Source organism: Vibrio sp. Y51_MX_L26, from assembly GCF_024181935.1.
Lineage (GTDB): Bacteria > Pseudomonadota > Gammaproteobacteria > Enterobacterales > Vibrionaceae > Vibrio > Vibrio diabolicus.
In genome coordinates, this window is record NZ_JAMZAS010000002.1 from 338278 (window position 1) to 453620 (window position 115343).

The following is a 115343-nucleotide window of genomic DNA, read 5'->3' on the forward strand; positions in this document are numbered from 1 at the left end:
GATGTTAACACTAGGCGGTGATTTGAAGCGTAAAGAAATGATTTCCGCACGTCTGGGTGATGGCTTAAGCTATCTATATATGGCGTCTGCCGCACTGAAAAAGTATGAAGATGAAGGACGTCAACAAGGCGATCTAGATTTTGTCCACTACGCCGTTCAACATTGTTTGTATAACGCATCTAAGTCATTAAATGAGGCTTATACCAACTTCCCTGTGAAATACGTTGGCGGTGTGCTGAAAGGGTTATTGTTCCCACTTGGCAATCATTTCAATAAGCCAAGCGATGAACTGTGTGTGAATCTGGCGGAAGCGATGATGACGCCAGGAGCACAACGTGATCGACTCACGCATCTTTGCTACATCGGAAAATCCGACGACGACAGCGTAGGCTTAATGGAGAATGCCTTCCTCGCAATGTACGAAATCAAACCATTAGAGCGTAAGCTTATGAAGGCGGCGAAGGATGGGAAAGTGGCTCGTAAAGGTCTGCTACACGACCGTCTGCAGCAAGCATTTGAAGCTGGCGTGCTAACTGAGCAAGAAATTGACCAAATCATGGCGGCAGACAAATTGCGTTACAAGGCGATTCAAGTTGACCACTTTAGTCATGACTTTTCTGAAGTACGAACCGATTGCCCAAAAAAGTCGCATTTGAACCCGGCGGCATAGTAAACCGTTAATACTACGAAAAGCACCTCAATGAGGTGCTTTTTTGTGTTCTTGCTGAGTGGATGTTGGGATAGTGCTCCAACCACTTGCCTTTTCAGAGCATTTTTACAGAAATTAGATGCGAAATCCCGACGAAACTTTTATCCTAACAAGGTTTTTTAAAGGAAGTTGAATATGATCATCAAACCTAGAATTCGTGGATTTATCTGTACTACAACGCACCCTGTTGGTTGTGAAGCTAACGTAAAAGAACAAATTGCGTACACTAAAGCGCAAGGCCCAATCAAAAACGCACCTAAGCGCGTTCTTGTTGTCGGTGCATCAAGTGGCTACGGTCTATCTTCTCGTATCGCTGCGGCATTTGGTGGCGGTGCATCAACTATCGGTGTTTTCTTCGAAAAAGAAGGTACGGAGAAGAAACCAGGTACGGCAGGTTTCTACAATGCAGCTGCTTTTGAAAAGCTAGCGCGTGAAGAAGGCCTGTACGCAAAAAGCCTAAACGGCGACGCTTTCTCAAATGAAGCGAAACAGAAAACTATCGAACTGATCAAAGAAGATTTAGGTCAGATCGATATGGTGGTTTACTCACTGGCTTCCCCAGTACGTAAAATGCCAGAAACTGGCGAGCTAGTTCGTTCAGCGCTTAAGCCTATCGGTGAAACTTACACATCAACTGCTGTTGATACCAACAAAGATGTGATCATCGAAGCAAGTGTCGAGCCTGCAACAGAAGAAGAAATCAAAGACACAGTAACCGTTATGGGCGGTGAAGACTGGGAGCTTTGGATCAATGCACTGTCTGATGCTGGTGTTCTTGCTGAAGGCTGTAAGACAGTCGCGTACAGCTACATTGGTACTGAGCTAACTTGGCCAATCTACTGGGATGGCGCACTAGGTAAAGCGAAAATGGACCTAGATCGTGCGGCGAAAGCGCTAAACGACAAGTTAGTAGCGACAGGCGGCAGTGCAAATGTTGCTGTACTTAAATCTGTTGTAACTCAGGCAAGTTCCGCAATTCCTGTTATGCCACTGTACATTGCAATGGTATTCAAGAAAATGCGCGAAGAAGGCGTACACGAAGGCTGTATGGAACAAATCTATCGTATGTTCAGCCAACGTCTGTACAAAGAAGATGGTAGCGCAGCAGAAGTGGATGAGATGAACCGTCTACGTCTGGATGACTGGGAACTTCGTGACGACATTCAGCGGCACTGTCGTGAGCTATGGCCTCAAATTACGACTGAGAACCTAAAAGAACTGACTGACTACGTAGAGTACAAAGAAGAGTTCTTGAAACTATTTGGTTTCGGTGTTGAAGGCGTAGATTACGAAGCGGATGTAAATCCAGCGGTTGAAGCTGATTTTATCCAAATCTAATCGAATGACTGATTAGACAACCGATATACAAAAGGCGCTCATTGAGCGCCTTTTTTGCTTTCATCAGTCAAAGTTATTAACTTAATATTATCAGGATCGTACCGGCTAACGTCATCAGAATATTGGCAATCGCATAGGTACCCGCATAGCCAAGAGCTGGGATAGTGGATTTAGCGTAGTCGTTGACGACATCCATAGCTGGGGCACAAGTTCGGGCACCAATAATGGCACCGAAGAGCAGGGCACGGTTCATCTTGAGTATGTGTGCGCCCACTAAATAGGCCAGTACTACAGGCACAACACTAACAATGAATGCTAAACCAATCACTTTTGGACCAACTTGAGTCAAGTGCTCGAACATCTTTCCGCCTGCACTTAGACCTATTCCCACCATAAAGAACATCAAACCCAAATCTTTGACCATATTCAGCGCCCCCTGCGGGACATAGCCGAAAGTAGGGTGATTTGCTCGTAAGAAACCAAGTGTAATACCAGATAACAAAAGACCTACCGCGTTACCCAAGCTGAACGAAACCTGGCCGAATGTCATCGTGATGAGGCCAAACAGAATACCCAAAATAAAGAAGCTGCAAAAAGCGAGTAAATCGGCCATTTGACTGTGGATCGAGATGAAACCGATTTTTTCCGCGAGTCCATGTACTCGGCTTTTCTCGCCGCTTACCTGAAGGACGTCACCTTTAGCGAGAACAATGTCTAAATCCATCGGCATTTCTATTTGCGCACGTACCACGCGGTTTAAGAAACAGCCAAACTCAGATAAGTTTAAATCCGATAAACGCTTGCCTGCGATAGCGTCACTTTTTACGACAATTTCTTCTTCAACGATGCGCAAATCAAGCAAGTTACGATCAAATACTTCTTTACCGTTGCGGAAGCTAGGATCCAAGCGAGCATGGCTATCAGGGAAGCCAACCAGTGCAATTTCATCACCTTCTTGCAAAATAGCATCACCATCTGGATGGGCGAGAATACCGTTACGGCGGATTCGCTCAATGTAACAGCCAGTTTGACGATAAATGCCCAGTTCACGCAAGTTCTTGCCGTCAGTCCAGTCAATCAATTCTGGGCCGACTCGGTAAGCACGAATAATCGGTAAGTACACTTTTCTTTGGCTTGAATTTCCAAGGCCACGTTCTTGAGCAATTTGCTGCGCAGAATCAGACAGATTCTGCTTTTGTAGTTTTGGCAACAGCTTCGCGAACATGATCATGCTTATTAGGCCGACCAGATAAGCCATCGCGTAACCTACGGATAGATTTTCTAATACCAAAGAAAAATCCATATTGCGCGGTATAGTCGCAAGGCCAGAGTTAAGAGCGTCTTGTGCACCAACCAGTACAGGTGTTGCTGTCAACGCGCCAGCCATCATACCGGCTGACAAGCCAAAATCGAGGCCGAAATAGTGGCTCAAGCCATACGTTAAGCTGACTGCGGACACGAGAACGGTCATACTTAAAATAAAGTAATGCTTACCATCTCTGAAGAATATGCCAAAAAAGTTTGGTCCAGCTTCAATGCCGACGCAATAGATAAACAGCATAAAGCCAATGGTTAATGCTTCTGCATTGAATGAGAAGCCAAGGTGACCCATTACCAACGAGGTAATAAGAACGCCTATGGAGTTGCCTAGTTGTAATTTGCCAAATCGGATTTTTCCGATGGCAAGGCCAATGGCTAATACGACGAAGATTAGAAGGATAGGGTTTTGCTCAAGAAGGTATACGACGTCTATGTTCACTGTGTGGCTCGGTAAAGTGTGTGCCAAAAAGATTAAGAATTGCGAATTGTAACTAAATATAGCAAAAAGATAAGTGAATTTTTTTAGGTTTTACCATTAGTTGACGTAAGGTAATAACCAACTGAAAAATAATAAAAAAGCCGCATGAAGCGGCTTTCTTAAAAACTGTCTTTATTACTCGTCAAATAGACCTAGGTGCTCTTTCGCGTATGCTTCGAACTCGTCGCAGCCACCGATGTGCTCTTGGTCGATAAAGATTTGAGGAACAGTTTCAACTGGTTTACCAACTGTTTTCTCAAGATCTGCTTTAGAAATGCCTTCAGCATGGATATCAACGTAACGGTAGTTGAAGTCGTCACGCTTCGCTTTTAGCGTTTCTGCGTGTTCTTTTGCACGAACACAGAAAGGACATGCAGGGCGACCAAAGATAACAACGAACATAATCTTATTTCTCCTAAATCTATTCTTTTTTGAAAGCGTACAAAACATAGCGGCTGAGTGCGCTCTCTTTTGTTGCAGTAACTATGCCCGATCCAGATACGGAAATAAAGCGGCAATTACCTCTTGGTTCTATAGGTGAAATCTATCGAATAAAAACTAAACGCGCTCCCTTATTCTATGGCTCTAAAGTATGTGAAGTGACGCATAAAAAACATACATTTTAAGGGGTTAATGATGGCAAGGTGGAATTGGTCAATTTTTTTTATTCAAAAACATAGCAATCTAATCTGGCTATACGCAAATGACTTCAACTCTTACATAAGTGTTAAATCAGAGGGCAAGAGGTTATTTGGGTATATTATTTTGGGAGGATGTGTATGTTTCAGTTTATGACTGCAACAAGGATTATATTTGGTGAAGGTGCACTTCAGTCTTCATTATCCGTTATCAACCAATTTGGCTACAGTGTTTTGCTGGTAACCGGGAAGGATACCCAACGAGCCACGCCCATCATTAACTACCTTAAAGCTCAAAATATGCGTTACCAACACGTAGCAATCAATGGCGAACCTTATATCACAATGGTAGAAGAGACCGCGGTACTCGGTAGAAAATTCCAGCCTGATATGGTGATTGCTATTGGCGGTGGCAGTGTCATCGATATGGGTAAAGCCCTAGCCGCTATTATTCCTAATCAAGGCAATGTTTACGATTACGTCGAAGTGGTAGGAAGAAACGTACCATTAAAGGCAAAACCTCTTCATTTTATTGCAATTCCTACGACAGCAAGCACGGGCTCAGAGGTGACTCGAAATGCGGTGTTGAAGTCTGGACAAGATAAAGTGAAAGTGAGTCTTCGAAGCCCTGATATGCTGGCAGACGTTGCCATTGTGGATCCGACGCTCACTTATGGAACCGATCAATACACATCCGGGCGTGGCGCGATGGATGCGTTCACTCATTTGATGGAAGCGTATGTGTGTGGTGAGCCAAACCCTCTTACAGATATGGTGTGCGAAGAGGGACTTCGTCGTTTAAGCCGTTCAGTGATTGCTGCTTGTAAGCAAGATAATCATAAGGCTCGGTCGGATTTATCGTTCGCTGCGTTGCTCGGTGGCATGGCCATTACTAATGCCAAATTAGGTGCTGCGCATGGGCTTGCGTCGGCGTTAGGAGGTAAGTTAGATGCTCCCCACAGCGTGATCACGGCGCGTCTTGCACCGCACGTGATGCAGGAAAATATTAACGCCGCGAAGCTCGCTGGTAGGAATGATGTGATAAATCGTTATCGTAAACTTGCCCAACTGGTTACCGATCGTGCGAACGCGAATGAGCACGATGGGGTTCTTTGGGTAAATATGGTGTTAGATAAGTTAGCGTTGCCGTTACTTGGCCAATTCGGAGTATGCCAAACTTCTTTTGAACAAGTGGCGAACGATGCGCTTAAGTCGATGGCGATCAAAGGCAACCCGCTACCCCTTAATCAGGAACGTTTGATATACATATTGCAGCAAGTCTGTGATTGCAGTGGAGAGTGTGTGGCAGAGAGCACACAACACGTGAGCTCTGTAGAAGTGCTTGAATCAAGAACGGACTTATCGAGTGTGAACGACTTGGGTTGATGTATTGATCTAAAGCACATTGAAAAAAGGGGAGCGTAGAGCTCCCCTTTATTAAACTTTCACTAAACAGCAGGACTTAGTACTGACTTAGCTTGTCATAGCGACTGTCTTTCAACGCATCTTTTACGCGTTTTAGGTTCTCACGGAAACCTGTACCACGGCGAAGTGTGAAGCCAGTTGCAAGTACATCAATCACCGTCATCTGTACAACTCGACTCGCCATTGGCATATAGACGTCGGTATCTTCAGGAATATCAAGCGTAATAGCGAGTGAACTTGCCTTTTCTAGCGGTGAGTCCTTTGCTGTAATCGCAATGACCGTCGCGCCGTTTTCACGAGCAAGGTTTGCTATTTCGACCTGACTCTTCGTTCGACCTGTGTGAGAAATAAGAACCACAACATCATTATCACTGCAGTTAATACAACTCATGCGCTGCATGACAATGTCTTCAAAACAAGTAATTGGAATGTTAAAGCGAATAAACTTGTTTTGTGCGTCTCGGGCTACAGAAGATGAAGCACCAAGGCCAAAGAATGAAATGCGCTTCGCTTGCGTTAGCAAATCGACCGCACGGTTCACTTGCATTGGATCTAGGCTGTTTTTCGCGACATCTAAACACGCCATGGTCGATTCAAAAATCTTATGGGTGTACGCGTCTGGGCCATCGTCTTCTTCCACGTTACGGTTAACGTAAGGGGTACCGTTGGCTAGGCTCTGTGCCAAGTGAAGCTTAAAATCTGGAAAGCCCTTGGTGTCCAGACGACGACAGAAGCGGTTTACAGTGGGCTCACTAACATCAGCCATTTTAGCCAACGTTGCAATGCTTGAATGAATTGCAGTTTGTGGAGACGCCATAATTACTTCCGCAACTTTGCGCTCTGACTTACTGAAATTCTCCAGGTTTTTTTGAATTTTTTCTAATGTATTCATAGTGTTCACGAGGGTATAGAGAACAACTCGCTGGCTCTGTTAACGAAAGGAAACACGAAGATTCCAGAGTAGAGTGGGGCGTTAACGAAAACAACCAGCGCCATAGAATCAGTATAAACCTGATCTTCAATCAGTCTAAACCAATAACGGATACTATTTAGTGAGAATTTGACAGGCCTCAAACAAAATGTTGTAAAAACTACAGAATTGGATGTGTAATCGATGTTTTGTTGCGCCAGTCGCACGAGAATGATGCTTGAGTTACATCAAAACGAAAAAAAATTTCAAATTGATGTAACTCTTTCGGGCCATTAAGACGATTGGATATTAGTGACCACCTGCTGAATTCTTTCCATCAAATTTGGTGCTTGCTTGGCGATTTCACGCTGTTCATCAAGCACCGAACTCAAAATCTCTTTGGTCGTCAGCGGATTAGCCAAAACCACTCGGAACACAATCGTGTTCATGCGCTGCCATTGGTCTGGGTTCAGTCTTGTACGTGAAACAAACGATTTGCCCGTTTCGCGCTGACGCTTTTGAATAAACTGTGTTAATTCATTAATCAGTTCATTCAGTTGTTCTTTTTGTGAACCTTCCGCTTTTGCTAATGCCTCACGGATGAATGGCGGCAAGTAGCGGTATGTGAGCAGACAAAGCTCTGGTTCAGAAACCAACTCGAAATCATCTTGCTGCTTGATTAAATCCGCAAAGTAGCGAGCTTTTTCAATGCTTTGGTCTATCAGCAGCTCATAGCCAGGGCGGCTGATGATGTGCATTGCGGCATAGACCAACATTGCCATGCCTGAACGAGAGCCTTCTAATGTATGACTGCCTAGGTCTTTTGAGCCTTTACGCAAGATATATTGAGCGTGATGCTCTATGGATTTCATTGCGTCAGGGTCTTTGAACAGAACCATACCAGCGCCCATCGGGATGTAGAGTTGCTTGTGCGCATCAATGGTTACTGAGTCTGCCATTTCCACACCGTTAAGAAGGTGACGGTGGTGATTAGACATAAGTGTTGCGCCACCCCATGCGGCATCCACATGGAAATGACAACCGTGAGCTTGGCAGACTTCTGCGATTTCAGGTAGCGGGTCGACATTACCAGTCTCTGTTGTACCAGCTACACCAATAACAGCAATAGGCTTGATGTTTTGTTTCTCTAGTTCAACAATTTTCGCTTTAAGGTCGTCGACAATAATACGGTTGTTGGCATCTGTTTTAACCGCAACCAAGCCATCTTGACCTATACCTAGTACATCGGCTGCTTTCTTAAGGGAGTAGTGACCACGCTCAGACACCAATACCGCTAAGCCATCGTAGCCATAATGCTTCATGGCTTTAAATAGGCCTTCTTTCTCAACGCCTTTAAATGAACCATTGGCTCTTAAAGCCTTGTTACGTGCTACCCAAAGTGCAGTGATATTGGCAATGGTACCGCCGGAGCAAAATGCGCCCAATGAGTGGTTTGCGCTATGCATCCACTGATCGTAAAACGTATCGCTCTGACCATAGATCAAGCGATGTAGCATGCCCAAAACTTGACGTTCAAGCGGGGTAAAGGCTTTAGAAGTCTCTATCTTTACCAGGTTTTGGTTTAAGGCGATCATGATCTTTGACAGTGGCATCAAGAAATAAGGCAGCGCCGATGTCATATGACCAATGAAGCTTGGTGAAGAAGTGTGAACGGAGTGCGACACCAAAGTGTCGAGTAAGTGTTCTGTATGATCTGACACGAACTCTGGCTGCTCAGGAATCTGAGCAGAAGAAAAGTCTTTTTCGATTTCGCGTAAAGGCTTTTCTTCTGCCACGATGTGTTCACGAAGAAATTGATTTAGATTTCGCGAGAGGCTCTCGTCAATTTTGGTTAACGTTGAGTCAGGACCTTCTGGGACAGTGAAGATCTTTAGCAAGCTCTCAAAGCTAACGTCAGCGGTTTTTTGTTCCTTAACCATAGCAAAGAATCTTTGTAGTTATTTTGGTAATGCGAGCGGCACAATCTAAACTAAAACGGGCGCAAAGTCCCGTTTTAATTGTTGAAACCCATGTTGCTGAAATGAAAATTTTAGGTGAGGGCTACAATCTTCGCATTAAAAAATCGTTGATTTTAATGTGTTAAAACACTCGGCGTTTTCGAGCATCCTCAACGATTAATTAATCACACTTCTGCTTTTCAATCTTCTCTATTGACTGATTGTACTTATTAAGCGCGGTATCAATTTGTTGTGGATGGCTAAGCAGGTCGGCGAATGCTGAACGGAGTTCGTAGTTTTTTGGATGGTTAGTCGATTGACGGTCACTAAACGTTTGTTTTGCGACTTCACCTAACTTATCACTTCGGCTTGCTAGCTGCTTAACGTCGTGTTGTTCCAATTTTAGCCATGCTTCGATTGGCTGTTCTGTTGCAACACGGCTAGGATCGTTCTCTAGAAAATAGTGAACCGCTTCACGGTTTAATTCAAAGTGATGTTTACGGCCGTCCAAGAACCACTGGCTAACTTCTTTTAGATCTGGATACTGGGTAACCGTCAAATCAACAAGATCTTGATACCACTGTAGTGAGGCATCAACATAGCCGTCGTATTTGCTTGCAAGACATTGTTGATCTGCGGCAAACGTAAAAGTTGAGCTTGTAGCGAGGAGCGCTGCAACGACAAAGCGTTTCATTCTTCTTCCTTCTGGTTGTTATCCCTTTATTAACGCAAGGCACATAAGTTGATGTTTCACCCTTCTTTCTCTTTAGTCGTGATAAATCATTGGGCTAATTGATAAAAAGAAAGCGGATTATTGCCAAAATCTTGATCACTTTGACGTTAACTGGGTATTTGAATTTTTGCCGTATTGTAATGGATGTTAAAGCGAAAACCTGAGATCTAGCTAGCAAGTGATACAAAGAAAAGCATCATAACTGGTACCAGTAAACTCAAAATAAACCCACTAACGATGGCAACTGGGACACAACGCACACCACCTGTAGTCTGAATAACAGGTAGGGTAAAGTCCATTGCTGTTGCACCTGCATAACCAATTGCTGTGCACGGATAGCTGCGAATAAAGAGAGGAATGGCTACCAGCGCGACCAGCTCTCTCATCAATTCGATCAGGAAAGATGCTCCCCCAAACACGGGGCCAAAAGCGTCTCCCGTCAAAATTCCTGCGAGTGAATACCAGCCAAAGCCTGAAGCCATCGCGAGGGCTTGATAGAGAGGAAGGTCCAAAAGTATCGCTGCAATAACGCCACCAAGCATACATGTTGCGATCACAACTGCCGCAATGGCCATACCCTGTTTATTTAATAAAATTTGGCGAAGAGTAAGACCACTATTGCGAAGCTGAATACCAATAAAAAATAGGAGCAGGAAGAGTATCCATTCGCTCGCTGTATCCACCCAACTTAAATCGATGGGTAACAGCAGACCAACTACTAGCCCGCCACCAACGACAACAATCAGCTTTACTGATTCTAAAGCCATCGAGGATAGTGGCAGCTTCTTTTGATTCTGATTGGTCTGGAGAGGAATAATCCTATCGATAATAGGCAGCGCTAACAGGTTACAGGTACTTAAACATAAAAAGAAAGTACTCGCATAGAGGAGAATACTCTGTAAGTTGCTACTTAAGTTATCGAGCGCTGCTAGGCTAAGTCCCATCAACGACAAAATGACGTAAATAAGGTAGGACGTTGATTGATTGATCTTCTCCAGTAACGAGGCTCGAGATATAGGAATTAGATACCCCACAACAAGTGGAGCGAAAATAAATAGCATCCCTGAGAACATAAAGCTCTATGATTCCTTTTTTGAGATAATACCAACATACATAAATCAAATTATTTATCGGTTGAAATTAGAGAGATATTTCACCAAATACCAAACGCTGCTCAGCCTTGAGCGAATCGTTTATCGCGAATTAGGTGTGAGAAAACGATAAATTACAAGCCGCTAGCACTTAGCACTGCACGTATTTGGTCATTGAAGTCAGTATCACTCATATTGCTGAGTTCATACAAGACCTCTGCACCTGTTAAGTTGAATTCAACTTCGTGTTCATCAATGCGCTCATCATGATTGCGGAACATCAATAAGTGATGCGCGATTCTTGCAATGTCTAAATAACTTACTTCCGGTCGTGTTTGCTCGTACTTCTCGTTTGAGGAGACCTCTCTAAAGTCATTGTCAAATCCCCAGCGCTCGAGCACCAGTTTGCTTGTTGCTGAACAACGAGTTTGGAAGATTTGCAACGCAATTTCAGGATCTAGGTAATTGCCTCTATCTAAGTACAGGTGGTACTCGTTAATTAGACAAAACAAACCGATATCGGCTAGCAGACCAACCAGCAATGCTTTTTCTTGCTCCAAGTGCCCATAAGTACCTGGCTCGTGTTTACGAAACGCTTGAACTAATATCACCATGACGGCACCGAGTTCTCGGGATACCGCTGCACTTTTCACCAAGATAGCATTACATTCTTTGGTTAAATTTACTGAATGTTTAAGTTGTTCAATCGCTTGTGCGGTAACAATATCACGCACGCGCAGTATACCAAGGCGAGATACCGCGGTGGTTAAGTCATTGCAGGTAATGTTTCTGCGATTGAAAATTACAGAGTTTGCTACTCGCAGAACGACCGCCGCCAAGCCGGGGTCTTCTAACAAACAGTTAGCAACATCTGAAATAGTGGTGTGTTCTTCGACACATAACTGCTGAATTTTAAGCACGACATCAGGAATAGGGGGTAATGAAATCTTACCCGTTGAGATGGACTGTTCTACCAGCTGAGCAAACTCGGATTCCAGTGCGTTTATAAGCTTATCTTTATTATTTGGCAGCCAAAAAAATGATAAATGTTCCATTGTGACGCTGTACTTGAGATCTTTCGTACAGTGTACCCTTACAGCGTATTCTTTATCAATTAAATGCGTATCACGTGCTCGTAATTGCCAGCGAGATCATAATGATGGCGTGTTTTGGGCATGCCGTGCGTCAAAAAAATATCACCACATGAATAATAAGTGTGAAACTAATCACGTATGCCGAATATATACTTTTTTATATGTGACCTATGTCCTAACTTATTTTTCAACGTTAAGTATGATTAAGCAAGTTGGTGAGCACAACTCACAAAAATATCGCCAACAAATCGACATTTATAATTCGCTATAAGCTGCTGTTTATCTGGTGACATCGCTAATCGGGGTAATTTATTCAGATTAAAGAGGTCAATGGACATGACAGACCAAGCTTTTTTTAAATATGTACGCAACTTTAGTGAGTATCAAAAACGTTCTATGTTCGGTGGTATCGGTTTATTCACCGATGATGCTATGTTTGCGCTTGTCAGCAATGATTGCTGCTACTTACGTGGTGGTAATGGATTGGACGAAGTGTTTACTCAACTGAATTGCGAAAAATATAAGCACGTCAAAAAACAGACGACGGCAACCGTAAATTATTATGACGTAACAGATTTATTTGAATCCGGATATGCAGGGCTCGATGAACTGGTACAAAAATCAATTGAATACTCAATTAAGGAACGAAAATATCAAAAGTCTTCTGCCAGTAGACGTTTGAGAGATCTGCCAAATATGCAGTTAACTCTTGAGCGAATGGTCAAGAAAGCAGGTGTTGATGACGTAGAAACCTTTTTAGAACTTGGACCTGTAAAAGTCTTCAACAAAGTTAAAGTGGCTTATGGCAATGACGTTGATGTTAAGTTGCTTTGGAAATTCGCTGGTGCAACTGACGGCGTTCATTGGAAACTGATTCAAGAGCCGCGTAAAAAGCAGTTACTGGCGCTGTGTGAGTAAGCAAGCTGAACGCACGATGATTGACTCGTTTTGATGGAGTTAGCGGGTCGTAAAGGCAAGTGTTGAAAGCGGAAAAAGGACATTGAAGTTTTTGACCACTTCATTGAGTTAGTCATTAGATTAGACAAAAAGCCGAGGCATGGGCCTCGGCTTTTGTTTTTTAATTTGCTCTTTTCTTAAAGCACAAATCTTAAAACTTAAAACGCGTGGTGAACATTACCTGATCACCATAAAAGTCGTTGATACGCGCTTCAGCACCTAGAGAGAAAAGCTCAGTTGAGTGGAAACGAGCGTATGCTGCACCGGTCCAGTCGTCATCGTTATCAATAGAAACGTAGCCGACTTTGCCGCCTACTTCTAATTGAGGACCTAACCATTGACGAACACCTAAGTTCAGTTCCATACCTACGTCAGTGCTGCTATCGCTTGAAGGTTGTACAACGCGCATTAGCATTTCACCTGTAAGGTCAGCCCAGTTGTTTAGTGGCGAATGAAAGCCAAAACCAGCGGCTGAGTCAAAGTCACTTTCAAACTCAGAGTCGATACGAGCAATAACATGTGCGTTAGGGTGAATTGATTTGCTGAATCCAGCACCAAATGTCACAGGACTTGCGCCAATACGCGCTTCGAAATAGTCGTAGCTAAAGTTGCTCATAGTTGCTGGCGCATTGCGGTCGTTTGCGGCTAGGGCATGGCTTGATGCCACTAGTAAGGCAGCGGCTAATAGTGTTTTACGCATAACTAACGATAAACCTTGTTCATTATTTCCATGGATTCAAGTAACCACTTGAACCGTAATCTGATTTGTCCGACATCATAATAAAAAGGAAGGTCCACGACCAACAAAAATGTGTCGATGTTTTGTCAATTAACTTAATAGTTAGTTGGTTTAAGCAAAAACTACGCCATATACATAACGTCTAAGAGCATCAATCGGATAAATAGTGATGCTTTTCCATACTCGCGCTATTGCGCGAAATAACGTGGATCAGCTGGCTTTGGTGACATTCAAGCTAGAGCCACGCATATTACTCGCCGAAGCTTGCTCTGCGTTCAGCCATGGCATTGAGGATCGCCTCAGAATCAAGGACTTGAGTCCAAGATAATAAGTTATCATCATTTGCAATCATAAAAGCAGTAAGCTGAGACACGATTGCTTTTCTCAATTCTTCACCTCTCCATGGTTTGGCAATGTAATAGTCCAGACTTGCGTTATTGACGGCCTCAACGGTGTCTTCTAAGCCGGCTTGTCCTGTAAGTAAGACTTTGCGGGCCGCTTTTGTGTCACCATTTTGACTGAGTTCGATTAAGAAGCTAATCCCAGTTTGCTCCGGCATAATGTGGTCGCATAAAATGAGCGCAAGCTGAACTTCCTCTTCCGCCATCTCCTCGATCACTTGCCTTGCTTCAGTGACTGATTCCGCTCCTTCGACAATAAAATGTTCCTCAAAGGGAGCGAGATCCTGGAGCACGCTATCCAAGACTTCTCGTTCGTCATCGACACATAAAATTAAATACTTGGTCATATTTCATCTCCTTTTTCGATGACTGGTAACCAGACTGTCATTCGTGTGAACTTGTCGAGCTCTGATTCGACGTCAATCCATCCCTTATGTGCTGTCACGATTTGCTGGCAGATGGACAGCCCAATGCCTAAACCAAAGTTGCCTTCTTTTTTCGTCGTGAAGTTGAGCTCGAAAATGGCTTCTCTTTGCGATTCAGGAATGCCACACCCATTATCTTCAAACGAGATAACGGCGTAATGTGTATGATCTTTTTCTGCAAGACGTGTTTGTATTTTTAAAACGCCTTTTTCCGGAAATGCATCAATGGCGTTAGAGACCAAATTCGTCCATACCTGTTGGAGTGCGATTGGTTGACAAAGGATAGGAGGTAAATCCGCGTAATTAGTGGAAACCTGATGCATTTTTAGTTTGTTTTCGAAGATCACCAAGGTGTCTTCAATACCTTCATGAATATCAGCATAGTGCTGGGTCTCATCATCTGAGCGTGCGTAACCTTTAAGGCTTTTCACCATATCTGCAATTCGCGCAGCACAGACGTTAATCGAGCGAAGAGTGGAACCTGCTTTGTGGTATTGCTCAAGAGTATCGAGAACATGAGAAGACACTTGCTGTTTTTTCGTTAGTTGAGTGAGTAACTCGTGATCTGACTCTAGCCCAAGGTTCACCACTTTCTTAGCCAGTGTTCGGTCTGGAAGGGCATGATTAAGTGCTTTAACGCGTGATCTGAGCTCTGCGGTTGATGCGGGTTTTGCGGTTTGAGCTTTGCTCAACAACTCAATGCCTTTGGTTTGTATATCGGAACTGGGTACTTCGTTAAGTAATCGTGCAAGCGTATGCGTTAAATTCTCTACGCCCCTCAATATCGCTGCTATCGGATTATTTAGTTCATGCGCTACGCCCGCAACCAACTGGCCGAGCATCGCCATTTTTTCTCTTTCAATGAGTTGCTGGTGGGCAGACTCCAGCGATTCGAGCGTTTTTTGAAGTTGCAACTTGGTGTTGATGCTTCTTTGTAATCGGCGGTTGAAGTGGCGTAAGAGCAAGTTTGTAAAAAGAGGCAGCAAGTTTGAGTCGCTTTGCATCACTTTATTGAATACGTTGCGATCGAGTTTGATGACCTTTGTCTTTGTCAGCGTTAGGGCTGTCGAGAAAGAACATTCCCCAGTAACAAACGACATGCCTCCGACAATATTACCTTTGTTATGGCGTACAACCTCTCGCTGCATGCCTTGCTCATCGCGCTTGTACAGAGCCACTTCACCATCGGTGATAAACCACAAGAAGCTATTTGGCTCGCCTTCTACGGTTAATAAGTGTTCAGTTGAATAGGTGCGGCACGCTCTTGTTTCGTCATTATCTTTGAAAAATTGCTGGAGAGCGGAGATCACTTGCTCGGCTAACTCAGCATCAGACATCGAGTGGTAGTCGTGTAAAAAGCCCGCTTGATAATGGCTCATCTGATTATTGATGTGCGCTCGCAACAAGCTGTGATGATCCAATATCTGACTGTAACTTAGCAGGTCTTCTTTGCCATTTCGCAATATAAATTGGGTCAGCTCTTTTTGCACTGTGTTAAATAAGACGTGATCTGGCAAAGGTTTAGTGAGGCAGTGGTCGAGCCTGCCCTCATTAACGGCAGTGAGAATTGCCTCTATATCAGACGAGCAGCTAATAAGAATTTTTCTTGCTTGCTCGGTATGCGGCATCCGGTCTAAACCAATAAGAAAATCCACGCCATTAAAATGAGCGTGATGGCTCGCTATAACTAAAGCAACAGTCTGCTCTCTTTCTTCCAGATACTCTAAAGCGCTTTGAGCCTCTTCTATCGATTCGACAGAAAAAATATCAAACTTACTTGAGAAGGCAGACAGCTCCAATCGAAACTGTTCAGCACTGATTGGGTTGTTGTCGAGACACAACACAGCATAACGATTCACAGATGTTTTAGCTCCGGTTAAAACTTCGCCACGCAAACTTTAACAATAAAAGGACATGATGAGTGGGAGCCAAGTATGATTCCTGATTAATGGACTAGAATAAGCATCAATAGTCTGATTTGTCTCAATGTTTTCTCCGCAGAAGGTTTGGGGTAGACTGACCGAAAATACCTAGTAAGTGACGTTATGCAAAATCTTAAAAAAATCGGCGCCATTGGTGGTGCTATCTCATTAGCGCTGTGTTGGCCATTGGCTGTCGGACAAATTGGTCAGTCCATCATTGAAGATGGTATTACCAATATGAATGATGAAATGATTAAAGGCGAAGTGGTCGAGTATCAACGTGGCTATTTGTCTTCAGTCGTGCTGACTCGTTATTCAGTTGTTGATCCTGAGCTTAAAACGCAGCTAGAGCGTGATGGTATGCCAACGGCGTTTGACGTAACCAGTGATGTAAGCCACGGTCTAACAAGCCTAACAGCAGATTCAAAATTGGTGGACAATGACTTTTTGCCTCTCACGATGCATAGTCAGACTCAACTAAATGGCAATACGGCATTCACCCTTGACCTAGACAGTTGGCATTATCGTAACGAAGCGCAAGGTGTTTCTGTTTCTACAAGCCCTGCAAAAGTGACAGGGGATGTGACGGTATTGGGTGATCTCAATTACCAAGTTTCTGTTCCTTCTGTTCAAGTGGATTTTGAAAACGGTGAAGAGCTTCATCTGAATGCATTGACAGGTCAGGGTAAAGGTAAGCAAGCAAAAGGCTATTGGCTGGGTGAGCAATCTTTTTCTCTAGAGAAGCTGGATGTGGTTGATTCGAACTTAACGCCTGTCTTTTTGATTGAGAATGCAAGTTACCGCGGCAACACTACGATAAATGAGTCTGGTGATAAGCTGAACAGTCAGCTGAACCTAGATGCTAAGAAACTGCGTTTAACTGATGGTACGGATGTCGATAACTTTAAGTTGGATTTCTCAATTGCAGATGTGGATAGCCAGTCATTTGACCAAATTATGTCTATCTATCAAAGCTCTCCAATGTTAGACGAGCAGGAAATTGCGAGCTTATTGCCGCATGTTGACACGCTGTTTAGCAAAGGTTTTGATTTATCCGTGAATGAGCTTTCACTTGCGTTTGGTGACGGTAAATTCCATAACGAGTGGCAATTATCCATTCCTGAAGGTACTGACCACATTACTCAAGACCCAATGAAGTTGATGACGGCGACTACTGGTGAGCTCAGCACTTACTTCTCTGACGAATTAGTGACGCACTACCCATTTATTCAAGAAGGAATTGATGAGCTGCTCATCATGGAGTTGATCGAGAAAGTAGAGGGCGGTTATCAACTCAAAGCAGAAATCGGTGAAGGCAAATTGAAGTTCGAAAATGGACATGAGTTCCCATTAGTGGCGCTACTTATGCCTGCCTTGATGCAACAACAGTAGCCAAGTATTGTTGCGGAATTAATCCAATTTAACGCTTAGTCTTTAAAAAGAGGTCGTAAGACCTCTTTTCTTGTTTTTATCGCTGCGAAAACGTGATATTAATTTCGTAATATTTACATAGCAGGAGCAATGAGCATCATGGAACAAAATACGGACAACGTATTTAACTTCAGTGCAGGGCCAGCAGGTCTGCCTAAAGCAGTTATGCAGCAAGCACAACAGGAACTAATCGATTGGCAAGGCCTTGGTACTTCGGTCATGGAAATCAGCCACCGAAGCAAAGAGTTCATCAAAGTTGCAGAAGAAGCCGAGCAAGATTTACGTGATCTTCTGAATATTCCGGACAACTATAAAGTGCTGTTCTGCCAAGGTGGTGCTCGTGCTCAATTTGCTGCTGTTCCTCTAAACTTACTTGGTGATGCCGAGACGGCAACTTACATCGACGGCGGTTATTGGGCTGAAAGTGCGGTAGCTGAAGCGAAGAAATACTGCGAACCAGACGTATTTGATGCAAAAACAGAAATCAACGGAAAAGTAGCCGTTCTACCTGCAAACGAATGGAAAATTGCTCCAGAAGCGGCTTACGTGCATTTCTGTCCAAATGAAACCATTGACGGTATCGAGATTAACGATCTTCCTGTCACCGACAAACCAATCGTTGCTGACATGTCTTCGACGATTCTTTCTCGTGAGATTGATGTATCGAAATATGGTGTGATTTATGCGGGCGCTCAGAAAAACATTGGTCCTTCAGGCATTGCTATCGCTATCGTGCGCGACGACTTGTTAGGTATGGCGAAGCAGGTACTGCCAAGTATCTTGGATTACACTGTTCTGGCTGAGAAAGAATCAATGTTCAACACGCCACCAACCTTTGCATGGTACCTGTCTGGTCTTGTTTTCAAATGGTTAAAGGCGCAGGGTGGGGTAAAAGCGATCGAGCAAGTGAACCGCGCTAAAGCCGCACTACTGTATGATTACATCGATCAGTCTGATTTCTACCGTAATGGCGTGCACTCAGCAAACCGTTCTTTGATGAATGTGCCATTCCAACTTGCGAAACCTGAACTGGATGCGACGTTCCTTGAACTAGCAGATGCCAAAGGGCTGAAATCACTAAAAGGGCACCGAGCCGTTGGTGGTATGCGAGCTTCCATTTATAACGCCATGCCGCTAGAAGGTGTACAAGCGTTAATCGATTTTATGCAAGAGTTTGAGAAAAACTACGCATAAAATCAAATTCACTGTTATTCATGAAAGCGTCGCAATTGCGGCGCTTTTGTTTATCTCAACTCACATCACTCCAGGAAGGTAAAATGACCAAGGCGAATATTGAAGCGCTGATCAAGCAGTTCCCACTCTTGGCGCCACTTATCGATCTTGAAGAGGTTTGTTGGTTCAACCCCTATATCACTTCCTTGGAGGAAGGTTTACCTCATGTCGGGTTAGATGAAGAAGATATTCAAGCGGCGAGTAAACGGCTAGCACGATTTGCGCCTTATTTGATGAAAGCGTTTCCCGAAACGGAAACGTCGCATGGCATCATTGAGTCTTCTGTGGTGGATGTTCCCAAGATGAAATTGCGTTTGGAGCAGCAATACGACACGCCAATATTGGGCCGTTTAATGCTCAAAAAAGACAGTCATCTGCCAATTTCTGGTTCTATCAAAGCGAGAGGTGGCATTTATGAAGTGCTCACCCATGCAGAAAAGTTGGCGTTTGAAGCTGGCTTACTCTGCGAAACCGATGATTACAGCAAATTGTTCAGCAATGAGTTTCGGCAGTTTTTAAGCAGTACAGTATTGCGGTTGGGTCAACGGGTAACCTCGGTATGTCCATTGGCATCATGAGTGCAAAGCTTGGTTTTTCAGTCTCAGTTCACATGCCTTCTGATGCGCGGGAGTGGAAGAAAAATAAGCTCCGGTCACATGGCGTCAAAGTGGTGGAGTACCAGCAAGACTATGGTGTTGCCGTTGAGCAAGGTCGTAAAGAAGCTGAGCAAGATCCTAACTGCTTCTTTATTGATGATGAAAACTCGCAGACGTTGTTTCTAGGTTACTCTGTTGCGGGTGAGCGTCTTAAGCAGCAGTTTGATGACTTGGGAATCGTGGTTGATGAGCATCATCCGCTGTTTGTTTATCTACCCTGTGGTGTTGGCGGTGGGCCTGGTGGCGTGGCATTTGGTTTGAAAGTCGCGTTTGGTGATCATGTTCATTGTATTTTCGCAGAGCCAACGCACTCTCCGTGCATGTTGTTGGGCGTGCATACCGGCTTGCATGACGAGATTGCGGTACAAGATTTGGATATCGACAACATGACCGCTGCTGATGGATTAGCAGTAGGGCGTGCGTCGGGATTTGTCGGTAGAGCGATGGAAAGGCTAATTGATGGCTTTTACACCATTGATGATGCTCGTATGTATCACCACTTGGGTGAGTTAAGTGAACTCGAAGGCATTAACCTAGAGCCTTCTGCATTAGCTGGTATGGTTGGGGCAGTGCACGTCTCGAATAACCATGCTTATCAGTCTCGAATGCAGTTTGACGAAGAAAAACTCAGAAATGCAACGCATCTTGTTTGGGCAACAGGTGGAGGCATGGTTCCGGAAGATGAAATGGCGGCTTATCTCAAAAAATCAGGTCGGTAAATCAGCTCTGTATACGTACTTAACTAGGCAATTAACAATACAGGAATAACAAAAGGGCTCATCGTTTGATGAGCCCTTCTCGTCACTGAATATCGAATTATAGAGACTGTAATAGCTGGTAGTAACGACCTTTCTGAGCGAGTAGCGTTGGATGATCGCCTTGCTCGATGATCTCACCTTGTTCCATCAAACAGATGCTATCCATGCTTTCTAATTCTATAAGTCGGTGTGTAATGAATACCACTGTCTTATTAGCAAAGTGCTCATTGAAAAGCGCCATCACTTTCTGTTCCGTACGCTTATCGAGACCTTCAGTTGGTTCATCCAAGAGTAGGATTGGCGCATCACGTAGCAATGCGCGAGCGATACCGATTCGGCGTTTCTCTCCACCAGATAACTGACGACCACCGTCGCCTAACCAAGCGTCTAACCCTGGAGCTTCAAGAAGGCCACCAAGTTCGACTTTTTGAAGAATCTCAGACAGTCGCTCATCACTTGCTTCTGGAGCTGCCATAAGTAAGTTGTCACGCAGTGTTCCATTCAGTACATCAACGCGTTGACTGACCACTGTCATTGCTTCTCGCAGGTCAGACTCGCTCCAATCTTGCAGTCTTGTACCACCGATTCGAACTTCACCTTGGTTAACATCCCAGTAGCGACAAAGAAGCTGAATGAGTGTTGATTTACCTGAACCTGTTTGACCTACAATGGCTGTTTTAGTGCCCAACGGTAGTGAGAGTGACAAGTCTTTCAGCACCTTTTGCTGACCGTCAGGGTAAGTGAAGCCAATGTTGTCGAATTCAATGTCTAACGTTGTGCCTTTATGTTTCGATTGCTCAGGGAAGACAACGTCCGGTTCAGCCAAAATTACTTCATTTAAACGACGAGCAGAAGTCAACGTTTGACCCAGGTGCTGGAACGCGCCCGCAATAGGCATCAAAATTTCAAAACTTGCCATCGTTGCAAATGCAAACAACGCAATCCAAGGATCAGGAGCACGACCTCCTACGTCGTCTGCAGCAAACCAAAGCATCACAACCAGTGTAAGACCGTTCACAAGCATAAGCAGGCCTGAAGCCATGCCCGTTAAATTCGCGTTCACAAACTGATTAGACAAAAGCTGCTTTTGCTTCTCTAGAATGAGATTGCGATAACGCTCTTCTGCTCCAAAGATACTCAGTTCGCTGTAGCCTTGAAGCCAGTCCAGAGTCGCCACTCGCAATTGCGCTTTATGATGAGTGAGATTCTCGCCATTACTTTTACCAAGTTTATAGAACAACACTGGCCATACAAACAACATGACGGTAAGAATCGAGCCAAGCAGTAGGGCGAGATGCCAATCAAAGAACGCCAGGACAGCCGTTAAACTCAATATGCCAAAAATACCAATCACGACAGGGCTGATAAGTCGAAGGTAAACGTGATCCATCGCATCTACGTCCGCCACTAGGCGGTTGAGCAGATCGGCATCACGCATCGTAGAAACACGACCCGGAATCAGTGGTGCAAGTTTCTTAAAGAAGAAGATACGTAAATCGGTAAGCAGCTTGAACGTTGCATTGTGGCTGACGACACGTTCTCCCCATCGACCTGCGGTTCGAGCCATTGCAGCGCCGCGTACCCCGGCACCTGGTAACATGTAGTTGAAGGTTTCACGAGCAACCGTCAAGCCTGCCACCGCTGCGGCTGAAATAAACCAACCCGATAGCGTTAATAAGCCAATAGATGCAGCTAAGGTCAGAAATGCCAATAGCATACCTAGAGAAAGACCAAACCAATGTTTCTTATAGAGTTTTAGATAAGGGAGTAAATCACGCATCTAAGTTCCCCTTGTCTGTTTCACGTTGTGCGAGGTTCGCTTCCAACATGTCTTTAAATAAGCCATCTTCTGTCGACAGTGTGTCGTAATCACCACGTTGAACAATCTGGCCGTCCTGCATAACAAGAATTTGCGATACGCTTTGTAAAGGTGCCAACTGGTGAGTAATCATCAAATTCGTTGTGGCATGTGCGTACTTGTTAATGCCTTCCATGACGAGTTTTTCACTACGAGCATCTAAGCTTGCGGTCGGTTCATCTAATAACCAAAAACGACCATTTTGTAGCATAGCGCGAGCCAACGCTAAACGCTGGGCTTGGCCGACAGATAAACCACCAGAGCGGTCAGATATCGGGTAATCCAACCCATGCATTTCAACAAATTCAGCAGCATGAGAGTCATTCAAAACAGAATGAACGTCTGCATCTTGAATGTTGTGTTTGCCTAACGTGACGTTATTTCGAATGCTGCCATGTAATAGCATCGGGTTTTGACCAATCCAGCTTACGGCCTCTCGCCATGTGGCGAGATCCAGTTGTGACAATTCACAACCATTAATCTTCAAGCTACCTTGATAAGGCATGAAACCGAGGATGGTGTTGACCAAGCTTGTTTTACCTGCGCCACTTGGTCCAACTAAAGCCGTACTTTTGTTGGCTTCAAGAGAGAAGGATAGGGGACCTGCGAGCTGCTTACCTTCCGGACTAAAAATGGCTAGCTCGTCCGCTTCAATATGGATAGGGCTGTTTTTATCTAACGCTTGGGTACCATCTTTGACTTGATCGACTTCCAAATCTAGAAACTCGACAATACTTTCTGCTGCGCCAACCGCTTGCTGTTTCGCATGGTAGAACGTGCCCAAATCACGTAATGGCTGATAAAACTCTGGCGCAAGAATCAGAATGAACAAACCAGCAAACAGCGTAACACCTGTGCCGTAGTAGCCGAAATCGAGCTCTCCGATATAACTAAAGCCAAAGTAGACGGCGGTAATTGCGATAGAAATGGAAGTGAAAAACTCTAAAACCGCAGAAGATAGAAACGCGATTTTCAGAACGTCCATGGTACGAGTACGAAAGACTTCCGAAGCACCCTTCAGAGTTTCAGTTTCAGATTTTGTTCTATCGAATAAGCGAATGGTCGTCATTGCTTGCAAGCGGTCATAAAAGTGACCGGACAAACGCTGCATCGCTTTAAAGTTTTTACGGTTTGCTTCTGCGGCTTTCATCCCAACCAGTGCCATGAAAATAGGCACTAGTGGTGCGGTGACGAGGAAGATCAAGCCTGCCGCCCAGTTTACTGGGAATACGACAACCAAAATAATGAAAGGCACTAATACCGATAATGACATCTGAGGCAAGTAGCGAGAGAAGAAATCTTGCATATCTTCTACCTGCTCTAAGATGAGCGTCGCCCAGCTGCCGGCAGGTTTGCCTTTGATGTAAGCTGGCCCAAGTTTATGAACTTTATCTAAAATGAGTTGGCGAATATAAACTCGAATTTGCTCACCGCAACGGTAACCGGCAAGCTCTCGACCCCAGGTACAAGCAGCTCGACCGATAACCGTGCCACCAAGCCCAACAAAATGCCAAATGAGGTCGGCTTTGTCGACTTGGTCAATGATTAACTGGTGCAGAATGGAGGCGAGCAGGGCTGCTTGAGCCAATAAAAACACGCTTGAAAGTACGCCTAGGCCTATCGCAATCATAAGCCAGCGCTTGGCTAACTTACTTTGTTGCTTAAGCCACTTATTCAAGCTGCTTTGCTTTTTCTTATCCATCGTGAAGGCTTAATGATAATTGTTTTAATGAGGCGGTAGTATACAAAAGAAAACCCAGCGGGAATACCGCTGGGTTTTAAGGATATGACACAAATGTGAAAAGTTATTTGTCACCAAGTGAGTCTAAGAAACGCTCAGCATCTAATGCCGCCATACAACCTGTACCAGCTGATGTGATAGCTTGACGGTAGTTATGGTCCATAACGTCGCCTGCTGCAAATACACCTTCAATGCTAGTTTGTGTTGCGTTGCCTTCTAGGCCAGACTTAACGATGATGTAGCCATCTTTCATGTCTACTTGGCCTTCAAAGATTTGTGTGTTTGGCTGGTGGCCGATCGCAATAAACGCGCCCATCACTTCAAGGTCTTCTGTCGCACCTGTGTTGACGTCTTTAATACGAACGCCAGTTACGCCCATGTCGTCGCCAAGTACTTCATCGAGAGTTCGATCGGTATGAAGAACGATATTACCGCTTTCAACTTTATCCATCAGACGTTTCACAAGGATCTTCTCTGCACGGAATGAATCGCGACGGTGGATCAGGTGAACTTCTGACGCAATGTTAGATAGGTAAAGTGCTTCCTCAACAGCAGTGTTACCACCGCCCACAACTGCAACTTTCTGATTACGGTAGAAGAAACCGTCACAGGTTGCACAAGCAGAAACGCCGCGACCTTTAAATGTTTCTTCAGACTCAAGGCCAAGGTATTTTGCTGATGCACCTGTAGAAATAATCAATGCGTCACATGTGTACTCGCCAGAATCGCCTTTTAAACGAAATGGGCGTTGTGATAGTTCTACTTCGTTGATGTGATCAAACACGATCTCAGTTTCGAAACGCTCGGCGTGCTCTTTCATGCGATCCATCAATGCAGGACCTGTCAGACCTTCAGCGTCGCCGGGCCAGTTTTCAACTTCAGTAGTGGTGGTTAGCTGACCACCTTGTTGCATTCCCGTCACAAGCACAGGGTTTAGGTTGGCACGCGCTGCGTACACGGCAGCTGTGTATCCTGCTGGACCAGAACCAAGAATTAATAGTTTACAATGTTTTACGTCGCTCATTATGGCTCCAAAAAGGGCTGAACATTTCCCTCGATTGTATGGAAATTCTTAGTGCTTTAAAAGCATAAACAACGATTGTGATCGAATAATTGGTTATAGATTAGAACCCACTAAAGATTGATAAAGAACGTTGACTTCTAGCATAAAATTCTATTCGTAGTAGAGAAGTCTAGTTTCAAATATCGCCAAAGCGCAAAACTGAAACATGGCTCTGTATTTGTGCTTTGGATTGGTCTGTTATGTTGTTTTTGTTATTTTGTTGAAGCTATCAACGTTAAAAGCTGGCAATTGCAGAATATTTGCGTAACCTAGTGTGTAAATTAAATGTTAATTAATGTGCCTCATTAAAGGAGACAATGATGTTACATTCACGTGAGAATACTCTGCATTTAACACAGCTCAGCATGGCAGCAATTGAGCAGCTTTCCCCATCGTTTGAAGAACTGCCTCGTACCGAGCATGCAGATGGTCAGTATCGACTAAGACGTTATTCTGTGGTTGGTTTTGATAATGGCAAAGTCATTGACTTAAACAAAAACAGCTTTGTTCAATCGTCTGATATCAACCGATTCCAAGGTGATGTTGTAAGACAATTTGAGCCGATTGAGAAGGATATTCTCACCAGTGATGGTTTCCGAGAAATGTGCGAATTGTTTGTCAATGCGAATAATCTGCCTAACGGTCAGGAAATAGAAATTCACCAAATCCGAATCACAGCGCTAGAAGAAGAAACTCAAGTGGCACCTGAAGGTGTGCACCAAGACGGTTTTGATCACATTGCAATGGTTGGCGTAGGACGCCATAACATCATTGGTGGTGACATCATGCTGTACAGCAGTCATAACCAAGCCCCATTTTTCCGTAAGGTGTTAGAAACGGGTGAGGTTGCAATATTGGCAGACAGTAAACTGTGGCACAACGCGTGCCCAATCCGTTCTGTCATTGATGATGAAGCGGGTCATATGGATGTGTTTGTACTCACGGCTACGGATAAGCGCAATGAACTTCAATCTTAATCTGATCAGAGAGCAGTTTCCGGCACTCGCTCAATACCATAACGACAAGCCTGTGACGTTTTTTGATGGTCCAGGCGGGTCACAGGTACCTCAATCAGTGCTAGATAGCATGGTGGGATATTTAGGTCGTTTCAACGCCAACTTAGGCGGGCATTATTTTTCTAGCCAAAAGACGGTTGACGTGATGCAAAATGCACGCGAGTCAGCGCAAGCTCTGCTTAACGCGCCGTCATCTGGCAATATCGTCTTCGGTGCGAACATGACATCGTTAACCTTTCAGCTTAGTCGTGCGATTAGCCGAGATTGGCAAGAGGGAGATGAGATCATTGTTTCTGCTTTGGACCACTATTCGAATGTGTCCAGCTGGCAACAAGCGGCAGAAGATCAAGGCGTTACGGTTCATCAGGTTCGTATCAACGAAGATGATTGTACGTTGGACTTGGAGCATTTAAGCAGTCTTCTTTCTGATAAAACGCGCCTTGTCGCAGTAACTTATGCATCGAATACGACTGGTTCTATCGTGGATGTGCAGCGAGTAGTAAGCATGGCGCACAACGTTGGGGCACAAGTTTATGTGGATGCCGTCCATTACGCGCCGCATCATTTGGTTGATGTTCAGGCGTTGGGTTGTGACTTTTTAGCGTGCTCTGCTTACAAGTTTTTCGGCCCGCACGTTGGTATTGCTTACATTGCCAACCAGTGGCTGCACAGTATTCGTCCGTACAAAGTCGAGCCTGCAACCAATATTGGGCCAGGCCGATTTGAAACGGGGACGCAAAGTTTTGAAGGTCTTGCTGGTGTCGTTGCTGCGGTTGAGTATCTGGCTCAATTTGGTGAAGCCGGTTTACCTCTTCGTCAACGATTGGAGCAAAGTTACCAGTTGTATGAACAGCATGAGCAACGCTTGAGTGAGCGTTTCTTACAGCGTCTGAGTGCACTAGATGGTGTCAATCTATTTGGCATTGCGAAAGAAGATAGCCAGCTCCGCACACCAACTTTTGCGCTAACATTCGACCGATATTCTCCAGAATTTATCGCGAAAACGCTGGGTGAACACAACATCTGTGTTTGGAACGGCCACTTTTATGCGCTGGGCTTAGTTCGTCAACTTGGTCTAGAAGAGTCGGGTGGTGTAGTACGAATTGGTTGCATGCATTACAACACAATAGAAGAAGTCGATATGTTGTTCGATGTACTAGAAAACATCCTTGATGCGTAACTGATCATATCTTCCTGATAGAAAAACAAAAGCTCGAGTTTGACTCGAGCTTTTTCGTTTTTATTTCAACAAACCAGCTATATATGCGATTAGGCGCTTACTTCTACTTCATAGGAAGTGAATTTTCTTACGTTGATCACGCCAGTGTCAAAAATGAGGTATTGACCTTTGATGCCTTGCAAAGTGCCAGTAACAACCGGGTTTTTATCGAAATTATGCGAGGTGATCTTAGTTGGGTGCTGTTGCACCGGATAGCTAAGGTCGGTAATGCTTTCGCTCAATACTTCAATTGCATCTTCACCGAATTGCTGTTTTATCTCAGCAATCTTGTCTTCGACTAAAGGTAATAGCTCAGCAAAACGATCTTGCAGTGCCATTGGTTCACCATCGCCTTTCAACAGTGTGCGCCAATTGGTTTTATCTGCGATATGTTTCGCCAGTTCAACTTCAATTAAACCGGAGATATGGCGAGTTTTTACCTTAAAAATTGGCAAACCCTGAGTCGCACCTTGATCAATCCAACGAGTTGGGATTTGCGTATGACGAGTGATACCAACTTTTAAGCTGGATGTATTGGATAGGTAGACAAAGTGATCCACCATGCAGTTCTCTTCGCCCCATTGTGGCTCGCGACAAGTCCCTTGGTCGTAGTGACAAGTCTCTGGCTTCATGATGCACATATCGCAGCTTGCTAGCTTTTTCATACAGACAAAACAATGGCCTTGCGAATAACTCTTTTTCGTTTTCTTACCACATGAGCAACAAAAAATATTGCCCGTGTGAGTCAGTGTGAGCGTTTTACCCAGAAACGGCGATAGATCAATCTCTTCCTCACCAACAGGTAGACGGTAACTGACAGCACCGTCCAGAGATGCACGCATTTTATTTAGCGTACCAGTTGCAATTAATGACATGACATTACTCATTATTGTGTTTTTGCACAGTATATCCGAAGTGGTGATGAGATGCAGGGTTGACAGGCACATTAAAGCGAAATGTATCGCTCTGAAATGTTATGCACTGACCTTCATGGGTTAGGAAATACGGCTGTGAAATGCTTCGCAAATAACAAGTGAACCGCATTTTTGAGAGATTTAAAAACGTGATAACGGTTCAAAACACGTTACCATGTATCGAAAGTAAGAACGAAAGCTAAAAGTAATTTTGTTTCTTGATAAATGACTTTGTTTGAAGTTCGAAAAATCATTGAGTACATTGTGTTGTATATAAGCTGAGCAGGTCACTCGCCCATGAAGTGGATCCATAAATTTATCTTTGCCCTCTCTATTTGCACTATTAGTTTGGTTGCGCTTTATAGTGTTCTTGGCGATACACGAAAGCTGACCATTACACCAGAACATTTCAATATCTATGCGACTAAAGACGCCAGCGAAGGTGGCTTGAGTGAGGCTGATATTTTTTACGATAAGCAAAGCCTAGTTCTCAGCTGTGACTTAAAGCAAAGCTCGTATGCTTGGCCTTATTGCGGAATCTCTGTTTATACCGATTCCACAACGCCAACACAGGGGATTGACCTTTCCAATTACCATACGATTCGATTAAAAGTGAGATATGAAGAGGCGGGGGTGGGGCCCAATCCGAGCCATGATTTGCGTTTATATCTGCGCAACTATAACCCTGAGTATTCCAAACCAGACGACGAGTACACGATTAAATACAATGGCATGCAGTTTTCTCCGTCCGGTTCAAACGACATCATCGAAATTCCGATTAAAAATTTACAGGTGATGACGTGGTGGTTAGTAGACAACAAAGTCGCGATTGAACACTCTGCACCTGAATTTTCAAACATCACACGTATTGATATCGCGACCGGATCTGGTGCGGCACTTGGCGAGCACAAAATTGTGATTGATAAAATTGAGTTTGAAGGCGCTTACCTTGCACAAGAAACGTTACTGTATGCGCTCTTACTCTCTTGGATGGCGCTTGGACTGGCATTTTCGCTGCACGAATTACGAAAAAATCGAGTCGCTTATGAAAAAGCGAAAAAACGTCATCGTCATTTAGAGAAGGTGAATGGTACGTTGCGAGCTCAAAACTATGAGTTTGCAGAGTTGGCGCATCGCGATGCGTTGACGGGAGCGATGAACCGTCACGCAGTGCAGCACTGGCTTGAGCAGCAATCACGGCAAGTTCGCTGGGGGCATAGTACATTCAGTATCCTCTATATGGATTTGGATAAATTTAAGAAGGTGAATGACAAATTTGGGCACCAAATGGGGGATGACATATTGCGCGAATTTGTCATGGTGGTGGCAAGTTCCATCTACCCAGATGACCGACTTGTTCGCTGGGGGGGAGAAGAGTTTGTTGTATTTTGCCCTGACACCAATATTGAGCAAGCTGTGAAGAAGGCGGAAATGATTCGCAAAAATGTGGAGAGTCATTTGTGGGTACACGGTGAATCATTAACATGCAGCATTGGCGTCGCCCAAATGCAAAATGAACGCGTCTCAGAAACCATGGCGAGAGCAGACGAAGTGCTTTACCAAGCGAAGCGCAATGGTCGCAACCGGGTCGAGGTTCATTATGGTTTGCTTGCCTGCGAAAAGAAGCAAGCCTAACGATTCGTCACTCAAAGGAATTAAAAAAGGTGGCCAACTGGCCACCAAGAGGGAAACTGCTGAACACCACTTAGGGGGAAGTTTGGGTCATCGATACGATTACCGTGAGCAGCAGTGTAGTGCTAATCGAACTTGCTGTTTTTACCAGAACAACCAAGCGAAAAGCGTTAGTGCAGCAATACAGGCAATGTTTAAGACGAAACCAATTCGCATCATTTCTTTTTGCTTGATATGACCCGTACCGAACACAATCGCGTTTGGAGGTGTTGCAACTGGTAACATAAATGCACAAGATGCAGCGACGGCAATCAATGCAGAGAGAATGACCGGAGACATGCCTAAGGCCTCTGCGATGGTTGCAAATACAGGGACCAGCAGTGCAGCACTAGCGGTGTTACTTGCAAACTCAGTCAAGAAGACAACAAAAGCAACCACAGCAAGAATCGTCAGAAGGATACCGGCTTGCTCAAGGAAGCCTGACAAGCTATGAGCCAAAAATACGCTTGTTCCGGTTGCTTTTAGAACGTTGCTCAAACAGATACCACCACCAAATAGGATTAACACACCCCAGTCGGTTGTTTTCTCAATATCTTTCCACTCTACAGCGCGAGAAGCCCCAAGCAGAAGGATCGCACCTATTGCGACAAGGGTATCGAACTTAGCGAAGCCCCCTAGCATCGCGTTAATAGGCTTACTGAAAATCCACAACGTGACCGTCAGTAAGAAAATAGCCAGTGTAATCATTTTGCCGTTTGTCCACTCGACAGGCTGATGGTCAAGGTCAAACTTGTGGCTAAGGTCAGGCTTAGTCATGGTGTACAACACGAGAATAGCGATTGGCATTAGTACTAATGAGATAGGCACACCGAGCTTCATCCACTCAGTAAAACTTAGGCCAACTTCAGCTGCTGCAATGGCGTTTGGTGGGCTACCAACCAGCGTTGCAATACCACCAATCGAAGCACTGTAAGCGATGCCGAGCAGAACAAACAAAAAGGTATTGTGATTTTTCTTCGCGTCTAGCTTTGTCATCACACCCAGTACAAGGGGCAGCATCATAGCGGCAGTGGCGGTGTTTGAAATCCACATTGACAGGCCAGCACTCACACCAAATAGCATGAATACAGCGACAGACATTTTGCCTCGTGCGAGTAACAGCACTTTATCAGCAATAGCTTGGTCTAACTTCTGTTTATGCAAAGCTGCAGCAAGTGCAAAACCACCTAAGAATAGAAAGATGATGGAGTTGGAGAAGTTGTTCAGTGCGGTCTGAGTGTTAAACACGCCTAAAAATACCGCAAGTAATGGTATGAGTAGCGCGGTTATGCTGACGTGAATCGCTTCGGTTAGCCAAAGAATAGCAACAAAAACTAAGATGCTCAGGCCGGTTACTACTTGTGGCTCAAAGGGTAGGGTATTAAACAAGATAATGAACAATACGATATTCGCGTTCAAAATCATGCTGTTGCGAGTGAAGAACCAGTTCTTCAATGTCACAGCGAGTGCGGTCATGGGTAGTGCTCCTTTTGCATTGCCTTTTGTCGGTTTTTTTATGGCAAAGTAACTGACTTGTAGTTATTTATTGATTAAATGTTACTTGGAATGCAAAAAAGAGTTTTGCCTGAATCGTAGAGCAAATTAGAAAATGTGATGTTGAGAATTGGAAATGGGTAGAAAACTACCCATTTGTTTTATAGAAATGTTATTAGCCTTGTGAGCTGCGTTGTTACTCTATTCGACGGGAACTTGCAGAGGCTCATTAGAGATTTTTTCAGGCTCTTTTACTGCAACGATAGGTTCTTGAGGACCAAGAAACTTGGGCTGCGTATTAATAATGTAGAGGTCTAAAAAGGCTTTCACACGGGCGAGCAACTCTCGAATACGCATTGATGTTTTTTGTTTGTTTGTCGTAGGTCCTGCTACCGCAAGACACTGCGCATCAATGTTGTAAGCATCGGCAATAAACAGCGCTCGCTCACAATGAAAGCGCTGAGTCACAATCAGAAAGCGCTCCGAAGCAAAAATCTTTTTCGCCCTCACAATCGAATCTAGAGTACGAAAGCCAGCATAATCAAGGTGAATCACTTCCTCAGGCACGCCGGCTTTAAGTAAGTCGCGTTTCATCGTCCACGGTTCGTTGTAGGAGCGATGGGCGTTATCGCCACTCAATAAAAACTGTTTTACTTTGCCTTGGTTGTAAAGCTCAATCGCTGCATTAATGCGATGAGTGTAGTAAGTGTTGAGGATCTTACCGATGTATTTACTGGTACCGAGAACCACAGCAACCTCATGTTGAGGTATTTGTTCGTATTCAGTGAAAATGCTTTCTTTGGCTTGTAAAACCACCCACCGGTCGATGGCAATAACAGAAACAAGCAGACTAAGTACAGAGATCGACAAAATCAAAGCAAGTCGCTTCCAGGAAAATTTCAGCTTCCACTTTGATCTTATGCGAGAAAACAACAAAACGTTTTATATCCTTAACTAAAAATGTAGTTCTCATCATATCTGATAGAAACAAAAAGAGAGAAGCCCATTTATGCCAAAATCTGGTTAGGATGATAAAAAAATAAAAGCCCCTACATGGTAGGGGCTAATTATTAAACGAAATGTCTCAAGCTTAAAACGCAGTGCGTTTGTAGCGACGGTAAACTGGCTGCCAGAACGATTGTTCAATCGCCACGTTCAATGCTTCATCAGTAATTTCTAACGCCACACCTTGCTCGATTGCCTTCTTACCAACAGCAAACGCGATCTTTTTCGATACCGAGTGGATCTCTTCCAACGGTGGAAGTAGCGCACCACGACCGTTGATTGCTAGAGGAGAGCATGTTGCGAGCGCACGGCTTGATTCCATTAGCATCTCGTCGGTGACACGTTTTGCGTTTACAGCAAGTACACCAAGGCCAATGCCAGGGAAGATGTAGCTGTTGTTACATTGGGCAATAGGGTAAGTGCGACCTTCATGAACCACAGGCTCAAATGGGCTACCTGTTGCAACCAGTGCTTCACCATTTGTCCAACGAATGATGTCGTTCGGTGTTGCTTCTACGCGGCTTGTTGGGTTCGACAGTGGGAAGACAATCGGACGCTTACAGTGTTTATGCATTTCTTCGATGACTTCTTGGCTAAATAGGCCAGGAGCACCAGAAACACCAATTAGTACCGTTGGTTTGGCGTTACGCATAACGTCGAGGAGTGAGAAGCCATTTCCTTCATTTTCCCACTCTTTCGTATTGGTATGTTTCTGCACCAGGCGTTGTTGGAAATCAAGAAGGTTAGGCATGCCTTCTTGTAACAGACCCCAACGGTCAACCATGTAAACTTGAGAGCGAGCTTGCTCGTCAGAAATCCCTTCCGATACCATTTGTGCGATGATCGCTTCTGCGATACCGCAACCAGCAGAGCCAGCGCCCAAGAAGGTGATACGCTGTTTAGACAGCTGAGTACCTGCTGCTTTACAGGCTGCAAGTAGAGAGCCAACAGTAACGGCCGCCGTGCCTTGAATATCATCATTGAAGCAGCACACGCGATCTTTGTAACGCTCAAGAAGAGGCATCGCATTTTTCTGAGCAAAGTCTTCGAACTGGATCAAGGCATCAGGCCAACGGCGCTGTACTGCTTGAATAAACTCTTCTACAAATGCATCGTATTCTGCACCCGTAATACGAGGGTGACGCCAACCCATGTACATCGGATCAGCTAAACGTTGCGGGTTATTGGTACCCACATCAAGCACGATTGGTAGCGTGTAAGCAGGGCTGATACCACCACACGCGGTATAAAGTGACAGTTTACCAATAGGAATACCCATGCCGCCGATACCTTGGTCACCCAAGCCAAGGATACGTTCACCATCTGTCACAACAATCACTTTAACGTTGTGGTTTGCTGCATTATTCAGCAAGTCGTCAATACGGTCACGGTTCGGATATGAAATGAATAGACCACGACCACGGCGGTAAATGTTAGAGAAGTTTTCACATGCTGCGCCGACAGTTGGCGTGTAGATGATAGGCATCATCTCAGAAATGTGGTTTTGCACTAGGCGGTAATACAGTGTTTCGTTGGTGTCTTGGATATTACGCAGATAAATGTGCTTATCCATATCGCTTTCGAAACTCTTGTATTGCTGGTAGGCACGTTCCACCTGCTCTTGGATTGTTTCGGTAGACTCTGGAAGCAAGCCTTCTAAGTTGAATGAACTACGTTCTTCAGCAGAGAATGCACTGCCTTTGTTCAAAAGAGGGGTTGCTAAAAGAGCCGGACCCGCATATGGAATATATAGTGGGCGTTTATCGTTGTTCATTGGGTGCCTTATGTAGGGTTGAAGGATGCGCACCAAATTTTAACGGGTTCACCATTTAGTTGTAAACATGCGTTGATGCACATCAATGTAATGTCGCAAAAAAACTCAGATACCGCCGAAAATATCGGCAATATTGGTTGTTTAGAGATACCTAAAGCAGGATTTTTTTACTTGGGTATAATGTTCTGCATCATCAAATCAAATCCAATTTCTATGTTTCAACTACCTATCGACAGCCTGCAAGCCGAGTTTGACCAACATGTGAACCAAAACCATCTCGTGGTGGAAGCCGAAACCGGGTCAGGTAAATCTACCCGTTTGCCTATGTGGGCGGCAAAACACGGACGCGTGCTGGTTATTGAACCACGTCGAATTGCTTGTACCTCGTTGGCTGAATATCTTGCGGAGCAATCTGGTGAGCCAATAGGTCGCAAAGTTGGTTACGCGATCAAGCTTCATGCCTACTTTGATGAAAAAACCGAAGTTGTATTTGTGACTCCGGGAGTCGCACTGCGTTGGTTTGCGGAAAACAAGCTAGCAGGCTTCGATATCGTGATAGTGGACGAATTGCACGAGCGACGCTGGGATATTGATCTATTAACCGCAATTTTGAAGCAAGAAAATCAACATCGGTTGATCGTCACTTCCGCTACGCTGGAGGGCGAAAAGCTAGCGCGTTACCTGAATGCGAAGCGTCTGCGATCCGAAGGGCGTTGCTTTCCAGTCACGGTGACACATCGTTCTTTAGACAGCCGTTATTTACCGAATAAGAAGGGATGTGAACAAGAGGTTGTCAGAGCGGTAAAAGAAGCATTGGAAGATGAAGATGGCGATATTCTTGTTTTCCTGCCTGGACGCAAAGAGATCACCCAATGTGCTCAGATGCTACAAAGTTGCGGCGGAGTCATGGTGGTCAAACTTCATGCCTCGGTTAGTGATGAAGAACGGCACCGCGCGTTAACTACGCAAAAACAACGAAAAGTCGTATTGGCAACCAATGTTGCGGAAACCTCTCTGACCATTCCTAATATCCGGGTAGTAATCGATAGTGGTTTAGAGCGCAGAACAGTACAACGAAATGGACGTACAGCACTGACGCTGACCCACATTTCTAAGGCCAGCGCCGCGCAGCGAATGGGGCGGGCGGGCCGTGTTGCTGAAGGAGCTTGTATTCGTCTATATGGTGAACACGCGCCGTTAGAATTAGTGACGCCTCCAGAATTGCGCAGAGAAGAGCTCGTCGAGCCCATGCTGGCAGCTGCTTGTTGTGGATACCGTCTTTCAACACTCGATTTTCTCGACTCAATTCCTCCAAAGTCGCTAGAGGCATCTCATTCGACGTTGTTATCTATGGAAGCGATTGATGAGGATGGCAATGTTACGCAGCACGGGAGAAAAGTATATCCACTACCCATTGATGCACTGTTTGCCGATCTTGTTACCAGAATTCAAGCGAAGCCAGAGAAGGAAGCAATGATTGATTTGGCTGCCGCCTTATCTGTGCCTGCGCAGCTTTATCAGCGACAAAGTGGTGAAGTTGCTGAGCTTCTATCTCAAGAGGAGCCATACGGATGTGATGCCTCTTTGCTGATCCGTTTGGTTCGGGGGGAGCGACTCCCTGGTATTGTCATTGATGCCAGCGCACTCGAAGAGGCACAAGGTTTAGCAAAACAAATGCGAGAAGTATTTGAATTACCGGAACTTGACGTTGCCTCTCGATATAAACGTGAAGCGCTCTTTTTCTCCATCGCCTCATTACACCCTGAGCTTGTGTTTGTCCGACGAGCTCGTCGAAGAGATGCTCTAGGAAATGGCGTAGTCGAGATGCTGGTTGGGCGTAACAGCCGCTTTCCTGATAAAGAAGAAGCGGCCATTGTGCTAGATAGCCATAGCGTGCCAGGACGAGGCGTTAAGCAAACACTAAACCTCGCATCGGTCATGATGCCTATCCCGCTGACGTTGTTACGCGAACTTGAATTTGGGGAGTGGCAACAAGGTGAGACGAATTATGAAGAAGAGACGCCAAGAGCAACAATGCATTTGGTCTACGCCGGGCGAACAGTCTGTTCTGAACACCAAGCGTTACAAGGTGATGTTGCTGTTCAGTCTATTGTCGAAATGATAGAAGACGAGACCCTGTTACCAGGTTTTGCTTCTCAAAGAAAACAACAAATCCAACACTGGAAACTCTACAACGCATTGGGCCTTAATGTCGAAGAAGAAGAGGTTAACGACTTGGCCTCCTTGACATTTTCTAGCTGGTTAAAGGATCAGTTGGAAACATTAGGCGTTGAAAATGTCGATGATATGGCGTTGTTTGAACCGGAAGACTTAACATTTAACGGTGTTCCGGAATGGGAATACGACGATTTCACGGAGCAGTACCCTTTAGAACTTTCGCTGCCAGAACTCCAACTGGATGTTGAGTATTACGCGTCTCGCAAGCTGGTACAGGTCATTTATCGAGAGGGAAACCGTAAGGGAGACCCAAAGCGTTGGGAGCTGCCACGCTGGGCTGGTTGGAAGATACAGTATAAAAAGGCCAGTCGAGTGATTGATGTGAAGTAGGTAGGCGGATGACGTTGTGACAAGAATTGATATTTTCTTGGTGAATCTATAATGATTTCATATTGATAGCGTTACTTGCGTGTTGTTTTTAGTTTCTTAATTGAAATATTAATCAATTGAATGCTTATATATGGCGAAGCTGTACATCAGTTGTTACAAAGCTGGTTTTAATATTTCCTTTTGTATGTAAATTAGGGCATAAAAGACGAATGTTTTATATCCCATTGCTATATCAAAACAGTTGAACGATATTTGGTATATCTCATTTTCGAGTGTCGGGGGCATAGAATGGATCAACAAGGAAAGACGTGCATTGAATTCGACTACACTAGCTTTTTAGGGGCGACAGGTAGTAAAAAATGGACCTTCTTAGAGGCATTTGCCACCATCGCGCCTATTTTCGGTTTGATGTGGAAACAGAACATTGCGGAATTGAGCAAGCCTGAAGATCGGTTGTGGGATGCCGCATTAAAATCGATGTCTTCTCGTAAAAGTGATGAATCCAATTTGGTCCGCTTAACCCAGTTAGCTAAACATGAAGGGATCAACGAATTGCGAGTCGTTATGCCATATTCGCTCGATGTTCAGCAAATCGAGTACATAGAATCTCGCAGTCAGTTGAAGGTGGACACGTCAGAACAAGATGTCCTTAACATCAAGTTTTAGGCTGAGCATTTCCACTTCATCAATGTACCACTTAACAATAGTGCAATGAAAAGCGACCTCAAAGTAGGTCGCTTTTTTATTTTGAGGTTTTTGTCACAGGTCTTGGAAGTGTGATGAATATAGAGTATTTGCACTTAAATTAACAAAAATGTAACGTTTGGAAATGCAATTGTCATAACTAGCTTCTAACTTTGTGTTTTTAGGACAAATTACCGACTAAGTGGTTGGTACTGTAAGTTCGAATTAACGTCCCTTATTGGCACACAAGGATGATTGAGTCACCACGTCATTTGGGCATAAAAACAAACACAATAAGAAAGGAAGTCAATATGTCTTTGTCTCGTCGAGACTTTATGAAAGCTGCCTCTTCAACGGCTATTGTTACCGGGCTGGTGGGCTGTGGTAGCGATGCTAGTGAGTCTGTTGCGGTTACCTTTGAGCACGGAGTGGCGAGTGGAGATCCTACTCAAACACAAGTAATCATTTGGACTCGTGTTACGACCTCAGCAAGCTACGCAGATGTAAGCTGGCAAGTTTCATCTAACGAAAATTTTACTGATATCGTGCAAAGTGGCACTTTTGCCACAGACACGAGCCGAGATTTCACGGTAAAAGTCGATGTTCAAAATCTCAACGCAAATTCTCGCTACTACTATCGATTCATGGCTGGAGATGTCACTAGCGAAGTCGGGCAAACTCAAACATTACCAGAAGATGGTGTAGAAAAGGCATCCATGGCGGTTGTTTCTTGTGCAAACTATCCTGCAGGCTATTTCCATGTGTATCGAGAGATCTTAAATCAACATGAACAAGACCCGTTTGATGTGGTGCTTCATCTCGGTGATTACATTTATGAGTATGGTGCTGGTGGCTACGCTAGTGAAGATGCTGAGGCACTAGGGCGAGAGCCAAGCAAAGGCACTGAATGTATTACCTTAGATGATTACCGAAAACGGTATGCGCAATATCGCCAAGATGCTGATCTGCAAGCGTTACATGCGAACCTACCAATGATTGCTGTCTGGGATGACCATGAGCTTGCAAATGATAGTTGGAAAAATGGTGCGGAAAACCATCAAGAAGAGGAAGGCAGCTTTAATGATCGTCGTGCAGCTGCGGCTGCCGCGTGGACAGAATGGTTGCCCGTTCGTGAAAACACTTTCTCAAACATGCTGATTTACCGTCAGTTTTCGTTTGGAAGTTTAGTCAATTTGATGATGCTCGACACGCGACTTGTGGGGCGTGATAAACCGTTGGATTACTTCTCGCTCAGCTCACCAACGATGGAAGCGATTGGTGGTTTAGTTGCTCAGTCGCGCAGTGAAGACCGAGAGCTGTTAGGCGCTGACCAACTCGCTTGGCTGATGGATGCGTTCAGTACGCACAACGCAACTTGGAATGTGCTAGGGCAACAAGTGTTAATGTCTCGTATGGAGTTGCCAAGTTCGGTTATGACCGCGATGTTTCAATTGTTTACTGCCACTGAAGAACAAAAAACAGAGGCGTTATTAGCAGTAAACTCTGCGATTACGGGTTACCTCTCTGACCCAAGTTCAGATACCATTTCTCTCCCGTATAACCTAGATGCATGGGATGGTTACTACGTTGAGCGAGAGAAAGTTTATCAACTGGCCAAAGCCAGCAGTGGTAACTTTGTCTGCTTGGCAGGAGATACGCACAACGCATGGGCAAGTGAGCTTAAAGACGTATCTAAGCATCTTATCGGGGTAGAGTTTGCAACTAGCTCGGTGAGTTCCCCTGGGCTAGAGGCCTACCTAGCGTTAGATCCTGTTGCGATCGCTCAAATGGAATACACGTTGCCGCACTTAGTGTCAGAATTACAGTGGGCAGATATCAAACAGCGTGGCTTTATGCGCGTTACTTTTACGCCCGACAAAGCAGAGTCGACCTGGTATTTCGTATCAACGATTAAAGACAAAACATATCAGGTGACGACCAAGTCAGCCTCCACAACTGATGGTACTACGTTAAATATCGGCTAAAATGAGCCTAATACGAAAAAAGTCCGCAGGCTATTGCGGACTTTTTATTGGAAAGCGTTTAGCTAATCTAGCGACAGTGCTAGTCAATCAATCCGTATTCTTTGCTCAGTACTTCGATGATTTCCGCTTTCGGATTCTCACTCAAATGAATCGGCTTTCCTGTAATCTTCTCGGCAATACCAATGTAGGTGCTCGAAATCGCCATCAAAGATTCGACGGGTAAAGCATTATCACGAGCGAGTGCTTCGCGCTCTGGCATACGTTCTTTGTTTAGCAAGATATCTGGGTCAGGGAAGTGGTTAAGTAGGAACTGGCGGAAACCTTCTTTTGAGTTCTCTACGATGTGACCTGCTTGGTATTCTTTAGCATCCCATATACGAGACGAGTCTGGTGTACCCACTTCATCCATGTAAATCAGCTTTTCATTGCCAGCAGCATCATGAACATAACCAAATTCGAATTTGGTATCGACAAAGATTTGGTTGATTTCTTCTAACGCTTGGCTGATAACGTTAAAGCCTTCTTTCAGCAGTTTTTCGTAGAGTGCGATATCGTCAGCGCTTGAGAAGTTAAATTCTTCGTAGTTGTCTACGATATTTTGACGAGTAATATTAACGTCATCCGCTTCTGGCACACCGGGAATACCTTTTAGAATGCCTTTTGTGGATGGGGTCATGAGCAACTCTGGCAGTGCTTTGTCTTTTCCTAACCCTTCAGGAAGTTGGATTCCACAAAACTCGCGCTCGCCATTTGCGTAAGCGCGCCACATCGAACCCGTGATGTATTTGCGGCAGATGGCTTCGATTTTTACAGGTTTGGCTTTTTGTACAATCCAAACAAAAGGGTGAGGAATGTCTAGAATGTGGCTATCTGCTAAGCCATTTTCTTTGAATAGTTTGAACCAGTGATTAGAAATCGCATTAAGCGCAGCCCCTTTACCTGGGACACCATTAAGACCACCTTCAGCATGCCAAATACAATCGAATGCAGAGATTCGGTCGCTAATCACCATGATAGCCAAAGGCGCATCTGGAGCGACATCGTATCCTTTTTCTTTGATCAGTCGGGCGCTGTCTTCTTCAGTTAACCAGTAAACTGAACGAACTTTTCCGCTATGAACGGGTTTATGGGTGCGAATTGGCAGGTCGTCATTGACGGCAAGTACTTGATTAGCAAGGCTCATTGCGACATTCCTATCATCTTAATCAAACGTCAGAAAGAGAAGATATTCAGCAAAATGTGGGCGCTGAATAAATCGAATGTGGGCATCATACCAGAACTATTTTAACTCGCCAGAGAAAAAGCAAACGTTTGCCTGTTTTCTTTAATACAAAAAAAAGCCCCCTTAAAAAGGAGGCGAGATGCAGGATGGATAACGTCGAACTTATTAGTGGTACTTATTAACTCTGCCTTCGACGAAAAAGACTTCACACTGATAGCGTTGCGCCATGTCGTGCAACATCGATTGATTCATAAGTGCAATTTTATTTGATGCGACAACAGCACTGGCATTACCTGATCGGATGGCTTTGATCACGATCTCGACTTCTGAAAGCTGTTGAGAAGGCTTCATTTGAATCACGTTTCTACAGCAAATATTAGAAGCAGTGAGTTGTTCAAAGTCAGGGCGAGGGCAGTCTGCTGTAAACAAAATCCATTGTTTCTGCTGCGATAAAACAGCCAGCTTAGATAGAAGCTGATCCGAAACGGCCATGGGCTGAGTTGCTTGTGCCAATACGTTGTAACGAGAGTATGTATGAGATTGACTTTGTAACTGCATCTTACTGTTCCTTTATACATGCTGTATGTGTATACAGTAGTTTGTTTTGACGACCTGATCAACCCGTTTATCAAAAGTTATTTGCGTTTTTTTGAGAAGGAAACAAAAGGGTTTTATTTTAAGTGTCTGAATTTATTTGGTTATTTTTCATTTCTGATATGTCTAACATCAATTTAAAAATGTGAGATGAGTAGAAAATTGGACGAAAGACATACAGGGGCTTACTACTGTATATACAGGTGTTTTTTCACGGGCAGTGGTTTGTATACAGTAGGAGAGGGGCTGATAACCGATGCGACATGCTATGTAGGATAGGAGGGAATACGAGATAGAGATTGGAAATAGGGCTTGGCCGATCAAAAAAGCGCCTTAAAAGGCGCTTTTGAAAATCAGTTCCGTTGATTCCGTCTTGCTTAGCTCGCTCGTTGCAAGCGTTCGCGCATTTGCAATTCGCCTTGGTTAAATAGGCGCACGTCGATTTTTGCCATGTCGTAACAAGCTTTACATGAGTAATGGTGCTTGCCATCTAAATAATCGTGACGAGTTACAAGACTAGGTTTTTTACACCAATCACAGGTACCTTCTTCAGTGAACATTGATTTTCTCCCCACCTAGATTAATTTGAGTCGTTAGGTGTTATTTTGCGCTGAGCATTATGGCATAAAAGCGAGACTTAAGTTAAATGTCTGTTAATTTGTTTGAGAGGGAGATCGATTGCGGCGCTTGATTATATAGGTCTAAAAGCATGCTAGCCAAAGTATCTTGACCTGTTTTTACTGTTTTGTAACATTTTGTGAGACAAGCTTAAAGGCATGATTGAGTCGCTTCATTTCTTCTTCACTGCCTCTTGTGTCCGGATGATAAAGCTTTGATAGCTGTCTATAGCGTAGCTTTATTGCTTGTAAATCAGGGATGTGTTGTGGTGTGTAGCCAAACATAGCACACGCGACGCTTAGCTTATGGTTTTCTACCTGAGTTTTGGATTTCTTAAATTCTCTGAATACTTTCTCTAACTGACGCTTCAGTTGCTTATTCGTAAACTCTAGCTCTTTAACTTTTGCCGCCATTCGCTGATTTTGGCTTTCCTCTTTGGCTTCAAGCGCTTTTCTATTCTGCTTATGTTTCTTGATTACGAAGAAGCTTAAGCCGCTGATGATGAGTATCGCCGCTAGCCAGATCAGCCATAGAAACTGCGAGTATTCTACGTTGGGTTTTGTAATTGTTGTGCTTTTCTCTTCTTGTGTTTGCTCCGCCTTTTTATCGAGCGACTTTATTTGTGAGACTTGTTTAGCTCGCAGTTGATTGAAGCGCTGCTCTAACAGTTGATTATAAGCCTGTTCTGCTGCTGGATTATGCTGAGAAGCCATTTGATACAAAGCTTCAGTCAATTGAGAAGCTGTGACCTTGTCTTGATTGTGCTGAATAAAGTTAGCGAGAAGAAAGCCACGATCGGTTGGGTCATTGAGTGCGATAGAGGTTAGCCAATATAACGCTTGTGTTTCATTTTTTTCGCCATTTATCCCTTTAGCAAAGTCGTTCGCGAGCTGTTTTTGCGCAGGGAGGTAACCTTGGTTGGCGGATTGCTCTAGCCAGTAACGCGTTTCTGCTGAGGCTTCAGCTTTGTTTGATGCCAATAATTGCTGTGCGTACTCGTATTGTTCTATGGGGTCATTTGGAGCTTGAGAGGCAAGCGAGTAACCAGAAAAGCTGAGGCTAAATAAGCAGAGTAGGGCAGACGTTTTGACAGACATTGATATGTCAGGCCTAACGATTATGGCTAGGCCTGCTCCGGTAATTTTTTATTATTACCGCTATGGTGCAACCAAATTACTTCAGTGGCAAGATCTGGATTTCAACACGACGGTTGCACGCACGACCTTCAGAAGTTTGGTTTGAGCAAATTGGGTTACGTTCGCCGTAGCCACGTGCAATTGCACGACCAGGTGCAACGTTTTGAGATACTAGGAATTGACGTACGGACTCTGCACGACGCTCAGACAACGTTTGGTTGTATGACTCACTGCCCGTGCTATCAGTGTAACCGTCGATAACAAGGCTGGTATCTGGGTATTCAACCAAGATGCGAGCAACACCGCGTAGCGTATTATGAATGCTAGCATCAAGCTGGTAAGAGCTTGAAGAGAAGCCGATACCATTTTCCATACGCAGTAAAAGCTGGTTCTCACCAACACGCTGAACCTGTACACCAGAGTTTAGCAAAGCGCGACGCAATTCTGCTTCTTGTTGGTCAAAGTAGTAACCAACGCCAGCGCCAGTCGCTCCGCCTGCGGCCGCACCAATGAGTGCATGCTGACGGCGTTCTTTAGCGTCGTCGCCCGTTGCTAGACCGATTGCTGCACCAGCGATAGCACCAATAAGCGCGCCTTGCGTGGTTGAGTTAGTTTCGTATTCACCCGTTGTTGCATTTTGGCGTTGAGTGGCTTGACAGCCAGTAAGAGCTAGCACTAGAGCTAGTGCAATAGGCATCTTTTTCAAGGGAAAATCTCCGTATAAAACTGAGGCGAAACCATGCCTCATAATGGGATGCGAATTATGAATAAGTAAGCATTGATATTTGTTATGAGAAAGTAAGATTGATAAGAGTTTCTGTAAGAAAATTCTTATCGTTACTATCACAACTTCAAAAAGTAGGTCCCAATAACATTGGAATATTGGAACCTACGTCAATCAATTGCTGCTCTGGTTATTTCGATGGATTGCCCAACATTTTACGCGCTTGCTCGCCGCCAACACCACGGTTAACGGAGACTCTTCTACCTTTTTTCAAGCCCACTTCGTAGTCTTCGGTTAGGTTTTTCATCGCTTCTTTCAGTTGCTTCTTGAAGGTTTCGCGGTCAATGTTTTGGAATTCTTTATCAATATAATCATTGATTTTGTTGGCCGACTCTTCGTCTGGGGAAATGACTGGAAGTTTCTCTATCGCGCCCTCTACCCAACCAGATACAAATGAGTTCACGCGGCGAGTCACCTCTTGAGAAGAGGTGCCCGTACCTGCGAAGCTGTTTCGGAATTGTCCGGTACTTTCGTTCATCTCGCGATAAATAATATCGAAAGCAAATGCAGCAAAAATCGCGCGATCTGCTTCACCGATAAACTCGACACGTTTGAGCCCTTTGTGATTCAACAACACCGCTTCAACACCGAATTTAGTGTTAATGCCGCGAATCACTCGCAATATGGTAGAACTGATATTCGCTGGTAGTAGGTGGGAAGATTGTGTTTTCCCCATTCTGATAAACTCAATATCGTCTTTATCCAGACCATATTTGAGCATGAGGCGATGTGCCATTTTGATAGCATTGGCAGCCTCATTAACATTAGCGGAATTGCCCAGTTCTAAGCACTTGGCGATTTTTTTCAGAGCTTTTTGTTTATCCATCGACAACCAGTAACGAAAGCAGAAAATTTATGAAGTCAGACATATTACCTTTTTTGACATAAAAACGAAATACAAGGTGGGAGTGAAGGTGGTTTATGGACATAAAAAGAAGCCCCGCGGAAGGCGAGGCTAGGCGTTTTAGTTCGTCATAATCAGTATGAAGTCGTACTTGTGTCTAAGAAGCCATTCTTCATTAAGATTAGTTGGAATTACAACCCGAGCTGGTTGAGTAAATCATCGGCGTCATCGTTCGAACTCGACGATTTAGATTCTTTCTCAGCCATATTTTTACGTGTTGCTTCTAAAATATCGTCTGGATTTTCGTCTTCTGCGATTTCAAACTCTTCTAGTTGGATGAACTCAGTTTTGTCCATTGCCAACTCTAGGTAGAAAATGTTGTTATTTTCGGTGGAGAACGTCACTCGGCGAGCTTGAGGGCGGTCAAGGTTGGTATCCACTTGTAAGATTACTTGCTTATTCAGCGCCATCATTTTTGGCTGGTTTTGTGTGATGTTCGTTTGCAGCTCTTTACGAATTTTATTGGTGAAATCTCCAACCAGTTGGTTCATTAGCTCACCCAGAACATCTCCCACCTCGTCAGAAGTATGAGATATTGCCAGTTCTTCTTCTGGCATACCCATATTACGCATGTAGTTGGTGTAGATCTCTAATGCGGCTTTTGCCGTAAAATTAATTACGACCAGCCCGGTAAACCCGCCATCAAACAGAACAAAACAGCCAAAATCTGGCTTGAGGCTAGTCTTGTGGATTTTTTGCACCATTGCAGAGTAATTTACTTGAGAAGATGTCGCCGAAGTTAGGACGCCAGAAACAGACTGGCAAAGTTTGAGAAGGATATCTTCAGTGGTCACAATTTTATTTTTTTTCATTCTGAAAACTCATCTAGAAACGCGATTCGTTCCCCAATGTAAGGCATCAAGCGTGAAAAAATAAAGCATAAGTTTAATTATTGTATCGAGATTCTGATTTGCTCGTCTTTTTAAATGTTGTAAAGTGACGAAATTCAAAGAATATTACTTCACTTACTCTTTTGTGGTGTTTTGTTTCGCTGAACGCCAACTTGTATGAGAAGTGAGCAAATAATTACATAACCCGCAGCTGATCGGATTCAGCGTCGTAGGGGCAGGAAGCAAATGTTACCAAGATTACACTCGCAAACTGATGTCGATCCTCTTGTTCTTAGTTTTCTGAAAGAGCTTGAGCACGCCGGATTCACTGGTGATATCGAAAGCCAATATTCAAGCCGACTAGCGGTTGCCACTGACAACAGTGTTTACCAGCAACTTCCTCAGGCAGTCGTCCATCCTAAAACGACAGAAGATGTTTCTCTCCTCGGGAAACTGAGCAATAAAGAAAAGTACGAACGAATCACCTTTTCACCTCGTGGTGGCGGCACAGGGACCAATGGTCAGTCGCTAACCAAAGGTATTGTGGTTGACATGTCTCGTCACATGAACAAAGTGCTTGAGATTAATGAGAAAGAAGGCTGGGTTCGTGTACAAACTGGTGTAGTGAAAGATCAGTTAAATGATGCGGTTCGCCCTTACGGTTACTTCTTCTCTCCGGACTTATCAACTAGTAACCGTGCCACAATTGGCGGTATGGTCAACACTGATGCTTCTGGTCAAGGTTCTCTGAAATACGGAAAAACATCCGATCATGTTTTGTCGCTACAAGCGGTGTTTGCTGATGGCTCAGTTTTAGAATCAGATCTGTCCAACGGCTACCCCGAAGAAGGCGAGTTTGCTGCCAAGGCGCTACGAGTAACGGAATCCGTATGTCGTGAAAAACGCCAGCAGATCGTGGATAAATTTCCTCCGCTCAACCGCTTTTTAACGGGGTACGATTTAAAAAATGCCTTGAATGAAGACGATGACCGTTTCGACATCACACGAGTGCTGTGTGGCGCGGAAGGTTCATTGGCATTTATTACCGAAGCGAAGCTAAACCTGACGCCAATTCCGAAAGCACGTACTTTGGTTAACGTTAAATACAACAGCTTTGACTCTGCGCTCCGTAATGCACCGTTGATGGTCGAAGCGAAAGCGCTATCTGTAGAAACCGTTGACTCGAAAGTGCTTAATCTCGCGAAGCAAGATATCGTCTGGCACACCGTGAGTGATTTGCTTACCGATGTTCCAAATAAAGAGATGCTTGGCATCAATATGGTGGAATATGCAGGTCAGGACGAAGAAGAAGTTGCTGCGCAGGTTGCAGCGCTGACCGCCAAGCTTGATACCATGCTGGAAACAGAAGAAGCGGGCATCATCGGTTACCAAGTCTGTAACGATGTAGCGAGTATCGGGCGTATTTACAACATGCGTAAAAAAGCGGTGGGTTTGTTAGGCGCAGCAAAAGGTCGCGCTAAACCGGTCGCATTCGCTGAAGATACCTGTGTGCCACCAGAAAATCTGGCGGACTTCATTGTAGAGTTTCGAGAGCTGTTAGACAGCAAGTCTCTGAATTACGGCATGTTTGGTCACGTCGATGCCGGGGTGCTTCACGTACGTCCTGCGTTGGATTTGTGTGACCCGCACCAAGAAGCATTGATGCACGAAGTTTCTGATGAAGTGGTTAAGCTGGTGGCGAAATACGGCGGTTTGATGTGGGGTGAGCATGGCAAAGGTTTCCGCTCAGAGTATGGCCCTGAGTTTTTCGGCGACGAGTTGTTTACTGAGCTGAGACGTGTGAAAGCGGCATTCGATCCACACAACAAAATGAACCCGGGCAAAATCTGTACGCCACTTGATAGCGATGCAGAGTTGGTAAAAGTAACCGACACCAAACGTGGTTACTATGACCGCCAAATTGACGTACAAGTGCGTGACAGCTTTAAGCAAGCGATGGAATGTAACGGTAACGGTTTGTGTTTTAACTACGATACCAGCTCACCGATGTGTCCATCGATGAAAGTGACGGCCGATCGTCGTCACTCGCCAAAAGGGCGTGCTGGCTTGGTTCGCGAGTGGTTGCGTCAGCTTACTGAGCAAGGCATTGATATTCTTGACTTAGAAAAGCAAACACTAGAAAACAAAACATCAATCAAAACCATGATTGACCGCGTACGTCATTCTATCAATCGTCGTAACGAATACGATTTCTCCCACGAAGTGTATGAAGCGATGAATGGTTGTTTAGCGTGTAAAGCGTGTGCGAGCCAGTGTCCGATTAAAGTCGACGTTCCGAGTTTCCGCTCACGCTTTTTAAACATTTATCACTCTCGTTACCAACGTCCAGCAAAAGATTATCTGGTTGCGAACATAGAGACTATGCTGCCGATGATGGCGAAAGCGCCAGGTGTCGTAAACGGTGTTTTGAAGCAGTCGTGGGTCAAGAGCTTAACGGCTTCAACAGTTGGGTATGTCGATGCGCCGTTGTTATCAGTACCTACATTGAAACAACGAGTAGAGTCGCTGACAACGCCTTATGATCTGCAAGCGCTCAGCGGTTTGTCTTCGTCTGAAAAGAGCAAGCATGTTTTAATTGTTCAAGACCCATTCACTAGCTACTACGACGCCGATGTCGTAGAAGACTTCGTTAAATTATTGAAAAAGCTGGGCATGCATCCGGTGCTTCTGCCATTTAAGCCGAATGGTAAAGCACAACACATTAAAGGCTTTCTACGTCAGTTTAAGGATACAGCCGCCGATACAGCGAAGTTCTTGGCGATGGTAGCGGATCTGGATATTCCTTTAGTTGGTGTCGATCCTGCATTGGTGCTGTGTTATCGAGATGAATACGCTGAAGTACTTGGCAGTAAGCGAGGTGATTTCGATGTACTAACGGCCCACGAATGGCTTTACCCAAGACTAGAAGCGTTTGAAAGCGGAGAGCATAAGGCGCAGGAACCTTGGTATCTGTTTGCGCACTGTACTGAAAAAACCAAAATGCCGAATGCGGAAAAAGAGTGGGGCGCTATTTTTGCTCACTTTGGTGCAGTTTTAAATACGGTTCCTGTTGGTTGTTGTGGTATGGCGGGTACGTTTGGTCACGAGGTCGATAAGTTGTCGATGTCGAAAGACATTTACAATTTAAGCTGGAAGCCAAGCTTAGATAAGTTAGATAACGAGAGATGTTTGATTACTGGCTACTCTTGCCGCAGCCAAGTGAAACGCTTTGAAGGAACAAAGCCCAAACATCCCGTTCAGGCGCTGTTAACTTTGATATAATCACATCAAATTAAGCCCAGTTTTACTGGGCTTTTTTAGAAGTCACATACAACAATTTCAAAGGATATGAATCTTGAGAAAACTTGAACTCAAAGTCCCACCTGTTGCGGTGTTTTTGTTGGTCATACTACTCATGTATGGACTGACAGTTCTGGTGCCGAGCCTGAATATTAGCGTGCCCTTTGTCGAGGTTGTGGTTGGCGGGTTAACTTTGCTCTCTGGTTATATGGGCATTGCTGGTGTGTATGAATTCCATAAAGTAAAAACGACGGTTAACCCTGTAAAGCCTGACACGGCCTCTTCCGTGGTGAGAACTGGCGTATTTTCTTTTTCGCGCAATCCGATGTATATGGCGCTACTGCTTCTAATCATTGCAATTGGTTTGTGGTGGCAGCACTTGAGTGTGGTGCTTTGTAGCGTTGTATTTGTCAGTTATATGAATCGATTTCAAATCAAGCCAGAGGAACGTGTTCTAGAGCGATTGTTTGGTGAAGAGTATGTGGATTATAAAAACCACGTCCGCCGCTGGATCTAAGCATTGCGTTTAGTTTTATTTGGATGAGACATAAAAAGAAAGCCCAACGATCGACGTTGGGCTTTCTTTTAGTAAACACGTTTTTTGAGCGCGTCTGATAGGGCAGTCGATTAGGCTGCCTTAACGAACTTTGCTAGGAATGCATCCTTACGTTCATTGAAACGGCGTACAAGATCGTCAACCGCTTCTTGGTCATATGGCTTCAAGCCGCTTGCAACCATGCGCTTGATGCCTTTGCCAACGACTTCACCGTCTTCTTTGAACGCAAAGTTTAAGGTGACTACCCCACGTTTACCTTCCACGTCGAATGTTGCGCCAGTGAAATCCACTTCTGGATGTGTAAGGTCTAAGCGTGAAAATTCAACTTCCATGCTTTCATAAATAACTAATGGACGTTGGCAGTTGATCATCATTTGCTTCTCTTCCATAAGAGGAACCATGATGTGAGGGAAGTTCATGCCAGAGAATTGCACGTAATTTGTTACGACATGCTCAATAAATGCGGGATCGTGATTAGTCTCACCTTCACGGGACATGTGTAAGTATTCTTTACCTGCCTCGTCAACAACGGCGCTTTCTTTTTCACACTTATTTTCAATATGAAGTGCTACACCATCGTTTACCATGCCAGAGAAGTTAAAACGCATCTTTTGGCTGACGCCTTCTTTACTAAGAAGCACAGCGAAAAGTAAGTCCCCAGGGACACAAAAGCGTTTGTTGTCTTCATCGTGGATTGGGTTGTAGTCACCTGCGACACGTTTTGCAAAGTGGCTTGCTTGTTCGCGAGTGAACTGAAACTGGTGATTAGTGTTTGAAAAATAAGGTGTTAGAAACATAATTTTTACGTAGTAACCAAAACTGTGTGGGATTATATGCGAATATCTGCGTAGCAATGGTCCATCCAGTGAAAACTTCACCGTATCCTAACAATAAGACACTATTTCGGCGGATAAATCGTTAAAAACGCATACTTTAGCAACGCTTTTATTTGTGAAAGCAATAAACAGCGACTTTATTACGTCGGCTATTTTTAAAAGTATAGCAATAACAATATGCAAGTGTTCATAAAGCTCGCTAGGAATACGTTTAATGAGGAGATAAAAAAGCTCCACGCGAAACGTGGAGCCTTCAAATTATCATCCGGTTTTTAGGTTAAGTGCTAGTAATGCTGGATTACTGAACACTTGGTAACAGGCTCTCTGGCATGAGCGTGTTGTGAATAGCCAGCTTAAGCAGAGTATTCGCCTGTTCAATGTCCGGCGCAAAGTAGCGATCTTTATCGTAGAACGATACTTTTTCACGCAACATTTGTTTCGCAATCTCAATACGCTCAGAGGACTTGTTTGGCGCTCTAAAGTCTAGGCCTTGTGCTGCTGAGAGGTATTCGACCGCCAGAATGCCGCGAGTGTTTTCTCCCATTTCTTTCAATCTGCGAGCCGCGAAGGTTGCCATTGAAACGTGATCTTCTTGGTTTGCTGATGTTGGCAAGCTGTCTACTGACGCTGGGTGAGCGAGCGTTTTGTTTTCGCTTGCTAGCGCAGCAGAGGTGACTTGGGCAATCATGAAACCAGAGTTTACACCGCCATTATCAACTAAGAACGGTGGTAATTTTGATAATGCGCTATCGATAAGCAATGCCATACGACGTTCAGACAGGCTGCCGATCTCAGCAATCGCCAGTGCTAGGTTGTCAGCTGCCATTGCAACAGGCTCAGCGTGGAAGTTACCGCCAGAGATGATGTCGTCATCTTCAGCAAACACCAACGGGTTATCTGATACGGAGTTTGCTTCTACTTGCAATACTTCGGCGGCGTTGCGGATTTGCTGCAAACACGCCCCCATTACTTGAGGCTGACAGCGCAACGAATACGGGTCTTGCACTTTTTCACAGTTAGTATGCGAATCACCAATGTCACTTGATGTATCCAATAGATGACGATAGGCCAGTGCAGCGTCCATTTGGCTGCGATGACCACGTACACGATGAATGCGCGGATCGAATGGACGTCGGCTGCCGAGAGCGGCTTCGACAGACATTGCGCCACATACTGTAGCCGAAGCGAAAAGATCTTCCGCGATAAACAGACCTTCTAATGCGAACGCTGTTGATGCTTGGGTACCATTTAGCAGCGCTAAGCCTTCTTTCGGTGCCAGAGTTATGGGTTCTAGACCTGCGATTTTTAATGCTTCTTGCCCAGAAATGATATTACCGTTGTGACGAGCTTGTCCTTCACCTAGTAATACTGTGCTCATATGGGCCAGAGGAGCTAAGTCACCTGATGCGCCAACAGAGCCCTTTTTAGGTACGCAAGGGTAAACTTGTGCGTTAACTAGGTCGGTCAGCATATTAATGACTTTTAGGCGAATACCAGAAAAACCACGAGACAGGCTATTGATTTTTAATACCATCATCAGACGAACCGTTTCATCTGACATAAACTCACCGATACCTGCCGCATGAGAAAGAACGATACTGCGTTGCAGTGTTTCTAAATCTTCTGGTGCTATTCGTGTGTTAGCCAATAGCCCAAAACCAGTGTTAATTCCGTAAACCGTTCGATCTTCCGCGATGACTCGGTCTACGACCTGTGTGCTTTCTTCAATGGCCGGAATGGCTTCAGGATCCAAAGTAAGGTTGACTGGTGAACGGCTCACTTGGCGTAGTTCGTTTAAGCTAATATGACCTGGCTTTAGCGTTAAATTTAACATCTCTTTCATCCTTACTTGAGCTTCTTCAGTTCTTCGTTGAGCATTGGCAAATCTAGCCCTTGCTCTGCTGCACATTGTTTAGCGATATCGTATCCCGCATCAGCATGACGCATCACGCCTGTTGCTGGGTCGTTATGCAGCACACGGGCAATACGTTCTGAGGCATCTTCACTGCCGTCACAGCAGATAACCATACCTGAGTGTTGCGAAAAGCCCATACCTACGCCTCCACCGTGGTGCAGTGAAACCCAAGTTGCACCGCCCGCCGTATTGAGTAGTGCGTTTAATAGTGGCCAGTCTGATACGGCGTCAGAACCGTCCATCATGCCTTCTGTTTCTCGGTTCGGGCTTGCAACGGAGCCAGAGTCTAAGTGGTCACGACCAATGACAACGGGCGCCTTAAGTTCGCCATTTTTCACCATTTCATTGAATGCTTGACCAAGACGCTCACGATCTTTAAGACCAACCCAGCAAATACGTGCAGGTAAACCTTGGAACTGAATGCGCTCGCGCGCCATATCTAGCCAGTTATGTAAGTGTGGATTATCTGGAATTAGCTCTTTTACTTTTTGGTCGGTTTTATAGATGTCCTCAGGATCTCCAGAGAGAGCAGCCCAGCGGAAAGGACCAATACCTTCGCAGAATAGAGGGCGAATGTAGGCTGGAACGAAGCCAGGGAAATCAAATGCGTTTTCTACGCCTTCTTCCAGAGCCATTTGGCGGATGTTGTTACCGTAGTCGAGTGTTGCGGCGCCGCGATTTTGCAGCTCTAACATCGCTTGAACTTGCACTGCCATGGATTTTTTCGCTGCTTTTACGACCATTGCTTCATCTTGCAAACGCATTTCTGCTGCGTGAGACATGCTCCAGCCTTGTGGTAAGTAGCCATTGAGCGGGTCGTGTGCAGATGTTTGGTCTGTTACTACATCAGGCGTGATATTACGTTCTACCAACTCAGAGAAAACGTCTGCTGCATTACCTAGTAGACCAACTGATACTGGTGTGTCTGACTCTTTGATGATAGCAAGCGCTTCATCTAAAGATGTCGCTTTCTTATCGACATAGCCTGTACGTAGGCGGTAATCGATACGCGATTCATCACACTCTACCGCAATCATGGAGAAGCCAGCCATCGTACCGGCTAGAGGCTGAGCACCACCCATACCACCAAGACCGCCAGTTAGAATCCATCGGCCTTTTGCTTCGCCGTCAAAGTGCTTTTTCGCAACAGATACGAATGTTTCGTATGTGCCTTGGACGATGCCTTGTGAGCCAATGTATATCCAGCTGCCAGCGGTCATTTGGCCGTACATCATCAAGCCTTGTTTATCGAGCTCGTTGAAGTGTTCCCAGTTTGCCCAATGAGGAACGAGGTTTGAGTTTGCGATAAGCACGCGTGGGGCGTTTTTATGGGTAGGGAAAACACCAACAGGCTTGCCTGATTGAACTAAAAGCGTTTGGTCATCTTCGAGTCTTTCAAGTACTTCAACAATCTTGTCGTAACATTCCCAGTTTCGTGCCGCACGGCCAATGCCGCCATATACAACCAGCGAATGTGGATGTTCTGCAACATCAGGATCGAGGTTGTTCATCAGCATACGAAGAGGGGCTTCGGTTAGCCAAGATTTTGCGCGCAGTTTATCTCCGTGAGGTGCACGAATTGTTCTGCTTGTATCAAGTCGTGGATCTTGTCCCTGGCGCTGTGTCATTTCAGACTCCTTTAGTTTCTCGTGATGACCAAGTACTTGCTTGGTCGTAATAATAAGTGGCATCTAGGATGCGTTATGGTTTGTGTTGCTTTTCCGCCATCGCGTTGGCGATATCCCAACACAAACGGGCAGCTAAGCGTGCAGTTTGACTATCAACGTCATAATTAGGGTTGTATTCGGCGATATCAGCCAGCATGAGCTTATTTTTGTAATGAAGAATTCGATCTAAAAATGGTGCAATTGTGTCGTAACTTACTCCTCGAGCCGCAGGGGCGCTGACCCCAGGTGCGGTTGCCGCAGGAAATACATCCAGATCAATGGTCAAATAGAGGTAGTCACAGTCGTCAATAAAGTGTTGAAGCTGGGTTAAGTGATAACTGTGGTTTAGGTAGCAAAGCTGATTGTCTTCTACATACCAAACATTTAACGCATCTGCTTTTTCAAACAGCGCTTTAGTGTTGCTGCTGCGGCTTACGCCAATGCAAGCGTAATGAAAGTCCCAATCGTTACGTTGGCAAAAATGATGAATTTGGTTGAAGGGGGTGCCAGAGCTTGGTTTGATGTCGGCGATGCTGCTCTCGAATGCGCGTAAATCGAAATGCGCATCGAAATTGATAATACCGATTTTAGGCTTCTTTTCTGGATGGTGCGCTTTAAAATACTCCGCTAAGCCGGAAAACGAGGCCCACGCAATCTCATGCCCACCACCTAACACGATGACTGGCGTATGAGGTAGTGCGCTTGAAATGGTTGCCGCACATAGAGATTGACTCTCTTCCAGTAAGTCGTCTTCGCATACCACGGTACCTAAGTCATATAGTGGGACGTCTTGGTGCCATGCTAAATTAGCGAGCGCTCGTCGGATTAAGTCTGGCGCTTTTTTCGCGCCAATGCGTCCTTTGTTTCTCACTACGCCAGCATCCGTAGCAAAACCCAGTAATGAGACGCCACTTGCAACGGCCCCCAACTCATCTGCTTTCTGGCGTTGAACCACGTGATGAATTCGCTGACCAAGTTTGCCGTCCTCGGCATCATGACGGCCTTGCCAATGAAATAGGGGGGAGTGTAGGTCGAATTGAGACATATTATTGGCCTCCGTGTGAAATGTATTCACCATTTACTATACGACCTACCAGACGTTTTGCTCCGACTTGATAGCTTAAATCTGCAGGGCTTTCGATATCCCAGATAGAGAAGTCCGCATCAAACCCTACTTTGATTTCGCCACGTGAATTTTGATAACCCAGAGCTTTGGCTGCATGTTGCGTTACACCACGCAGTGCTTCTTGCGGTGTAAGACGAAATAGTGTGCACGCCATATTCAGCATGAGTGTGAGATCAGAAAATGGTGATGTACCTGGGTTGACGTCCGTAGCAATTGCCATCGGCACGTTATGCTCTCTCAACAACTCAATCGGTGGTAACTGAGTTTCTCTTAGAAAATAAAAAGCGCCAGGCAATAGAGTGGCGACGGTGTTTGATCGAGCAAGTGCTTTAACACCTTGCTCATCTAAAAACTCGATGTGATCCGCTGACAGACCGTTGTATTGCGCAGTGAGGGCTGTACCACCGAGATTAGAAAGTTGCTCAGTATGCCCTTTAACCTTTAAGCCGTGGCGTTTTGCAGCTACAAACACTTTTTCTGTTTGTTCAAGATTGAAACCAATCGATTCACAAAAAACATCGACACTCGTAGCTAATTCTTCCTTTGCGACAACAGGGATTATGTCCTGACAAATGTGCTCAATATAATCATCTGCACGGCCTTGGAACTCTGGCGGAATGGCGTGAGCGGCGAGAAGTGTAGTGGTGATTTTAACTTTGCGCTCTTGTTCAAGCATTTTGGCTGCACGGAGCATTTTTATTTCATCATTCAGTGTCAATCCGTAGCCTGATTTCACTTCGACAGAAGTGACGCCGCTCGCGAGTAGCCCGTCTAAACGTGGCAACGCTAACTCAACTAATTGCGCTTCGGTTGCTGAACGCGTCGCATGCACCGTTGAAAGTATCCCACCGCCTTGTTTGGAAATTTCTTGATATGGCACGCCGTTTAAGCGCATTTCAAATTCGTTGGCACGATTGCCCGCGTAAATAAGATGAGTGTGGCAGTCGATCAAACCTGGCAGAACTAACTTGCCTTGAAGGTCGATACTCTGAGCGTAATGTTGGGCAGACAGCAGAGACTCGGTTTGCGGTGCGTCTTCACCAATGGCACAAGTACTGATCGCAACGATTTTTCCAGATTTAATACCAATGCGCGCTGGAGGCGTTGGAAGGTATCCGCATTCTCCCGATTGCATGGTAACTAGACGTGCGTTTTCAATCAGCAAATCCATGTTTGTGTCCCTGTGTTTATTTGTATCATTAAATGTATATACAAATAAATAGAGCAAAATAAGAACACTGACAAGATTGATGTTGCTAAAATGTGATCAAAACGTAGATCTAGAGGACAAATCTTGTCCTTAAATGAGCACTTTTGAGCTCAGCTTATATTTGTTACCAGGGTGATAAAGTAGGGCGGTACTGACTAACTTATCTTGGCTCCACGTTCTGCGATTCAAGAGAAGGCAAGGTTCATTGGCTTGCATTTTTAAGTCTTGCTTAATACGGCTTTCAGGCACAATTGCCTCTACAGTATGTTCTATCGCGCTGAGTGGGCAATTATCTGACAGGTATTGATTTGGAGTGATTTGTGTGAAGTCTTGATTTAAATAACTCGGGGCATATTGGCTATTCACCCAGCGGAGCTCCAATTGAATCGGCGTTTGGTCTTCATAGTGAATAATTTCACTGTAAAACACTGTCGTGCCTAGCATAACGCCGAGTTTTGTCGCAATGTTGTCATCTGCTTTTATGGCAATTTGTTTGAGCACTTTACTGCCATACTTTCGCCCTCTATCGCTGACTTCTTCGGCAATGTTTCGAATGTCTAGCAGGGGAGATTCTGACTTTTCACCAGGATCACACACGAACGTGCCTAAGCGTGGGCGACGTTGTAATCGGCCCTCATTAACTAAATCCCGAATTGCTTTGTTCACTGTCATTCTACTGACACCAAATTGCTCGGTAAGCTCAATCTCGGTGGCGATGCGATGACCAACTACCCACTCTCCAGCCTCAATTTTATCCAGGATAAATTGTTTAATTTGAATGTAGAGTGGTGCAGACATAATCATTTTCCTTTATTTGACTATACAAATACTGCTGAATTTAGGTACAAATTGCAAACATTTCTCGACGAATGTACCGCTTAGTGACCGAGCAATCCTATTGCAGAGCTGAATGACTCTTGCTGCTGAGCATTATTTGGATTGATAATTGAATTCAAACATTTTCTTGTGGTCTATTGCTTGCACAGCAGAAAACAATTGTGTAAACAAACGATTATTAGAAGAAAAATCGCTAAAAAAGGAAAAGTATGTTTAAAAAATTGAAAGCATCACTGGGGATCGGCTCTGCAAAAGTAGATACCATTTTGGACGAAATGAGCGTGTTTCAAGGAGCGACGCTGAAAGGGCATGTTCATATCAAAGGCGGAGACGTCGAACAACAAATTGATGCTATTACGATTAAATTGAACACGGAAATGAAAGTCGAAGTGGATGATAGCGTAAGTTACCAAACCTTCACTATTGATCAATTGAAAGCAGTTGACCCTTTTGTGATTCAACCTAATGAAGAAAAGCAGGTTCCGTTTGAGCTAAAACTGCATGATGAAACACCAATTACTGCGGTTAGCGCACTTAAGAATCAATGTCATGTTTGGGTTGAGACGACGTTAGATATTGATTTTGCAATTGATCCGCGTGACCGTGACTATATTGAAGTGAAACCACTACCAGTAGCATCTCGGGTTATTCAAGCGATCGAGCAAGCTGGCTTCACTATGGTTAAAGCCGATGTTGAAAAAGGCTTTTTGCGCGGTGGCTCGTTTGCTTCTCGCTCTGGAATTTATCAAGAGCTAGAGTTCCGAAATAACGGCTTTATCTCATCAAAAGAAATTGAGCTTTCTTTTATTCTGGAAGGGCAGGTCATGCATTGTTTGGCAGAGGTTGACCGTTCGCTCAGCTTGGCTGGGGACCAATATCGCTCGTTTACGTTGCCGATCAATGCAACTGATGCTCAAGTCGCTGCCGCGGTTGCACCAACGCTAAATCTATAGTTCTCATCAACTTGATGAGAATATGTACCGATATCCTATTGTGAAAGCGATATCGGTACTGTTATCCATGTTTCGTGCGTTCTCTACGGCTAAAAACTCAAGCGCGGAGTTTTCCATTAGATATCGATAGCCTAATACCAGTTCATTAGAGGCATCAGCAAACTCTGCGGGTCCTTCTGTTGAGCCTTGATACCAATGGTATTCAAACATCAGGTGGTGGTGATCTTCCAACGCATAACGGTACCCAGCTGCAACGGCAATCGTATTATGCCGATAGGGTAGATCCAGTAAGGCGCGATCATCTGAGCGAAAAGTTATGCCAACCATCGAGTAAAATGCATGGGCGTCACTCAAATAACTGTAATTTACTTGGAAACCTTGCTCGAAATTACTGCCTTGAAAAGTCCCGTGAGCAACATCATTAAAATATAAGCTGCCACCAATAGATAGGCCGTGATGTTCATTCTGAAACACTTGATATTGCAAATAAGTAGATAAGTTATTGGCAAGCGTTTGTCCTTCGAAATCATCTTCTAGCACATCATATTGCGGCATTGAAATGTAAAAACGATCTCTGTCTACTTTGTCTCGGCCATTCTGTCCGATACCGAAAAGGTTATGGAAGCTTTTAGTCAGTCCATCTAAATGGTTATCAGCGGCAAAAACCCACCGATAATTGAGTTCCCATTGCCAACGGCTATTGATTTGCCACTTGCTGCCAATTTCGATTTGGTTGTGGTAATAATCCAGTGCGTATTCATCAGTATGAGCCCAAACACTAGCCACGGTTCCTGAGCCATAGGTTTCGACAAAGTCAGAGGGAAGGCTATGTCCTGAGCGCAGTATATTGGTATGGCTAACCACTTGCATCGGAGATTGTGCGTAAGAACGTAGCGGCCCATACAGGTCATCTGATGCCATGGCTGGTACACAGCATATCGAAATGCTTAGAAGCCCCATAAAGCGCGATTTGAAATAGATCATGATGAACACCTACATGCAAACTACTCAATAAAACAACTATATACCTAAATTGCACTTTGAGGTGGAACTAGGTGTGCTGGGTCCTGTGTTGGTTAATATGTATCAGGAACTATTATACCAGTTGTGTATTCAAGTTCTATTGGGAGGGGGTAACTCCGTTTACAAATGATGTGAGCCCTTAAGAATAATCATCAGATTGTCGTGACGGGGCCTGAGGTTAAGTTCTTATGATAAAACAAAATCGCGCTTTGCAATCTAAATGTGAGCTAGGTACAATCCCATTTTCGATAACGGTCCGGTATTCGTGTTACCGAGAGGCCTTTATTGACTCTCAACTATTTTCAACAAATAGCTTCTAATTTGAATAACATGTGTTGCTTGGTGTGCAACACCACTGTAAAGGACATAGCATGCCTATTATTACTCTTCCTGACGGCAGTCAGCGTCAATTTGACAACCCAGTTTCTACTATGGAAGTTGCGCAATCGATCGGTCCTGGTCTTGCAAAAGCAACGATCGCTGGTCGTGTAAACGGTAACCGCGTTGATGCGTGTGACCTAATTGAAGAAGACGCAAGCCTTGAAATCATCACAGTAAAAGATGAAGTAGACGGTTTAGAAATCGTTCGTCACTCTTGTGCTCACCTTCTTGGTCACGCTCTTAAGCAGCTTTACCCACAAGCTAAAATGGCGATTGGTCCAACCATCGACAACGGCTTCTACTACGATATCGACCTAGATGAGTCTCTAACGCAAGAAGATCTTGAAAAGATTGAAAAGCGTATGAAAGAGCTAGCGAAAACCAAGTACGAAGTTGTTAAGAAAAAAGTAAGCTGGCAGGAAGCGCGTGATACGTTTGAATCACGTGGCGAACCATACAAAGTGGAAATCCTAGACGAAAACGTATCTCGTGATGATCGTCCAGGTCTTTACCACCATGAAGAATACATCGACATGTGTCGTGGTCCTCACGTTCCTAACATGAGCTTCTGTCAACACTTCACTCTATTGAATGTGGCAGGTGCTTACTGGCGTGGTAACAGCGACAACAAAATGCTTCAACGTATCTACGGTACGGCTTTCCACGATAAGAAAGCACTGAAAGCGCATCTAACTCGCCTAGAAGAAGCAGCGAAGCGTGACCACCGTAAGATTGGTAAGCAACTAGACCTATTCCACATGCAGCAAGAAGCACCGGGTATGGTGTTCTGGCATCACAATGGTTGGTCTATTTTCCGTGATCTGGAAGTATTCATCCGCGCTAAGCTAGATGAGTACGGTTACCAAGAAGTAAAAGGTCCGCTAATGATGGACCGTGTTCTTTGGGAACGCTCAGGTCACTGGGATAAATACGCTGATGCAATGTTCACAACTTCTTCTGAGAACCGTGAATACGCAATTAAGCCAATGAACTGTCCAGGTCACGTACAGATCTTCAACCAAGGTCTAAAATCGTACCGCGACCTACCGCTACGTATGGCTGAGTTCGGCTCATGTCACCGTAACGAACCATCTGGTGCACTACACGGCATTATGCGTGTACGTGGCTTTACTCAGGATGATGCTCACATTTTCTGTACTGAGAGCCAAATCCAAGAAGAAGTAACAAACTGCATCAAGATGGTGTACGATACGTACCAAACATTTGGTTTCGATAACATCGTAGTGAAACTGTCTACTCGTCCAGAGAAACGTGTAGGTTCAGATGAAATCTGGGATCAATCTGAAGAAGCATTGAAGCAGTCTCTTGAATCGATGGATATCCCATACGAAATTCAAGAAGGTGAGGGTGCGTTCTACGGTCCTAAGATTGAATTCACACTATACGATTGTCTAGACCGCGCTTGGCAGTGTGGTACTGTCCAGCTAGACTTCAACCTACCAGGTCGCCTAGGCGCTACTTATGTAGGTGAAAATAACGAACGTCTTGTACCGGTAATGATTCACCGTGCGATTCTAGGTTCACTAGAGCGCTTCATCGGTATCCTTATCGAAGAATATGCTGGTTTCTTCCCAACTTGGTTGGCGCCAGAACAAGCAGTTCTTATGAACATTACTGATAAACAGTCAGGTTATGTTCAAGAAATAGTACAAAAACTACAAAAAAGTGGAATTAGAGCTAAAGCGGACTTGAGAAATGAGAAGATTGGCTTTAAAATCCGCGAACATACTTTGAAGCGTGTACCGTATATGCTTGTTGTTGGTGACCAAGAAATGGAAGCTGGCGAAATTGCAGTACGTACTCGTAAAGGTAAAGATCTTGGTAAATTTAAAGTGGATGATTTTATTGCATACATCCAAGACGAGATCTCTAGCCGTAAGCTCAATCTGGAGGAATAAGCTATTAAAGGCGGAAGACGTGGCCAACAGCCGGTAAAACAAAACCCGCACCGTATCAACGGTGAAATTCGTGGTATTCGTGAAGTTCGACTAACAGGCGCTGACGGTGAATCAGTTGGTGTTGTATCGATTCAAGAAGCCATTGCAGCTGCTGAAGAAGCTGGTATGGATCTCGTTGAGATCAGTCCTAACGCCGAGCCACCTGTTTGTCGTGTGATGGACTATGGTAAGTTCCTCTTCGAGAAGAGCAAAACTGCTAAAGAGCAGAAGAAGAAGCAAAAGCAGGTCCAGATCAAGGAAGTAAAATTCCGTCCTGGAACTGATATTGGAGACTATCAGGTAAAACTACGCAACCTGACGCGTTTCCTTGAAGAAGGCAACAAAGTGAAGGTAACAATTCGCTTCCGTGGCCGAGAGATGGCACACCAAGACATCGGTGTTGACGTTCTAAATCGTCTTAAGGAAGATACTGCAGAACTTGCTGTGGTTGAATCTTTCCCTAAGAAGATTGAAGGTCGCCAGATGATCATGGTGCTAGCCCCTAAAAAGAAGTAATTAACGGCTCATCAAGTAATTAAAACCTAGCCGCTTTCCTTTCGATAAAGGCATAACGGCTGGGTTTTGTTCGCCCTAATTACGTTGTTTATTAAACCTACTCAATGCGGAGTTATTCATCATGCCTAAGATGAAAACCAACAAAGGTGCTGCTAAGCGTTTTAAGAAAACTGCTGGTGGTATTAAGTACAAGCACGCTACAAAACGTCACATCCTGACTAAGCGTACTACTAAGAACAAGCGTCAACTACGTCCGAATGCAATCCTTCCAAAATGTGAAGTGGCTGCAGTAATCCGTATGTTGCCATACGCTTAATTCTTTTTAGTTATCAATCGTTTAGTTTAGGAGAAGCATAATGCCTCGCGTAAAACGTGGTGTACAAGCTCGTGCACGTCATAAGAAAGTTCTAAAACAAGCTAAAGGTTACTACGGTGCGCGTTCACGTGTTTACCGCGTAGCTTTCCAAGCAGTTACTAAAGCTGGTCAATACGCTTACCGTGACCGTCGCGCTAAGAAACGTCAATTCCGTCAACTATGGATTGCACGTATCAATGCGGCATCTCGTCAAAATGGTCTATCTTACAGCCGTTTCATCAACGGTCTTAAGAAAGCATCTATCGAGATCGACCGTAAGATCCTTGCGGACATCGCAGTATTCGACAAAGCTGCATTTGCAGTTCTAGTTGAAAAAGCGAAAGCTGCTCTTTAATTAGCAGTTTAGGATTAAGAGAAGGAGAGCATTAGCTCTCCTTTTTTATTGCTAAAATATATACCCAAATATTTTTCAGTTTTGCCATTCAGAATCTTGTCTATCAGTCTTCCCGATTTGATTAGTGATCACTGCTCTGTTGGTAATAAAATGGCTTGGGTATATATTTTACGTTTATAAGGGACTAAAAATGATCTACACAACGACAGAAAGCATTCCGGGCAAGCAGATCTCTGAAATAAGAGGGGTTGTAACTGGTAATGTTGTTCAATCAAAACACATCGGTCGTGACCTCATGGCGGGTATCAAAAGCATTGTTGGCGGTGAAATTCGCGGTTACACGGAAATGATGACCGACGCGCGTGATATAGCTATACAACGCATGGTAGCAGACGCTGAATCTAAAGGTGCCGATGCAATTGTAGGGATTCGATTTACCACAAGCTCAATCGTAGATGGTTCTTCGGAAATTTTGGCATTTGGTACTGCAGTGAAACTGGCGGACTAGTCTACTTGAATAGCAGTGCAAAAATGCTAATAGAGAGCGGTGAATTATTATGCATTTACCGTTCTGTTCCTTTTAGGTTAATTATTCTAGATTTTTGCAGAGCGAATAGGTTTATATTCTCAACTCTACGTTACTATTAAAATTAATTGCGATGATTTAGAGTAATTGCTTCACTTTTGTTTTGTGTATTATTTTATATTCATAATGAAATTGAATTCATATTGAATTTTCCATTTATCGTGTGAATTTTGATTTCGATATATTAATTCATATTTTTCTTATAAAAATATGAACTTATACCTTGCCAAGCGGTTCTAAATTGTTACAAATACTATACAGCTGTAACATTGCCAAAAGGAATTGTAGATGAGAGATCTGACTCCCGAATACTTGCTAGCCGCATTACGCCAAGCGATTAAAACAAAAGGGCTAACATATCGAGAGCTATCTGAGAAAATGGGCATGCCGCTGTCCACTTTTAAGAGACACTTAACAAGCACAAATCTCGCTTTGGATAAACTGCTTGAATATTGTAGAGCTGTTGATTGCACGTTAGATGAACTACAAAAGCTTGCGAATCAATTACAAGGCGAAGACGAGGATTACTTTAGCCGTACGCAAGATGAAGTTTTTTTTCAATTTCCCCATCTTTACGATTTTTATCGTGAATTGAGAATGCTGCGAGGCAAAGATGGATATTCCATTTTAAAGAAAAAGTATGATTTGTCTGAGCAGAGCATGTCTGATTACCTAAAAGCTTTGGAGTTATTGGATCTTGTTTACGTTGATGAAGATAAAAATATAACGTTGCACGGGCCGTTATATTACAGCTATGCAGAAAACTCCAAGCTCAATGATAAATATACGGAAATCATAAAAGAACAGACAACAACCCACGATAAATGCGTTCGTGTGGCTTTGGCACGCATGAAAATTACCGAAGAGCAGCTTTTGCAATTGGAAGATCAAGTCGCAAAAACGGTTATCGATTTTCATTCCCAAAATGTTGTGGCAGAGAACTTCAACGTCTCTGATTTTACTAATATTGTTCTACTTGCAGGGCCACATCAACCAGTCACATTCTCTGATGGAATTATCGAGACAGAAGGGCGATTTATTGACGATATTCGTTATGCCATTGCATCTGCAGGTGATAAACCAAGCCTCTCGATTTAGAAATTCAGTCTTTTACTTAAAGAGAATCGCTTTCTCACTATGTTATTGAGTTTTTCAGCTCTAATATTGAAAGGAAGCAGTAAAAGAAAAGCCCAAGACAGAACACACTTTGTAAATAGAGCATCCAGTTGCTGTTTTGAATCCAAACTTTAAGTGTTTTGGGCTTTTTTGAATAACATCATTTCAATATCACTCGTTGTCCAATTTTTAAAGTTCTGATTTTTGGGGTTGTGTCCCCGCACTCCACTCTAGATTTTCCTTACAATCAAATCATTCTCGCTGAACCAAGCATCTTGATGTTACTTGGTTATATATAAGTAATGCTTATTTTTCGGTTAGCTATAAATTCATACTTGCAATGTTTGTTTTTTGATCTATTATGACGAAGTGTCATTTATGACGGTTCGTCAAATTTAGTGGCGTTCCTGTATTCAAGAATCGTGTTACAATTATTGGGAGTGTGTTGGTATACGGATCAAAGGATTATGTTTAACTTTCGCTGTAAAAAAGATAGCAAGCAAGACGGATGTAGTACGTCTTCAGGGCTAACTAAAAAACAACAGGCGATTGCTGATCGTGAAATAGAGCTTATTCAATTGGCTAAGTCTCTGGTTCAAGAGCAAGGCTTTGCCAACTTAACGATGGACAAGCTCACAGCAGCAAGCCCTTACTCGAAGGGAACGATCTACAATCATTTTTGCAGCAAAGAAGATGTGATTCTTGCGCTTTGTATTCACTCGCTGAGAAGCGAAGCAATATTTTTCGAACGTACCGCTAAGTTCAATGGCAATACCAGAGAAAAAATCATTGCTATGCATGTAGGTTATCGTATTTACGCTCGTATGGAGCCTGTACTATCAACTTGTGCGATTGTTGCAAAGACGCCTTGGGTCCTCGAGAAAGCTTCGCCTAAGCGTGTGAATGAATTGAACAACTTAGAAGAACAAGTAATAGATGGTGCTGATGCGTTAGTGAATAATGCGGTGGAATGTGGAGACCTTAAGTTCTCTCCCGCAATTGGTTCTGATGCCATCGTATTTGCTAACTGGTCTATTGCCTTCGGTTCAAACGCTCTAGCGCAAAATGCATCGAACAGTCGATGTATTCAGCGAATTCAAGATCCATTCTCAGTACTGCATAACGCGAATATGTTACTTGATGGTTTAGGGTGGTCACCTTTATCGACAGAGTGGGATTACCGTAAAACGTGGCGTCGAGTGGAACAGGAATTGTTCAGCGAAGAGCTTGCTTATTTAGAGTCTGTGAATCGCTAATCGTTATAGAGGCCATCTAATATTTTAGTTGGCTTTTTTATTACACCATTGTGACGAATCGTCAAAAAATAGAGATTGGTACTCAAGTTACCGATCTCGAGAAGTATAGGAAGTTACTCAAAAACTAACTTATATAACCAAATAAATTCGATCTGATTTTTATATGTTGAAGTTATCTGGTTATCACAGCATTCGCTGTTTTTTTAGTTTTTAAATTTGACGAAACGTCACAAAAGGAGAGTGTGATGCCACATCACAACGTTCAACAACAAGCCCGAATTGGCTGGGTCAAGCTACCAACGAATTACAGTGTGTTGGTTGTACTTGCTACCGTTTTATTGATTGTTATAGCAACTATTGGAGGAAAAAATCTTTACTTTAGAGGGGATTACGACATCTTCTTTGATGGAACAAATGAGCAGTTACTTGCGTTTGATGAAATTCAGACTACCTTTGCAAAATCTGACAGTCTTGCTTTGGTCATAGCGCCAAAAAGTGGCACTGTTTTTACTCCTAACACCTTATCTCTTATTCAGCAGATCACTGACGAGGCGTGGCAAGTCCCATACTCCACCCGTGTTGATTCCCTTGCCAACTACCAGCATACCGAAGCGTTTGAAGATGATCTTCTTGTCGAAGATTTACTGTATAGCGAATATGAATTGACGCCTCAGCGAATCGAGAAAGTCAAAAGTATTGCGTTGAGTGAACCGGTTCTGAAAAGTTCACTGATTTCCGAAAAAGGGGATGTCACGGTCGTGAATATTACGGTCCAACTCCCTGAGGTCGATAAAACCGCTGAAGTACAAGAAGTGGTTGCCTACATAAACGGAATGATTGAGCGTTATCAGCAAGTGTACCCGGATACTGAGTTCCACAAGGCCGGTATTATTGCAATGAACTACGCGTTTATGACCGCAGCTCAAGATGACAGCGCGACGCTAGTGCCGACCATGCTACTAGTGATATTGGTTTTCCTGACTCTCATGTTGCGCTCATTGCTTAGCGTCATCGCGACACTCATCGTTATTATCGGCTCAGTTATGGTGACAATGGGCTTATCAGGATGGGCTGGTATGTTCTTAAGCACTGCGACAGTTAATGTGCCTACCTTGGTGATGACGCTTGCCGTCGCCGACTGTGTACACATCATAGCGACGATGCGTCAGTCAATGCAAAACGGCTTTAGTAAAGCCCATTCTATTGAACGAAGTATTGCGCTCAATTTCATGCCCATCCTGATTACCTCCATTACCACCGCGATCGGCTTTTTAATGATGAATATGTCGGATTCTCCAATCCTGAGAGATTTCGGCAACCTATCAGCCCTTGGCGTCATGATTGCTTGTTTCCTTTCCATCACATTACTTCCGGCGTTACTTCATATCCTTCCTGTTAGAGTGAAGTCAGACACTGCTGATGAAAGAAAGCACTTTATGGATCACTTAGGGGATTTCGTGGTGTCAAAGCGACATGCGTTATTGCCGTTGTCGGTGCTTGTTATTGTCGCGAGTGCGAGTTTGATTCCGATGAACAAAGTCAACGATGAATCCGTCGAATATTTTGGTCATAGCAATGAATTTCGTCGAGCGGCTGATTTTATGGAAGAGCGAATCAGTGGCATGGCGAACATCAGTATCGCGATAAAAACTAACGAATCGCAGGGTATTGCGGCTCCTAATTTTCTCAATACCGTGGGTAAATTTACTGACTGGCTAAGGTTGCAGCCAGAAACGGACCATGTTGCGACCTTGAGCGATGTTTATAAGCGCCTAAACAAGAACATGCATGGAGATGAGCAGACTTATTACTCGCTTCCTCAAGACAGAGAATTAGCGGCTCAATATCTGCTGCTTTATGAAATGTCACTACCGTATGGTTTAGATTTGAACAACCAAATCAATGTTGATAAGTCGTCAATCAAGATGGTTCTCACCGTGGAGAACTTGGGCAGCGTCGAGCTTGTTGATTTGGAAAATCGTATTTACCAATGGTTTAACGAAAACGCGCCTCAGTATGATGTTGTTGCTTCTAGTCCATCACTGATGTTTGCGCATATTGGCGAAACGAATATGGCTAGCATGCTGTCAACCTTGCCTATCACTCTGGTCTTAATTTCGGCATTACTGATCTTTGCCTTACGCTCGTTCAAGCTCGGTTTAATCAGCCTGGTCCCGAATATCGCCCCTGCGCTTATTGGTTTTGGTATTTGGGCGCTGGTTTCTGGTGAAATTAATTTGGGGTTGTCTGTTGTTGTGACGTTGACGCTTGGCGTTGTGGTTGATGATGCTGTTCATTTTCTCTCTAAATACCAACACGCTCGTAAAGATGGCCATAGCGCGGAACAAGCGGTTCGTTACGCTTTTCGCACCGTGGGGCGCGCGCTTTGGATTACGACTGTCGTGCTTGTTGCTGGTTTCTCCGTTCTGGCGATGTCGAGCTTCCGCTTAAATGCCGATATGGGGCAGTTGAGTGCCATTGTTATCTTCATTGCTCTTGTTGTGGATTTCATCTTTCTACCGACTCTACTGATGTTGTTTGACAAAGGCGTCTACGACGAGGTGGACCGCCGAAACAAGCTTAAATCAACTGACTCTCAAACCACGGCTGTTATTCAGTCATAACGAATCAAAGGATTGAACATGAATTTACTAAAAAATGCCTTAAAAGTATCTGCACTTTCTGTCTCGCTTTTTATGAGTCATGCGGTGTTAGCGGATGAAGCGAAAGGATTAGAAATTGCTCAAGAGCGCAAAGCCCGTGATGAAGGGTGGGGGGATTCTGTTGCTACTATGAAAATGATTCTGCGGAACGCACAAGGAGAAAGCAGCACACGTTTAATGCGCCTTCAATCACTCGAAGTTGAGGACGATGGTGACAAAGGACTCACAATATTTGATGAACCAAGAGATGTGAAAGGCACCGCGTTTCTCAACCACTCTCATACAGTGGGTGCCGATGACCAGTGGCTTTACCTTCCAGCACTGAAGCGTGTGAAACGTATTTCCTCGCGTAACAAATCAGGCCCTTTTATGGGCAGTGAATTTGCGTATGAGGATCTCAGTTCTTTTGAGATCGAAAAATATCGTTTCAATTACTTAAAAGATGACACCATAAATGGGCAAGATGTTTTCGTCATAGAGCAAATCCCGACCGACAAAAATTCAGGTTATACCAAGCAAACGGTGTGGTTAGATAAAGCGCATTATCGCCCACTGAAAGTTGAGTTTTACGATCGCAAAGGGTCGTTGTTAAAAACGCTTTCTTTTTCCGATTACAAGCAGTACCTCAACCAATATTGGCGAGCGCACACCATGGCGATGACAAATCATCAAACAGGAAAAAGCACTGAGTTAACAACAAGTGAAATGCGCTTTAACACTGGGCTCGAAGACAATGATTTTCATAAGAATGTGTTAAAGCGAGTGAGGTAGTGGAGGAGAAATGAATCGATCAAATGTTGGGTTGTTGCTTAGCGCAGCAACCTCTTTTTACTCGATGCCTCTTGCCGCCGTTGAGCTTGCTGGACAAGTCAATATTGAGCATCGTCAGTTTTTTGAAACTGGCTCTCAGGGTCAGAGCAAAGCGCAAACGTCATTGGTTTTGCAGCCAGAATTTTACTGGGAGATGCAAAATGGTGATGCGAGCTTTACCCTCACACCTTTCTATCGTTTGGATAGTCTAGACGATGAGCGAAGTCATGGAGACATAAGAGAGGCGCTTTATCTGACGTACTGGGATGATTATGAGCTTCGAGTTGGGATTAGTAAGGTTTTTTGGGGAGTGACGGAATCCGCCCATTTGGTTGATGTAGTAAACCAGACAGACGCCATTGAAGCCGTCGATGGTGAAGATAAGCTCGGTCAGCCGATGTTGCATTTTACCTCATTCAAAGATTGGGGCACCGTCCATGCAATGTTATTACCTTACTTTAGGGAGCGAACGTTTGCGGGTACTGACGGGCGCTTGCGAACCGAACCTGTTGTCTCAGATGATGCTATCTATGAATCAAGCAGAGAAGAAAAGCAGGTAGATGTGGCTTTTCGATATTCGAAAATGCTTGGCGATTGGGACGTAGGCCTGAGCTATTTATATGGAACAAACCGGGATCCTTACTTTCGTTTTGAGTACGGGGAGTTAAAGCCTTACTACGCTCTGATGAGTCATGTCGGTCTCGATGTACAAGGAATCGTTGGCGATTGGTTATGGAAACTGGAAAGTGTTTATCGAGATAGTGCTGATAATCATGTTGGTCTTGTGACGGGATTTGAATACACCTTCGTTGGCGCATTTGACACGGTTTGGGATGTGGGTGTGATTGGTGAATACCTCTATGACAGTCGTGGGAATAACGCACAAACTATCGGTCAAAATGATGTGTTTGCAGGCATTCGCTGGGCGCTCAACGACGAGGACGGAACGGAAGTGTTGACTGGAATCACAAAGGATTTAGATAACGCCGATGTTTACAATGCCAAGTTAGAAGCCTCGAGCCGAATATCGAATAACTTTAAGTGGCAAATTGATGCTTGGTTGTTCAAAAATGAAACGCCAAACGATTTGCTCTATTTCGCCCGAGATGACGATTTTATCGAGCTATCTATTCAATACTATTTCTAAAACAAAAGGGCACAACTTAACGGCAGATTAATGAAAGATGACATTTTTGACGTTTTTGTGCTCTTTTTATTCAATAACCTCTTCTTTTCGTAATTCAATTTGGCATTGGTGCCCGGTTTGGCTACTATGTACAGCTATCAAAAAACCAATCACTCCCTTATGGACACTACCAACAGGTAGATGAGGAAACGATGCAACATCTAGAAGAGATCATTGCTAGCGCGAGCACTGCAATTGAAGCTGCCGAATCGCTAGTCGCACTTGATGAAGTGCGTGTTCAGTATCTGGGTAAAAAAGGTGAGCTAACTGCTCAACTTCAAAGCCTAGGCAAACTACCACCAGAAGAACGCCGTGAAGCTGGTCAAGAGATCAACAAAGCGAAAGGCGTCGTTCAGCAAGCTATCGCAGCTCGTAAAGACGCACTACAACGTGCAGAGCTTGAAGCGAAACTAGCCGCTGAAACAATTGACGTGACATTACCAGGTCGTCGTATTGAAAACGGTGGTTTACACCCAGTAACTCGTACTGTAGAGCGTATTGAGAAGTTCTTTGGCGAACTTGGTTTTAACACCGAAGCTGGCCCAGAGATCGAAGATGCATTCCACAACTTTGATGCGCTAAATATTGCCGCTGATCACCCAGCGCGTACTGACCACGATACTTTCTTCTTCAATCCAGATTTGATGCTTCGTACTCATACGTCAGGCGTACAGATCCGTACGATGGAAAATGGTAAACCACCATTCCGTTTCATCGCACCGGGCCGTGTATACCGTAACGACTACGACCAAACTCATACCCCAATGTTCCACCAAGTGGAAGGTATGTTGGTTGATGAGAACGTAAACTTTGCACAGTTGAAAGGCATCCTGCACGATTTCCTATGTAACTTCTTCGAAGAAGAAGTAGAAGTACGTTTCCGTCCATCTTACTTCCCATTCACTGAACCTTCAGCTGAAGTAGACGTGAAAGGCAAAAACGGTAAATGGTTAGAAGTACTAGGCTGCGGTATGGTTCACCCGAACGTACTACGTAGCGTAGGCATCGATCCTGAAAAATACTCTGGTTTCGCATTCGGTATGGGTGTTGAGCGTCTAACGATGCTTCGTTATGGCGTGAACGATCTACGTGCGTTCTTCGAAAACGATCTTCGTTTCCTAAAACAGTTCAAGTAATCCAGAGGGTTCATCAACATGAAATTCAGCGAATCATGGCTTCGTGAGTGGGTAAACCCAGCGGTTACTACTGACGAACTCACTCATCAAATTACAATGGCCGGCCTAGAGGTAGACGACGTTCTTCCTGTAGCGGGTTCTTTCACTGGCGTTAAAGTGGGTCACGTTGTTGAATGTGGTCAACACCCAGACGCAGACAAACTTCGCGTTACTAAAGTAGATGTAGGCGAAGAAGAGCTTCTAGACATCGTTTGTGGCGCACCTAACTGTCGCCAAGGTCTGAAAGTAGCGGTAGCAACAGTTGGTGCTGTTCTTCCAGGCGATTTCAAAATCAAAAAAGCGAAACTACGTGGCCAGCCATCTCACGGCATGCTTTGTTCGTTCACTGAACTAGGCATTGATGTTGAGTCAGACGGCATCATGGAACTAGCAGAAGACGCAGTAATCGGTACTGATTTCCGTGAATTCCTAGGTCTAGATGACGTAACGGTAGACGTAGATCTAACAGCAAACCGCGCTGACTGTTTCAGCATCCGTGGTTTAGCTCGTGAAGTTGGCGTACTAAACCGTGCTGACGTGACTGAGCCATCAGTAGAAGCAGTTGCGCCTTCAATCGACGATAAAGTGTCTATTGAAGTGAAAGCGCCAGCAGCGTGTCCACGTTACCTAGGTCGTGTAGTTAAGAACGTAAACGTTCAAGCTGAAACACCACTATGGATGCAAGAGAAACTGCGTCGTTGTGGTATTCGCTCGATCGACCCTGTAGTAGACATCACTAACTACGTGCTTCTAGAGCAAGGTCAACCAATGCACGCATTCGATCTATCGAAGATCGAAGGTGGCATCGTAGTTCGTATGGCTGAGCAAGGTGAGAAGCTAACACTTCTTGATGGCAGTGAAGCAGAACTAAACGCAGATACACTAGTAGTTGCTGACCACAACAAAGCACTTGCAATCGCAGGTATCTTTGGTGGTGAAGAGTCTGGTGTAACAACTGAGACTAAAGACGTTCTACTAGAGTGTGCATTCTTTGCACCTGACCACATCCGTGGCCGCGCTCGTAGCTACGGTCTGCACACTGATTCTTCAATGCGTTTCGAGCGTGGTGTGGATTACGCACTGCAAGTGAGCGCAATGGAGCGTGCAACTCAGCTTCTTGTTGAAATTTGTGGCGGTGAAGTAGCACCTGTTGTTGCAGTAGAGTCTGAAGCAGACCTACCTAAGCCAAACAAAGTTGCTCTACGTCGTACGAAGCTAGACAACCTACTAGGTCACCACATCGCTGATGCTGACGTAGTAGAAATCCTAGAGCGCCTAGGTTTGACTGTTGAAGCTTCAGAAGAAGGTTGGGTGGCAGTAGCGCCAACATGGCGTTTCGATATTGCTATCGAACAAGACCTGATTGAAGAAGTTGGCCGTATCTACGGTTACGACAACATTCCTAACCAACACCCAGCTGCAGCACTTAAGATGCACAACCACGTTGAAGCGGATCTTCCACTGAAACGCGTTCGTGATCTTCTTGTTGACCGTGGTTACCACGAAGCAATTACATACAGCTTCGTTGAGCCTGAACAACAAAAGCTAGTTGTACCTGGTGTTGAGCCTCTAGTGCTTCCAAACCCAATTTCTGCAGATATGTCAGCAATGCGTCTTGGTCTTATCCAAGGTCTGCTGAACACGGTTGTTCACAACCAGAAGCGTCAACAGCCACGTGTTCGTCTATTCGAATACGGCCTACGTTTCATCCCATGTGAATCTGCAGAAAACGGCATGCGCCAAGAGCCTATGCTTGCAGGTGTTATTGCTGGTACTCGCGGTGAAGAGCACTGGGATATCGAAACTAACACTGTTGATTTCTTCGACCTTAAGGGCGATCTAGAAGCGATTCTAGAGCTATCTGCGAACGAAAAAGCGTACTCTTTCGCAGCACTGTCACCTGAAAGCAAAAAAGCTAACCCAGCACTTCACCCAGGTCAATCTGCGGCAATCATCGTAGACGGCAAAGAAGTAGGCGTGATCGGTACCGTTCACCCTGAGCTTGAGCGTAAGTTCGGTCTAAACGGTCGTACTATCGTATTCGAAATCGAATGGTCTGCAATCAACAGTAAAGTGATCCCAGAAGCGGTTCAGCTTTCTAAATTCCCATCAAACCGTCGTGACATCGCAGTAGTTGTGGACGAAGCGGTAGCATCTGGTGACATCGTTAATGCTTGTTTAGAGCAAGGTGGCGAGTTCCTTAAAGATGCGAAACTGTTCGACGTGTACGTAGGTAAAGGCGTTGAAGAAGGTAAGAAGAGCCTAGCAATCGCTCTGACTCTACAGTCACTTGAGCGTACGCTTGAAGATGCAGATATCGCTGGTGCGGTTGACGCTATCGTTGCTCACGTTTCTGAGAAGTTTGGTGCGTCTCTACGTGACTAAGCGTTAGATGAACTATCTCTCTTAAGAAACTAAAAACCCTGTCAAATCGGCAGGGTTTTTTATGTTGAGCATTATCTTATTGTGATTCACGTGCTAGGCCGTTTACGTCACCTCCAACAACCTCAAAAATCTGGACCAAACTCGAGGTAACGCTTAATCGAGACTTGGCATATATCGTTTTTCAGCCAACAGACGCTAACGCTAGCTTATTGGCGGCTAGGCGGCGAGTGAGAGGGTATAGCTAAGCAGAAGTGGGAGCGTAAGAATACTGAAAAAGTTGCCAAATAGTACCATTGACGCCACTTTCATGGGCTCTATATTCAGCCTTTCCGCAAATAGGTAATTCATGACGGCTGGTGGCAGCATTGTGAAGAGTACCATCATTTGCAATTGCATCGTTGGAAGGGGAATTAACCAATAAATAAGTGCAAATGCAACCGCCCCAGTTGCAAGCGACTGCACGGTACACAATACACCAACCTTTAAACCGTCCACTCTTAAATGACACATTTGCGCCCCCAGGGATAAAAGCATCACGGGTACTGCCGCTTGGCCAAGTAGAGCAGTCGCTTCGTATAAAGGTGCCCATATACCCACATTTGACACGTTGAGAAACAGAGCCAACGACGCAGCTAAAAAGATTGGCATCTTGACTATTTGCTTAAAAGGGTTGCCATGACTAAGTAGCATTACACCTAAACTAATGTGCAAGCATGCTGACACGACAAATAGCAGTACTGCTGAGGATAGCGCAATTTCTCCAAACGTATAGGTAAACAAAGGAATAGCAAGGTTTCCGCTATTGCGAAACATATGTGGTGGTGCCCAGGTTTTAAACGACAGTGACGTCAATCGACATACTGGGATCATGAGTAGTGCGGGAACCAAAACCGCGACAATTGCTGCAAAAAGGAGTGGTCCCTGATTCGAGTCTAACGGCATGTTAACGAGCGAAGAAAACACCAGCGCAGGTGTGAAAACCTCAATGTTAATGCGGTTGATTGGACGAAAGTCAGGCTTGATGTAACGACCTACCAAATAGCCGACGCCGACAAGAGCAAAAACAGGGAAAAGAATATTTATGATTTGATTAATCATGGTCGCCTAGATGAAGTGTAAGGAGCTAATGTGGAGATACACGAAGAACCACATTATCAACCTTTATATATTGCGTCATCGCTGAACAGTGAGAAGCGTGGGTTTAATCAAGCTTTCTAAGCACAGTTGCAAAGCCAGGTGGTCATACCATTTAGTTCAATTGTTACGTATCGAGTTACATACAAATCACTGAATTTACGACAAGTTCTATGTCAAGTGTCTGTTAAATAACCAATCTCTGATATTTTTATTAAATAGTGATTAATGTTGATATTTAAACTACTTTTAGTTTTATCAGCTGGATGTTTTTCCTATTAAAGAGAAAACAAAAACAAAAATATCAAAATGTTGGCGTTTAACAATAATTTACATAGTGCTATTCCTTTTGTTCGCCAAGAAAAAAGTTGGCGAAAATCATAAGCTTGTCATACACTTCCTGATGTAACCCCGATATGTTGTTGAATTGGTAGGGTAAAACTGCTCTGGCGCTACACTAACGTAGCATTGTTTAACATAGCTTTGAGGAAAGTTTTATGGCGCTCACAAAAGCCGAACTGGCAGAAAACCTGTTTGATAAATTAGGATTTAGTAAGCGGGACGCCAAGGAAACGGTGGAAGTGTTCTTTGAAGAGATTCGTAAGGCACTGGAAAGTGGCGAACAGGTAAAACTGTCAGGTTTTGGTAACTTTGATCTTCGTGACAAGAATGAACGACCTGGTCGTAACCCGAAAACCGGTGAAGATATTCCAATTACTGCTCGACGTGTAGTGACTTTTCGCCCGGGTCAGAAGTTAAAAGCTCGTGTAGAAAACCTGAAGAAAGTACAGTAAGCCGAATAAATGGATCACGCTAAGGCGTGGTCTTTTTTTTGCGTAAAACTTGTGTCGCATATAAACGAAAACCACCGCAATGCGGTGGTTTTTCTGTTTTTGAGTATATCTTAATGATATGGATTACGCTGCTTCTAGGTGCGTTGTTAAGTATGGTTGCCATGCTTGTTGGTACAAGTTTTTAGACTGTGCACGCATGTTGCGAATAGAAGCGAGTTCTAGTTCGCTTAGTTCGCGTTTCTCCATCATCGCTTGGCGTTCTAGTTTCTGGATTTTTTCGTATAGGTCGTGTTCAGGACCGCTTTTCACATCTGCGATGGCTTTTAAGTGCAGTTGAACTTCGGCAACTAGATTTGTCTTTGGTAAACGAACGAGTAAGTTCAAGTCTCTATAGCCTGAAGGACCAGGTTTTTTGAAGCGATTTTTTACTTTAACAATTGTTGTTTCACGCTCTAAGGTTTCATAAATGGAGACTAAGCTCGCGACGTCTTCAGCAACAATCGTGGCACGGGCTAGGTCAGTAATGCGTTCGACTTTTCCATCTAACTCCAAAGCTATTTTTTCTTCTGCTCGTTGTTTGGACTTTACGCCTGCGAAGTATGGCTGAGCATCATTAAGAAGTGCGGTACTTTTACAGATAGTTTCAAGCTCAAATTGTGCTTGGTGAGCTTTGCTGTAAAGAATGTCGAAGTCAGTGTATGGCTGAGTTGGAGTTGCGTCGATTGACTGAATACCATACAAGCCGCTAAGGCTATGTTTAAAGAGTTTCGAACAAACTTCGTTTTGACTTGTTGAACGATTTTGATCGCCACTCGGCGCTGGGGTAATTGGAAGTGCGGCAAATGCCGGTGCACGGCTAAGTACCAAAAGCATCAATGCTGTAGTACGAAGAAATAAGCTCATTCACTCTCCTTAACTTGCTTGTACTTAGAAAATAGGGAACATAAAGGTCGCTAAGTTCGGCAAATCAGGTACTAACTTATTAATGGGGTCATTACGAAAGATTCCAAGGTTTCAGTTTTGTCTTGAAGTGGAATCGTGCGTTAGTTCACCATTTCTCTTTTCTTTATTCTGTTTATCAGATAAAGGCGTGGTTCCTATAAGAACATTTACATCCTATCACCGCTGTATTAACCAAAGATGAACGGCATAGACAAATTGAAAAAAATCGTTAGTCTTACTTCTCAAAATGAAAATCAGCCGACAAGTAGAAAGTAAAATGAGAGACCAAGAGTTTTGGCATAATAAATGGGCCAGTAATCAAATCGGATTTCACTTGGAAGATGTAAACCCGCTATTACCTGCATATTGGCAACACACAAACCCAAAGCGTGAAGACAAAGTGTTAGTGCCTTTGTGTGGAAAGTCAGAAGACTTGATTTGGTTGGCGATGAAGCATGATTCAGTTGAAGGTGTTGAGCTGAGCCATATCGCTGTTCGTGCCTTTTTTGCTGAACATTTTTATACGCCAACCGTGACGCCTCTTAATGGTATGCACGAGCTTTATCAATTTGATGAGCTCTCTATTTATACTGGGGACTTTTTCACTGCACCAGTATCTCAAGCCGATATCATTTATGATCGCGCCGCGTTGGTTGCTTTACCGAAAGATATGCGAGAGGAGTATGTAGAGCGTCTCAAGCAACTTTTGAATCCAGGCGGTCGTATTTTGCTTGTTACACTCAACTATCCTCAAGAAGAGATGGCGGGGCCTCCATTTAGCGTGCCAGTCGAAGAGATTGAGCAGTTATTTTCAGGTTACAAAGTTACCTGTTTGAACGTAGATGAAGCTGATGAAAACCATCCTAAAATTGCGAAAAAAGGCTTAAGTCGCTTCTCTGAAGAAGTGTACCTAATCGAGAGTGAATAGGTTTTTTTGGTTTGTAAAACGAAATAGCGCAGCAATTTGAGCTGCGCTATTTTTGTATAAGTGGTTCGTATTTAATAAGTGATATTAACTTTTGAAGCACTTTCAACAGCATCTTGAACGGCTTCTTCGGTGGTTTTTCGTCGCGTAAGGACAACACCTAAACGACGGCGACCATCGATTTCTGGCTTGCCGAATAGACGAACTTGCGTTTGAGGTTGAGCTAAGGCCTTGGTTAGGTTGTCAAAGCGAATGTTTGTGGAAGTCCCTTGACCAAGAATAACGGCCGACGCAGATGGACCATATTGTACGATATTATTAATCGGCATTCCGGTAAATGCACGTACGTGGAGAGCAAACTCTGACATTTCCTGAGAAATCATAGTGACCATGCCTGTATCGTGTGGGCGAGGAGAGACCTCATTGAAAATGACCTTATCGCCTTTAACAAATAACTCTACACCAAAGATGCCGTAGCCACCGAGTGCGTTGACTACTTTCTCTGCCGTGTATTCTGCTGCTTTTACTGCGTTTTCTGACATGGCTTGTGGTTGCCATGATTCGCGGTAGTCGCCATCTTCCTGACGATGGCCAATTGGAGCACAGAAGTGAACACCGTCAACGGCTCTGACGGTCAATAAAGTGATTTCGTAATCGAAGTCGATAAAACCTTCCACGATCACGCGACCTGCCCCCGTACGTCCGCCTTCCTGTGCGTAATCCCATGCTTTTGCTACGTCGTCTTCCGTCTTGATGACACTTTGCCCTTTACCTGAAGAACTCATAACTGGCTTTACTACGCACGGGATGCCTACATGCTCAACCGCGGCTTTGAAGTCTTCAAAAGTATCTGCAAAACGATAAGGTGATGTCGTCAGTTCTAGTTCTTCTGCAGCCAAACGTCGGATACCTTCACGATTCATTGTTAGCTTGGTTGCCTTAGCGGTTGGAACAACATTCAGCCCTTTTTCTTCAAGCTCTACCAGTTTGTCGGTTGCGATAGCTTCGATTTCAGGTACGACGTAAGTAGGTTGTTCCTTTGTAATAACTTCTTCTAAGGCGCTTCCATCTAACATATCGATGACGTAACTACGGTGAGCAACTTGCATCGCTGGAGCATTAGCATAGCGATCACAAGCAATCACTTCTAAACCAAGTCTCTGACATTCAATTGCGACTTCTTTACCGAGTTCGCCAGAGCCTAAAAGTAATACACGGGTAGCATTTGCGCTGGTTGCAGTGCCAAACATAGTGTTCCCTTACAAAATAGAGTGGTGAGACAGAAATTGCAGGAGATCATACTGAAGTTTCATGACAAAGCAAACGTTTGCTTTTGGTTTTTAGGCAATAAAAAAGCTCTACATGCCGTAGAGCTTTTTATACTGAAATTGTCGCTTATACGTTGACAAAACTAAGTGGAATATCTGGATTCAACGCTTCTAACGTTGATTGCGTATCAGCCAAATGACTGATCTTGCCTTCTGAGTTTTCTACCAGAGCAGCGGCTTTGATATTGTCAAAAGTTTCACCCGCAAGTAGTACTTGGAGCAGCGCAACTTGTAATGGCGGCAAGCTAGGGTTAAACGCCGCATTTTCCGCATAAGCACCTTGGAATACACGGCCGCTAGCCATTTCTAATGCTAAGCCACTCAAGTTGTTGGTATATGGTGAGTGGCTCATGTTCATCGCTTCAACAGCGCTTTGAATTAGAGTGTCTTCATCATCGCATGAGAACTGATGCTTTACTTCTGCCATTAAGCCGGATTCGATACCGAGATCGTTTGGTCCAAAGGCTTCAGGTAGGTATTCATGCAGCGACTTTTCTTCGCGTTCTGGAAGCTGGATTTTAAGCTCGTTTGCGGTAGATAACTCGTTCATGAACTGACGGCAGTGACCACATGGGCTGAAGTTAATGGTGATATCTTTAATACCACGTTCACCTTTCATCCAAGCGTGGCTAATTGCAGACTGCTCTGCGTGAACCGTTTGACCTAACTGAACACCAAAGAATTCCATGTTGGCACCGAAGTAAAGGCGACCTGAGAGACCACGAACGATAGCACCGACATAAAATTCAGAAAGAGGAGCATAGGAATATGCTGCGGCAAAAGGAAGTAGAGCAACACGAAGCTCTTTATCTGATAGACCGGTAGCTGAAAGCAACTGCTCAAACTGTTGAACTGAAAGCGTAGCATCAAAATCATCAGCTTGGATGATAGGAGCAAGTTGTTTGGAAAGTGCTTCTGGAGCGCCTGCTAGCGCCTGTTCAATGCGACTTTTCATGTTGAATCCTTGTTATTGCATGGACAGTTATTCTATGTGAAGGATAGAAATGTTCCGTGCGTTAGATCACGATAAATAATGCAATTGATAATTCTGTTACATAATTAGAGTGAGCTCACACATGTATTCGATTGCACTGACGTGAAGCGTTATCTCCGTCTCACAATTAACCATATCAGTATATATTCATATAACCAAGACGCTGGGATATGTTAATTACGATGCCTACATGTCCACACAACGTTATTCCTAGATATCTAAGCAACGTTGAGTCAGTAATATTGCACTGAATGTTGAAGTTATTAGTGTGTATCTCGTCAGAGTGCCTTAACGATCTTACTAGAACGGGTTGTTAGATGAGGTAATACAGAATTCTGGAAGGGATAAGGAAGAAACGGGAAGGCCACGGCCTGCCGGAAGGAGGGCAGACCGAGAGCACTTAACTATTGATATAGCCAGACAGCCAAAGCAAAAAAACTTGGAGCCAAAATAGAAGTGATGATGCCGCATAAAACCAATGCGAGTGATGAGAACGCGGCATCAATGGGCTGTTTCTCTGCACATGTCGCGGTGCCTAAGGCATGAGACACGGTACCCATTGTTAGGCCACGTGCAATCGGGTGTTTAATTCCAATTAAGTTGTAAATTGGGTATGCCAAAATCGCGCCCAATAAACCAACAATCAGAACCAAGATCGCCGCAACGGCAGCTTCACCACCGAGGTGACTCGAAATTTCCATTGCTATTGGCGTAGTGACGGATTTACCCACTAGACTTGCGATTAAACTAATATCCGCTTTGAAAGCGACTGCGATCAAGGTGGTTGTCATCATCGACATCACACTGCCTACTGTGCAAGCAAAAGTGATGATTCGCCAGTTTGCTTTAATCTGTGGTAGTTGTTCATATAACGGGTAAGCCAGAGCAACTACGGCTGGTTGAAGTAAAAAACTGATCCCTTCGTTATCCGCATAATACGTTTCAAACGGTACATTTAAGTAAGTAAGCAAAGGAATGAGCACTGCAATACTGATCAGCAAAGGATTTGCTAGAGGATTATTCACTTTGATTGCGATTTGGCGCGCGACAAGAAAAACCGCAATGGTAACAACTAACCACATATCAGTGCTTCTCCTTTAGCAAGTAGTCCAGCAGCCAAGCGAGGCTGACTAGTACAATGAGTGAGCCTCCAACTGCGCTAGCAATGATAGGGAGGGCATTAGCGAGTAGCATATCGAAATGTTGCATTAATCCCACGCTAATAGGAACGAACAACAAAATCATGTAGCGGATAAATAGCGTGGCGCCCGGTTTGACCCAATCGACCTTTACAAGCCCAAGAGTCATAGAGAAAAACAGTACGAGCATACCGATGACACTTCCTGGGACGGAAACGCCAGTGAACTTTTGAATGGTAATTCCGATGCCAAGTGCCCCCATGATGAGGAAGATTGAAATGAGCAGTTGGATCAGTTGTAAGAATCGTTCTTTAATCATTTTGACAGTATATAAACAACAAGCACACCATAAGGTGCGCTTGTATTAGGAGGAGTTAAGAAGCTAAGCTCTCTACATAACGGTACACGGATTTTAATATCGCAATCTTCTTTTCGTCACTTTCATGTTCGTGAACTAAGTTTTCTAAATTCAGCATGTACTCTTCAATTTGGCTTTCAAACACTTCTCGACAGTGTAATGCCCAGCGTCTCTGTTCTTGCTCGTCTAATGTGCCTGGGAAGTTACGCGCACGATAGCGGAACAATAGAGGTTTAATGCGCTTGTCATCAAATTCAATGTCCAATGCGGCAAGATTGTTCGGGTCGGTTTCTCGAATGATATCCATGGCTGCACGATCGGCCGGAGAGAAGAATCCGTCGTAAAGTTGCGTATCGACGTCATCACTTTTATCGAATTTACGCTCGACTGAAAAGAGGCTAATCAACTTTTCTCTAATTTCAGGATGTTGGCGCAACAAAGCGAGATTAGCGAGACATTGCTGGCGATCAATGCCAATAGACTCTGCATTTTCAGCCGTTAACGTTTTTGCAGGGGCGAGAATAGGGCATTTGTTCAAATGAACTAGTTTAACTGGCACTGGTAGCAATTCACCAAGATCTTCTCGCTTAGTGTAGAGTCTTTCGTTTAGCTCTTCTGCGGATAGCTCAAGAATAGGTTGAGGGTCTTTCGCTAAATCGATGGTGATAACAGCGTTGTTATTGGTTGGATGCCAAGCAACAGGCACAATCCAGCTAGTGTACTGGCATTCGCGCCCTAGCATGCCTGAAACGTGCATCAACGGCGTCATGTTGACGATGTCGACTAATTCATTGAGCTTACGCTTTTGGCGCATAGAAAAGAAGTAGTCAAACAATTTTGGTTGCGCTGCTTTTACTTTCTTTGCCATTTCGATAGTCGCAATCACGTCTGCCATCGCATCGTGCGCGTTACTATGTTCTATGCCGTTAGCAACAGACAAGTGCTCTAATTTAAAACTAGTAAAGCCATCTTCGTTTTCTGGCCATTCTACGCCTTCTGGACGAAGGGCGTGGCACGCGCGTAATACATCGAGTAAATCCCAACGCGAGTTACCGTTTTGCCAACTCCATGCGTATGGATCGATAAAGTTGCGATAACAAGTATAACGGGTCACTTCGTCATCAAAGCGAATGCTGTTGTAGCCTAAACTGGTGGTATTTGGTTTCGCGAGTTCAGCGTGAATCTTAGCGATAAACTCAGGCTCAGAAAGGCCTTCTTGAACCGTTTTTTGCGGAGTAATACCAGTAATAAGCGCAGCTTCAGGAGACGGAAGATAATCAGCAGGTGGCTGGCAGTACATGACTAAAGGCTCGCCGATGATATTAAAGTTTTCATCTGTACGAACACCAGCGAACTGGCTTGGGCGATCTTTCGCGGGGTTTGTTCCCCATGTCTCATAATCAAAGAAGAAAAAAGTGGGCTGATTATCTTGGTGCATTCTGCTTACCGTTTACAAAACCGATAACAGTATTAGACCATTCAACGCCTTGACTAGCAACGAAAGATGCAAGTTGAATTTTTGAAAATGAAAAAGCCGATGGTGAACCATCGGCTTGATATTTTACGTTTTATTGGTTGGGAAGTAGTTTGAGCTTTACGCTCGTGTTTCTTCCAATGCTGTTTCGCTTTCTGGTGACTTCAGCACTCGGCTAGCAATCGTACCCGCAGTCATTGATCCTGAAACGTTCAGTGCGGTACGTGCCATATCGATCAATGGTTCAATAGAGATAAGCAGCGCCGCGATGGTCACAGGTAAGCCCATTGCAGGAAGAACAATCAAGGCTGCAAACGTTGCACCGCCGCCAACACCTGCAATACCAAATGAGCTGATGGTGATAATCGCAATCAATGACAGGATAAAGTGTAGATCCAGTGGGTTGATGCCCATTGTCGGAGCTACCATCACTGCCAGCATTGCAGGATAGATACCTGCACATCCGTTTTGGCCGATAGTGGCACCAAACGATGCTGATAGGTTTGCAATCGCTGGTGGAACGTTAAGCTTGGTGATTTGCGCTTCTACGTTTAGTGGGATCGTTGCGGCTGAGCTACGAGATGTAAACGCGAAGGTCAGTACAGGCCAGATTTTCTTAAAGTATTCCGCAGGGCTAACGCCGACAAACGAGACTAATACACCGTGAACAACAAACATCAGAGCGATAGCAACATAAGACGCCACAATAAAGCCAAGTAGGTTTAGGATGTCGCCTGCGCTTGATGTCGCTACCACTTTTGCCATCAGTGCTGCGATGCCGTATGGCGTTAACGCCATGATCATCTTCACTAATCGCATAACGATTGACTGAGCTGCTTCTACGAAAGTACGAATCGGTGATTCTAACTCTGCTTTTTCCATCATCACTTTGCGAGCGGCGATACCGGTTAATACACCGAAGATAACGACAGCGATAATTGAGGTCGAGCGAGCACCTGTTAGATCAGCAAATGGGTTGGTTGGAATGAAGCTAACTAGCATTTGAGGAATAGTCAGGTCACTTACTGTACCAGCACGGCTTTCTAAAACGGCGATACGAGCGGTTTCACGAGCACCTTCAGTTAAACCTTCTGCTGACAGGCCAAATGTTGTTGTCACCAAGATACCGATAAGTGCAGCAATTGCAGTCGTTACTAGAAGAACAGAGATGGTCAGGCCAGAAATTTTACCTAATGATCCACCTTTCTCCAATTTAACAACTGCAGAGATCATCGATACCAATACTAGTGGCATGATGACCATTTTCAGTAGACCAACGTAGCCACTGCCTACAATGCCTACCCATTCAAGTGTTTGAGCAATTGCGCTGTTGCCTTCACCGTGAATGAGTTGCAAAGCAAGACCAAAAAGAGAACCAGTAACAAGACCGATTAAAACGAGACGAGAGAGTGTGTGTTTCTTTTGTTGTTGGTTAAATAGAAAGAACAATATGCCAACAAAGACGGCTAGAGAGGCTATCACTGCAAAATTCATAATCTGACCTTATCAACCTGCCGAAATGGCGGTTGTTTTTTATACGGGGTTTTATACGGATTTGTTTATGGGGCGTAAGATAACGCTCGCGATATAACTTTAAAAATGACAAACGGGTATTAGCTAGATCTAAAATGAATATAAAAACGAGATCTAAGTCGCGTGAGAGTGTGAATTAGCACGTTAAATGTACAAAATGGTTATTCGTAGTGATGCAGTAAGTCACGCATTTCTTGCCTTTGTAAGTAAACCACCGAGTCTTCTTGATAACTGAAAAGTTGATAAATCATCGCTTTGGCGACATCTTCCGCTCGAATAGGTAAAAAGTTGGACAGTTTGCCAAGCATGAGTGGGCGAATTACCTTAAACAGAGTTTGCACTAACTTCTCGTCCGTTCTTGGGTTTTGACGTTGACCAATAAGCGGGCCAGGGCGAACAAACACGATTTCCTCAAAACCCATAGCTTCGATTCGTTGTTCCATTTGTCCTTTACAGGCTAGGTAATGGGATGGCGATTTACTATTTGCACCAAGGCTAGAAACAACCGCAAGGCGTTTGACTCCGATCGTTTTCATCTGTTGGGCGACTTTACACACCAGATCAACATCTACTCTACGTAAATTATCCTTACTGCCTGCTTGCTTAAGGGTTGTGCCTAAACAGATAAAGCCGATGGTCGGTGTTGGTTGGTTATCATCCCATTGGTGGATAGAAAGGTCGGCATCAATGAGAGGAACAAGCTTATTGTCCGCATCTAGGACGCCATCGAGTGGGCGGCGAGAAAGATAATATAAGATCCCAACACCTGATTGATTTATGAGGTTTGTAATGACTTTTGAACCGACTAAGCCAGTCGCCCCAGCGATGATGGCGCAGGTGTTGTTATCCATGTCCTTTCTCCTATATGGGAATATAGCCTAAGCTATTGTAGCGGATTTCAAGGAGTTACTTATAATCGAATGCTCGAAAGGTGAGACGCTCTGCGAACTCAGTAGACTTTCCTGACAGAAACCTGATTAGCGCTGCCCCAAGTGGATGCAAGGGTATACAATAGTGGACGCTCAAAACTGGGGTTGAGCAAGATTTCTTAATCAATGGAACACTTCTCACCCAGACAACATCAAAGGAACGTAAAAAATGGATGACTCTTTTGCAGCGGAGATACAAGCGCGCATAGATAACAAAACCAAACCTGTTGGTTCTTTAGGCTTATTGGAAAAGGTGGCACTACAGCTAGCTATTATTCAAAGTCAGGATAAACCTCAGCCAGTTGATTCCATCGCTATCTGTAAACCGAGCATGCTGGTATTTGCTGGAGATCACGGCGTTGCAGAGGAGGGCGTAAGTATTGCGCCAAGCGAAGTCACTCAGCAAATGGTGGCTAACTTTCTCGCCGGCGGCGCAGCCATCAACTGCTTTTGCGACATCAATGGCATCCAACTCAAAGTAATAGATTGCGGCATGTTGGCACCTATTGATGTGCTGGTTCCAGAATTTAAGTTTCATCCCAACTTGGTTGAACAACGGTTGGGTAACGGTACGGCTAATTTCTCTAAACAATCAGCTATGTCCCCAGAACAAGTGGCGCTAGGTTTAGAGTATGGTGCGAAGATTGCTGAGCAAACCATTTTGTCTGGCTCAAATCTATTGATGTTCGGTGAGATGGGCATTGGTAACACCAGTTCGGCTTCCGCACTGTTATCGGCGCTGAGTTCATTAGATATTGACTATTGTGTTGGTGTCGGTACAGGAATCAATCAACAGCAGTTGAGCCGTAAATATAAACTAGTGGCACAGGGCGTGAACCGATGTCGAGGTCTTGATACTAAAGCGATTCTCGCACAGGTTGGAGGCTTTGAAATCGTACAAATGGTAGGTGCTTTTTTAGAAGCCAAGCGGCTTAAAACTCCAGTTTTAGTGGATGGGTTTATCGTATCGGTTGCTGCGTATATAGCAACGTTGCTAGACGAAGAAGCACGCGAATACATGTTGTTTGCCCACCGCTCCGAAGAAAATGGACATAAGTTTGTATTAGAGTACCTAAAAGCAGAACCTCTACTCGATCTTGGTTTACGATTAGGGGAGGGAACCGGCGCCGCTCTTGCCTTACCCTTGTTAAAAGCTGCTGCCCAGTTTTACAACAAGATGGCGAGCTTTGAGAGTGCAGGAGTTACAGTATAGTGTCAGTCCCTGATAATTCTGAGAACGTCACGCCGTCATCGTTAAGATACCAGTGGGAGTTGTTTCTATTAGCTATCAGTTTTTTTAGTCGCTTACCCGTACCCCAAGCGTTGCCATACAGTGAAGAACGCATGAATCAGGCCGGACGTTATTTCGCGTTAGTTGGTCTCGTACTTGGAGCGCTTTGTGCTCTGGTATTTTCGCTCACCTCAATTCTTTTCCCAGAATCGGTTGCCATAGTATTAACAATGGTGTTTAGCTTATTGTTAACAGGGGCATTTCACGAAGACGGCTTGACTGATATGGCGGATGGCATTGGCGGTGGCATGACTGTCGAGCGACGCCTCTCTATTATGAAGGACAGCCGCATTGGCACTTATGGTGCAGCCACTCTCATTATGGCGTTATTGGCTAAGTATGTTTTTTGGAGTGAACTGGCTAACTTGCCGCAGTTTTGGTTGGTCATTGTCGTCGCTTATACCGCAAGCCGAGCACTAGCCGCGACGCTTATTTATGACATGCCTTATGTCAGTGACAGTGATACGTCGAAAAGTAAACCGCTGGCAAGTCGCCAGTCTTCTCTAGAAGTCTCCACTTTGTTGTTTACTGGTGGCATAACATTGCTTGTGCTTGGTATCACGCAGGCGATCTTTATATCGCTTGTTCTCGTGGTATTTCGTTTGATGTTCAAACGTTGGTTAATCAAGCGAATTGGCGGCTTCACGGGGGATTGCCTTGGCGCAGCGCAGCAGCTATCGGAACTGCTTATTTATCTCACTATGATTGGGTTTTATCACATCTTATGAAGCAATTGATACTCGGTGGCGCGCGCTCTGGGAAGTCGCATTTGGCGGAAAAAACAGCCAAGCAATTATCGACCACTTCTCAACACTCATTACATTATGTTGCAACCGCGCTGCCATTTGACCAAGAAATGCGAGAGCGAATAGCGCATCATCAAAAGCAACGAGGGGGCGAGTGGCAAGAGCATGAATGCCCCCTTCATTTATCTGAGTTACTGACAAGTTTCGCTAACACCGATGTTGTACTGGTCGATTGTTTAACCTTGTGGCTCAATAATTGGATATTTGAGTTAGGTGATGAATGTTCCAATGAGAAGCTAGAAGCAGAAATTGAAAAGCTTATACAGGTGGTACGTGGCTCAGATGCGACGTTAATATTCGTCTCTAACGAGGTTGGAATGGGTATTGTGCCTTTGGGGGCGGTTAGTCGTTACTTTGTGGATAATGCAGGACGGATGAATCAAAAACTAGCCAGTGTTTGCCATCGTGTTACCTTTGTTGCTGCTGGTTTGCCGTTGGTTCTTAAAGAGTAGGATGGAACAAAATGAAAACACTCAATATCTATCTCGTGCGTCATGGAAAAGTAGATGCTCCACCAGGACTCCATGGCCAAACGGATGTAAAAGTTACGCCTGCTGACCAAGAAAGCATTGCTCGGGCTTGGATCGAGAGTGGACGAAGTGTGGGTGGAGTGATTTGTTCTCCGCTTTCACGTTGTCAAGAACTGGCAAACATCATTGCTGAACAGCAATTATTACCAGTAATGACGGATGAATCTTTACAAGAAATGGCATTTGGTGATTTTGATGGTGTGCCTTTTGATATGCTCACTGAACAATGGAAAAATCTAGATGCTTTTTGGCAATCGCCAGCACAACACACGTTGCCGAATGCTGAGAGCTTAAGCACATTTTCTGAGCGCATATGTCGCGTTTGGTCTCAAATCATCAACGATATCAATGACAATCTACTTATCGTCACGCATGGTGGCGTCATTCGTATGATTCTTGCTCATGTATTGGAGTTAGATTGGCGTAACCCCAAGTGGTATTCGACGTTGTCGATAGGAAACGCTTCTGTCACGCATATAACAATTACCATAGATGAGCAAATTTACGCCTCGGTGCGTTCGATTGGCGTACCTCTTTTAACTCGTTAATTTATAAATATTAAAATGCCCAAAGCGATACTGCTTATGGGCATAGTCACGGAAGATGTCAGTGGAAGCCCATCTGCTAGGTGCAGGAAGCGAAAATTGACTCAGTTACATAAAAAGGAAATATAGAAATGACAACGCCGAGTTGGGATTTGTCCATCGTTTATAACGACCTTTCTGACCCACGAATTCAAGACGATATTGCTCTTGTGGAACAATGTATTGATCTTTTGAATAAACAATCAGCAGATTGCGGCAACGTAGAGATCATGCAAAATGCGATTTTGACCAATGAAGCCGCGAGTCGTTTAGCGGGCACAGTTGCAAATTTTGCGAGTTGTTATGCTTCTGTTGATGCAACAAACGCCGAAGCGAAATCGTTACTTGGTAAAATGACCCGCATCTTTTCAGAGCTTTCCCAAGCGTTCAGTCCCTTTGATTTGACATTAACGCATGCCGACGAAGAGTTTATCTTGCGTGTGTTAGACCATGAGAATCCAGATATCAGTGGGCAAGCTTTTTCTATCTTGAATTCTAGAAAGTTGGCGGATACTCGTCTTAGCAACGCAGAAGAACAGTTACTGGCTGCGATGAGTGTGGATGGTAAATCGGCTTGGGGTAACCTATACGATAACCTGACTGGCTCATTGAAAGTGAAGCTTGAGTACGCAGATGGTAAGAGTGAAGAGCTTGGGTTTTCTCAAGCGGCAAGCATTCTTTATGGTTCTAAATTCGAGCGTCAAGAAGCCGCGTGGCGAGGCGTACAAGATGCAATGCAAACGCACCAAGAATCATTCGCTGCGATTTTAAATGCGTTAGCAGGGTGGCGTTTAACTGAAAACAAAAAGCGTTCGACGAAGCGTGAAGTTCACTTCCTAGAGCCGAGTTTGCACGGTAGCCGAATCCAAGCTGAAACTTTAAATGCGATGATGACCGTAGCCAAAGGCAGTCGAGCTATTGGTCAGAAAGCGGGTTTATTGATGGCGCAAGTACATGGTCTGGATGAGATGAAACCTTGGAATCATCTGGCGGCTATGCCTGCTTTGAGCGGTGAAGCGAAGGTCTACGACTTTGATGAAGCGATTGATGTTATTTGTGAAGCATTTGAAACAGTAAACCCTGAGATGTCGGAATTTGTCCGTTTGATGGTACAAAATGGTTGGATTGATGCCGCGCCAAATGCCAACAAGCGTCTCGGCGCATACTGCACCAAACTGCCAGCAACGCGAACACCCCTTGTGTTTATGACTTGGAGTGGCAGTCGCTCAGACCTGATGACTCTCGCGCATGAACTTGGCCATGCGTTCCATAACTGGGTTATTCGTGATTTGCCACTTTGCCAAACTTACTACCCGATGACGTTAGCAGAAACCGCCTCTATTTTTGCAGAAAACATCGTTCGTGATCATTTGATTTCGAAAGTGGAGAGCGTCGATGAAAAGCTAGAGATGTTGTGGGAAGAGTTGTCATCTGCGCTAGCTTTAATGATCAACATTCCGGTCCGCTATGAGTTTGAGAAATCGTTCTATGAACGCCGCCAGGATGGAGAGTTAACCGCAGATGAATTCTGTGAGTTGATGTCTGAAACTTGGAAAGAATGGTATGGCGACGTAATGAGCGAGCCGGATCCGTACTTCTGGGCAAGCAAGCTGCACTTTTCTATCGATAGTGTGAGTTTTTATAACTACCCATACCTGTTTGGTTTCTTATTCAGCAAGGGTATTTATGCACAGCGAGAAACCAAAGGCGAAGCGTTTTACACCGATTACATCAATTTGCTGCGCGATACTGGCTGCATGATGGCGGAAGATGTTGTCGAAAAGCATCTATCGATGGATTTAACTCAACCAACGTTTTGGCAGCAGAGCGTTGAGCTAGTGCGTGAAAAAGTCGATGAGTTTGAGCGTTTGCTCGCACAGCGCGGCTAAGTTTTTCGCAGTGTTGATGCATAATCTGCTTTATAGCTACAAAAATTTGATCAAATCATAATGATCTTAATCAGGGCTGTGGTAAAGTTCACAGCCCTAACACTTTGTAATTGTTTAAAAATTAAACGCCTCAATGCTTGATTTGAGTGCCTGGCGCGAAAAGGTATCGGATTTTCGAGGGAAATAGTGATTTCTACTCATAAGTGAGATCGCAGCAACAAAAATCCTTTGTACAATTTATTAACATACCCGCCGTGCTATTAAGGAGTAACGCATGACGAAGTCTCTCTTTCGCCAATCGTTTTTAACTGACACGTTAGATGTTCATATCGATGTTGCACCAGCGGAGCAGGTGCTTTCTAACGGTGTAAAACTTAAACTCTATCAGCGTGGTGTACTAGAAGTGATCCCTGAGAACTATACTCAGGATACGAAGAACGTCATCATCTCTTGTGGGGTTCACGGAGATGAAACGGCACCGATGGAGCTGGTGGATTCCATTATTCAAGACATAGAATCTGGGTTCCAGACGGTCGATACCCGTTGTCTATTCATTATCGCTCATCCAGAATCCACTCTGGCGCACACGCGATTCCTTGAAGAAAACCTCAACCGTCTTTTTGACGAAAAAGAACACAAGCAGACAAAAGAGCTTGTCATCGCTGATACGCTAAAGTTGCTCGTTCGCGATTTCTATCAGGATACCGACCCGACAACACGCTGGCACCTTGATTTACACTGCGCGATTAGAGGTTCGAAGCACTATACGTTTGCAGTAAGTCCTAAGACTCGTCATCCTGTGCGAAGCAAGGCATTAATCGATTTCTTGGACAGTGCACACATTGAAGCTGTGCTCTTGTCAAACTCACCATCGAGTACGTTTAGCTGGTACAGTGCCGAGAACTTTGGTGCGCAGGCTCTGACAATGGAGCTTGGTCGTGTGGCTCGTATTGGTGAAAATGACCTCGATAAATTGACTGCGTTTGATTTGTCTTTACGTAATTTGATTGCGGAAACGAAGCCAGAACACCTACCAAAACCATGCATTAAATATCGCGTAAGTCGCACAATCGTTCGCCTGAACGAAGACTTTGACTTTATGTTCGACGACAATGTTGAAAACTTCACTTCATTTGTTCACGGCGAAGTGTTTGGTCATGATGGCGACAAACCATTAATGGCGAAGAACGAAAACGAAGCGATTGTCTTCCCGAACCGTCATGTCGCAATAGGTCAACGTGCAGCTCTGATGGTTTGTGAAGTGAAAACCCGTTTTGAAGAGGGCGAGTTGGTTTACGATTAATCCAACATTGCTTTGAGAAGTTAATTGCAATTTACCGAGGCTTAACTGTAAGGTTAAGCCTCGTTTGTTTTTATCGGCCGCTATGGATTTTCAACAACTTATCCTGAACAAGGAACGACGCTGGCAACGTAACCTGATGGTTATGTCGATCGTGCTCGCTGTACTCTCTGCCATCCACTTGATGGTCGGAGAAATTTTCCTTTCTCCTTTTCAATCTTTATCTGCATTTGAACATAAGCTACTGGTGGACTTGCGTTTACCGAGGTTGGTGTCTGCGGCAATTATTGGTGCTGCGTTAGCGGTATCTGGCGCGACGTTACAAGTGTTGCTTGGGAACGTTTTGGCTGAACCCGGCGTGCTTGGTATATCTGGTGGTGCAAGTTTAGCAATGGTCTTAATCATGTTCGCGTCACCTGTTCTTCCCACCCCGATTGTTTTTATGTTGGCAGCGATTGCAGGCTCGATGGTATTCACGTTTGTTTTGGTGGCGATAGCAAGGGCAATGCATCTGACGACGGCTCGATTGCTTCTGGTTGGTGTCGCATTGGGTATTTTATCGAGCGCGATTGTGACGTGGGCATTTTACTTCAGTGATGATCTTAGCCTACGCCAACTGATGTATTGGTTAATGGGCAGCATTGGTGGCGCAAGTTGGTATCAACATACCGTTACCTTGGTGATGTTACCAGTGCTTATCTGGTTATGTTGTAAAGGCAAGTCGCTTGATAAATTGATGCTTGGTGAGATTCATGCGACCCAATTGGGAGTCGATGTACATCAAATGCGTTGGAAACTGATCCTCGCCATTTCTGTTTTGGTGGGGAGTTCAGTCGCTTTGGGTGGCATCATCAGCTTTGTTGGCTTAGTGGTACCGCACTTGTTGCGTTTGGCTTTTGGTACAGAAAACCGTTATTTATTGCCACTTTCTGCAATATCTGGCGCTGCGTTACTTGTATTTGCGGATATCGGCGCAAGGCTGTTATTGGACGCCGCAGAGCTACCTTTAGGTGTCATGACAACATCGATTGGCGCGCCTATTTTCATCTGGATGCTGGTGAAGAGTCATGATTCACGTTAAACATATGTCGGTTGGTAGTCGATTATTGCCTCTTTCTTTTGAATGCAAAGCAGGCGAAATCGTACATGTCGTTGGGCCTAATGGTTCAGGTAAGAGTACTTTATTGGCTGCGATTTCTGGTACGTTAAGCTACCGAGAGGGTATGAGTGGTGAAGTGTACGTTGGCGACAAAAACTTGCTTACTTTACCGTTGTCAGAGCAAGCTCATGTTCGAGGTTATTTGTGTCAGCAATCGCGCCCAGCGTTTAATGTTGATGTGTTTCAGTATCTCGCTTTATCTCTGCCAAGTGGTGCTGAGATTGCGGATATCAAAGTGCGTGATGCCGTCAATATGGTGGTGGAGCTGGTACAACTGCAAGATAAGCTTCATCGCAGTATTCAAACATTATCCGGTGGTGAGTGGCAGCGTGTCCGATTAGCAGGTGTATGTTTGCAGGTGTGGCGTACCATTAATCCTTTTTCGCAGTTTTTAATTTTGGATGAGCCAGCAGCACCGTTAGATATTGCGCAAGAGGGTCTGCTCTATCAATTGATTAACGCTATGGCGGCGCAGGGAATTGGAGTATTGGTTGCTAATCACGATCTCAATCGCACATTAAAGCACGCAGATAAAGTATTGCTGCTTAACAACGGTGTGCTGCACTCATCAGGAAATGCCGATACTGTGCTAACGGAAGAAGCTCTCGGGGAAGTGTTCAATACTCAAGTCAAAAAGGTCATCGTAGATGAACAACCTTATTTAATCTTTGATTAGTATTTAGGGACAATAAAAAACGACCTACTTGAGGTCGTTTTTTTTAATCGAGATAGCCAAACTCAACGCTTATTGAGTTAACGGTTTTAGATCTGCTGGGCGGTAGTAAACAGATTTGAGTACTTTGCCTTTACGAATGGTTTTACCTTCCGATACGAAATCTTCGGCGCATTTCGCGATGATGTATTCACCTTTCTGCACCGCCATCAACTTGATGCCTTGTTCCGCGTAGAATGCCTCTGTTTCTGAGTACTCTTGCTCGTTACGGCATACTTTGCTCATGTTGCTTGAATGTACTTCATCCCAGCAAGGAATAAATTCGATACCACGGTTTACCGCAACGTTTAATAGAAGATCAATTAAGTAGCTGATCGCTAGGTTGTCTTCTACTTTGCTGTGGCCAAGATGAACGAGACGGCCCATTAATACATACACGCTGTCTACGATGGCGTCTGCTTGCTCAGTTTTACAATCTGCTTCTGCTAGCTCTGTTAGCTCTTCGATCGCCAAAGAAGTGTGTAGTGTGTCTGCTTGCGCATCAAGGCTTGCAGCGTCTGCGACTGGTAAGTCGAACGTACTACGGAACTCGGTGATATCACGGTATAAGTGATCAAAAATCTCTTGGGTTAGCTTTGACAGTTGCATTCTAATTTCCATTGAATCGATTGAAGCGGCAATGATACCAAACCGCACTTTGAACCCCAAGGGCATTGAATCCAACTGGTGATAAATCTGCCTTTGGGTAATGGTGGAGCTTAACGAAATAGGTAAGGAAACAGCTTTTTACGTTCTTCCTCTGAAAGGGCGGAAACACGAGCGATGTTCGTATCGGGAATGGATTCAGGATCAGGATAGTGTTTTAGTACCTTTTCCATACTCTCTTCGCGAATCAAATGGAAAATCGGGTAAGGAGAACGATTGGTCAGGTTTTCGTCGTCTTCAGGTCTTGCGCCGCCAAAACAGTAATCAGGATGGAAAGTCGCCACTTGGAAAATGCCTTCCCAGTTTTGTTGCTTAATTAATCCTTCAACCCAATCGATACAAAAGTTGTAGTCCCAGAAATCTTGTAGCATGTTGGGAACCACAACCAACGTGGTCTCAAGTTGTTCGGGTTCTGTGTTACTCAGCTCAATCAGCTGCAATAAAATATCTTCAAGAAGCGCTTCTTCTTGAGTCGCTTCACTAACAAAGATTTTGATTTGTTTATTACGTTGCGGTTTGGCAGCAAACGGACAAAGGTTGAGTCCTATTACCACATCGTTGAGCCATTGATCGACCTGTTGAGTGATCGCTTCGATATCTGTGTTTTGTGTTGAACGCGTTGACATACGACTTTCTGGTTTTTATTAAAGTAGCGCAAGCATAGCAGAGTTGGTTATCCAAGTAATCAGAGAGGTATTACGCAAATGAGCGTACCTTAGCTACTCTTTAAACTCGCTGCGTCAGGTGTTTGGTCAGTATGCTTTCTTTCGGCAATGTGTTTCAAATACGCAATCGCAGCAAACATCGCTAGGTAGACGGCGCTTCCCCCCATAAGAACACTCGACCAACCACCATGCTGCCAACAATAAAGAAGTAAGAATCCTCCTAAGCTACCGCCTACGTAGTAGTGTACTAAGTAGAGCGCTGTCGCGGTGGCTTTGGCGCGAGTGGCATTCTGACCGACCCAACCGTAGGCGAGGGTATGAGTAAAGAAGGCACCAAAACTTATCAGCAACAACCCAGCTAGCATTGCAGTCAGGCTTTCAACCGCAGCAATCCACATTCCCGTCATGCTCACTATCGCGCCTAAGAACATACCGAGGATTGAGGAATAACGTTTACTCCAGTGGCCTGCACAACGAGAGGAGAAAGTCCCTCCCAAGTAACAAATAAAGATCAGTGAGGCCAACCCGACGGGTACATTGTGAGGTTCACTCACCAGACGGAAACCCATTACGGAATAAAGGTTGACGAACAAAGCAAAGTTGAGTCCTCCTATCAGCATCGCGAACCACACGCGTTGGTTTTTAAAATGACCAATAAGCGCACGATTTTGATGGCGCAAACTGCTTGATGACGGGGTGAAGTTGCGCTGTGTTGGCAATAAATAGTGAACACCAATGACACCAAGAAGAGTGAACACCATCATAACTTCAATGGCGACATCAACACTGAAATTGTCCGCCAATAAGCCGCCGCTAATACGCCCTGCAATACCGCCTAATGAGTTAGCCGCAATGTACGTTCCAATTGCCATCGAGAAAGCGTGCTTGTCGAGCTCTTCTGCCATGTAAGCCACGGCGACCGCAGCAAAAGCCGCGAGCGCGACCCCGATCAGTGCTCGACATACCACCAAAAACAGGAATGAGTCACCAAACAGCATCAAAGCGGAAAGGGTAGGAATCGAAAACAGGCCGACCATCATAACTGGCTTTCGTCCCACTGATTCTGATAACACAGCCATTGGGACGAGGCTAAAAGAGAGAGCTAGTGTTGAGGCCGCAAATAGCCAGTTCACTTGTGTTTCTGAGATCGTGAAAATTTGGGCAAAAGTGGGCAGCATTGGCTGTAGTAGGTATAAATTTGAAAAAACCAAGAAGGAACCAAGCGCTAGCGAGAGCGTAATGCGTTTGTATTCCGGTGTGCCAAAACTGACCATGAATCCTGCCTAATGTGAGCAAATGGAGAGACTGTGATCAATCTATCAGTTCGTTGTAAATTAAAAAAATATATTAAAAATATGGATACCATATATTTTTGATCTAATGGAATCGAAACAACTTAAACATTTTCTGGCGGTCGCTGAACATGGAAACATTACCCATGCGGCGAAAGCCCTGCATATTGCCCAGCCCGCTTTAAGCATTTCTATCAAAAAGTTTGAGCAGTCTTTGGGCGTTACCCTATTTCGCCGTGATGATAAAAAAATCAGCTTAACGAAAGAGGGTGAAACGCTACTTGTACATGCTAAGCGGGTGATTCAACAGTTGCACGACGCGCAGCTCGCGATTGATGAGTTGAAAGGTTTAGCGAAAGGCGAAGTACGACTAGGGACGCCATCAATGATGGGTAGTTATTTCTTTCCACGAATTGTTATGGCGTTTAAAAGCCAGTTCCCGGAGTTAAAATTGACCTTGGTCGAAGCTGGGACTCAATCGATTCGTCGTATGCTGCTTAATGGTCAACTCGATATCGGTGTGATCAGTTGTGATAACGTGCCTGATGACCTAGAAACTGACCATTTATTTACTAGCCAAATGGTCGCAGTTGTTTCACCTGAGCATGAGTTAGCCCAGCGAGACTCTCTTACTTTTGATGAGTTCTTTGAACATGATTTGGTTATGTTTCAGCATGGCTATTTTCACCGCGAATTTTTGGATCAGGTGAGTGAGGAGCATGGGTTTACCATGAAGTCATCATTCGAGACCAACTTACTGCCTTTGATTTTGAGTATTGTGAAACAAGAGTTTGCGATTACCGCGTTACTGGAATTGGTGACTCAACATGAGTCGGGCGTTGTTGGCCTACCGTTTGAACCACCCGTTACGCTAGATCTGGCACTTGCTTGGCGCAAGCAGGGGTATTTATCAATAGCAGATCGAACGTTTATCGAGTTTATCAAGCGCTACGTTTAAACGCAGCGCAGATTCATTGTTCGAGCACTAGTCGCCTTTGTACATCTTCTCGAAGTTCTTTGGGTTCCAGCCAATCATTACCCGATCACCAATTTTTAAAACTGGCACTGAACGAGCACCAAGCGCATCAAGTTCTTTGCGACCGCGTTGCATCTTAGCATTGCACAAACGATAGTTAATATTTTTCGAATCCAGATAACGTTGAGCATCTTTGCAGTGAGGGCATTTGTCTTTGACGTAAAGGACGACACGTTTCATTGAATTTCTCTCCATTATCATTGGGAGGCGAAGTTTAACGGCCTTTCACCATAAATGAAAGGCGAAAGCTAAGGTGAAACTGTCCTTTATCTCAGGTATATTGAGCGCCTTTATTTTGTCATAACAGACGTTAATTCTATGCATCCGTCACTTCGATACATTCAAGGCTACCCACAAAACATCGTAGAGCAGGTGAGCTCATTGATAGCGAGTGGCAAGTTAGTTCCTTGGTTCGAAAAGCGTTATCCCGATAGGCACCAAATCAAAAGCGAAAGGGCGCTCTATGAGTACGCCATGGCAATCAAAAACCGCTACATGAAGAAAGCCGCGCCAATCAGTAAAGTTGTCTACGATAAGAAAATTCACGCGGTAAACAATGCGCTTGGTTTGCACAGTGTTATCAGTAGAAACCATGGCGGTAAGCTGAAGTCGAAAAACGAGATTCGCATTGCCAATGTATTTAAGGATGCGCCCGAGCCACTATTAAGAATGCTGGTGGTACATGAGTTGGCGCATACTCGTGAGAAAAGCCACGACAAGGCGTTCTATCAGCTATGTTGCTACATGGAGCCTGAGTATCACCAACTCGAATTTGATGCTCGTTTGTTTATGATTTACCTCGATTTAAAAGCGAATTTGAATGAAGAACAATAATCACAACGCGAAGCAAGCAAAGCCAAAGGCTTCAATGGCGGGTCAGAAGAAAGACGCGAATAAAGCCAAGCCGAAGCGTGTTAAAGACAAAGTTGCGCGCAAATCCCCTCAGCCTGCAGGAAAGAGCGAAGTCGAGTTCATAAAAATAGCGAAGAATGGTTTGCATGAGCGTAATGTTCATCGAGGTCGTTACGATTTTAAAAAACTTGTGGAAAGTGAACCACAGTTAAAGCCATTCGTTATCAAAAATCCGAAAGGGGAAGATTCCATAAACTTCTCTGATCCTAACGCGGTTAAAATGCTTAATAAAGCATTGCTTGCTGCGTATTATGGTGTCGAGTTCTGGGACATTCCCGACACCTACCTTTGTCCACCGATTCCGGGCCGCGCTGATTACATTCACCGAGTGGCAGAACTACTTGATAGTGAAGTAAAAGGTCAGTACGCGCACCAAAAAGTGAAAGCGTTGGACATTGGCGTGGGAGCAAACTGTATTTATCCGATTGTTGGTGTAACAAAATACGGTTGGCACTATACGGGCAGCGATGTCGATCCAAAATCCATCCAATCGGCTCAAACGATCGTAGAGCACAATCGTGTTTTGACGGGAAAAATTGCACTGGTACAGCAACACAATGATGCCAATATTTATCGAGGTATCATTCAACCGAATGATCGTTATGATGTGACGACATGTAATCCGCCATTCCACCGTTCGGCGGAAGATGCCGCTATGGGCAGCCAGCGTAAAATCGATAATCTAAAAGCAAACCAGCGTAAGAAAGGGCTAAAACCTCAAACCGCACAAGTAAAGACAAGTAAGCCTGAGTTGAATTTTGGCGGTCAAAACGCTGAATTGTGGTGTGAAGGTGGAGAAGCGGCGTTTATCCGAAAAATGGCGAATGAAAGCCAAGCTTTTGCCGCGCAGGTCTTGTGGTTTACAACACTTATATCCAAAAAAGACAACGTTCGTCCGATGCGCAAGCAGCTTGAAAAATTGGGTGTGAAAGCCATTCGTGTTGTTGAAATGAGTCAAGGGCAGAAAGTGAGCCGCTTTGTAGCTTGGTCATACATGGATAAGCAACAGCGCAAAGCATGGATTGAACTAAAGTAACGTTGACCGTTTCACACTGAACAATAAAGTAGGAAGCCCGCTGATATCAGCGGGCTTCTCTTTTGAGGAGATCTAAAACTTAATGATGGGCTCACAATCTAGTGAACTGAGAGTGACAAAGGTATCTGTTTTGGCGTAGTACAAGCCGCAGGTTTCACCTCTTATCTGCAACGTATATTGGTCTGGAAGATCCGTATAGCTGCCATCCAACAGTTGATTGTTTTTCCCTTTTACTCGTCCTTTTTCAATCAACAAATGCGGTGAAGATTCAAATACGTTATTTGCGATTCTAGGTGCTGGTGTCCCTTGGATTTCTGCGATCGCGTTTTGAATCTCTATGACTGTTTCCGGAGAGTTCTTTTTACTCAATGCTTCAACGGGTTCTTGTGACATAGCTTGGCATCCTATCAAAGAAATCGAAGTGCCTAAGAAAAGCGCAACCCGAATCAGCATTCGTAAAAAGTTAGTTGATCTCAACATGAATTGCCTCTGTTCGTAGCGGAGAGCGAAGATCGCTTAACTCCGGAGATGAAATGTTACGCGGCATGGCGTTGAAACTTGAAGAGGAGACTGGCGGACAGGTTCCTGTTTCCATGTAGTTTAGTGCCGCAGAAAGCATACCTTCAGACGGATCGCCTAATGGTTTTGTTAGGTCATCATTGACCCAGCAACCTTCCACTCTATTGTTTAAGCCTAGCTCGGTATTGATTTGGCTCTTTGGAGTAGGAATAAAACCATCAGAGAAGTCGCCAAATTTTTTCTCGTTCGCGGACTTGAACTGAATAGTGTAGTACATAGTGCCGCAGTTTTGTTCTGCTGAGAACCCATACGGTTTACCTGTGGTTGCTGAGCCTATTTGGATAACCTCAACATCAATGCCGCGCAAAGCGTTGATCAACAGTTCACTTGAGGAAGCCGTGCCTCCTGAAGTCAGCACATATACGCGCTTTTTGTTCAGTGTCGGCAGCATTTGGTCCGAATACTTTTGTGCTGCCCAGTCTATTGCTAGATTCGTAAAGCGATAGATGTTATCCCCATCTTTAATGGTACGCATCACTTTGTCGTTGTGAATCAACTCACTGAAGACTCGGTTCTGACCTGCACCGCTTAGCATGTAGCCTACTTGCGAGGACTGAAGTACTAAGCCACCGCCGTTGTAACGTAAATCAACGACGATCTCGTCAACATTCTCTGCCGAGAGCGTACTGAACGCCTCAATAAGTGGGGCTTGAGCGCTTGGTTCAAATGAGTTGTATTGTAGATAGCCGATCTGCATACCATTGTGTGCGATCACTTTGGCATTTTTAACTGGAGAAGTCATGACATCAGAGGCGGTAAGCGTCACGGTTTTCTCTAGGCCGTCAACACTCTCAAATGTGAAGGTGTAATCTTGATTGATGTCAGGGTTAAACAGCGTTCTATTAATAAAATCAATGTCGGACTGACTACCGGTGTTAACCACATCAATATTATTGATTTTCAGAAGCTTATCACCACGAGCAATGCCGCTTCTATCAGCTGGAGAGGCTTCTTCAGTATAGGAGATACGAACGTCTCTAGGTTGTACGCCACGTAGGAATGCCCAGTTAAAACCAAACCCAGCGACTAAACCAGATTGCGATGACTTCATATCATCTTCGTAAGGGACGGTAAAGTGGAAGCGATCTTTCGGTTTACCAGTCGTGGTAGTAGCAGAGGTGATCAATGTGTTGAAGTAATCCGTCACGGTTTTGTAGTTTGCTGGATTATTATCAGGAACTTCGTCATACCAAAGGTAAGTTTCGTTAGTAAAAGCTCTTAAAAAGAGTTTTTCGTGTAAAGCAGAACCTAATTCATCTGGATAGGCGGCATAATTGTTATATGGGTCTCGACCCACTCGTGGGGTTTCACATTGGTTGACAAACGAGTTTGATGGTTGGCTAAAATCACCGGCTTTCCATGTTGGTCCGGTTGCGCTGCTAGTTGACGGAGTAGATGAACCATCACCGCCGCCACCGCCACAACCTTGTAATAATGCGAGAGTGACTGCCGTTGCTAAAGAATACTTAAATTTCACTTTTCTATGTCCTTATAAATAATAGAATTATAATTATCTGTTTTGCTTTTGTTTTTATTAGCTAAGTGAATGTATTAATTTAATTCGTTCGTCTGCAAATTTATATTTAAAGAGTGTGAGGTAAATAACGTAAAAATGTTTATCTTTTATTCTTATAAATCCATTAGTTATTCCTTAAGTTCCTTAGTAGTTTCAGCGTAATAATAAGGAAAAAACAAAGATGAAATGGAGGGTTCTCTTAGTCGACTAATTGTTGTTTGCTAAATAGAAAGTAAGTTTCGGGACGGGAAACTCTACTTATTAGAGATTTGGTAGGAATAAATGATGCGTTCTAGGTTTGGGGTAAATTTTTAATCTGATGTTTTAATTTATTTTAGTCAATTGGGCGACGTGCTTTAACAGGCTTCCATCAATATCCGGCAAGTCATCTGCGAAAAATATCTGAGCGCCAGGAGTGCAGCGCATTAATATATTTGTTAGTTCACCTTCGTTGTTGGAAGTGTTAACTGCGTTAAGTTTCGCTAATTTATTACAAAGCTCGTCCTCTATTTGCACTTTTTGCTCTTCGGTGAGCCTAATGCGACCCACACACACACCTGGGTTGATGTTATGAGAAAGCGACTCTTGTTGAAATCGCTCTTTGAATAAGGTGTCCAATGCGGTACCTTCTTCCATAATAAATCGACGACCAGAACGGTAAAACAAGCCGTCTCCGAAGTTTTCGACATATCCTAGAATTTCCGCGATACGCAAATAGAATCGTAAGCTTGTATCAGAAAGTCCGTAAGTATGGGCTATCTCTTGCGGTTTAATATCACGAGAAGTCAGCATATAAATAAAATCAAGTAAATAAGGATGCTCAACGAAAAGGGCACTCTCTTCATCTGTTAGCATTTGCTCGTTTTGGTGCTGAAGCTCGTTGGCTAAGGTTGCGAGTTCGATGAGATCGGTATTCAGGTAGTTCAGATAAACAAGTACTTTATCCAAACCTAAAGCAGGATTATGTAGGTGGCGTTTAATACTAGATAAAGGGATGCCACTTTTCTCTGACAAGGAATTATAGCAAAGCCCTTCTTCTTTAATCTTTTGTCGTAGCGCTGCGAGTAAAAACTTTGGTCCAACATTCATCCTTGAATATCACCTTATTCGTTATTCCGTTTACTGGCTGATATTTTGCCTTTCAAGCAGCAGGTTTCGAATCGCTGTGCCTGCTTCTAGAATGTGTTTTTTCAGCAGGTACTTGGCGCCTTCTATATCGCGATTCTGGCACATTTCAAACAAGCTTAAGTGCTCTTCTTCTGCCTTTTTAATGCCTGTTGTAAACAATAGCTGCATGCGTATGTATCGGTCACACTTTGTGTTCAGGTTGTAAATGACGTCCATAGTTTCAGGCATGTTAGCTGGCGCATATAGGGCTTTATGGAATTCGTAGTTGTAGTTGCTCCATTCTTCTACTTCGTCGCCACTGTTCACTACAGACTCGAAACGTTCGCGAACTTCTCGCGCGCGTTCAAGGTCAGCGTCCGTCATGTTCTGAATCGCACGCTCTAAAATGTGGCACTCCACGACAGCGCGCAGTTCAAATAGCTCATTGATTTTCTCTGGAGATAGCTCGGTGACCGTCGCACCTTTGTGAGGTTCAAAGCTAACGAGTCCTTGTGCTTCCAATTGAACTAACGCTTCACGCACAGGAATTCGGCTAACATTAAACTCTTTTGCTAACGCATCTTGACGTAAAGGTTGACCAGTTTTTAACTCGCCCTTCAAGATCTGAGTTCGAATTGCTTCCTCAACGAGCTGAGTGCGCGTTTTAAAAACAGGTTTCTGTGACATTGAAGTCTCCCGTGAAATTAATATTGTATCCAATCCATTTTACTTTAGTAGTTTATTGTTTTTCTGGCACAAACCAACTAGGAAAGAAGGTTTTGAGAAGTAGAGTGAAATAAAAGGCATCAGTTGATGCCTTTTTGAGCCATTTGGTGATCTTATTGGGAGACTCTGCCATCTATGGCGCGTTGAATACCCAGTGGGTTCGACGCTTTTAATGAATCCGGCAATAAAGATTCTGGCAAAGCTTGATAAGCTACGGGACGCAACCAACGATGAATAGCCTCCGCTCCGACAGATGTTGAGGCAGAATTGGTTGAAGCAGGATATGGTCCACCATGAACCATAGCGTAACCAACCTCGACGCCAGTTGGCCAACCGTTGAATACAAGGCGTCCGGCGATTTCTTCCAAACTTGGAAGCAGTTGCTTCGCTTGTTCTTCGTCTTCAGCGGTGGCGTGAAGGGTTGCGGTGAGGGAACCTGCCAGCGAATCACTCAGTTTCAACATGTCTTCGAAATCTTCACAGGTTACGATTAACGATTGAGGGCCGAATATTTCTTCCTCCCATTGCGGGTTTTTACGCCAGTTTTTACTGTCCGTCACGAACAGTGCTGGTGAGACATTGGTCGCTTCTGCTTGTTCAGAACGAGTGACGTTAATGCCTGTTTCGGAAGTTCGCTTATCCACTTCGGATTCATATGTTTCTCGGATTCCTTGCGTTAGCAAAGTGGCCGTTGATTGTTGTCGAATTAACCCTTGAGCGGTTTCGATAAAGGCTTGCGTTTCTGGGCAATTCAAGACAAATACAACGCCTGGTTTTGTACAAAATTGTCCACAGCCCAAAGTCATAGAAGCCACAAATTCTTCAGCCAATGATGCGTTTGCCCGTATGGCTGAAGGGAGAATAAATGTTGGATTAATCGCCCCTAGTTCGCCATAGAAGGGGATTGGCTCTGGTCTTTGCTGGGCTAGATTGAACAGCGCACGGCCACCACCGACTGAACCTGTAAACCCAACCCCTTTAATTTTTGGATGGGTAACGAGTGCTTGGCCAAGTGCACGTTTGTTACCTTGCAATAGCGTGAAGATGGCTTGCGGTAAGCACTCTTTCTCAAGTGCAGCCTCAATACACTCAGCAACAAGTTGACTGGTGCCAGGGTGGGCGGTATGGCCTTTTACAATCACAGGACAGCCAGCTGCCAGTGCCGAAGCCGTATCACCACCTGCAGTGGAAAATGCGAGCGGAAAATTAGACGCACCAAACACGGCGACAGGGCCAATCGCGATTTGCTGACGACGAATATCTGGCTTCGGCAGTGGTTGACGGTCTGGGTTTGGCGTATCGAAAATTGCTTGATGGTGATTACCCGAGCTCACAACCTCGGCAAATAGTCTTAATTGGCTCGCTGTACGTCCTATTTCACCGCTTAAACGTGCTTCGGGAAGGGCAGTTTCCAAATGAGCACGAGCAACGATTTCTTCACTCTTCACTTCCAATTCAGAGGCGATAGAGCAAAGTAAGCTCGCTCGCTTTGCATTGCTTAGTTGGCGAAACTCACGCGCAACGCTTTGGGCGGCTGAGGCGGCTTGATTAACTTCTTGCTCTCCATGTACCGGAAACGCTGTGGGTAGAGGCTCACCAGTAAAGGCGTTGACTGCGTAAAAAGTGGTTGGTTCTTGTGGGTTCATCATTCTTCCTTACTATCCTTATTACTTCACTTCAAATCCGTACGCATATGGGTCTTCATCGTCTACCCATATCGTGTTGTGACCGTATACTTGTGCCCATCCTTCAATGCTTGGCAAAATAGCGGCTTTGCCATTCACTTCGGTAATGCATTCTATACGTCCTTGAAATAGGCTGCCGATGATACTTTCGTGAACAAAGTCTTCTCCTTGATTGAGTTTGCCTCTTGCATGCCATTGTGCCATGCGTGCACTAGTGCCCGTACCACATGGCGAGCGATCCAACGCTTTGTCGCCGTAAAACACAGCATTTCGAGCGGTGGCGTTTTCTTGAGTGGGCTCTCCGGTCCATAGCACGTGAGAAACACCGCACACTGTTGGATCTTCTGGATGTACGCACTCAACCGCTTGAGATACCGCTTCGCGAACTTTTGGAGAAAACATCAAAATTTCATCTGGAGAGTAGTGTTCAAGTCCGGCGTAGTTTTCTTGAGGGTCGACGATTACGTAATAGTTTCCGCCATAAGCAACATCGACGGTGAGCTCACCTAAGCCCTCTATGTCCACGGTTACGTCTTGGTGGGCGAGGTAAGCTGGTACGTTAAATATCTTTACCGACGTGACCTTGTCACCTTTTGTTTGGTAGTGCACTTCGATTTGTCCTGCTGGGACATCAAGTATCAAACGACCTTCTTTTTTGGGAGTGATAAGGCGATTCTCGATAGCGGTGGTGACGGTTCCAATGGTGCCGTGGCCACACATTGGTAAGCAGCCACTGGTTTCAATAAACAGAATTGAAGCGTCTGCGTTATCGCTGCAAGGAGGCAAGACAACTGACCCCGACATCATTGAGTGTCCGCGAGGCTCAAACATGAGTGCCTGACGAATCCAATCATAATGCTCAAGAAAGTATTGGCGCTTTTCGCTCATGGTATTGCCTTCGAGTGGAGGCACACCGCCTGCGACCAGCCTAACTGGATTGCCGCAGGTGTGGGCGTCAATACAGAAAAAAGTTCCTTGTCTCATTTTTCGCTCCTTGCTGAAAAAATGGTTGAATTAAACAATAGTGATGTTAACGTAATGTAAAATATATTGTATACAATCTACGTTTTCAAGTGTGACTCGGAGCATATTTATGTTGATCAAGGATGAAACCAAAAAGGAAAGGATCGCCGTGATAGGTGCGGGCATTATTGGCGTATCAATTGGATTGAAGTTGCAGCAGCAAGGTTATCAAGTCACGATTTTTGATCCCAATGGCGTGGGGAATGGATGCTCTAAGGGAAATGCAGGTCATATCGCGACTGAGCAAATCTTCCCTCTTGCAACGCCAGCGCTGCTTCCACAATTACCTAAAATGCTGCTAGATTCCAAAAGTCCGGTTTCGATCCGTTGGCAAGATATTCCAAATACAATCGGGTGGATGATTCGTTTTCTATTACAAACAAAGCCATCAGCCGCGGAGCGGGCAAAAAACGCGATTAAGAGTCTTAACGAGCGGTCAGTGGCAAGTTGGCGTGGCGTGCTTGATTCAATCGGAAAAGCGCATCTAATAAAAATGAATGGTTCATTGCTCACTTTTGAAAACGAGAAACTGTTTCAGAATTATCAAAGCACGCTTAACTCACTGGCTAAAAACGGTGTGACGCATCAAGTTTGGACACAAGAGGAGATTCGAGAGCGGATACCTGATCTCAGCCATAAGGTTCGTATCGGAGTCTTTTTTCCCGAAACCGGTCATACGCTAGACCCTTATCAGCTCTGTGCTGAGCTAAGTGAAGCCTTTGAAGAGCTTGGCGGTAAGGTTTTACAAAAAGGTGTATCTGCGTTGGCGAAAAATGGCGATGTGCTGGTTGAGTCTCAAACACATTCATTTGACCGAATCATTGTTGCCGCTGGTGTACATTCTAAGCCTTTGATACGGCAACTAACCGGAGTCAAAGTGCCTATTCAAGCCGAGCGTGGTTATCACCTAATGGTGGATGACAAGCGTGATGTACTGCCATTTCCTATTAGCTCTGCCGATAGAAAATTCATCATGACTCCGATGTCTGGTGGGCTACGCTTGGCAGGCACTGTTGAGTATGCCGATGTAGAATCACCACCCAATATGAAACGTTCAGAAATGCTTTTTCAGTTAGGTGATGAGATGTTTGAATCGGGGTTACATCCACTCAGGCAAGGAGAAAAGTGGATGGGGAATCGGCCTTCAACTGTCGACTCGTTACCGGTTATTGATAGCATTTGGGATGGAAATGTATTACTGGCATTTGGCCACCAACACCTTGGATTAACTCAAGCGGCGATTACGGCAGATCTCCTTTTAGAGCTTATCGAAGGAAAGCCGACATCGATTGATCTTTCACCTTTTTCACTACAACGATTTGCCTGAAAAAATTTAACATTAAATATTGTATAAAATATATTAAATGCTAGTGTTAACTTAATTTTAACAAAAATGGTGTCCAACAGCCGTATTCGGATGCCTCCAGAAAAACAACCAAAAGGAGTAAAACATGTCACGAATGACCAAAGCACCATTGGCGCTGTTGATTTCAGGAATGCTGTTGGGGACCTCTGCTTATGCTAAAGACAAATTGACGGTCGTATCTTGGGGTGGTGCATTCACCAAGAGCCAAGTGGAGGCATATCACAAGCCTTTCATTAAAAAAACAGGTGTAGAGATCGTATCCAAGGATTTCAGCGGCGGATTAGCCGAAATTAAAGCGCAGGTGGAAGCGAACAACGTGCGCTGGGATTTGGTTTCTCTCGACAAGCCGGACATTGTTCGTGGTTGTGCAGAAGGGCTATTAGAACCAGTGAGCCCAAGTATTTTGCCTCCGGGCGCAGATGGAACACCAGCACAAGAGGATTTCATTGATGGTGCGATTCACGAGTGCGCAATCAATACCATCGTTGTGTCCACAGTATTAGCGGTGAACGAAGACGCGTTTAAAGGTAAGGCTTTGCCTAGCAAGTTGACCGATCTCTTTGACCTAAAAACTTTTCCAGGTCGACGTGCATTGCAAAAACAACCTCAGGGCAATCTTGAGTGGGCACTATTGGCTGATGGTGTAAAGCCAGAAGAGGTCTACAGCCTGCTCGAAACCGAAGCGGGGCGCGAGCGTGCTTTTGCTAAGTTGGATACGATCAAATCAGAAGTACTGTGGTGGACAACCGGTGCCCAACCACCTCAAATGCTTGCAGACAAAGAAGTGGTGATCGCCTCGGCGTTTAACGGCCGAATTCACAATGCCCGTAAAGATGAAGGTCAACCATTTCGGATTATATGGGACCGTCAAATGGGTTACATGAATGGATGGGCAATACCTAAAGGTAGTGAGAACACAAAGCTTGCATTGGACTTCATCGCTTTTTCTTCAGGAACAAAACCATTAGCTGATCAAGCTAAGTACGTTGCCTATGGGCCTACGCGTAAATCGTCTTCGGCGGAGGTGAACCCAGACATTTTAGCGAACCTTCCTACCGCACCTCAAAACTTCCAAACCGCCTTCCTGATTAACGATGAATGGTGGTCAGACTACGCGGATGAACTAAATGAAGAGTTCAATACCTGGCTGCTTAACTAGGCGTTAATTTATGTGTGGGGCCGAGTTTTCATCCATAAGCGAGGTTCCATACTTTTCCTCAACTGTATTTATGTTTTCGGAGAAATGATGAAAGTCATCGAAGCACAGCAAGTCGCGCAATGTTTAACAATGAAGTCTCTTATTGAAACGATGCGTGAAATGTACTCGCGGCCAGCGACAATACCTCAACGCCGAGTCATGCCTTTAGAAGAGGGAGAATACGAGGCGTTTGCGCTACTTCCAGCTTGGAACCAGGAGTTGATTGCGGTGAAAGCCTTTACGTATTTCCCGCATAACCCTGAGCACGGCAAAGATACGCTTGCATCTAAGCTGCTTGTTTTCAGACGAAACGATGGTGAGCCGCTCGCACTCGTGGACGGTAAAGTTTTAACGTTTTGGCGCACCGCCGCAGCTTCTGCGTTGGCAGCGGACTATTTAGCGCGTCCCGATGCTGATCGTCTGTTGATCTGCGGAACGGGCAATCTTGCGCCTTATTTTGCGTGGGCATACGCTGCGGTTCGCCCACTTAAGCAGGTTTATATTTGGGGGCGTAACTCAGACAAAGCCGAGGCGACGGTAGATGCCATTGTGTCATCTTCAGAGTATCAGTCGCTTCCTGATGAGCGTCGGTTTCGCGTTTCAGTTGTAGAAAATGTGGACCACGTTATCAAACACGTTGACATCATCAGCTGTATTACCGCATCAGCAGAGCCTTTGTTTGATGGCGCAGACGTGCAGCCGGGCACCCATATTGATTTGGTCGGTAATCATGACTTGGACAAGCGTGAATGCGACTCTAAAGCAGTGCAACGAGCGCAGGTGTATGTCGATAGCCGCATTAATGTATTAGCCGAAGCGGGCGATCTTCTCATTCCAATTCAAGAGGGCGTGTTCACGTCAGACGATATCAAAGGGGAATTACCGCAGCTTTGTGCCCAACAAATCTCAGGACGTCAAAACGATGAGGTCATTACTTTATACAAATCAGTTGGCAGCGCTTTGGCTGATTTGGCCGCTGTAAAGGCGGTGTTGTTAGAAAATGGCATAGATAGCCATGCCTGAGCATTTTTGCTCGTTTATTTAAATTGCATACAATATACACATAAGGAAAGTAGTTCATGAAAATTGATTGGAAAGGTGTTTATCCGGCGGTCAGTACGCAATTTCGTCAAGATCAGTCAATCGACTTAGACGCAACGCAAACTGTTATAGACAACCAGATTAAAGATGGTGTGAATGGCATTATCTGCTTGGGTACTGTCGGTGAGAACTGCGCGTTGTACCCGGAGGAGAAACGCCAGGTCTTGCAAGCGGCAAAAGAAGTCGTAAATGGCCGTGTGCCTTTGATTGCTGGTACAGCAGAGTCTATTACCACAGCAGCTGTTGATTACATGCAGGATGCGTACAAAATTGGTATCGATGGTTGTATGGTGATGCCTGCCATGGTTTACCGCACGTCTGAGAGCGAAACGTTCGAATATTACCGCACGCTAGCAGAAGCAACGCCAGAAATGCCAATCATGATTTACAACAACCCGGTTGCTTATGGTGTCGATGTAAACCTCGATATCATGGCGAAACTGGCTGAGTTTGAAAGTATTGTAGCTATCAAAGAGTCGACCACTGATACTCGTCGTATCACCGAGCTTTACAATAAATTTGATGACCGCTTTACCGTGTTCAGTGGTGTTGATGACATCGCTCTTGAATCATTGATGCTAGGTGCGACCGGCTGGATTTCTGGTTTAACCAACGCATTCCCAGAAGAGTCCGTCGCGATTTATAAACTGGCAAGCCAAGGTCGTTATGCTGAAGCGTTAGAGATCTACCGTTGGTTCTTACCCCTACTGCGTTTAGACACCATTCCTACGCTGGTTCAGTGCATAAAATTGGCCGAGCAAGTCTGCGGACGTGGCTCTGAACAAGTTCGTGCGCCACGCCAACTCTTACAAGGTGAAGAGCGTCAACAAGTCATTCAAATGGTTGAACATGCGTTAGAAACCCGCTTAGACCTATCCAAATACAATCTGTAATTGTGCTGTTTAGTAGAGCGTTAACTGACGCTCTACTCATTCGTAATATTCAAAAAATGAGAAGAGGGAAGTCATGAGCACGGAAAACAAGGACTATGTCAGCTTTCAACACGTTAAGAAAACCTACGATGGCACGAATTTGGTGGTGAAAGACTTCAACTTAGATATTGCTCCTGGAGAGTTTGTTACTATGTTGGGGCCGTCAGGATCGGGCAAGACCACTTGCTTGATGATGCTAGCAGGCTTTGAAACTGCGACCGGTGGAGACATTTATATCGATGGCGTTCCTGTCAATCATCTCGCGCCGCACAAGCGCGATATTGGTATGGTGTTTCAAAACTATGCGTTGTTTCCACATATGACCATTGCTGAGAATCTTGCGTTTCCTTTAAAGGTGCGAAAACTCGACAGTGACACGATTCAAAGCAAAGTTCAGAGTGTATTAGAAATGGTCGAGCTTGAGCATGTTGCGACTCGATACCCAAAGCAGTTATCAGGTGGTCAACAACAGCGTGTTGCGTTAGCGCGAGCATTAGTGTTTGAGCCTAAACTCGTGTTGATGGATGAGCCGCTAGGCGCATTAGATAAGCAGCTGCGTGAGCAAATGCAGATGGAGATTAAACATTTGCATGAAAAGCTTGGTATCACCATTTTGTATGTGACGCACGATCAAGACGAAGCTCTCACTATGTCCGACCGTATTGCGGTTTTTAATCACGGCGAAGTGCAACAACTCGCGACACCAACCGAGCTTTATGAATCTCCGAGTAATACGTTTGTTGCGCAGTTTATCGGAGAAAACAACCAACTCTTAGGTTTAGTCAAAGAGTGGAACGGAAAGTATTGCCAAGTGCTCGTTGGGAAAGCGTTATTTACTGCGAAACCTGTCAGAGTATCTGAGCAAGGACAGAGAACAACACTTTCCATTCGGCCAGAAAAGATTGTTATTCAACCAGAGAAAGCGTCTTGTGAGAACCAAGTCTCGGGCGTTCTACGAGAATTGATTTATCACGGTGATCATTATCGTCTGGTCGTCGAAGTAGAGAGCGTTGGTCACTTCATCGTTAAAGTACCTAACGATAATCGTAAACACTTGCAGTTAACGCCTGGCTCAATTTGTCGTATTGGTTGGCAAAGTGAGGATTGCCATGCTCTTGATGGGACACAAACTCAAAGTAGCGAGGTAGCAGCATGAGTCGAGAGCTAACCGCATTAGATTCTGTATTGGAGATCGAACGCCAAGTTCATCAGCAAGAAACCAATCTGAAAGCGCAGTTGCAAAAGGCAGAGCGCCGAAAAAAGCTTCGCTCCATTATGCTCACAACGCCATTGGTGTGTTTTATTCTGCTTACGTTTGCTTTTCCTATTCTCGATATGCTTTATCGAAGCGTGGATAACCGAGAAATATCCCAGTCACTACCACAAACTATTCAAGCCTTAGAAAGTTGGGATTATCAAGGTCAGCCTCATCAAGAAGTCATTGAGGCATTCTCTGTTGAAGTACTTGCGCTTTATCAAAGCAAAGAGCTACCGAAAATAGCCAGCCGAATGAATATTGAAGTGTCTGGTATGCGCAGCTTATTGATGAAAACAGGTAGAAAGTTGTCTCGTTTGGCGTCGCTGCCGAGCTCGGTGACACAGTTGGCCAAGCTTGATAAGCGATGGACTAATCCTAAATATTGGGCGGCGTTTAAGAATCTTAGTGGCGCATTAACATTCAGTCATTATCTTGCTGCGCTAGACTTGCAAGTGAATGAGTTTGGAGACATTGAGCCCCAACCAGAAAAACGCCAAATATACGTCGACCTTTTCTTTAAAACTTTTTGGATGTCTATTTCAATCACCTTAATTTGTTTGGTGATGGCGTACCCCGTTGCTTACCTGCTTGCCAATCTACCTGATAAGCGCGCAAACTTACTTTTAATCATTGTGCTGCTGCCATTTTGGACGTCATTATTAGTCAGAACCACGTCTTGGATTGTTCTGCTGCAAAACCAAGGGGTCATTAATGATCTCCTTATTTGGTCGGGTTTTACTTCCGAGCGAATTCAGATGATTCACAATACCTTCGGAACGGTGGTGTCTATGGTTCACATTCTGTTGCCGTTTATGATCCTGCCTCTGTATAGCGTAATGAAAGGAATTAGCCCAACTTATTTCCGTGCTGCTCGTTCTCTAGGCGCGACGCCTTTCATTGCGTTCATGAAAGTTTATATGCCGCTTACGTTACCTGGGATAGGTGCGGGGGCCTTGCTCACTTTCATTCTTTCTATTGGTTTCTACATTACGCCCGCTTTGGTTGGTGGAAGAAGCGGACAGATGATATCCAATATGATTGCCTATCATATGCAGACATCACTGAACTGGGGGATGGCTGGCGCATTGGGTGGACTGCTTTTGTTCGTTGTACTGGTTCTGTTTTATATGTTCAACCGTGTGGTTGGCATTAACAACCTTAAGGTAGGGGGATAACCATGGCATTACCAAACTATGCATCAAAAGTAGAGCGAGTCGCTTACGCAGGTTACTTAGTTTTTTGTGGGTTGGTGCTGTTCTTTTTAATCGCTCCAATTCTGACCATCATCCCGTTATCGTTTAATGCAACGCCTTACTTTACTTTTACCGAGGGGATGCTAAACCTTGATTCGGCAGCGTATTCTACTCGCTGGTATCAAGAAATGTTTACTAGTGATCAGTGGCTGTTGGCGCTGAAAAACAGCACGTTCATTGCTTTTATGGCGACACTCGTTGCAACAGGGCTAGGAACTCTGGCGGCGTTGGGTTTAGCCAGTAGTAATTTGCCTTTTCGCAATACGATTATGGCGCTGTTGATCTCACCTATGATCGTACCAGTCATTATCTCTGCTGCTGCGATGTACTTTTTCTACACACGCCTTGGCTTATCACAAACTTATCTAGGCGTCATTTTGGCACACGCCGCGTTAGGTACGCCTTTTGTTGTCATTACCGTTACTGCGACCTTAAGCGGCTTTGATCATAGCCTGGTAAAAGCGGCGGCTAGCTTAGGAGCAAACCCTGTTTATACTTTCAGACACATTACCTTTCCGCTGATTCGTCCGGGGATGATTTCTGGCGGCTTGTTTGCCTTTGGCACATCGTTCGACGAGGTTGTGGTGGCGTTATTCCTGACTGGGGCAGAACAAAAAACCGTTCCGAGGCAGATGTGGTCAGGAATTCGAGAGCAAATTAGTCCGACCATATTGGCGGTCGCTACGTTGTTGATTTTTATGTCGGTGTGTTTGCTCGTGACATTAGAAGTTTTACGTAGACGTAATGTACGCATTCGAGGCATTCAAGAATAACCAAACTTTTGCTTTGTTGGTCACTTTGCACTTTTGTTTAGGGGCACCTCAATTTTTGATCAAATGCGCCTCATTGTAGGCGCTTTTCTTTTGTGTTTGTCGTCAGCGATGACTGACATATCACTCTTGTAGCTTAATGCCAGCTTGCTCGAAACGTGCCAAAGGCGACTTGTTCGATTGCTGATACCAACTAGCTGGCATGTTTGATTTAAGTTGCGCTTTTTCTTCCTTGCTAATCACAACATAGTGCAAAAACGTATTAAGTGTGGTTCCCATCACGTCAAACGTCATTTCCCCATCTTTGCTGATGGCTTTCAATAACCCAACGACGGTTTCCTCAGAGACTAACGGTTCAACCACCGCGTTTTTTCGTTCTTTTATTGATGTTGAAGCGGGCAGGTTTGCACGTGCCGTCTCCCAGCAAACTTTGTTGGTTTTACTGACAAGGTTGTGCTTGTAGCAGTAGTAACTGAATAAAAAGCGTGGCAGATTTTGCCAGCGTTCGGTTTGGACTTCTAACCAAAGGTGTTGTAGCTCAATATCAGCGTCGGTCATAGGAGTTGTTTAGCAAAAAGAAAAGAAACCATTTTATCGCTTTTGTGAGGAGCAATAAAAGATATTTGAATGGAAAGATAAACAACTAGTTGATCAATATTACTAAAGCAAATCGATTTCTGGCAAGCTCGTGCAACGGCAACTCGAGTACCAAAAACTGATACCGCCACATCCAGTTGTTAACAAAATGTTTCTTCTTGTCTTGCGAGTAGATTATATGGAGATGCTCTTGCAGTAATAAGGGCAGTGGCGATGCAAAAGACGTAATGCATCTAAGGAAAACTCAATATAGAAGAAATTAGATGGAACTGAAGACTTTGAGTGTCGCGATTGCGACAACATTAACCAGCACTGGCGTATTTGCGTTAAGCGAGCCAGTTTCTCAAGTTACAGAGCAACATGCACATTCGGCTCATACACACGGTGTTGAATCCAATCGAGTTGAATACCAACCAACCGCAACTCTCCCTATTCAGCCCTCCAAGGCAACTCGAGTACAGTCACTTGAAAGCCTTGATGAGTCGAGCACTGCTTGTGATTTGGAAGCATTGGTTACCGAAAGCAGTAACCAATTGATCAGCGAAATTTTAAGTCAGGGCGCGACGTGCGTGAACCAGTTATTCTCTGCTGAAAGTCGGATTCAGGAGTCGGTATTTAGCTCCGATCATATGTACAACATTGCGAAGCGTACTACGACATTGGCGAAGGGGTATACAGGTGGCGGGAGCGATGAACTCGAAACGTTGTTCTTATACTTGCGCGCGGGTTATTACGCCGAGTTTTACAATGACAACATCTCATTTATTGAATGGGTCACACCAGCGGTGAAAGAATCAGTGGATGCGTTTGTTAACAACGCAAACTTCTACGAGAACAGCGATCGTCACGGCAAAGTGCTTAGTGAAGTCATCATCACTATGGATAGTGCGGGCTTGCAGCACGCGTACTTACCACAAGTGACCCAGTGGCTTACTCGTTGGAATGATCAATACGCCCAGCACTGGTATATGCGCAATGCGGTTAATGGTGTTTTCACTATTTTGTTTGGTGGGCAGTGGAACGAGCAATTTGTGCAAGTAATTGGTAACCAAACAGACCTTGCCAAAGCTTTAGGCGATTTTGCTCTAAGGGCGTCATCAATCGGTGCTGAAGATGAGTTTATGGCCGCGAATGCAGGGCGAGAGCTCGGGCGTCTGACCAAGTATACGGGTAACGCGAGTTCTGTGGTGAAGAGTCAGCTGAGTCGAATCTTTGAACAGTATGAAATGTATGGTCGGGGTGACGCGGTTTGGCTTGCGGCGGCGGACACCGCCTCATATTACGCAGATTGTAGTGAGTTCGGAATTTGTAATTTCGAAACTGAGCTAAAAGGCTTGGTGCTA

99 protein-coding genes and 1 pseudogene (2 of these 100 only partly in view) are annotated in these 115343 nt (G+C 44.5%); 49 read left to right on the forward strand and 51 right to left on the reverse strand.

The genetic code is table 11. The annotated features are described in order from the left end of the window. Positions 1–670, forward strand: partial view of an acyl-CoA dehydrogenase gene (locus tag NL645_RS07680; RefSeq protein WP_006742625.1) — the end only. The gene continues 1613 nt to the left of window position 1, outside the view; the window shows 670 of its 2283 coding nt (coding positions 1614–2283); its start codon lies off the left edge, out of view; its stop codon occupies positions 668–670. Between the two features lie 174 nt (positions 671–844). After that, entirely contained in the window at positions 845–2047 is a 1203-nt protein-coding gene (gene fabV / locus NL645_RS07685; RefSeq protein ID WP_124008743.1) for an enoyl-ACP reductase FabV, read from the forward strand. A gap of 76 nt (positions 2048–2123) precedes the next feature. Here fabV and NL645_RS07690 read toward each other — a convergent pair whose 3' ends face one another. Together NL645_RS07690 and NL645_RS07695 are read right to left on the reverse strand one after the other, a co-directional pair. Further along, a complete protein-coding gene (locus NL645_RS07690) occupies positions 2124–3806 on the reverse strand; it encodes an aspartate:alanine antiporter (RefSeq protein ID WP_006742623.1) in 1683 nt (560 codons plus the stop codon). Between the two features lie 174 nt (positions 3807–3980). Then, positions 3981–4247, reverse strand: a complete 267-nt coding sequence (locus NL645_RS07695; protein ID WP_005378026.1) for a GrxA family glutaredoxin — start codon at positions 4245–4247, stop codon at positions 3981–3983. A gap of 377 nt (positions 4248–4624) precedes the next feature. Here NL645_RS07695 and NL645_RS07700 point away from each other — a divergent pair, with 377 nt between their 5' ends. Next, positions 4625–5869 carry an iron-containing alcohol dehydrogenase gene (locus tag NL645_RS07700; protein WP_065645318.1) on the forward strand — a complete coding sequence of 415 codons (1245 nt, stop codon included), beginning with the start codon at positions 4625–4627 and terminating at the stop codon, positions 5867–5869. Positions 5870–5945: 76 nt separating this feature from the next. Here NL645_RS07700 and NL645_RS07705 read toward each other — a convergent pair whose 3' ends face one another. From NL645_RS07705 to NL645_RS07725, 5 genes are all read right to left on the reverse strand, one after another. Then, positions 5946–6800, reverse strand: a complete 855-nt coding sequence (locus NL645_RS07705; RefSeq protein ID WP_005378021.1) for a MurR/RpiR family transcriptional regulator — start codon at positions 6798–6800, stop codon at positions 5946–5948. Between the two features lie 311 nt (positions 6801–7111). Next, the gene (gene panP / locus NL645_RS07710) at positions 7112–8758 is read right to left on the reverse strand and encodes a pyridoxal-dependent aspartate 1-decarboxylase PanP (RefSeq protein WP_048626251.1); all 1647 of its coding nucleotides are present in this window, start codon (positions 8756–8758) and stop codon (positions 7112–7114) included. Between the two features lie 199 nt (positions 8759–8957). Then, positions 8958–9470: a hypothetical protein gene (locus NL645_RS07715; RefSeq protein WP_012841922.1), complete on the reverse strand. Its 513-nt coding sequence runs from the start codon at positions 9468–9470 to the stop codon at positions 8958–8960. Between the two features lie 206 nt (positions 9471–9676). After that, positions 9677–10582 (reverse strand): lysine exporter LysO family protein, encoded by a 906-nt coding sequence (locus NL645_RS07720; RefSeq protein WP_124008744.1) that lies wholly within the window; start codon positions 10580–10582, stop codon positions 9677–9679. Positions 10583–10734: 152 nt separating this feature from the next. Next, positions 10735–11655 (reverse strand): HDOD domain-containing protein, encoded by a 921-nt coding sequence (locus tag NL645_RS07725; RefSeq protein WP_005393212.1) that lies wholly within the window; start codon positions 11653–11655, stop codon positions 10735–10737. Positions 11656–12024: 369 nt separating this feature from the next. Here NL645_RS07725 and NL645_RS07730 point away from each other — a divergent pair, with 369 nt between their 5' ends. After that, positions 12025–12612, forward strand: coding sequence for a TfoX/Sxy family DNA transformation protein (locus NL645_RS07730; protein ID WP_005393210.1), 588 nt, complete (start codon positions 12025–12027; stop codon positions 12610–12612). Positions 12613–12802: 190 nt separating this feature from the next. Here NL645_RS07730 and NL645_RS07735 read toward each other — a convergent pair whose 3' ends face one another. The 3 genes from NL645_RS07735 to NL645_RS07745 form a co-directional block, all read right to left on the reverse strand. Continuing rightward, positions 12803–13351 (reverse strand): hypothetical protein, encoded by a 549-nt coding sequence (locus NL645_RS07735; protein ID WP_005393208.1) that lies wholly within the window; start codon positions 13349–13351, stop codon positions 12803–12805. A 289-nt stretch (positions 13352–13640) separates the two neighbouring features. Further along, the gene (locus NL645_RS07740; protein ID WP_012841921.1) at positions 13641–14138 is read right to left on the reverse strand and encodes a response regulator; all 498 of its coding nucleotides are present in this window, start codon (positions 14136–14138) and stop codon (positions 13641–13643) included. After that, on the reverse strand, positions 14135–16075 hold the full coding sequence (locus NL645_RS07745; protein ID WP_124008745.1) for an ATP-binding protein: 1941 nt from the start codon (positions 16073–16075) through the stop codon (positions 14135–14137). Before NL645_RS07745 ends, NL645_RS07740 begins: the two co-directional genes overlap by 4 nt. A 186-nt stretch (positions 16076–16261) precedes the next feature. On the opposite strand from NL645_RS07745, the gene NL645_RS07750 reads away from it, so the two are divergent. From NL645_RS07750 to NL645_RS07760, 3 genes and pseudogenes are all read left to right on the forward strand, one after another. After that, on the forward strand, positions 16262–17530 hold the full coding sequence (locus tag NL645_RS07750) for a DUF945 family protein (RefSeq protein WP_253651514.1): 1269 nt from the start codon (positions 16262–16264) through the stop codon (positions 17528–17530). A gap of 138 nt (positions 17531–17668) precedes the next feature. After that, positions 17669–18763, forward strand: coding sequence for a 3-phosphoserine/phosphohydroxythreonine transaminase (gene serC / locus NL645_RS07755; protein WP_085343139.1), 1095 nt, complete (start codon positions 17669–17671; stop codon positions 18761–18763). Positions 18764–18846: 83 nt separating this feature from the next. Continuing rightward, a pseudogene (locus NL645_RS07760) lies at positions 18847–20177 on the forward strand (D-serine ammonia-lyase). 97 nt (positions 20178–20274) lie between these two features. On the opposite strand, the gene cydC reads toward NL645_RS07760, so the two are convergent. The 3 genes from cydC to trxB all read right to left on the reverse strand — a co-directional run bounded on the left by cydC (position 20275) and on the right by trxB (position 24839). Continuing rightward, complete coding sequence (gene cydC, locus NL645_RS07765) at positions 20275–21996, reverse strand: cysteine/glutathione ABC transporter ATP-binding protein/permease CydC (RefSeq protein WP_253651515.1); 1722 nt, start codon at positions 21994–21996, stop codon at positions 20275–20277. Then, on the reverse strand, positions 21989–23776 hold the full coding sequence (gene cydD / locus NL645_RS07770; protein ID WP_253651516.1) for a cysteine/glutathione ABC transporter permease/ATP-binding protein CydD: 1788 nt from the start codon (positions 23774–23776) through the stop codon (positions 21989–21991). The genes cydC and cydD overlap by 8 nt, the downstream gene beginning before the upstream one ends. Before the next feature lie 103 nt (positions 23777–23879). Beyond that, on the reverse strand, positions 23880–24839 hold the full coding sequence (trxB, locus tag NL645_RS07775; RefSeq protein WP_124008750.1) for a thioredoxin-disulfide reductase: 960 nt from the start codon (positions 24837–24839) through the stop codon (positions 23880–23882). Positions 24840–25198: 359 nt separating this feature from the next. Here trxB and NL645_RS07780 point away from each other — a divergent pair, with 359 nt between their 5' ends. Both NL645_RS07780 and NL645_RS07785 read left to right on the forward strand, forming a co-directional pair. Beyond that, a complete protein-coding gene (locus tag NL645_RS07780) occupies positions 25199–25855 on the forward strand; it encodes a 2OG-Fe dioxygenase family protein (RefSeq protein WP_185090759.1) in 657 nt (218 codons plus the stop codon). After that, positions 25839–27074, forward strand: a complete 1236-nt coding sequence (locus NL645_RS07785; protein ID WP_124008752.1) for a cysteine desulfurase-like protein — start codon at positions 25839–25841, stop codon at positions 27072–27074. The genes NL645_RS07780 and NL645_RS07785 overlap by 17 nt, the downstream gene beginning before the upstream one ends. 89 nt (positions 27075–27163) lie before the next feature. On the opposite strand, the gene NL645_RS07790 is transcribed toward NL645_RS07785, so the two are convergent. Then, the gene (locus NL645_RS07790; RefSeq protein ID WP_065645312.1) at positions 27164–27988 is read right to left on the reverse strand and encodes a DUF2797 domain-containing protein; all 825 of its coding nucleotides are present in this window, start codon (positions 27986–27988) and stop codon (positions 27164–27166) included. A 336-nt stretch (positions 27989–28324) separates the two neighbouring features. On the opposite strand from NL645_RS07790, the gene NL645_RS07795 reads away from it, so the two are divergent. Then, positions 28325–29662, forward strand: a complete 1338-nt coding sequence (locus NL645_RS07795) for a GGDEF domain-containing protein (protein WP_203346439.1) — start codon at positions 28325–28327, stop codon at positions 29660–29662. Between the two features lie 141 nt (positions 29663–29803). Here the strand turns inward: NL645_RS07795 and NL645_RS07800 are convergent, their stop codons facing one another. The 3 genes from NL645_RS07800 to NL645_RS07810 form a co-directional block, all read right to left on the reverse strand. After that, complete coding sequence (locus NL645_RS07800) at positions 29804–31174, reverse strand: DASS family sodium-coupled anion symporter (RefSeq protein WP_005395853.1); 1371 nt, start codon at positions 31172–31174, stop codon at positions 29804–29806. 219 nt (positions 31175–31393) lie between these two features. After that, complete coding sequence (locus NL645_RS07805) at positions 31394–32128, reverse strand: vancomycin high temperature exclusion protein (protein ID WP_031780501.1); 735 nt, start codon at positions 32126–32128, stop codon at positions 31394–31396. A gap of 154 nt (positions 32129–32282) precedes the next feature. Then, a complete protein-coding gene (locus tag NL645_RS07810) occupies positions 32283–33971 on the reverse strand; it encodes an NAD-dependent malic enzyme (RefSeq protein ID WP_005395857.1) in 1689 nt (562 codons plus the stop codon). Between the two features lie 213 nt (positions 33972–34184). Here NL645_RS07810 and NL645_RS07815 point away from each other — a divergent pair, with 213 nt between their 5' ends. From NL645_RS07815 to NL645_RS07825, 3 genes are all read left to right on the forward strand, one after another. Further along, complete coding sequence (locus tag NL645_RS07815; RefSeq protein WP_253651577.1) at positions 34185–36539, forward strand: helicase-related protein; 2355 nt, start codon at positions 34185–34187, stop codon at positions 36537–36539. 288 nt (positions 36540–36827) lie between these two features. After that, the gene (locus NL645_RS07820) at positions 36828–37205 is read left to right on the forward strand and encodes a hypothetical protein (RefSeq protein WP_005377965.1); all 378 of its coding nucleotides are present in this window, start codon (positions 36828–36830) and stop codon (positions 37203–37205) included. Between the two features lie 329 nt (positions 37206–37534). Continuing rightward, on the forward strand, positions 37535–39208 hold the full coding sequence (locus NL645_RS07825; RefSeq protein ID WP_253651517.1) for an alkaline phosphatase: 1674 nt from the start codon (positions 37535–37537) through the stop codon (positions 39206–39208). Positions 39209–39287: 79 nt separating this feature from the next. Here the strand turns inward: NL645_RS07825 and NL645_RS07830 are convergent, their stop codons facing one another. The 7 genes from NL645_RS07830 to NL645_RS07860 form a co-directional block, all read right to left on the reverse strand. Next, a complete protein-coding gene (locus NL645_RS07830; protein WP_124008755.1) occupies positions 39288–40391 on the reverse strand; it encodes a phosphoribosylaminoimidazolesuccinocarboxamide synthase in 1104 nt (367 codons plus the stop codon). A gap of 204 nt (positions 40392–40595) precedes the next feature. Next, a complete protein-coding gene (locus tag NL645_RS07835) occupies positions 40596–40988 on the reverse strand; it encodes a SulA-like leucine-rich domain-containing protein (protein WP_109168452.1) in 393 nt (130 codons plus the stop codon). Between the two features lie 413 nt (positions 40989–41401). Next, positions 41402–41584 (reverse strand): hypothetical protein, encoded by a 183-nt coding sequence (locus NL645_RS07840; RefSeq protein ID WP_005377960.1) that lies wholly within the window; start codon positions 41582–41584, stop codon positions 41402–41404. 177 nt (positions 41585–41761) lie between these two features. Beyond that, a complete protein-coding gene (locus NL645_RS07845; RefSeq protein ID WP_253651518.1) occupies positions 41762–42739 on the reverse strand; it encodes a J domain-containing protein in 978 nt (325 codons plus the stop codon). A gap of 76 nt (positions 42740–42815) precedes the next feature. Further along, on the reverse strand, positions 42816–43475 hold the full coding sequence (locus tag NL645_RS07850; protein WP_005377956.1) for an OmpA family protein: 660 nt from the start codon (positions 43473–43475) through the stop codon (positions 42816–42818). A gap of 217 nt (positions 43476–43692) precedes the next feature. Then, a complete protein-coding gene (locus NL645_RS07855; RefSeq protein WP_005395879.1) occupies positions 43693–44388 on the reverse strand; it encodes a DUF2786 domain-containing protein in 696 nt (231 codons plus the stop codon). Between the two features lie 209 nt (positions 44389–44597). After that, positions 44598–45278 (reverse strand): DUF3334 family protein, encoded by a 681-nt coding sequence (locus NL645_RS07860; protein WP_006742601.1) that lies wholly within the window; start codon positions 45276–45278, stop codon positions 44598–44600. A gap of 264 nt (positions 45279–45542) precedes the next feature. Here NL645_RS07860 and NL645_RS07865 point away from each other — a divergent pair, with 264 nt between their 5' ends. Next, positions 45543–48578, forward strand: a complete 3036-nt coding sequence (locus NL645_RS07865) for an FAD-binding and (Fe-S)-binding domain-containing protein (RefSeq protein ID WP_253651519.1) — start codon at positions 45543–45545, stop codon at positions 48576–48578. Positions 48579–48651: 73 nt separating this feature from the next. After that, the gene (locus NL645_RS07870) at positions 48652–49113 is read left to right on the forward strand and encodes an isoprenylcysteine carboxylmethyltransferase family protein (protein WP_053807257.1); all 462 of its coding nucleotides are present in this window, start codon (positions 48652–48654) and stop codon (positions 49111–49113) included. A 110-nt stretch (positions 49114–49223) separates the two neighbouring features. Here the strand turns inward: NL645_RS07870 and NL645_RS07875 are convergent, their stop codons facing one another. From NL645_RS07875 to hutC, 6 genes are all read right to left on the reverse strand, one after another. Then, positions 49224–49949 carry a DUF3581 domain-containing protein gene (locus tag NL645_RS07875; RefSeq protein ID WP_005395883.1) on the reverse strand — a complete coding sequence of 242 codons (726 nt, stop codon included), beginning with the start codon at positions 49947–49949 and terminating at the stop codon, positions 49224–49226. Between the two features lie 337 nt (positions 49950–50286). Continuing rightward, the gene (hutH, locus tag NL645_RS07880) at positions 50287–51822 is read right to left on the reverse strand and encodes a histidine ammonia-lyase (RefSeq protein ID WP_012841910.1); all 1536 of its coding nucleotides are present in this window, start codon (positions 51820–51822) and stop codon (positions 50287–50289) included. Positions 51823–51833: 11 nt separating this feature from the next. Continuing rightward, positions 51834–53531: a urocanate hydratase gene (gene hutU, locus NL645_RS07885; protein WP_025766830.1), complete on the reverse strand. Its 1698-nt coding sequence runs from the start codon at positions 53529–53531 to the stop codon at positions 51834–51836. Positions 53532–53604: 73 nt separating this feature from the next. Then, complete coding sequence (gene hutG, locus NL645_RS07890) at positions 53605–54615, reverse strand: formimidoylglutamase (protein ID WP_253651520.1); 1011 nt, start codon at positions 54613–54615, stop codon at positions 53605–53607. A 1-nt stretch (position 54616) separates the two neighbouring features. Continuing rightward, complete coding sequence (hutI, locus tag NL645_RS07895; protein WP_054576441.1) at positions 54617–55867, reverse strand: imidazolonepropionase; 1251 nt, start codon at positions 55865–55867, stop codon at positions 54617–54619. A 129-nt stretch (positions 55868–55996) separates the two neighbouring features. After that, positions 55997–56704: a histidine utilization repressor gene (hutC, locus tag NL645_RS07900; protein ID WP_017634851.1), complete on the reverse strand. Its 708-nt coding sequence runs from the start codon at positions 56702–56704 to the stop codon at positions 55997–55999. A 248-nt stretch (positions 56705–56952) separates the two neighbouring features. On the opposite strand from hutC, the gene NL645_RS07905 reads away from it, so the two are divergent. Continuing rightward, entirely contained in the window at positions 56953–57696 is a 744-nt protein-coding gene (locus NL645_RS07905; protein WP_237283811.1) for a sporulation protein, read from the forward strand. A gap of 6 nt (positions 57697–57702) precedes the next feature. On the opposite strand, the gene NL645_RS07910 is transcribed toward NL645_RS07905, so the two are convergent. Next, on the reverse strand, positions 57703–58680 hold the full coding sequence (locus NL645_RS07910; protein ID WP_006743321.1) for a DUF3187 family protein: 978 nt from the start codon (positions 58678–58680) through the stop codon (positions 57703–57705). Between the two features lie 410 nt (positions 58681–59090). Here NL645_RS07910 and thrS point away from each other — a divergent pair, with 410 nt between their 5' ends. The 12 genes from thrS (at position 59091) to pheT (ending at position 73461) form a co-directional block, all read left to right on the forward strand. Then, the gene (gene thrS / locus NL645_RS07915; RefSeq protein WP_005395892.1) at positions 59091–61019 is read left to right on the forward strand and encodes a threonine--tRNA ligase; all 1929 of its coding nucleotides are present in this window, start codon (positions 59091–59093) and stop codon (positions 61017–61019) included. 3 nt (positions 61020–61022) lie between these two features. After that, positions 61023–61574: a translation initiation factor IF-3 gene (infC, locus tag NL645_RS07920; RefSeq protein ID WP_074191168.1), complete on the forward strand. Its 552-nt coding sequence runs from the start codon at positions 61023–61025 to the stop codon at positions 61572–61574. Between the two features lie 121 nt (positions 61575–61695). Next, positions 61696–61890 (forward strand): 50S ribosomal protein L35, encoded by a 195-nt coding sequence (rpmI, locus tag NL645_RS07925; protein ID WP_005377932.1) that lies wholly within the window; start codon positions 61696–61698, stop codon positions 61888–61890. A 40-nt stretch (positions 61891–61930) separates the two neighbouring features. Beyond that, positions 61931–62284, forward strand: coding sequence for a 50S ribosomal protein L20 (gene rplT / locus NL645_RS07930; protein WP_004727974.1), 354 nt, complete (start codon positions 61931–61933; stop codon positions 62282–62284). Positions 62285–62474: 190 nt separating this feature from the next. Next, entirely contained in the window at positions 62475–62792 is a 318-nt protein-coding gene (locus tag NL645_RS07935; protein ID WP_005377919.1) for a heavy metal-binding domain-containing protein, read from the forward strand. A 366-nt stretch (positions 62793–63158) separates the two neighbouring features. Continuing rightward, positions 63159–63968, forward strand: a complete 810-nt coding sequence (locus NL645_RS07940; RefSeq protein ID WP_046874836.1) for a helix-turn-helix domain-containing protein — start codon at positions 63159–63161, stop codon at positions 63966–63968. 485 nt (positions 63969–64453) lie between these two features. Continuing rightward, positions 64454–65242 carry a TetR/AcrR family transcriptional regulator gene (locus tag NL645_RS07945; protein ID WP_046874837.1) on the forward strand — a complete coding sequence of 263 codons (789 nt, stop codon included), beginning with the start codon at positions 64454–64456 and terminating at the stop codon, positions 65240–65242. Positions 65243–65487: 245 nt separating this feature from the next. Next, on the forward strand, positions 65488–67866 hold the full coding sequence (locus NL645_RS07950) for an RND family transporter (RefSeq protein ID WP_253651521.1): 2379 nt from the start codon (positions 65488–65490) through the stop codon (positions 67864–67866). A gap of 18 nt (positions 67867–67884) precedes the next feature. Beyond that, entirely contained in the window at positions 67885–68676 is a 792-nt protein-coding gene (locus tag NL645_RS07955) for an outer membrane lipoprotein-sorting protein (RefSeq protein ID WP_005395903.1), read from the forward strand. Positions 68677–68686: 10 nt separating this feature from the next. Continuing rightward, entirely contained in the window at positions 68687–69862 is a 1176-nt protein-coding gene (locus NL645_RS07960) for a hypothetical protein (protein WP_253651522.1), read from the forward strand. 191 nt (positions 69863–70053) lie between these two features. After that, a complete protein-coding gene (gene pheS / locus NL645_RS07965) occupies positions 70054–71037 on the forward strand; it encodes a phenylalanine--tRNA ligase subunit alpha (protein WP_005385470.1) in 984 nt (327 codons plus the stop codon). 18 nt (positions 71038–71055) lie between these two features. Beyond that, on the forward strand, positions 71056–73461 hold the full coding sequence (gene pheT, locus NL645_RS07970; protein WP_253651523.1) for a phenylalanine--tRNA ligase subunit beta: 2406 nt from the start codon (positions 71056–71058) through the stop codon (positions 73459–73461). A gap of 216 nt (positions 73462–73677) precedes the next feature. Here pheT and NL645_RS07975 read toward each other — a convergent pair whose 3' ends face one another. Next, the gene (locus NL645_RS07975) at positions 73678–74559 is read right to left on the reverse strand and encodes an AEC family transporter (protein ID WP_253651524.1); all 882 of its coding nucleotides are present in this window, start codon (positions 74557–74559) and stop codon (positions 73678–73680) included. A gap of 533 nt (positions 74560–75092) precedes the next feature. Here NL645_RS07975 and ihfA point away from each other — a divergent pair. Then, positions 75093–75389 (forward strand): integration host factor subunit alpha, encoded by a 297-nt coding sequence (ihfA, locus tag NL645_RS07980; protein WP_005377899.1) that lies wholly within the window; start codon positions 75093–75095, stop codon positions 75387–75389. A gap of 123 nt (positions 75390–75512) precedes the next feature. Here the strand turns inward: ihfA and NL645_RS07985 are convergent, their stop codons facing one another. Further along, positions 75513–76292 carry a RelA/SpoT domain-containing protein gene (locus tag NL645_RS07985; RefSeq protein ID WP_006741655.1) on the reverse strand — a complete coding sequence of 260 codons (780 nt, stop codon included), beginning with the start codon at positions 76290–76292 and terminating at the stop codon, positions 75513–75515. Between the two features lie 316 nt (positions 76293–76608). Between NL645_RS07985 and NL645_RS07990 the strand changes: the two genes are divergently transcribed. Further along, positions 76609–77259 (forward strand): thiopurine S-methyltransferase, encoded by a 651-nt coding sequence (locus NL645_RS07990; RefSeq protein WP_164666168.1) that lies wholly within the window; start codon positions 76609–76611, stop codon positions 77257–77259. 71 nt (positions 77260–77330) lie between these two features. On the opposite strand, the gene purT is transcribed toward NL645_RS07990, so the two are convergent. From purT to NL645_RS08025, 7 genes are all read right to left on the reverse strand, one after another. Beyond that, complete coding sequence (gene purT / locus NL645_RS07995) at positions 77331–78506, reverse strand: formate-dependent phosphoribosylglycinamide formyltransferase (protein ID WP_006741653.1); 1176 nt, start codon at positions 78504–78506, stop codon at positions 77331–77333. Between the two features lie 145 nt (positions 78507–78651). Further along, the gene (cdd, locus tag NL645_RS08000; RefSeq protein ID WP_054574062.1) at positions 78652–79539 is read right to left on the reverse strand and encodes a cytidine deaminase; all 888 of its coding nucleotides are present in this window, start codon (positions 79537–79539) and stop codon (positions 78652–78654) included. A 443-nt stretch (positions 79540–79982) separates the two neighbouring features. After that, a complete protein-coding gene (locus NL645_RS08005; RefSeq protein WP_005377888.1) occupies positions 79983–80660 on the reverse strand; it encodes an LrgB family protein in 678 nt (225 codons plus the stop codon). Position 80661: 1 nt separating this feature from the next. Next, complete coding sequence (locus NL645_RS08010) at positions 80662–81036, reverse strand: CidA/LrgA family protein (protein WP_005397786.1); 375 nt, start codon at positions 81034–81036, stop codon at positions 80662–80664. A gap of 55 nt (positions 81037–81091) precedes the next feature. Then, positions 81092–82513: an exodeoxyribonuclease I gene (sbcB, locus tag NL645_RS08015; RefSeq protein WP_253651525.1), complete on the reverse strand. Its 1422-nt coding sequence runs from the start codon at positions 82511–82513 to the stop codon at positions 81092–81094. Positions 82514–82669: 156 nt separating this feature from the next. Beyond that, positions 82670–84043, reverse strand: coding sequence for an L-cystine transporter (locus NL645_RS08020; protein WP_054867346.1), 1374 nt, complete (start codon positions 84041–84043; stop codon positions 82670–82672). Between the two features lie 200 nt (positions 84044–84243). Continuing rightward, complete coding sequence (locus NL645_RS08025; RefSeq protein ID WP_253651526.1) at positions 84244–84933, reverse strand: NAD(P)H-binding protein; 690 nt, start codon at positions 84931–84933, stop codon at positions 84244–84246. A gap of 247 nt (positions 84934–85180) precedes the next feature. Here NL645_RS08025 and cobT point away from each other — a divergent pair, with 247 nt between their 5' ends. From cobT to btuD, 8 genes are all read left to right on the forward strand, one after another. Next, positions 85181–86224 (forward strand): nicotinate-nucleotide--dimethylbenzimidazole phosphoribosyltransferase, encoded by a 1044-nt coding sequence (cobT, locus tag NL645_RS08030; RefSeq protein WP_253651527.1) that lies wholly within the window; start codon positions 85181–85183, stop codon positions 86222–86224. After that, positions 86224–87030, forward strand: coding sequence for an adenosylcobinamide-GDP ribazoletransferase (locus tag NL645_RS08035; RefSeq protein ID WP_253651528.1), 807 nt, complete (start codon positions 86224–86226; stop codon positions 87028–87030). Before cobT ends, NL645_RS08035 begins: the two co-directional genes overlap by 1 nt. Further along, complete coding sequence (gene cobU / locus NL645_RS08040; RefSeq protein WP_253651529.1) at positions 87027–87560, forward strand: bifunctional adenosylcobinamide kinase/adenosylcobinamide-phosphate guanylyltransferase; 534 nt, start codon at positions 87027–87029, stop codon at positions 87558–87560. Before NL645_RS08035 ends, cobU begins: the two co-directional genes overlap by 4 nt. 11 nt (positions 87561–87571) lie before the next feature. Next, complete coding sequence (gene cobC / locus NL645_RS08045) at positions 87572–88186, forward strand: alpha-ribazole phosphatase (RefSeq protein ID WP_253651530.1); 615 nt, start codon at positions 87572–87574, stop codon at positions 88184–88186. A 128-nt stretch (positions 88187–88314) separates the two neighbouring features. Next, positions 88315–90111, forward strand: coding sequence for a M3 family oligoendopeptidase (locus tag NL645_RS08050; RefSeq protein ID WP_253651531.1), 1797 nt, complete (start codon positions 88315–88317; stop codon positions 90109–90111). Between the two features lie 274 nt (positions 90112–90385). Further along, positions 90386–91414 carry a succinylglutamate desuccinylase gene (locus tag NL645_RS08055; RefSeq protein ID WP_006741645.1) on the forward strand — a complete coding sequence of 343 codons (1029 nt, stop codon included), beginning with the start codon at positions 90386–90388 and terminating at the stop codon, positions 91412–91414. A gap of 82 nt (positions 91415–91496) precedes the next feature. After that, a complete protein-coding gene (btuC, locus tag NL645_RS08060) occupies positions 91497–92492 on the forward strand; it encodes a vitamin B12 ABC transporter permease BtuC (protein WP_253651532.1) in 996 nt (331 codons plus the stop codon). After that, entirely contained in the window at positions 92479–93246 is a 768-nt protein-coding gene (gene btuD, locus NL645_RS08065) for a vitamin B12 ABC transporter ATP-binding protein BtuD (RefSeq protein WP_182034954.1), read from the forward strand. Before btuC ends, btuD begins: the two co-directional genes overlap by 14 nt. Positions 93247–93315: 69 nt before the next feature. Here btuD and NL645_RS08070 read toward each other — a convergent pair whose 3' ends face one another. From NL645_RS08070 to NL645_RS08080, 3 genes are all read right to left on the reverse strand, one after another. Beyond that, positions 93316–93891: a nucleoside triphosphate pyrophosphohydrolase family protein gene (locus NL645_RS08070; protein ID WP_005397767.1), complete on the reverse strand. Its 576-nt coding sequence runs from the start codon at positions 93889–93891 to the stop codon at positions 93316–93318. A 110-nt stretch (positions 93892–94001) separates the two neighbouring features. After that, positions 94002–94574, reverse strand: coding sequence for a DUF1415 domain-containing protein (locus NL645_RS08075; RefSeq protein ID WP_053807305.1), 573 nt, complete (start codon positions 94572–94574; stop codon positions 94002–94004). 89 nt (positions 94575–94663) lie between these two features. Next, the gene (locus NL645_RS08080; protein ID WP_203346425.1) at positions 94664–95887 is read right to left on the reverse strand and encodes an MFS transporter; all 1224 of its coding nucleotides are present in this window, start codon (positions 95885–95887) and stop codon (positions 94664–94666) included. 106 nt (positions 95888–95993) lie between these two features. Between NL645_RS08080 and NL645_RS08085 the strand changes: the two genes are divergently transcribed. Continuing rightward, positions 95994–96863, forward strand: coding sequence for a LysR family transcriptional regulator (locus tag NL645_RS08085; RefSeq protein ID WP_139059912.1), 870 nt, complete (start codon positions 95994–95996; stop codon positions 96861–96863). Positions 96864–96890: 27 nt separating this feature from the next. On the opposite strand, the gene NL645_RS08090 is transcribed toward NL645_RS08085, so the two are convergent. Further along, the gene (locus NL645_RS08090; protein ID WP_005377871.1) at positions 96891–97121 is read right to left on the reverse strand and encodes a glutaredoxin family protein; all 231 of its coding nucleotides are present in this window, start codon (positions 97119–97121) and stop codon (positions 96891–96893) included. A 138-nt stretch (positions 97122–97259) separates the two neighbouring features. On the opposite strand from NL645_RS08090, the gene NL645_RS08095 reads away from it, so the two are divergent. Both NL645_RS08095 and rlmF read left to right on the forward strand, forming a co-directional pair. Beyond that, the gene (locus tag NL645_RS08095; RefSeq protein ID WP_253651533.1) at positions 97260–97775 is read left to right on the forward strand and encodes a YgjP-like metallopeptidase domain-containing protein; all 516 of its coding nucleotides are present in this window, start codon (positions 97260–97262) and stop codon (positions 97773–97775) included. Beyond that, on the forward strand, positions 97762–98889 hold the full coding sequence (gene rlmF / locus NL645_RS08100; RefSeq protein WP_085343194.1) for a 23S rRNA (adenine(1618)-N(6))-methyltransferase RlmF: 1128 nt from the start codon (positions 97762–97764) through the stop codon (positions 98887–98889). Before NL645_RS08095 ends, rlmF begins: the two co-directional genes overlap by 14 nt. Positions 98890–98961: 72 nt before the next feature. On the opposite strand, the gene NL645_RS08105 is transcribed toward rlmF, so the two are convergent. The 6 genes from NL645_RS08105 to NL645_RS08130 all read right to left on the reverse strand — a co-directional run bounded on the left by NL645_RS08105 (position 98962) and on the right by NL645_RS08130 (position 105486). Beyond that, positions 98962–99282 (reverse strand): hypothetical protein, encoded by a 321-nt coding sequence (locus NL645_RS08105; RefSeq protein WP_052764190.1) that lies wholly within the window; start codon positions 99280–99282, stop codon positions 98962–98964. A 70-nt stretch (positions 99283–99352) separates the two neighbouring features. Then, positions 99353–100945 (reverse strand): S41 family peptidase, encoded by a 1593-nt coding sequence (locus NL645_RS08110; RefSeq protein WP_253651534.1) that lies wholly within the window; start codon positions 100943–100945, stop codon positions 99353–99355. 363 nt (positions 100946–101308) lie between these two features. Next, positions 101309–102073 carry a transcriptional regulator gene (locus NL645_RS08115; protein ID WP_139060185.1) on the reverse strand — a complete coding sequence of 255 codons (765 nt, stop codon included), beginning with the start codon at positions 102071–102073 and terminating at the stop codon, positions 101309–101311. Between the two features lie 30 nt (positions 102074–102103). Continuing rightward, positions 102104–102778 carry a GntR family transcriptional regulator gene (locus NL645_RS08120; RefSeq protein WP_005377862.1) on the reverse strand — a complete coding sequence of 225 codons (675 nt, stop codon included), beginning with the start codon at positions 102776–102778 and terminating at the stop codon, positions 102104–102106. A gap of 152 nt (positions 102779–102930) precedes the next feature. Continuing rightward, the gene (locus tag NL645_RS08125) at positions 102931–104463 is read right to left on the reverse strand and encodes an aldehyde dehydrogenase (NADP(+)) (RefSeq protein WP_253651578.1); all 1533 of its coding nucleotides are present in this window, start codon (positions 104461–104463) and stop codon (positions 102931–102933) included. A 21-nt stretch (positions 104464–104484) separates the two neighbouring features. Further along, entirely contained in the window at positions 104485–105486 is a 1002-nt protein-coding gene (locus NL645_RS08130) for a 4-hydroxyproline epimerase (protein ID WP_253651535.1), read from the reverse strand. 109 nt (positions 105487–105595) lie between these two features. Between NL645_RS08130 and NL645_RS08135 the strand changes: the two genes are divergently transcribed. The 7 genes from NL645_RS08135 (at position 105596) to NL645_RS08165 (ending at position 113406) form a co-directional block, all read left to right on the forward strand. Next, positions 105596–106852, forward strand: coding sequence for an FAD-binding oxidoreductase (locus NL645_RS08135; RefSeq protein ID WP_253651536.1), 1257 nt, complete (start codon positions 105596–105598; stop codon positions 106850–106852). Positions 106853–106976: 124 nt separating this feature from the next. After that, positions 106977–108050, forward strand: a complete 1074-nt coding sequence (locus tag NL645_RS08140) for a polyamine ABC transporter substrate-binding protein (protein ID WP_253651537.1) — start codon at positions 106977–106979, stop codon at positions 108048–108050. An 87-nt stretch (positions 108051–108137) separates the two neighbouring features. Beyond that, on the forward strand, positions 108138–109112 hold the full coding sequence (locus NL645_RS08145) for an ornithine cyclodeaminase family protein (protein WP_253651579.1): 975 nt from the start codon (positions 108138–108140) through the stop codon (positions 109110–109112). 56 nt (positions 109113–109168) lie between these two features. After that, positions 109169–110083 carry a dihydrodipicolinate synthase family protein gene (locus tag NL645_RS08150; RefSeq protein ID WP_005377851.1) on the forward strand — a complete coding sequence of 305 codons (915 nt, stop codon included), beginning with the start codon at positions 109169–109171 and terminating at the stop codon, positions 110081–110083. 73 nt (positions 110084–110156) lie between these two features. After that, positions 110157–111278, forward strand: coding sequence for an ABC transporter ATP-binding protein (locus NL645_RS08155; RefSeq protein ID WP_253651538.1), 1122 nt, complete (start codon positions 110157–110159; stop codon positions 111276–111278). Further along, complete coding sequence (locus NL645_RS08160; RefSeq protein WP_182034936.1) at positions 111275–112555, forward strand: ABC transporter permease; 1281 nt, start codon at positions 111275–111277, stop codon at positions 112553–112555. Before NL645_RS08155 ends, NL645_RS08160 begins: the two co-directional genes overlap by 4 nt. Before the next feature lie 2 nt (positions 112556–112557). Next, entirely contained in the window at positions 112558–113406 is an 849-nt protein-coding gene (locus NL645_RS08165; RefSeq protein ID WP_005393492.1) for an ABC transporter permease, read from the forward strand. Positions 113407–113526: 120 nt separating this feature from the next. Here the strand turns inward: NL645_RS08165 and NL645_RS08170 are convergent, their stop codons facing one another. Beyond that, complete coding sequence (locus tag NL645_RS08170; protein WP_048626303.1) at positions 113527–113961, reverse strand: hypothetical protein; 435 nt, start codon at positions 113959–113961, stop codon at positions 113527–113529. Positions 113962–114263: 302 nt separating this feature from the next. On the opposite strand from NL645_RS08170, the gene NL645_RS08175 reads away from it, so the two are divergent. Beyond that, on the forward strand, positions 114264–115343 hold the 5' portion of the coding sequence (locus NL645_RS08175) for a collagenase (protein WP_253651539.1). 1365 nt of this gene lie beyond the right edge of the window; only the first 1080 of its 2445 coding nucleotides appear in the window; it begins with the start codon at positions 114264–114266; its stop codon lies off the right edge, out of view.

Excerpts from the sequence above, each read along its gene's own strand:
- NL645_RS07780 (WP_185090759.1), top strand. The coding sequence starts at position 25,199 with ATGTTACATTCACGTGAGAATACTCTGCATTTAACACAGCTCAGCATG.
- sbcB (WP_253651525.1), bottom strand. The coding sequence starts at position 82,513 with ATGCACCAAGATAATCAGCCCACTTTTTTCTTCTTTGATTATGAGACA.
- serC (WP_085343139.1), top strand. The coding sequence starts at position 17,669 with ATGGAACAAAATACGGACAACGTATTTAACTTCAGTGCAGGGCCAGCA.
- NL645_RS08075 (WP_053807305.1), bottom strand. The coding sequence starts at position 94,574 with ATGTCAACGCGTTCAACACAAAACACAGATATCGAAGCGATCACTCAA.
- panP (WP_048626251.1), bottom strand. The coding sequence starts at position 8,758 with ATGGTTAAGGAACAAAAAACCGCTGACGTTAGCTTTGAGAGCTTGCTA.
- hutI (WP_054576441.1), bottom strand. The coding sequence starts at position 55,867 with ATGGATTTGCTGATTGAAAACGCACGTCTAGTTACCATGCAATCGGGA.
- NL645_RS08050 (WP_253651531.1), top strand. The coding sequence starts at position 88,315 with ATGACAACGCCGAGTTGGGATTTGTCCATCGTTTATAACGACCTTTCT.
- NL645_RS07875 (WP_005395883.1), bottom strand. The coding sequence starts at position 49,949 with ATGTTTCTAACACCTTATTTTTCAAACACTAATCACCAGTTTCAGTTC.
- NL645_RS07705 (WP_005378021.1), bottom strand. The coding sequence starts at position 6,800 with ATGAATACATTAGAAAAAATTCAAAAAAACCTGGAGAATTTCAGTAAG.
- rlmF (WP_085343194.1), top strand. The coding sequence starts at position 97,762 with ATGAAGAACAATAATCACAACGCGAAGCAAGCAAAGCCAAAGGCTTCA.
- btuD (WP_182034954.1), top strand. The coding sequence starts at position 92,479 with ATGATTCACGTTAAACATATGTCGGTTGGTAGTCGATTATTGCCTCTT.
- NL645_RS07955 (WP_005395903.1), top strand. The coding sequence starts at position 67,885 with ATGAATTTACTAAAAAATGCCTTAAAAGTATCTGCACTTTCTGTCTCG.
- hutU (WP_025766830.1), bottom strand. The coding sequence starts at position 53,531 with ATGACACAGCGCCAGGGACAAGATCCACGACTTGATACAAGCAGAACA.
- NL645_RS07960 (WP_253651522.1), top strand. The coding sequence starts at position 68,687 with ATGAATCGATCAAATGTTGGGTTGTTGCTTAGCGCAGCAACCTCTTTT.
- NL645_RS07815 (WP_253651577.1), top strand. The coding sequence starts at position 34,185 with ATGTTTCAACTACCTATCGACAGCCTGCAAGCCGAGTTTGACCAACAT.
- NL645_RS08130 (WP_253651535.1), bottom strand. The coding sequence starts at position 105,486 with ATGAGACAAGGAACTTTTTTCTGTATTGACGCCCACACCTGCGGCAAT.
- NL645_RS08005 (WP_005377888.1), bottom strand. The coding sequence starts at position 80,660 with ATGTGGTTAGTTGTTACCATTGCGGTTTTTCTTGTCGCGCGCCAAATC.
- NL645_RS07845 (WP_253651518.1), bottom strand. The coding sequence starts at position 42,739 with ATGTCTGTCAAAACGTCTGCCCTACTCTGCTTATTTAGCCTCAGCTTT.
- hutH (WP_012841910.1), bottom strand. The coding sequence starts at position 51,822 with ATGTTAAATTTAACGCTAAAGCCAGGTCATATTAGCTTAAACGAACTA.
- ihfA (WP_005377899.1), top strand. The coding sequence starts at position 75,093 with ATGGCGCTCACAAAAGCCGAACTGGCAGAAAACCTGTTTGATAAATTA.
- NL645_RS08125 (WP_253651578.1), bottom strand. The coding sequence starts at position 104,463 with ATGAACCCACAAGAACCAACCACTTTTTACGCAGTCAACGCCTTTACT.
- NL645_RS08120 (WP_005377862.1), bottom strand. The coding sequence starts at position 102,778 with ATGTCACAGAAACCTGTTTTTAAAACGCGCACTCAGCTCGTTGAGGAA.
- NL645_RS07820 (WP_005377965.1), top strand. The coding sequence starts at position 36,828 with ATGGATCAACAAGGAAAGACGTGCATTGAATTCGACTACACTAGCTTT.
- NL645_RS07985 (WP_006741655.1), bottom strand. The coding sequence starts at position 76,292 with ATGAGCTTATTTCTTCGTACTACAGCATTGATGCTTTTGGTACTTAGC.
- NL645_RS07905 (WP_237283811.1), top strand. The coding sequence starts at position 56,953 with ATGTTTAAAAAATTGAAAGCATCACTGGGGATCGGCTCTGCAAAAGTA.
- NL645_RS07790 (WP_065645312.1), bottom strand. The coding sequence starts at position 27,988 with ATGTCATTAATTGCAACTGGTACGCTAAATAAAATGCGTGCATCTCTG.
- NL645_RS08160 (WP_182034936.1), top strand. The coding sequence starts at position 111,275 with ATGAGTCGAGAGCTAACCGCATTAGATTCTGTATTGGAGATCGAACGC.
- pheS (WP_005385470.1), top strand. The coding sequence starts at position 70,054 with ATGCAACATCTAGAAGAGATCATTGCTAGCGCGAGCACTGCAATTGAA.
- trxB (WP_124008750.1), bottom strand. The coding sequence starts at position 24,839 with ATGAGCGACGTAAAACATTGTAAACTATTAATTCTTGGTTCTGGTCCA.
- NL645_RS07840 (WP_005377960.1), bottom strand. The coding sequence starts at position 41,584 with ATGTTCACTGAAGAAGGTACCTGTGATTGGTGTAAAAAACCTAGTCTT.
- NL645_RS07695 (WP_005378026.1), bottom strand. The coding sequence starts at position 4,247 with ATGTTCGTTGTTATCTTTGGTCGCCCTGCATGTCCTTTCTGTGTTCGT.
- NL645_RS08140 (WP_253651537.1), top strand. The coding sequence starts at position 106,977 with ATGTCACGAATGACCAAAGCACCATTGGCGCTGTTGATTTCAGGAATG.
- cdd (WP_054574062.1), bottom strand. The coding sequence starts at position 79,539 with ATGAAAAGTCGCATTGAACAGGCGCTAGCAGGCGCTCCAGAAGCACTT.
- NL645_RS08085 (WP_139059912.1), top strand. The coding sequence starts at position 95,994 with ATGGAATCGAAACAACTTAAACATTTTCTGGCGGTCGCTGAACATGGA.
- cydC (WP_253651515.1), bottom strand. The coding sequence starts at position 21,996 with ATGCGTGATTTACTCCCTTATCTAAAACTCTATAAGAAACATTGGTTT.
- NL645_RS07785 (WP_124008752.1), top strand. The coding sequence starts at position 25,839 with ATGAACTTCAATCTTAATCTGATCAGAGAGCAGTTTCCGGCACTCGCT.
- NL645_RS08055 (WP_006741645.1), top strand. The coding sequence starts at position 90,386 with ATGACGAAGTCTCTCTTTCGCCAATCGTTTTTAACTGACACGTTAGAT.
- NL645_RS08115 (WP_139060185.1), bottom strand. The coding sequence starts at position 102,073 with ATGAATGTTGGACCAAAGTTTTTACTCGCAGCGCTACGACAAAAGATT.
- NL645_RS07865 (WP_253651519.1), top strand. The coding sequence starts at position 45,543 with ATGTTACCAAGATTACACTCGCAAACTGATGTCGATCCTCTTGTTCTT.
- NL645_RS07860 (WP_006742601.1), bottom strand. The coding sequence starts at position 45,278 with ATGAAAAAAAATAAAATTGTGACCACTGAAGATATCCTTCTCAAACTT.
- purT (WP_006741653.1), bottom strand. The coding sequence starts at position 78,506 with ATGTTTGGCACTGCAACCAGCGCAAATGCTACCCGTGTATTACTTTTA.
- NL645_RS08145 (WP_253651579.1), top strand. The coding sequence starts at position 108,138 with ATGAAAGTCATCGAAGCACAGCAAGTCGCGCAATGTTTAACAATGAAG.
- NL645_RS07795 (WP_203346439.1), top strand. The coding sequence starts at position 28,325 with ATGAAGTGGATCCATAAATTTATCTTTGCCCTCTCTATTTGCACTATT.
- NL645_RS08090 (WP_005377871.1), bottom strand. The coding sequence starts at position 97,121 with ATGAAACGTGTCGTCCTTTACGTCAAAGACAAATGCCCTCACTGCAAA.
- NL645_RS07850 (WP_005377956.1), bottom strand. The coding sequence starts at position 43,475 with ATGCCTATTGCACTAGCTCTAGTGCTAGCTCTTACTGGCTGTCAAGCC.
- NL645_RS08095 (WP_253651533.1), top strand. The coding sequence starts at position 97,260 with ATGCATCCGTCACTTCGATACATTCAAGGCTACCCACAAAACATCGTA.
- NL645_RS07855 (WP_005395879.1), bottom strand. The coding sequence starts at position 44,388 with ATGGATAAACAAAAAGCTCTGAAAAAAATCGCCAAGTGCTTAGAACTG.
- NL645_RS07810 (WP_005395857.1), bottom strand. The coding sequence starts at position 33,971 with ATGAACAACGATAAACGCCCACTATATATTCCATATGCGGGTCCGGCT.
- hutC (WP_017634851.1), bottom strand. The coding sequence starts at position 56,704 with ATGTCTGCACCACTCTACATTCAAATTAAACAATTTATCCTGGATAAA.
- NL645_RS07910 (WP_006743321.1), bottom strand. The coding sequence starts at position 58,680 with ATGATCTATTTCAAATCGCGCTTTATGGGGCTTCTAAGCATTTCGATA.
- NL645_RS08070 (WP_005397767.1), bottom strand. The coding sequence starts at position 93,891 with ATGCAACTGTCAAAGCTAACCCAAGAGATTTTTGATCACTTATACCGT.
- NL645_RS08025 (WP_253651526.1), bottom strand. The coding sequence starts at position 84,933 with ATGGATAACAACACCTGCGCCATCATCGCTGGGGCGACTGGCTTAGTC.
- NL645_RS07730 (WP_005393210.1), top strand. The coding sequence starts at position 12,025 with ATGGACATGACAGACCAAGCTTTTTTTAAATATGTACGCAACTTTAGT.
- NL645_RS07700 (WP_065645318.1), top strand. The coding sequence starts at position 4,625 with ATGTTTCAGTTTATGACTGCAACAAGGATTATATTTGGTGAAGGTGCA.
- NL645_RS07825 (WP_253651517.1), top strand. The coding sequence starts at position 37,535 with ATGTCTTTGTCTCGTCGAGACTTTATGAAAGCTGCCTCTTCAACGGCT.
- NL645_RS07735 (WP_005393208.1), bottom strand. The coding sequence starts at position 13,351 with ATGCGTAAAACACTATTAGCCGCTGCCTTACTAGTGGCATCAAGCCAT.
- NL645_RS07800 (WP_005395853.1), bottom strand. The coding sequence starts at position 31,174 with ATGACCGCACTCGCTGTGACATTGAAGAACTGGTTCTTCACTCGCAAC.
- thrS (WP_005395892.1), top strand. The coding sequence starts at position 59,091 with ATGCCTATTATTACTCTTCCTGACGGCAGTCAGCGTCAATTTGACAAC.
- NL645_RS08170 (WP_048626303.1), bottom strand. The coding sequence starts at position 113,961 with ATGACCGACGCTGATATTGAGCTACAACACCTTTGGTTAGAAGTCCAA.
- NL645_RS07740 (WP_012841921.1), bottom strand. The coding sequence starts at position 14,138 with ATGACCAAGTATTTAATTTTATGTGTCGATGACGAACGAGAAGTCTTG.
- NL645_RS08010 (WP_005397786.1), bottom strand. The coding sequence starts at position 81,036 with ATGATTAAAGAACGATTCTTACAACTGATCCAACTGCTCATTTCAATC.
- NL645_RS07725 (WP_005393212.1), bottom strand. The coding sequence starts at position 11,655 with ATGGAACATTTATCATTTTTTTGGCTGCCAAATAATAAAGATAAGCTT.
- NL645_RS07935 (WP_005377919.1), top strand. The coding sequence starts at position 62,475 with ATGATCTACACAACGACAGAAAGCATTCCGGGCAAGCAGATCTCTGAA.
- NL645_RS07945 (WP_046874837.1), top strand. The coding sequence starts at position 64,454 with ATGTTTAACTTTCGCTGTAAAAAAGATAGCAAGCAAGACGGATGTAGT.
- NL645_RS07835 (WP_109168452.1), bottom strand. The coding sequence starts at position 40,988 with ATGCAGTTACAAAGTCAATCTCATACATACTCTCGTTACAACGTATTG.
- NL645_RS07715 (WP_012841922.1), bottom strand. The coding sequence starts at position 9,470 with ATGAAACGCTTTGTCGTTGCAGCGCTCCTCGCTACAAGCTCAACTTTT.
- NL645_RS07830 (WP_124008755.1), bottom strand. The coding sequence starts at position 40,391 with ATGAGCCTTGCTAATCAAGTACTTGCCGTCAATGACGACCTGCCAATT.
- cydD (WP_253651516.1), bottom strand. The coding sequence starts at position 23,776 with ATGGATAAGAAAAAGCAAAGCAGCTTGAATAAGTGGCTTAAGCAACAA.
- cobU (WP_253651529.1), top strand. The coding sequence starts at position 87,027 with ATGAAGCAATTGATACTCGGTGGCGCGCGCTCTGGGAAGTCGCATTTG.
- NL645_RS07720 (WP_124008744.1), bottom strand. The coding sequence starts at position 10,582 with ATGTTCTCAGGGATGCTATTTATTTTCGCTCCACTTGTTGTGGGGTAT.
- NL645_RS08105 (WP_052764190.1), bottom strand. The coding sequence starts at position 99,282 with ATGTCACAAGAACCCGTTGAAGCATTGAGTAAAAAGAACTCTCCGGAA.
- NL645_RS08135 (WP_253651536.1), top strand. The coding sequence starts at position 105,596 with ATGTTGATCAAGGATGAAACCAAAAAGGAAAGGATCGCCGTGATAGGT.
- NL645_RS08155 (WP_253651538.1), top strand. The coding sequence starts at position 110,157 with ATGAGCACGGAAAACAAGGACTATGTCAGCTTTCAACACGTTAAGAAA.
- hutG (WP_253651520.1), bottom strand. The coding sequence starts at position 54,615 with ATGTCTCAATTCGACCTACACTCCCCCCTATTTCATTGGCAAGGCCGT.
- NL645_RS08165 (WP_005393492.1), top strand. The coding sequence starts at position 112,558 with ATGGCATTACCAAACTATGCATCAAAAGTAGAGCGAGTCGCTTACGCA.
- NL645_RS08080 (WP_203346425.1), bottom strand. The coding sequence starts at position 95,887 with ATGGTCAGTTTTGGCACACCGGAATACAAACGCATTACGCTCTCGCTA.
- NL645_RS07940 (WP_046874836.1), top strand. The coding sequence starts at position 63,159 with ATGAGAGATCTGACTCCCGAATACTTGCTAGCCGCATTACGCCAAGCG.
- btuC (WP_253651532.1), top strand. The coding sequence starts at position 91,497 with ATGGATTTTCAACAACTTATCCTGAACAAGGAACGACGCTGGCAACGT.
- pheT (WP_253651523.1), top strand. The coding sequence starts at position 71,056 with ATGAAATTCAGCGAATCATGGCTTCGTGAGTGGGTAAACCCAGCGGTT.
- NL645_RS08150 (WP_005377851.1), top strand. The coding sequence starts at position 109,169 with ATGAAAATTGATTGGAAAGGTGTTTATCCGGCGGTCAGTACGCAATTT.
- fabV (WP_124008743.1), top strand. The coding sequence starts at position 845 with ATGATCATCAAACCTAGAATTCGTGGATTTATCTGTACTACAACGCAC.
- NL645_RS07990 (WP_164666168.1), top strand. The coding sequence starts at position 76,609 with ATGAGAGACCAAGAGTTTTGGCATAATAAATGGGCCAGTAATCAAATC.
- NL645_RS07975 (WP_253651524.1), bottom strand. The coding sequence starts at position 74,559 with ATGATTAATCAAATCATAAATATTCTTTTCCCTGTTTTTGCTCTTGTC.
- rplT (WP_004727974.1), top strand. The coding sequence starts at position 61,931 with ATGCCTCGCGTAAAACGTGGTGTACAAGCTCGTGCACGTCATAAGAAA.
- rpmI (WP_005377932.1), top strand. The coding sequence starts at position 61,696 with ATGCCTAAGATGAAAACCAACAAAGGTGCTGCTAAGCGTTTTAAGAAA.
- cobT (WP_253651527.1), top strand. The coding sequence starts at position 85,181 with ATGGATGACTCTTTTGCAGCGGAGATACAAGCGCGCATAGATAACAAA.
- NL645_RS07950 (WP_253651521.1), top strand. The coding sequence starts at position 65,488 with ATGCCACATCACAACGTTCAACAACAAGCCCGAATTGGCTGGGTCAAG.
- NL645_RS07750 (WP_253651514.1), top strand. The coding sequence starts at position 16,262 with ATGCAAAATCTTAAAAAAATCGGCGCCATTGGTGGTGCTATCTCATTA.
- cobC (WP_253651530.1), top strand. The coding sequence starts at position 87,572 with ATGAAAACACTCAATATCTATCTCGTGCGTCATGGAAAAGTAGATGCT.
- NL645_RS08020 (WP_054867346.1), bottom strand. The coding sequence starts at position 84,043 with ATGAATTTTGCAGTGATAGCCTCTCTAGCCGTCTTTGTTGGCATATTG.